Below are 111,959 nucleotides of genomic sequence, written 5' to 3'. Positions count from 1 at the left end.
GCATGGCCTGCGCATGAACATCAACGTCGGCATCCACTACCTGGGCGCCTGGCTGGCTGGTAACGGCTGCGTGCCGATCCACAACCTGATGGAAGATGCTGCTACTGCCGAGATCTCGCGCTCGCAGGTGTGGCAGTGGATCCGCTCGCCGAAGGGCAAGCTGGAAGACGGCACCAAGGTGACGGCCGAGCTGGTGCGCAAGCTGATTCCGGAAGAGCTGGCGAAGGTGAAGGCACTGGTGGGTGGCGATACCAAGACCTATGACCGGGCTGCTGAGATTTTTGAGCAGATGTCTACGTCGGAGGATTTTGCTGAGTTTCTGACGCTGCCGCTGTATGAGGAAGTTTAAGCGGGTAGGGTGCTAGCAGGATGAAAAAACCGCAGCTTTGGCTGCGGTTTTTTCTTTTAGGATGCCGATCGAGTGTCCACTCAACTGTTGGAGTCGTTCAGGAAGGCGGTCACTCACTGGCACAGCCTCCAAATGTGCGCAGAACGTAAGCCTTCTGCGTGGAAGCCGCCAACTTACGGGCGCTGGATGACGGGGGCCACACGCATCGCTTGCGCACTACAATGCTCCTGTACAGGCGGCGTCCTGAGGGAGTCTCCAGATGACCGACAGCAGCGTGAAATCCAATCTTCGCAATACGTGGGAGTCGGCAGCACCCGGCTGGGCGAAGTGGGAGCATGTGTTTGCCACCAATCTTTCGGGCGCCACGGACACGCTCATCGATATGGCCGGTATCCGGCCGGGCATGCGCGTTCTCGATCTGGCCTGCGGTGCCGGCAGCCAGAGCATCCAGGCAGCGATGCGTGTGGGTGCCGGCGGCGAAGTGGTCGCCAGTGATATATCGGGCACCATGCTGGAGCATGTCCGCCGAAATGCCGCTCGTGCCGGTCTTCAGAATATCGAAACGCTGGAATGCGCAGTAGACGAATTGGACGAGACACTGGCGCCGTTCGACGCGGCAATGTGTCGATTGGGATTGATGCTTTTCCCGTCACCTGGTGAGGCATTGGAATCTGTCCGACGCGTACTCAAGCCTGGTGCGCGTTTCGCGGCGCTGGTCTTCACGACGCCGGCCAACAATCCCTTTATGGCCCAGCCGATGGCGATCCTTCTACGCCACGCGGGCAAGTCTCCGCCCGCCCCCGGACAACCTGGAATCTTCGCACTGGGAGGCGATGGCGTGATGGAACGCCTGATGAACGACAGCGGTCTTGGCGATGTGAAAACACAGCATGTTCGAGCGCAGCTCGTCTTGCCGAGCGCGTCCGATGCTCTGCAACTGATGCAGGAAGCCGCCGGGGCATACCGGGCTGTGGTAGCGGACCTCGACGTCGCGGCGAGATTGAGGGCCTGGAACGAGGTTTATGAATGCCTTAAGCAGTTCGACGTCGGTGAAGGCTTCAAGACCGAGCTTGAACTCATCATCGGGTCAGGCGCCAAGCCAGGATAGTTTTCGCCCGTTGGAGACTGAGGGTCGCCTGCGGGCTTAATCGCGTCGCCTCATGCGCGACACGGTACGACCGGAACGGGACCGCAACGGCGCCGTTCCCGGTCCCGCCGGACGGAGCGTGGTTGCGGCGCAGGCTATGGCATAGCCTGGAAGAATGAAAGCGTCCGGGCATTGGCCCGTTCGGCGGCGTCGGCGACATAGTGGACGCCCTGGTTTCGCGCGAAGGCGTGCATGCAGCCGGGATACGTGTGTATCTCGACATTGGGCTTGTCCGACAGCGCCGCGACGATCCGCGCCCGCGCTTCCGGCGGCACGAATTCATCTTCCTCGGCGATATGCATCAGCAGCGGCGTGGTGAACGTCGCGGCCTCGCCGAGATGCTTGTCGATGCCGACGCCGTAGTAGGAGACAGCCGCTTCGGCATTGGTGCGGACTGCGGTCAGGAATGCCAGCAGTCCGCCAAGGCAGTAGCCGACCGTGCCCACGCCGCTGGTAATGCCGTCCAGCCGCCGCGTGAACTGGATGGTCGCATCCAGGTCGCCCACGCCCGCATCGACATCGAAGGCCTGGTAGAGCGCCAGGGCCTTCTGCCATTCCGCATCGCTCTTGTCGGTGAGTTCGACGTTCGGCTGCTGGCGCCAGTAGAGATCCGGGCAGATGGCGGTGAAACCGTGTTGCGCGAAATGATCGCAGGTGGCACGCATGTCGTCGTTGATGCCGAAGATCTCCTGGATCACCACAATGGCCTTGCCGTTGGCCGCTGATGTCGGCCTGGCAAGGTAGGCCCGGAAGTTGCCGTCCGCTACGTCGATCGATGTGTACTCGCCCATGATGCCTCCTGTTATGCGGGGGTATTGCCCATGCGGGCAGCCGTCAATGTAGCGCAATTCCCCGTCAGCGCGCGCCCAGCGCGGAGAGCAATGCGGCGGTGGTCAGGATGGCATGCGCGAACGTGGGCCCGTTGATCTCATGCGCGGCATGCAAGGCTTCCGGCGAGAATGCCGCGGTCGCGTCCCGCACCAGGGTCACATGGTAGCCAAGTTCCGCCGCGAACCGCCCCGTGGCTTCGATGCAGGTGTTCGCCAGCAAGCCCACCAGGACGACCTGCCGGATGCCGTGCTGCTTGAGCTGGAAATCCAGGTCCGTGTTGGCGAAGCCGCTGCCGCCCCAGTGCTCATGGACAATCACGTCGCCGGCCATGGGGCGGAAATCAGGATGCCAGTCTCCGCCCCAGGTGCCTTCGGCAAAGACCTGCGCGCGGCTGGCACCGAGCTGGTAGGGGCTGGCGTGCTGCCAGCCGAGATGCTCGTCCGGGCGGGCGCGATGGTGCGGCACGTAGAACACCTGTATGCCGCGCGAACGCGCCGCGCTGGTCACCGCACGCAGATTTGCCAGCGTCCCGAGTTTGTCCGCCACCGGCTTGGCCAGGCCGTTCAGCTTGCCGCCTTCGCTCAGGAAATCGTTGTACGGATCCACCAGCAGAAGCCCGGTGGACTCGCTGGTGTAGGCGGGGCCTGTCATGATCGTCCTCCCTGGCACTGGCAATCGTGCCTCTGCGACACTGGTCAGCGTTGCACGAACGCCAGCAGATCGTTGTTGATGAGATCCGGATGGGTCGTGCACATGCCATGCGCCAGGCCCTTGTAGACCTTCAGGGTGCCGTTGCGCAGCAGCTCCGCGCTCAACGGGGCCGAGGCCCCGATGGGCACGATCTGGTCGTCGTCGCCGTGCATGACCAGCACCGGCACGTCGATCGCCTTCAGGTCTTCGGTGAAGTCGGTTTCCGAGAATGCCTTGATGCAATCGTATTGGGCCTTGACCCCGCCCATCATGCCCTGTCGCCACCAGTTGTCCTTCACGCCTTCCGAGACCTTGGCGCCATCGCGGTTGTAGCCATAGAAGGGCACCGGCACTTCCTTGTAGAACTGGGCGCGGTCGGTGGCTACCCGCTCGCGAAAGCCGTCAAACACCTCCACCGGCAAGCCCCCCGGATTGGCGTCCGTCTTGACCATGATCGGCGGTACGGCACCGATCAGGACCGCCTTGGCCACGCGCCCGGCGCCATGCTTCGCGACATAGCGTGCCACTTCACCGCCGCCAGTCGAGTGGCCGACATGGACAGCGTCCTTCAGGTCGAGGTGCGCAACGAGCGCGGCCACGTCGGCGGCGTAGGTGTCCATCTCATTGCCGATGGCGGTCTGGGTGGAGCGGCCGTGGCCGCGGCGATCGTGCGCAATGACCCGGAACCCCCTGGCCAGGAAGAAATGAAGCTGGGCATCCCAGTCGTCGGCGGTCAGGGGCCAGCCGTGATGAAAGACGATTGGTTGCCCCGCGCCCCAGTCCTTGAAGTAGATCTCGGTCCCGTCCCTGGTTGTAATCGTTCCCATGGCTTGCTCCGTCTGAAGGGGATTGGAAAGCCCGCGGCGGCTCGAGGACCCGATGTGTGCGATCGTCGCCAGCCTGTGCGCTGGCGGCATGGCAGCCTGCTTCACGGTCGGCAACCATCGCGGTGACGGCCATTATTCTCCTGGACTCTGGCCAGACGCTACGTAAAATCGGCAAATCGGATGGTGCCTGCCGAGCCTGCGCCAGGTGTCAGCCATCCCGCCGCAGGGCACTCCAATTCACTTGAGCGCAAGAGGGTGACGATGACCAACGCCAGCTATGCGGAGTTTGATGAATTCGAAGCGTCACTGTATGGCGTAAACGGCCGGTACATGCTGCGCTCGGCGCAGCGACGGGACTGGCGCCTGCGTGTGCTCGAGCTGAATGGCGTTGCCTTGATGGCCGGACAGGAAGGCGCCGCGACGATCTACAGTGGCGCAGGCATGCCGGGATGCTTCAACCTGTTCCTGCCGCTGAGCGGACATGAATGCACGGTGGTCGACGGGCGCCGGTTCGACCGCCATGCAATCGGCTGGATGGCGCCGGACCGCATGTTCCATATCGACGCCAGCCGCCCGGCAAGCTGGATGACAATCTCCATGCCATGCGAGCTCGTCTGCCGGTGGATGGCGACATACGCAGACAATGCCGACTTGTCATTGCTCGCCCGCAATCTTGTCCTGACCGGCGGTCCAAGCTTGGGCGCCCTGCTTGCGCTGACCCAGCGCCTGCTCTTCATCGATGATCGCCAGCCTGCCCAACTGCATCACCCGGCTGGCGAGCAGACCGCACGCAGCGAACTCCTCCGGCTCGCGTTCAACACCCTGCTGCCGCTAGCCGCGCGTAGCACCGACACTGCCAGGCACCAGAATCACCGGCGCATCCTGAGCCAGGCCATGGACTTGCTGGCAGCGGCGCGGCACACGCCCATCCTGCTTGAAGATCTGTGCGCAGCTACCAGTGCCTCGGAACGTACCATTCGCAACGTGTTCAACCGGTACGTCGGCATCAGCCCCCACCGGTACCTGGTGCTCCACCGCTTGCACCACGCGCGCCAGGCGCTGAAGCATGCCAAGGCAGGCGAGACGGTCACGAGCATCTGTATGCGCTTCGGGGTCTGGGACATCGGCCGGTTCGCCATGCAGTACCGCCGGCTGTTCGGCGTGCTGCCCAGCCAGACGCTGCGCGCGTCGCATCTCCGCATGCAGGCGCCACACTAGGCCGATGCCCGGCCTGGGTGCCTACTCGAAGAACATCTCGAAGACCTGCGTGCGCAAAACCACTGGATGGCCGCATCGCGGTGGTAGCCCGATCCCATTTTTATTGACCGACTCTGGCCGGTTTCTGACGACCATCCCATCCGTGCCCGGCCTGCCTCCGGCAACTGAAAGAGCGTTTCACATTGTGGAATTTGCTCCGGGTTTCCCCCGGCGCTATCTTTCGTTCCTTGAAAATGCTTTCCACATTGCGGAATTTAGTGTTTATCTCATTGAAAAATAAGGAAAAATCAACTCTTATGTCTTATATAAGACTTTGCCGCGACGCATCAAGAACGCCCTACAATGAACCCACGCTGCTCGCCTCGACATCCGCCAGCACACTCAACTATTTTTTCAAACGCGCTTTCTTCTTAGGAAATTCCCATGGCCCAGTATCAAGACGACATCAAGGCAGTTGCCGGTTTGAAAGAGAACCACGGCAGCGCGTGGAATGCCATCAATCCCGAGTATGCCGCCCGCATGCGTGCCCAGAACAAGTTCAAGACTGGCCTGGACATCGCCAAGTACACTGCCAAGATCATGCGCGCCGACATGGCCGCCTACGATGCCGACTCGTCGAAGTACACCCAGTCGCTGGGCTGCTGGCACGGCTTCATCGGCCAGCAGAAGATGATCTCCATCAAGAAGCACTTCAACAGCACCGAGCGTCGCTACCTTTACCTGTCCGGCTGGATGGTGGCCGCGCTGCGCTCTGAGTTCGGCCCGCTGCCGGACCAGTCGATGCACGAAAAAACCTCCGTCAGCGCGCTGATCCGCGAGCTGTACACCTTCCTGCGCCAGGCCGACGCCCGTGAGCTGGGCGGCCTGTTCCGCGAGCTGGACGCTGCCCAGGGCCCTGCCAAGGCCGCCATCCAGGCAAAAATCGACAACCACGTCACCCACGTCGTGCCCATCATCGCGGACATCGACGCGGGTTTCGGCAACGCCGAAGCAACGTACCTGCTGGCCAAGCAGTTCATCGAAGCGGGCGCATGCTGCATTCAGATCGAAAACCAGGTGTCCGACGAGAAGCAGTGCGGCCACCAGGATGGCAAGGTCACCGTGCCGCATGAGGACTTCCTGGCCAAGATCCGCGCCATCCGCTACGCCTTCCTGGAACTGGGCGTGGACGACGGCATCATCGTGGCCCGTACCGATTCGCTGGGTGCCGGCCTGACCAAGCAGATCGCCGTGACCAACACGCCGGGCGACCTGGGCGACCAGTACAATTCCTTCCTCGATTGCGAGGAGTTGTCGGCCGACCAACTGGGCAATGGTGACGTCATCATCAAGCGCGACGGCAAGCTGCTGCGTCCCAAGCGCCTGCCCAGCAACCTGTTCCAGTTCCGCGCCGGCACGGGCGAAGCGCGTTGCGTACTGGATTGCGTCACCGCACTGCAAAACGGCGCTGACCTGCTGTGGATCGAAACCGAAAAGCCGCATATCGCCCAGATCGGCGGCATGGTCAGCGAGATTCGCAAGGTCATCCCGAACGCCAAGCTGGTGTACAACAACAGCCCGTCGTTCAACTGGACCCTGAACTTCCGCCAGCAGGCGTATGACGCGATGAAGGCCGCGGGCAAGGATGTGTCGGCATATGACCGCGCCCAGCTGATGAGCGTGGAATACGATCAGACCGAACTGGCGAAGCTCGCCGACGAAAAGATCCGGACCTTCCAGGCCGACGCGTCGCGCGAAGCAGGTATCTTCCACCACCTGATTACGCTGCCGACCTACCACACCGCCGCGCTGTCGACCGACAACCTGGCCAAGGAATACTTCGGCGACCAGGGCATGCTGGGTTATGTGGCTGGCGTGCAGCGTAAGGAAATCCGTCAGGGCATCGCCTGCGTCAAGCACCAGAACATGTCCGGCTCGGACATCGGCGACGACCACAAGGAGTATTTCAGCGGCGAAGCGGCCCTGAAAGCGGCGGGTAAAGACAACACCATGAACCAGTTCTGATACCAGTAATACCCCAAGCAAAACGCCAACCGATACGGGTTGGCGTTTTTTTGTCCGGCGAGATCGCTCGCGGGGTTCTCATCAAACATATTCTTGTGCGCTTCCATGCAGAAGCTGTACGTGTGGCTTGAAATCAGCGTGCTGGGTTGAGACGCGGATGCGTCTCCTCTCCCCAGTGATACAGTACAAGGCCAGACAGTCCCATCGCGATGGCGACGAACCAGAATGCACTCTCGACGCGGCCACCGAGCGCTGCAGCTGCGCCCAGGCAGAGCGCGCCGATGCCATACCCGAGGTCGCGCCAGAAGCGGTAGATGCCAATGGCAGACGCCCGCCAACTGGGGTGTGCGATGTCGGCTACCGCAGCGCTCAGATTGGGGTACAACATCGCCATGCCCAGCCCGGTCACGGCGGCCGAGGTGCTCCACCAAACCGAGCCGCTGCCTAGCGGCAGCAGGGCCACGCCAGCGCCACACACCCACATACCCCCGACATTGAGGCGCTGACGGCCGACCTTGTCCGAGAATCTACCGGTGAATAGCTGGGCACCGCCCCAGGTAAAGCCGTAGACACCCACTATCCAGCCAATGCCGGGCAGGCTCACTCCCTGCTGGTGCAGGTAGATGGGAAACAAGGCCCAAACCAGCGCGTCAACGAACTTCTCCACTAGCCCGGCCTGGCAGAGCGCGGCCATTCGACGGTCGCGCCAACTCATCAGGACGAACATCTCGCTGCTCGATGGTTGCTCGCTTACGCCCGGCGGGTAGCGTGGGTGAAGCACTGTCGCGGATGTGCCGGCGGTGTGGCGTTTGACCTCAGCCCGGGCCCAGGGCAGCGTCTCCATCACCACCAGCCAGGCGAGCAATGTCGCCAGCCCAATGACGACAGCGCCGAACCACAGCAATCCTTCGCGCGGACCCGAGATGGAAGCCGCATAGCCCGTGACCACTCCTGCCACGGCGACACCCACGTAGCCAGAGAATTCGTTCAGCCCGATAACCAGGCCGCGCTGGTCGGCTCGCGTAATGTCGAGCTTGGCCGTCTGGGTCATTGACCAGGTCAGGCCCTGATTCACACCGAGCAAGGTAGTTGCCAGGACAATCCAGTTCCACGATGGCGCGAAATAGATAAGCAGCGGAATCGGTAGCGCTACAAGCCATCCGATGAGCAGCACTCGTTTGCGGCCGATGTGCTCCGCCAGGCGACCCGCAACGAAGTTCATAGCACCCTTGACGAAGCCGAATGCCACGACGAAGGCCACCAGTAGCATGAACGACCCACGTGGCACGCCGAACTCGGTCTCGGCGAGCGCCGGTACAACGTTGCGCATCATGCCAATGGTCATGCCTACGAACAGCACCTGCAGCAGTTGCTGCAGAATCTGGCCAAGATTGGCACGTATGCCGAAGTCAATCGAGAGCGGCTTCAATCGCGCGCACCTTCGGGCTTAATGCCACGCAGATTGACCTCTATGATGCGAGCCATGTTCTCCGGTTGCTGCGGGATGTCGGCAACCACCGCATCGACAAAGGCATCGCGCGACATTGCGAGCATCGGGTTGAAGCGTTTCTCGAACCCGATGGTCGATGCAGGCTTGCCAGAAAGGCCTGCGCCGCAGGCGCTGCCGGCTTGATGTCCAGGATAAATCTCAAGCTCGGCAGGGAGATTCAACAGCTTGCGATGCAAGCTATCGTGCAGTCGGGCGGCCATTTCGCGTTCTCTCCCGGCCAGGTCCGGCCGGCCGGCACATCCAAAGAAATAGGAAAAGGTGGCGTTTTCAGTGGGACGTTGGCGGAAGAACATGACGGTTTCCTGTGTCTGGACACTGGCGCCTAGTCGGCCCGCGCTTTCCGTGCCATGACATCCGTCTCCTTGCCCTATGCCTCGATGGGCAGCCCGTGAGCGCGCCACTCGGCCACGCCATCAGTCAGGTGGAAGGCGCGATAGCCCTTCTTGCGCAGGAACTCGACAGCGTCCTTGGCCATCAGGCAGAAGGGGCCGCGGCAGTACGCGACAACGGGCATGTCTTTGGGCAGCTCGGCAAGCCGCTTCCTGAGTTCGTCGAGTGGCAGGGAGCGAGCATGCGGCAAGTGGGCCGTGGCGAACTCCTCTGCTGGGCGCACATCGAGAACCAGCACTTCTCCGGCCCTGGCCTTCTTCAAGATGGCAGCACGGTCGAATCCTTCGAGGTCGTCGCCATGCCCGATGATTGACGCCAGGGCCACCTGCAATTCCACTAGCCGCTCCTCGGCCGCTGAACGAAGCGTTACCCAGAGGTCGGCCACGCTGGTGCTGGCCAGACGGTACTGGACGTACTTCCCATCCTTGCGGGTCTCGACGAGACGAGCCTGGCGCAGCTCCTTGAGATGAGCGCTGGCGAGCTTCACGCTGATTTCTGCCTGGGCGGCCAGAACCTCGACGGTTTTCTCACCCTGGCACATAAGCTCGATAAGCTCCAGACGTTTCGGGCTGGCTACGGCTTTCCCGATGCGCGCGACCTGCTCGTACAGGTGGTTCTTTAACGTTCTCATTTTTTCATTCTATGGAACGTTAGAATGAATGGCAAGCTCTGTGTGGAAGGAGCCTCTCTCTGGGAGGCTGTTTGACAGCGGCTGCCAGCGGTAGCTTCATGCCTCAGTCAGACCAGCACGTGACGTGTCTCTAGAAAGAAGCGCTGAATCTCTTGTTCAATCTCCGGATCGATCATTCTGACCGGCCGGTTTCCGTTCGGGCAGGCAAGCCTTGGGGTCGTTCCAAACAAGCGACAAATCAACGGGCGCTCCGAATACACGCTGCATCCCTTGGTATCAAGGTGAGGGCAACTCAGGTTTGCCAGCGCCGTTTCGTGCTCGGCATCGCTTTTGACGGGAAGCCTCGACATTTCCTCCGTTGAGGTTGTCACAGGACCACAACAGTCATGACATCCAGGGGTGCACTCAAATGTGGGAATTCGTGAGCGAAGAAATCTGATCTTTTGACTATTCATTGGTGCGGTTATCAGAAAGTCGGTCAGGAGCTGGCCGAGGTAGGATGCGCGCTACATTCAACCCAACTGTGCGCCGCGATCTAGTTCAACTAACGTGCCCCCGGCGGTAGTCTGAGGAATTCCGACGCCTCTTGCATAGCGCTCTCGGCCAGCTCACGGGCATCCTCGCCGCCGCCGGGCGTCATCAGGCCGGCCAGTGCTGCATAGAGCAAGTGGATCAGGTCCACGGCACGGTGATACTGTTCGTCGCTCATCTCTTTCCCTCTGCGAGGCCATCGAGCCGTGTCGTCAGCTCAGGCCGGGACCTTGCTGTGGGACTGGCCGATGGCCGCGCCTGATCGGGCCGCCGTTTCATGTGCCTCCGCGCCCAGACAGATGCTGCACAAGCCAGATCATTGCCGACACCGCTGCACCGGCCCAGAGCGTCACGATCACCAGCGCCGCAACGTGGCTGACGGGGCGGTGGGCGGATGCCGCGGCCGCCGCGCGATGCTGGCGCATTACCGCGACCGGAATCCACCGTATTGCCAGCAACAAGCCCAGCGGCACCACCACCACGTCATCCAGATAGCCGAGCACCGGAATGAAATCGGGAAACAGGTCAATGGGCGACAAGGCATAGGCGGCGACCGGCAAGGCCAGTGCTTTCGCATACCATGGCGTGCGGGGATCTTGCGCGGCCAGCCACACGGCGTGCACATCTTCCTTGACTGCGCGAGCCCAACGCCGGGAACGTGCGATCAAATGAGCCAGAAGATCCCGGCGCCACAAATGCAGACGCACATCGTCCAGCACCGGAACCGCAGCGAGGGCAAGCAACAGGGTTGCCAGCGCAAGTGTGGCGCTGAACCCGACGTGCTTGAACCCCAGGGCGCCAATGACGCCGCCGGCAAAGAACAATACGACGAGTGTGATGAGTACCTGCAGCTTATGCCGATTGGCGAGCACCGGCGGCTTGCTCGAATCGGCCCTGGACAGGTTCCAATAGAACAGCTTGCCCAGTTCGATACCGATGTCGGTGACCATGCCGGTCACGTGCGTGGTGCGGATCTCGGCATTCGACAGCTTGGTGACCATGGCATTTTGCAAGCCCATGATGAAACAGAGCACCATGACTGTTGCCGGCACGAACAACCATTCGTGGTGTTCGAGATTGCTGCCTAGCAGGCCAAAACACACCAACAACAAGGCTTCCAGCATGAGCGGCAATGCGTATTCGCTATGCAGTCGCTCGCGCCGGGCCCAGTTGATCAGTACCGCTGAGCAGGCGGCGCCCGCCAGGAACGACAGCAAGGCCCCAAGGCCGTCCAACATCAGCCAGAAACTGCCAAGCGCCAGGTTGTCGGCCATGGCGGACACAACGCCCGACATGTGCGAGGTGTACTGCTGCACGGCCAGGAAGCCGCCTGCGTTGGTTGCTCCGGCCACAAACGCCAGGTAGCAGGCCAGTTGCCGATTGCTGCCGGGACTGCGCTCCTTCCCAGTCAGCTTGCGCAAGTACAGGATAGGCATGGTTGCGTTGGTAAGGAGGCTTGCGCGGGGGAGGGCGGTGTCAATACCGGAGCTGCGGTCTTGCCAGCTTCGGCCAGGCCGCACGATCCGACGCAAGGCGCTCGCCGCGTTTCAGGCGGCGAGCGGCCGCGGTCAGGCTTAGCGAATGCGCGGTTTCCAGGATGCGCGCTCGTGCAATCAGCGCGTCCAGGGAGGGCAGCTTGTGCGCCCCCTTCCAGGCAAACAGCGTGTAGTTGGAACTGTCTTCGGAAAGAGAAATCGACATCGACTGGCCGAACGCGGTGCTGACTTCCTCCAGGTAAAGCGGGATATCGGGATCGCTTTCGAGAAAATTCGCGACCAGCACGCCGGTATCGGCCAGGCGGGCATGACAGGCGGCATAGAAGTCTGCCGTCCCCAGCTGCACCGGCATGCCATCGGCCAGAAACCCGTCCACCAGGATCACGTCCGGTCGCGCATCCTGGTTCGCAACATAGTCGGCGCCATCTGCGCAAACCACCTCAAGTCGTTCGTCGTCCGGCGGGATCTGGAATTGCTCGCGCAGGGCGATGACCGCCGGATTAATTTCAATTGCCACGATCTTGGTGTTGGGCAGATGCCGGTAGCAGTACTTGGCAAGCGAACCGCCACCCAGGCCGATCATTGAGATCCTGGCCGGGACTGGGTGCAACAACAGGAATCCCATCATCGTCCGGGTATAGCCCAGCACGAGCTTGTCGGGATCCTTGCGCGACATGAAGCTCTGGGTGGCGAGCGCGTCGAAATGCAGGGACAGGGCGTGCTGGGTTTCCAACACCTTGGGCGTACCGTCGTGGCTCGCCTCGGCAAGGAACTTCAGGTAGGCGTCGAACGAGGTGCGGTCGGCATGCATAGCTCAGGATTCCATCAAAGCGCCTTGGGAAGCGCCTCTCCCCGCAACAATGCCGCGATGGTGACGACAGCGGCGGCTTCGTCCGCTCCGTCCGCCTGGATGCGGATGTGCGTTCCCACCCGGGCGGACAGGCGCATGACCTCCATCACGCGCTTGGCGTTTGCAACCCAGGGGCCACTGGTAAGCAGGATCTCGCACTCAAATTGATTGGCCGTGAAAGCCAGCCGTGCGGAATTCCGCCCTTGAAATGCATTCCCGGCAGTTACCGCTATCGTCACTTCTACCACTGCGCCCCTCATCAAAAAGTTGTGCCCCCTGAAGACTCGTTTGCGCGGGACCGCGCGCCCTGCCAGCATCTACTAAGGCATGCCGGCGCATCTTGGAGATGTATACTATTATAATTCCATTATTATATGATGACATTGTTAGACGCATGGAATCCAAGACTGCCCGCCTGACCGTATTGATCGATCCGGAGAAGAAAAAGGCCTTTGAGGCGCTCTGCGCCGCCCAGGACCAGACGCCATCCCAAGTCGTTCGCCAGATGATTCGCGACTATTTGCAGCAGTACGAGGTGGACTACGCCACCCGGCCGACGCTTGGAGCGCCAAGGTCAGTGGCGAAGGAACGCGGGTGATGCAGGAAGGGGCCAGCCGGTGCCCACGCTCAGGTGCACACCTCAGGTGCACACCGCTGTTGCCAGGGCCGGATCACTAGCGTCTTGTGGCACCGGTCTGCCGGACGGCGCTTAGTATTGCGCGCAGGATCTCTATCGGCGGTGGTGGACAGCCCGGCACCGTTATGTCTACCGGGATGACATTGGCGACGCGGCCGCAGCTCGCATAGCTCTCCCCGAAGATCCCGCCAGTACAGCCACAGTCGCCTATCGCCACCACCAGTTTCGGCTCCGGGGTTGCCGCATAGGTGCGCAGCAGGGCCTCTTCCATATGACGCGAAACGGGTCCCGTCACCAGGAGCATGTCGGCATGGCGCGGGCTTGCGACGAACTTGATGCCCAGGCCTTCGATGTTGTAGTAAGGATTGCCGAGTGCGTGGATTTCCAGTTCGCAGCCATTGCAGGAGCCTGCGTCGACCTGCCGGATCGTCAGCGCCTGCCCGAGAATGTCGAGCAGCTCCCGGTGGATGCGCTGGATGGAGGCGGCCTCGTCCGCCGCGCCGCGCGGAGCAGGCTCAGTAACGATGCCGGTATGTGCGATCTGCCTGAGGATTTTCCACATCAGAGATCGTGCCCCGAATAGCTGAGGTTGAAGGATTTGTTGATCAGCGGAAAGTCCGGCACGATGTTCCCGATGATGGCATGCTCCAGCACCGGCCAGTTCTGCCACGACGGGTCGTGGCAATGGCAGCGCAGAATGCGGCTGTCATCGGCAAGGTCGAGCGCGACCAGGACTTCGCCACGCCAGCCCTCCACCCATCCGACCCCGATGGCGGCGCCGGCGGGCGCTTGCGGAACGATTCGCGTGGCACCCTCCGGCAGGCCTGCACAGATGGCACGGATCAGTCGCAGCGACTCCAGCACCTCATCGAAGCGCACCGCCACCCGGGCGGCGACATCGCCGCCGCGGTGCGTGGCCATCTTCACGGCGACGCTATCGTAGGGCCGCCAGGCATGGTCGCAGCGCAGGTCCGCGGCGCAACCGCTGGCACGTCCGGCCAGGCCGGTAAGCCCAAGCCGGGCGGCAAGCTGCGGCGTGACGCAGCCTGCTCCAAGAAATCGGTCCTGCAGGCCCGCATGTTCGTCGTACACCGCACGCAGCACGCGTACTTCCCGCTCGATGTGACCGCACTGCTGTTCCAGGCGCTCAGCCATGGCTGGTGCCAGGTCTTGCGCAACGCCGCCCGGTACCACGGCGTCCATCATCAGCCGGTGACCGAAAGCCTCTGCGGACAACCGCTGCCAGTCTTCGCGCAGGCGCGAGAATTGCGCCAGGCCGAAGGCCAGCCCCGCGTCATTGCCCAGCGCCCCCAGGTCACCCAGGTGATTGGCCACCCGCTCACGCTCGAGCATCAGGGCGCGCAGCCAGTCCGCCCGCGGTGGAGGCGCGCAGCGCCAGGCGGACTCCAGCGCCATGCAATAGGCCCAGGCATAGGCCACGGTGGAATCGCCCGAGACCCGGCCGGCCAACCGGTAGCCCTCGGGCGGCGCCAGTTCGGTGAAACGCCGCTCGATGCCCTTGTGGGTGTAGCCCAGGTGTTCCTCCAGCCGCAGCACCTTCTCGCCGACCACCGAAAAGCGGAAGTGGCCGGGTTCGATGATGCCGGCATGCACCGGCCCGACCGCGATCTCGTGCACGCCGTCGCCCTCCACGCGCACGAAAGGATAGTTGGCAGGCAATATGCCGCCGGTGGCCGCACCCGCCGGCGCGCCGCCTTGCAGCGGCCGCGCCCCTGCCGGCCACAGGCCGTGGTCCAGCCAGGGCCGGCCATCGCGGCTGTCCTGCACGGGGATACCCACCAGGTCGGTCATGGCACGTTGCATCCGGCCCGCGCATGGGAATACGCCGGCCAGGTCCGGCACGGCGGGCGCGACGCCATCCAGTCGCAGTTCGAGCCACATCAGCCCCCGCGCCGCGGCGTATGTGACGCATGCCGTCAACGTGCCGCCGATGGCACTCCGATCAACGCCCCACAGCGCAACGAGGCGCCCGCCAGCGTCCGCCACCGCGCGGGCCGTGACCGACCAGCCGTCTGGATCGACCCGGCCATGCCAGACTGGCAGCGGCGCGGGCAACCGCTCCAGGTTGAGGCCGGGATCGGACAGAGTCATCGGTTCAGCTCCCAAGCATTGCGGCTGCCTGCCGGTACCAGGTGTCGAGATAGGGCGGAACATAGAGGCCCAGCATCAGCCCCAGGGCGAGGTGCGTGAACACCGGGACCAGCGCTGGCGGATGCGCCAGCGGCATGAGCGTGGTGTCGCCGAAGACCATCGGCTGCACCCGGCTGAACACCGCGGCGAACGCCAGCCCAAGTGCCAACAGCAGGAAGGGCGTGGCCCACGGCTGTTCGCGCATGGCGGTGGTGACGATCAGGAACTCGCTGGCAAAGACCCCGAACGGGGGCATGCCCAGGATGGCGAGCACTCCTACCATCAGGCCCCAGCCGACCGTGGGACTGACACGGATCAACCCGCGAATATCGTCCATGACTTGCGTGCCCGCCTTCTGCGCGGCGTGGCCGACGGCGAAGAAGATCGCTGACTTGACCAGCGAATGCACCGTCATGTGCAGCAGGCCGGCATAGCTGGCGATCGGCCCGCCCATGCCGAAGGCGAAGGTCATCATGCCCATGTGCTCGATGGACGAATACGCGAACATGCGCTTGATGTCGCGTTGCCGGATCAGGAAGAAGACAGCCGCGACCACCGATAGCAGGCCGAACCCCATCATCAGGCGGCCGGTCAGATGGTTGCCAAGCGCCGCATCGGTCAGCACCTTGCAGCGCAGCACGGCATAGAGCGCCACATTGAGCAGCAGGCCGGAGAGCACGGCGGATACCGGGGTTGGCCCCTCGGCGTGGGCATCGGGCAGCCAGTTGTGCAGTGGGACCAGGCCGACCTTGGTGCCATAGCCGATAAACAGGAAGGCAAACGCCAGCGTGATGATGTTGGGATCGAGCTGGCGCTTGACCGCGTCCAGGTTGGTCCACAGCAGGGCCCCGCCCTCCGGGCCGATGACCTGCTCGGCGGCCATGTACAGCAGCACCGTACCGAACAGCGCCTGGGCAATCCCCACCCCGCACAGGATGAAGTACTTCCAGGCGGCCTCGAGGCTCGCGGCGGTGCGGTAGACGCTGACCAGCAGCACCGTGGTCAGCGTGGCGGCCTCCATCGCAACCCACACGATACCCATATTGTTGGTCGTCAGCGCCAGCAGCATGGTGAAGGTGAAGAGCTGGTACATGCTGTGGTACAGACGCAGCCGCGGCGGCGTCATCTTGCCGTGGTCGTGCTCCACCCGCATGTACGGCCGCGAAAAAATCGAGGTGGTCAGCCCCACGAACGCGGTCAGCGCAACCAGGAAGACGTTCAGGGCATCGATGTAGAACTCCCGGTCCCATGCCAGCATGGGACCATCGGCGACGATTTGCGCCGTCAGCACGCAGGCGGCGAGGAATGTGCCCAGGCTGAAGGCGACATTGATGTCGCGGGCGCGCTCGCGATGTCCCGTCAGCGCCAGCACCAGCCCGCCGGCAAGCGGAAATCCAAGCAGAAAGGCCAGCGCGGTCAACTCAATCCTCCTTCAGCTTCTCAAGGTGACGGATGTCCAGGCTGTCGAACTGCTCGCGGATCTGGAACATGAACACGCCCAGGATCAGCACGCCGATCAGCACATCCAGCGCGATGCCCAGCTCGACCACCATCGGCATGCCATAGGTCGCGGCGGTGGCCGCAAAGAAGAGGCCGTTCTCCATCGCCAGGAAGCCGATGACCTGCGGCACCGCCTTGGAGCGCGTGATCATCATCAGGAAGGACAGCAGCACGCAGGCCAGCGCAATGCCCAGCGTGCCGCTGGCGAGCTTCAGCGACAGCCGCGAGATCGGCATGGTGAGGTTGAAGGCGAAGATCACGACCAGGATGCCGATCAGCATCGTGGTGGGAATGTTGATCAGCGTCTCGACGTCCCTGCGGATCCGGAGACGATCGATCACGCGGTGCAGCAGATAAGGGATGAGCAACGCCTTGAGGATCGCGGTCAGGCCGGCCGACAGGTAGAGGTGCGGCTGGCCCGTCACGTAGCCGACGATAGCCGTGGCCAAGGCCAGGGTCGCACCCTGCAGCGTGAACAAGTTGATCAGCGACAGGATCCGTCGTTGCGAGATCATGGCGAAGGCGAGGATCAACAGCACCGCGCCGAGCAGGTTGACAAACTGGGTGAGGAGTACGGTCACTGGACTGGCCTCCGGGGGTTCAGCGTGCCAGCAGCAAGTGGACCAGCATGCCGATCACCGCCAGCAGAAAGGCGGTGGCCAGGAACTCCGGCACGCGGAAGATGCGCATCTTGGCGCTCGCCGTCTCCAGCGCCGCCAGCAGGATCCCGCCCACCATGAGCTTGAACAGCAGCGCGGGCAGCGCCAGCAGCATGGCCAGGGGAGCTTGCGCTTCTGCAACGCCCCATGGGAAAAACAGCGCCAGGCCGATGCAGGAATAGGCGAACAGCTTCAGGCTTGCCGCCCACTCAAGGAGGGCCAGATGCCGCCCCGAATATTCCAGGATCAGCGCCTCGTGGATCATCGTCAGCTCGAGGTGGGTGGCGGGATTGTCGACCGGTATGCGGGCGTTCTCGGCCAGGGATACCATGGTGAACGCCACGCCGGCAAACGCCAGGCCGGGATAGATGGCCAGGTCCCGGTGAGCAATCGTCTCGACGATGGTGGTGAGCGAGGTCGACTTGGAGACCAGCGAGGCGGAGAACAGCACCATCAGCAGCGCCGGTTCCGCCAGGAAGCCGATCAGCATCTCGCGCCGCGCTCCCAGGGTCCCGAAAGCGGTGCCGACGTCCATCGCCGCCAGCGAGATGAAAACCCGCGCCAGCGCGAACAGGCCGACCAGGGCAATCGCGTCGGCGGCCGGTGCCAGTGGCAGATCGGTGGACACGGTCGGGACGATCGAGCAAGCCAGCGCCATGCAGCCGAACACCACGTAAGGCGTGGCGCGGAACAGCGGCGAGGCATTGTCCGCGACCACCGAGTCCTTGTTGAACAGCTTGTGCAGCATGCGATAGGGCTGCCAGAGGCTGGGTGCCGACTTGTTCTGCAGCCAGGCCCGCCACTGATTGACCCAGCCGGTCAGCAGCGGCGCCAGCGCGATCGAAATCACGATCTCAAGCAGCTGTGACAGGATCCCGGTCAGGTTCATGCGGCCCTCTTCACATCACGGCCAGCAGCGTGGCGGCCAGGGTCAGGAAGCTGTACAGCAGGTAAACCGAGATGCGTCCCTGTTGCATCAGGCCGATCAGCCGGGCCAGGTACGACGCCAGATCGATCACGGGGACATACATCCAGCGCCAAAAATGATCCGCCACTGTGACCCGGTAGTGCGGCTGCTCATCGAATGGCGTCGGCAGGTCGCGGCGCATCAGGAAAAACGGCTCAAAGATCTGGCGGATCGGCTGCCCGAACCCCTCGGCAGTGTCCTGCATGCGCGCGGTGCCCCAGGGAAAGCCGCAAGCCCAGGGCGGGCTGCGGCGAAGCCGACCGTGGTACAAGCGGCGCACCAGCAGGTAGGCGAGCGCAACGCTGGCCAGGATGCCTGACAGGAAAATAACCGGCCCGTAGCTGGCCTGGGCCAGGCCATTCGGCGCCAGCAGCCAGCTGCTGGCCGCGGTCCGGGCGCCGAGTCCGCTCGCCACCAGTTGCTGCGTCACCGGATCGATCAACTGGACGAATTGCGTCGGCAGCAGGCCAAGCGCGATGCAGCCCAGCGCCAGCCACAGCATGCCCGCGCGCTCCCAACGGCCGGCGTCGTGCGCGTTGACCAGTCTGGGCTCACGGGGCTGGCCGAGGAAGATCACGCCGAAGAACTTGACCATGGTGTAACCGGCCAGTGCCGCCACCAGCGCAATCAGCGCGGCGACCACCGGGATCAGCATGGTCAGTATCGGTTCCGGCAGACCAGGCGTGAACAGGAAGCTCTGCAGCAGCAGCCACTCCGAGACGAAACCGCCAAGCGGCGGCAGCCCGGCGCTGGCCAGCACGCCCAGCAGTGTCAGCCAGCCCACCCATGGCATGTAGCGAATCAGTCCGCCTAGCTTGCCCAGGCTTCTCTCGGTGGTGGCATGCAGCACGCTACCGGTTCCCAGAAAAAGCAGGCTTTTGAAGAATGCATGGCTGGCGACATGGTAGAGCGCGGCCGTCAGGGCGAGGGCGGCCATCGGCTTCATGCCGTAGGCCGAGAACAGCAGTGTCAGCCCCATGGCAACGAAGAGCAGGCCCATGTTCTCGATCGACGAATAAGCCAGCAGCCGCTTCATGTCGGTCTGAACAGCTGCGAAGACCACGCCGAACAGCGCGGTGGCCAATCCAATCGCCAGCAGCAATCCGCCCCACCACCACAGGCGCATCGGCAGCAGGTCGAAAGATACGCGCAACAGGCCGTAGATGGCAGTGTTGAGCATGACGCCGCTCATCATTGCCGATACCGGTGACGGCGCGGCCGGATGCGCCTCCGGCAGCCAGATGTGCAGAGGCAGGATGCCGGCCTTGGCGCCGAATCCGAACAACGCGAGCAGGAAACCGGCGGAGGCCCAGAACGGCGTCAGCGCCTGGGCGCGCATGTTGGCAAACGTATAGTCGCCGGTATTGGCCTGCAGCACGCCAAAGCACAGCAGAATCGCAATCGCCCCGATGCGCGCCATCGTGATGTAGAGATAGCCGGCGGCGCGCACTTCGGCGATGCGGTGGTTGGCGGTCACCAGGAAGAATGAAGCCAGCGCCATGGTTTCCCACATCACCATGAACGAGTAGGCGTCGTCGGCCAGGATCACCCCGGCCATGCTGGCAAGAAACAGGTGGTATTCAAGACAAAGCAGGCCTGGCGGCGTACCTTCGCCCGTGCGGAAGTAGCCAGCCGCAAACGTGGAGATGCCAGCCGCCGCTCCCCCCATTACCATCAGGAAGTAGGCGGACAGGCTGTCGAGCCGGACGTGGAACGGCAGCGATGGCAGGCCAATGGGCAGCACGGCTGCCTCGGGCGTGCCGGACACAGCGTGCAGCGCCAGGCTGAACAGCGCAAGCCCTAGCAGTCCCCCGATGGGGAACAGCACGTGGGATACCAGGGCAAACCGATGCAGCGCCAGGACCCCTGCCACGCCGATAAGCAGCCAGGCCCCAACCACAACAAGCATCCAGTCGAGATGGAGCCATTGCGTGAGAGGGGGCACGGTGCTCATGGATCAGGCTCCACGACGGGTCGTACGGCGCTTGGCAGGAGGTGCCGCGTCGCGCCGCGACGACGCGCCGACCGGTGGCCTCTCTTTGCCCTTGGCTTCCGCCTTGTCCGTGCCTACGCCGCTGGGCACGTACTGGACGCCATGCTGGGCCAGGTAGTCGCGGATAAGCCGCCGTATCACCTGCGAGGCAGTCAGATCCTGTTGTGCGCAGAGGCGCTCGAAGGCGGCCTTCTTGTTGGGATCGATGAGCAACGTAAGCCGAGCGGTCTTTTGCTCCATGGGATCCTCAAGATGGCAATACGATGATTACATGAATCACATCATAGATGATGGCCATGCGAATCAAAAGGCCTGGACGCTGCCATTCCTTTACTCGCTGCAACCAGGGCAAATACACTGGACGGCGTCGCACATTCGTCGCTGGCGTTTCCTGCTGTCAGCCTAGTGCATGCGGCGCTGCAGCATCCCGCTGTCGCCGGTGCGCAATTCTCCCAATGCGGTCAGCGCCATCGAGTTTCTCGTTCCGCGTGTGCTAGGCTGAAGGCGAAATCCTGCCGCCCACGCGGAGACACCAATGGTCGAAGCTTCCGAACTGAAGTCGGGCATGGTCATCATGCTTGAAGGTGAACTTCATAGCGTTACCAGCGCCGGGTACCACGCCGGCGGCGGCCAACAGGGGAGCGCAGTTTTCGCCAAGTTCAAGAGCCTTAAGACTGGCCACATCAAGGAGTTGCGGTTACACCCGGGCAACAAGCTCGAAGAGGTCGCGCTTGATCACCAGGAGATGGAATATCTGTACACCGATGGTGACGCCTTTTTCTTCATGAATCCCGACACCTTCGAGCAGATCAGTTTTCCTGCGGAAACCATGGGCGCATACCAGAAGTTTCTTCGTCCCAATATGCGAATCCCGGTGCAGCTTTATGAGGGCGAGCCAGTCACCATCGCATTCCCCCCTGCGGTCGAGGTAACCATCATGTCCACGCCGCCGGGCCTGCACGAGCATGAATCCTCTACCTTCAAGGCTGCCACGCTGGAGAACGGCATGGAAGTTCTCGTTCCTCAGTTCGTCAAGGAAGGGGACACGGTGCGAATCGAGGTCGCTTCAGGAAAATATTTGGAGCGGATAAGGCGAGGGACGCGAAAGGCGTGACTCCGGTGCCGCGCGACTCCCTGCATGCGCAGCGCCGCGTACAGTTCCGGCGGGACGGGGGCGGCAGCGTCGGCAGTACCGCATTCGGCACCTGATAGCCATCAGCGACAAAAGGCTTGGCGCGTAAGCGCGGCGATGCTTCCGTCGCCTTGGTTCTACGGTCCTCTTGCCTCCTTCCGGACGGCTTCGTCGTAGCGTGTTCTTTGTCATGCCGGGCTGTCAGCCCAGTCCTATATTTGACACAGTGCCAATCGTGCTGCGCGACGCACCGCGATGATTTCGCTAACAGGAGGGCAAGATGAACGACATCCAATCTGATTTCTCTATGCGCAAGGACGCATTGGCCCGCGACGTCGATACGCTGATGGCCGACGTTCAGGCACTTCTTCATGATGTCAAAGCCGAAACCGGCGTAGGGACCAGCCTTGAGCGCCATGCACTCAAGGCCCGGCAGCGCGCGCTGCAGGAGCGCATCGTTACGCTGCGCGAAGAAAGCCGCGCCAAAGTCTCCGAGTGGGCGACAACGACCGATCGCTACGTTCATGAGCATCCGTGGCAAAGCATGGGTACTGTGGCCGCCATCGCGGCTACCACAGGCGCTATCGTCGCGCTGGCTGCCAGCCACCGTTAGGTATTCGTGACTGAGGGACCTGCACGGCAGTGACCCGTGCTGGTCCCGCAAGGGGCACGTGTTTTTTGCCATGCCGGCAAATGGCTACAGCCCCTTGCGGGAGCCTCGATCTAAGTGGCGACACATCTGAGCGGCAATACAACAACTGTGCCCGCCAGGTGCGATTGCCCAGACGCGCCACGCTGGACGGTCTGCTTACGTGCGACCCGCAGGATGTTTACCCAGGAGGCCAGTCATGGACGGGCTGACAAAGGAAGAGTTGGCGAAGTTGGTGGCCCAAATGGACGCTGAGGAGTTGCGCATTCGTGCCGTCGCCGGAACCGCGGATTCGCCTGTTGTGGCGCCAACACAACGTGAACACCTTGATGATGGTGAAGTGGCGGACGAAAAGACTGTGCAGCGCCAGGGCGACGCGATGCTGAAACACTATCGCATGCAACTGGCTGACATTGAAGCAGCCCGGTCACGGATGAGGAGCGGCCAGTATGGCGTCTGTATTGACTGCCAGCAGGCGATCCGTTTCGCCCGCCTGCAAGCGTACCCGACCGCCACGCGCTGCACGGCATGCCAGAATCTCCACGAACACCGCCATCCCCGCCAGGCGCAGGAGACGCGCCGACCGGCTTCCACAGATCTTTCGTCGCCGGACTGACTTACTCGTTCCTGAGATCAATGCCGAAGCCGCCCGCCAGTTCACAATCGATGATCCCGGCGGCGTAGGCGAAAAGCCATTCCTCTGCCTCCTCCAGCGTTGCGGGCGGGTGGGGCCAGTCCGGCGTAAAGCGGATGCCCATGTCCTCATTGCGCGTGGAGATCTGGACTCGCCCGCCTGGCTTGCCTGGCTCAATCACCTCCGGCACGAAGAGCGCAACGTGGAATCCCTTGTAAGACCGCTTTTTTTCCAGCATTTCAGCCTCCGGCAATTTACGATGTCCGTAGCTCAGCCCGAGCGCCGGACTGTCTTGAATTCAAGATATAGCGAGGCGCGGCTAATGCCTAGTAATGCCGCGGAACCCCGGCGATCACATCGGAGCGTGCGGTTGAATTTGACCTAGACTGAAAAAGTGCCTTCGCGCGCTTCGAGGCTGGGCAATGGAGCTTCATTGGCAGCCAACTGATGCGGGCGAATGACAATGGCACAGGCAACACACAATCATCTGCTGCCTGAACTCATGTGAATTGGTGTTCACGAAGGGGGCATCATGTTGCAAGCCAGTGAAATGCAGCAACGTTTTAGTCATCTGCAGCAAACCATCAGCGAGACATCCCGGACTTGTCATGCCGATACGGGGATTCCACAAGACTTGATGAACTGGGTGGATGAGCTCGACAAGGAGTGCAAATCGGCATCGAAGGTCGTGTCTTCCAAGGATGAGGATCGGATCCGGCAGTGGGTCGATGATCTCGAACGGATCGGTGATCGTGCAGACCGCGCTTGCCAGCAGGCCGGCAGTCTCGATGCAAAGGTCAAGGATGCAGTCAGTTCGATGCATTCGGAACTTGCTGACCTGAAGCGCCAACTGCACTAACTTATCTGACAGCCCCGGTCCAACCAGCCGGGGCTGATTGCATGCGCCGCGGTCAAGGCGCGCACGATCTCAGGCCGCAGGCAAGGCCAGGTTGCACCTGCACCCAGCCTGCATAGGCGGCCTCCCTCAGCCCTGCAGGGCACCCAAAATCACCTCCTGCACACGCGCTTTCCAGGCGGATCAGCGCGCTGGAGAAGGCCATTGGCCTGCGGCTGCTGCATCGCACGATGCGCAAGGTCGAGCTGACCGAGGCCGGGCAGCTCTACTACGAGCGCTGCAAGCGCATCTGGACGAAGCACGGATCGCCCACGAGCAACCGGGGGAGATGCTGCCGCCTGGCAATGCTGGGCCTGGGCGTGGTCTTGCTGGCCGAGGAGGTGGCGGCAGAGGACGTGGCGGCCGGCCGCCTGCGCCGGATATTGCCTGGCAGGCAGACCAGGCCGACGCCGGTCTATGCGCTGACCGAAACACGCTTGCTGCCGGCAAAGACACAGCGCTTTATCGAGTTCCTGAAGGAGCGTCTGGGCACCAAAGCGTGAGCACACAGTGATTGCGCGCCGAACGCGCAATCACCTCCAGCGACGGTAGCCCTCACTTGCGCCGCATTTGCATGACCGTAGGCTTGCCATCAACGTTGTCGAACGTCACGGATACCGCCTCGCCCTCCTTGAAATCCTTCAGCGATGCGCGATCCTTGACGGGGAACGCCATGGTCATCGGTCCCATGCCGAGGTTGGCGATCGGTCCGTGCCTGAGCGTGACCTTGCCGGCCTGCGCATCGATCTTCTTGATCTCGGCTGCCACGGGTTGCGGCGCCTGCTGCGCGGGTGCGGACGGCTTCATGTCCATGCCGTCCATCGATCCCGCTGCGAATGCGGCCGGCGTGGTGGCGAAAGCCAGCGCGAGGGCGAGCGTCTTGATGGAATTCATAGTGGTTCCTTCTGAAGTGAGGGGTGTACGGAAACTGGTTGAGGTCTGGTCTGGCGCCGGCGCATCAGCAAATACACCGCCGGCACCACGAAGAGCGAAAGCAATGGCGCGGTGAGCATGCCGCCCACCATCGGCGCGGCAATGCGCTGCATGACCTCGGAGCCGGTGCCATGCGACCACATGATCGGCACCAGGCCGGCAAGGATGACGGCGACGGTCATTGCCTTGGGGCGCACGCGCAGCACCGCGCCTTCCTGGATGGCCTCAAGCAGCGCGGACAGGCTGGCATCGCCCTGGTTCGCGCGCGCGGTCCATGCCTGCTTCAGGTAGAGCAGCATGATCACGCCGAATTCCGCCGCCACGCCCGCCAGCGCGATGAAGCCGACCACGCCGGCAACCGACAGGTTGTAGCCCAGCAGGTAGAGCAGCCAGAAGCCGCCGATCAGCGCCAGCGGCAGTGTGCCCATGATGAGCAGGGCTTCATCGAGACGGCCGAACACCAGGTACAGCAGCACGAAGATGATCAGCAGCGTGAACGGCACTACCACCTTCAGCTTTGCGGCGGCCCGCTCCAGGTATTCGAACTGCCCCGACCAGCTCAGCGAATAGCCAGCCGGCATCGGCACCGCTTTCGCAACGGCGGCCTGCATATCCCGGACGGCCGAGCGCAGGTCACGCCCGCGGATGTCGACATACACCCAGCCCGACAGTCGCGCGTTTTCGCTGCGCAGCATCGGCGCTCCCTGCACCACCTGGATGCGCGCCAGGTCGGACAGCACGATCTGCTGGCCCTTGTCCGTGACGATGGGCAGGCTGCGCAGTTGCTCCACCGAGTCGCGGTAGTCGCGCGGGTAGCGTACGTTGATAGGGAAGCGCGCCAGCCCGTCGACGACCTCGCCCACATTGTCGCCGCCGATGGCCGACGATACCACGCTCTGCACATCCGCGATGTTCAGCCCGTAGCGGCCCGCCGCCACGCGATTGATGTCGATATCGACATAGCGCCCGCCGCTCAGCCGCTCGGCCAGTGCCGACGTCACCCCCGGCACTGTCCTGACGGCTTCCTCGATGCGCGTTGCCAGGCGATCGATCTCCTTCAGGTCCGCGCCCGCCACCTTGATGCCGACCGGGCTCTTGATGCCGGTGGCAAGCATGTCGATGCGGTTGCGGATCGGCGGCACCCAGATGTTGGACAGGCCCGGCACCTTGACCACGCGATCGAGCTCTTCCACCAGCTTGTCGGTGGTCATGCCGGCACGCCACTGGTCGCGCGGCTTGAACTGGATGGTGGTCTCGAACATCTCGAGGGGAGCCGGATCGGTCGCGGTATCGGCGCGGCCGGCCTTGCCGAACACGGTCGCCACCTCGGGCACGGTCCTGATCAGGCGGTCGGTCTGTTGCAGCAGCTGCGCCGCCTTGCCGGCGGAAAGGCCTGGCAATGCCGACGGCATATAGAGCAGGTCGCCCTCGTCGAGCGGCGGCATGAATTCGGCGCCGGTACGCAGCATCGGCCACGCCGTCGCGGCCAGCAGCACCGCGGCGACCGCAAGGGTGGTCTTCGGGTAGGCCAGCACCCGTGCCAGCACCGGCCGATAGGCGCGGATCAGCCATCGGTTCAAGGGGTTGGACTGCTCCGAAGGAATCCTGCCGCGGATCATGTAGCCCATCAGCACCGGCACCAGCGTCACCGACAGGCCCGCCGCCGCGGCCATGGAATAGGTCTTGGTAAAGGCCAGCGGCGAGAACAGCCGGCCCTCCTGCGCCTCCAGCGTAAAGACCGGGATAAACGACAGCGTGATGATCAGCAGCGAGAAGAACAGCGCGGGCCCGACCTCGGTGGCGGCCCGGCCGATCACGCCCCAGCGCTCGTTCCCTGCCAGCGCCCGGCCGGGGTTCTCGGCATGCCAGTGTTCCAGCTGCTTGTGCGCGTTCTCGATCATCACGACCGCGGCATCGACCATGGCGCCAATGGCAATGGCAATGCCGCCCAGCGACATGATGTTGGCATTGATGCCCTGGTAGCGCATCACCAAAAAGGCGGCCAGCACGCCCAGCGGCAGCGACACGATCGCCACCAGCGCGGAACGCAGGTGGAACAGGAACAGCAGGCACACCAGCGCGACCACGGCGAACTCTTCGGCCAGCTTGTGTGTCAGGTTTTCCACCGCGCGCTTGATCAGCGCGGAGCGGTCATAGGTGGTGACGATCTGCACACCGGCAGGCAGGCTCTTCTGCAGCGTGGCTAGCTTCGCCTTGACCGCCTCGATGGTTTCCAGCGCGTTCTTGCCTGAGCGCATCACGATCACGCCGCCGGCAACCTCGCCCTGGCCGTCAAGTTCGGCGATGCCGCGCCGCATCTCCGGGCCGAGCTGGACGATGGCGACATCGCCCAGCCGCACCGGAATGCCGGCATCGCTGGTCACCAGCGGAATCTGCCGGAAATCGTCGAGCGTCTTCAGGTAGCCGCTGGCGCGCACCATATACTCTGCCTCGCCCATTTCCAGCACCGACCCGCCGGCCTCCTGGTTGGCGCCCCTGAGCGCCGCCAGCACCTTGCCCTGCGACAGGTTGTAGGCGCGCATCCGGTCCGGCAGCAGCACCACCTGGTACTGCTTCACCATGCCGCCCAGCGAAGCGACTTCGGCCACATTGGGCAGCGATTTCAGTTCGAAGCGCAGGAACCAGTCCTGCAGTGCGCGCAACTGGCCGAGGTCATGCTGGCCGGTCTTGTCCACCAGCGCGTACTCGTAGATCCAGCCGACGCCGGTGGCATCCGGCCCCAGCGCCGGCCTGGCCGCGGCGGGCAGGCGGGACTGCACCTGGTTCAGGTATTCCAGCACGCGCGAGCGCGCCCAGTACAGGTCGGTGCCATCCTCGAACAGCACATAGACGAACGAATCGCCAAAGAAAGAGTAACCCCGGACCGTCCTGGCGCCGGGCACCGACAGCATGGTGGTGGTCAGCGGATACGTAACCTGGTTCTCGACGATCTGCGGCGCCTGGCCCGGGAAGGGCGTGCGGATGATCACTTGCACATCGGACAGGTCGGGGAGGGCGTCGAGCGGCGTGCTTCGCACCGCCCACAGGCCCCATGCGGTCAGCATCACCGTGGCCAGCAGGACCAGGATGCGGTGGCGGATCGAGGCCAGGATCAGGCGCGCGATCATGGCCGGGCTCCCTGGGCGGTGCCGGCGGGCTCGACCGACGACAGCATGGCCGCGCCGTCGCGGTCCAGGTGGAAGCGGAAGCGGATGCGGTCGCCAGGCTTCAGTCCCTTGGGCAGGCCTGTCGGCGGCGCGGCGAAATCCATGGTCATCGCACCCCACTGTGCCGACGGGATGGGGCCATGCGAGATGGTCAGGCTCTCGCTGCCGTTCACGGCTTCGATGCGGCCTGTGCCTTCATGCTCGGCCGATGGTGCGGCAGGTGCGGAGGCCGCAGGCGGGGCGGACATGCGTTGCGCGCTGCCGCGCAGGCTGGCTTCCGAGTCGATCAGGAACTGGCCGGACGTGACCACTTTCTGTCCCGGCGCCAGTCCGTCCAGCACCTCGACCATGCCATCGGCCTCGCGGCCGGTCTTGATCTCGGTGGCAACGAACCCTGCCTGGCCGGCATCGACCATGACGATACTGCGCTGGCCGGTGCGGATGACCGACTCCGACGGGATCAGCAACGCTTCCTTCTGCGCGCCACTGTCGAAGCCGACCGTGACAAACATGCCCGGCAGCAGGCGCCTGCCGGGGTTGGGCAGGATGATGCGGGCCTTGACGGTGCGGGTCGCCGGGTTGACGTCGGGAAGGATGGCGTCGACCTTGCCGGCAAGGGGGCTGGCCGTGCCGCCCTGCAGTACCGTGGCCGCCGCGCCGGGCCGGATGGTGCCGGCCTGGCCCTCTGGTACCTCGGCAATCACCCACACCTGGCTCAGGTCAGCCAGGCGGAACAGCGTCATGCCCGGCGACACGGTCATGCCCTCGCGCACCGCCACCTCGGTCACGAGGCCATCGACCGGGCTGGCGATGGCAACACCGGGCTGCGGCTTGCCGGATCTTTCGACCGCACTGACCTGGCCCGGCGTCATGCCTGCCTGCAGCATGCGATTCCTGGCAGCACTGCGCAGGTCGTCCAGATGCTCGCTCGCTGCCATGCGTGACACGGCCAGGTATTCCTCTTGCGCCGCGACCCAGTCGGGCGAGTACAGGGTGACCAGCGCCTGTCCGCGCCGGACCGGGTCAAGGGTGGCCCGGACCGCGACGTGCTGCACAAAGGCGTTGGTGCGCGCCTGGATGACCTGCACGCTGCGTTCGTCGATGGCGACATTGCCGGGCACCTGTAGCATCGCGGCCAGCCGTCCAGGCTTTGCCTCGGTGGTGCGAATGCCGAGGTTTTGCGCGACATGGCTGTCGACGGTGACACCGCTGCCGCTGCCATCGCCGTCCGCGTAGACCGGCACCAGTTGCATCTCCATGAAGGGAGATTTGCCCGGCTTGTCGAAGCGCTGGCCCGGCACCATGGGATCGTGCCAGTACAGGATCTTCCTGCCGGTCTTCGGGTCGATGTCGCCGGCCTTGAGCACGGTGGATTGCGCGCCAGCCGTGCTCGACGGTTGCGCAGTCTGTGTGCCGCGCGTGAACCCGAAGTGGTAAGCGCCGTAGAGGGCGATGCCGGCGACGACCAGCCCGGCTGCTGCTGCAATGATGTGCTTCTTCATTTTGCCTCCCTCACTGCGGCTTCGGCCTGGGCGGTAGGCAATGGCACCAGGTAGTTCAGGTCCGCCCACAGCTTCGCGGTCTTTGCCTCAAGCAGCAGGCGATCCATGGCGGTGTCGATGGCGCGATGGTTGGCTTCGGCGACCGCCGCCAAGGTGCCCGTGCTGGCGCGGTAGGCCGTCAGTGCCGCATCCGCCTGTGCCCGCGCGAGCGGCAAGGTCTTGTCGTCGTAGCGCCGCAGCCGGTCAAGGTTGCGCTGCAGCTCGGCCAGCCTGGCGCCGACCATGGCCTGGGTATTGCGCCGGACCATTTCCAGCCTGGCCCGCGCGTCATTGGCCTGCGCCAGCCGCGCACTGATTTCGCGGTCCTGGCGGTTGCCCCGGTCCCACGGCAATGGGAAGCTGACATTGAGCGAGCCCATGTTCGAGTAGGCCGAGCCGCGCTGGCTGTACATCAGCTCGACCGTCACGTCCGGCTTGCGGGCTTCCGTTGCCACCTGGATTTCCGATTCGGCCAGCGCCACGTCGCGCTGCGCAGCCGACAGTTCGGGCACGGCCTCGAACTCGCCCCTGGCGAGTTGCCGGGCGCCCGGCGGCACTTCAAGCGGTGGCCGCGCCGACAGCGGGCGCCGCGCAGCGGCGCCGACCCAGCGCTCCAGGTTCAGCGTGGCCGTTGCCAGCGCGGCGCGGTTCTCGTCCTCGCGGTCGTGCAGCTTCTGGATTTCCAGCTCCATCGCCAGTACCTCCGCACGCGAGCCGCGCCCGCCGCGGTAGGCCGCGGTGGCGGCCTGCAGCGCCAGTTCAAGCGGATGGCCGTGATGGCCGAGCAGCACGCCGGCCTGCTCCGCATACCACCGGTCGAGCCAGGCATTGACCGCATTGCGCTGCACGCCTGCCAGCCCCACTGTGCGCTGCGCGTCGGCAGCGGCGGCTTCGGCTTCAAAGCGCGCGGCCCTGGCGCGGCGCTTGTCCGCGCGCGTGAATTCCTGCATCACCGAGATCGAGCGCATGGTCATGGAATCCCGGCTCAGCGAGAACGCGTCCGAGCCGTTGACCGGCACGTTGTTGACGCCGAGCTTGAGCACGGGATCCGGCAGGCGGCCGGCGGCGACGGCCATTTGCCCGGCGGCCTCCACGGCGCCGCGCGACGATTCGGCGTCGCCGGCATGGGCGCTCGCGATCGCGACGGCTTCCTCAAGGGAGAGGGAAGGGGCGGATTGCCCGGGCGCGCCTTGCGGCGCAGCCAGGCCGATTGCGGGCGCGCTGAGCAGCGCCACGGTCAGGTGACGTAGAAAAAGCATAAAGCCTCCAGGGACGACGACTGCTGCCCGCATGGAAGCAGGCAGCACCAGGTGACGTCGAGCCGGAGGCTAAGTCTGGAAACTGCAGTGAAGGACGGTGAGGGGAGGCGGTGCGCGCGCCTCTGCCTCGGCGCGCAGCCCAACGCGAACCTCCGCCAGGACCACGCGCGTTGGCTCAAGCACGCGCATCAGCACCGGCATGAAGGCCGGAAGCTGCGGCGAAGCATGGTCGGCGTTCCTGGAATCGGCCTGGCAATGCGCCAGGCAAAGCCCGCTCTGGTCGATGTCCTGCTGGGTGTCACTGGCGGCCATATCGGCGCAGGATTCGGTCATCGCCGCCATCGTGCCGCTGTGTTCCGCCTGGTAGCGGCTGCCGGTACAGGCGTACGCCGCCACTGCCAGCTGGGCTGCCAGGAAGACAACGAGGAGGAAGCCGGCGAACCATGGCCGGCGATGCGATTTGCTCACGAGAGCGGTGCCTGTTTTGGCGACAATATATCAGTGTTCGGCGCCACCAGGCAGCATCGCTACTGCGGCAGCTTGCCGCACAGGTGGGCCGTTCGCGAACATAGCGAACGGCCTGATGCTGCACTTTCGCATGTTTTCCTGCAGCGGCAACGATGCCGTCCTGTGACACGTCACGGTGCCGAAATATTCGTCGTGCATCCTCCCGCCAAAACCAACGGGGAGGAAATATGAGGCGTCTTTCAATACTGGCAGCCCCGCTGCTGGCGCTGGCCGTGGCGTCGTGCGGCAGCGATGATGACAACAATGCGCCGGTCACGCAGCCGCCGGCTGCCGGCAGCACCGCGCCGGCGAAGAACGTCGTGTTCTTCCTTGGCGACGGCATGGGCATGACGACCATGACCGCGGCGCGGATCTACAAGGTCGGCGAGGATGGGGACCTGACCATGGATACGCTCCCCGAGAGCGGGTTTATCCGGACCTATTCGAACAACGCGCAGGTGACCGACAGCGCGCCGTCGATGGCGGCCTACATGACCGGTGTCAAGATGAACAACGAAGTCATCTCGATGACGCCGGAGACCAATGCCTTCGACGCCAGCGGCAAGGACTACCTGTCCGGCGCGGACAGCACCTGCCCGGCTTCCGGCAACGGCCAGAGCGTGCCGACGCTGCTAGAGCAGATGAAGGCGGCAGGCTACGGCACCGGCGTGGTCACCACCACCCGCATCACGCACGCAACCCCCGCCACGACCTACGCGCACGTGTGCCACCGCGACGCCGAGAACACCATCGCCGCGCAACTGGTGCCGCACGGCGCCGGCTACAACGGCGCGCTTGGCGATGGCGTCGATGTGATCTTCGGCGGCGGCCGCAAGCACTTCCAGAACAAGGCCGCGGGCGGCGCCCGCACCGACGGCCGCGACCTGGTCGGCGAGCTGACCAAGGCCGGCTATGCCTACGTTTCCAGCAAGGCCGAGTTCGACAAGATCGACGCCGCCAGCGCGAAGAAGGTGGCAGGGTTGTTCACGTCCAGCCATATGGCCTACGACCTGGACCGCGTGCCCGGCGATGAACCGAGCCTGGCGGAGATGACCGGCAAGGCCATCGACGTGCTTGCCGCGAAGAAGAAGGGCTTCTTCCTGATGGTGGAAGGCGGCCGCATCGACCACGCATTGCATGAAACCACCGCGCGCAAGGCGCTGCAGGACACCGTGGCTTTCGACACCGCGATCAAGACCGCGATCGACAAGCTCAACGTGATCGACCCGGGCCTGAAGAACACGCTGATCGTCGTCACCGCCGACCATGACCACACGCTGGTGCTGAACGGCTACGCCAAGCGCACCGGCCCCACCAGCGACAGCAACCCCGGCGTGCTGGGCCTGCTGAAGAACTACGTGACCGGCGCACTGTCCACGGACTCCGGCGGCAATCCTTTCACCATTATCGGCTTCGGCACCGGCGAGAACCGCCCGGCCACGCGCACCGCGCTGACCGATGCACAGGTCTACGACAAGAGCTATCACCAGGAAGCCGCGATCCCGACGGCGGCGGGTGGCGAGACCCATGGCGGCACCGATGTCTTTATCGGCGCACTGGGCAACGGTGCCGAATCCTTCACCGGTGTGATGGACAACACCGACGTGTTCGGCCTGATCAAGACGGCCATCGGCCTCTAAGCCACTATCGCTGACGGAATAACGCCATGAAACTCATCATTCGTACCGGCCTGTCCGCACTTGCGGCTGCCTGCGCCTGCATTGCTCTCCCTGCGCAAGCCGCGGGCGAGGCCAAGAATGTCATCTTCTTCCTGGGCGACGGCATGGGCCCGACCACCGTCACCGCTTCGCGCATCTACAAGTATGGCGAGACCGGCAAGCTCAACATGGAGTCGCTCAAGCGCACCGCGCGCGTGAAGACGTATTCGAACGACGCGCAGACCACCGACAGCGCACCGTCGATGGCGGCCTACATGACCGGCGTGAAGATGAACAACGAGGTCATCTCGATGTCGGCCGATACCAAGGCCAGCGACGGCTCCGGCAAGGCCTATGTGACCAGCGCCGGCGACAGCACCTGTCCCAGTGGCAACGGCGCGCCGGTCGTGACCGTGCTGGAACTGGCCAAGGCCGCCGGCAAGTCGGTCGGCGCGGTGACCACCACGCGCGTGACCCACGCAACGCCGGCGGCCACTTTCTCGCACGTCTGCCACCGCGACGGCGAGAACAATATCGCCGCGCAGGCAACGCCCGGCAACGCCGGCTACAACACCGCGCTCAAGGACGGCCTGGACGTGCTGCTTGGCGGCGGCCGCCGCCAGTTCCTGCCCAGCGCCGCGGGTGGCAAGCGCACCGATGGCGTGGACCTGACCACGCAGTTCCCGGGCTACACCTACGTGACCACCGGCACCGCGTTCAAGGCCGTTGACCCGGCATCCACCAGCAAGCTGCTCGGCCTGTTCAACATGGACCACCTCAACTACGACCTGGACCGCGTCAAGAACAATGTCGACGAGCCCAGCCTGGCCGACATGACCGAGAAGGCCATCCGCATCCTGCAGAAGAACGGCAACGGCTATTTCCTGATGGTGGAGGGCGGCCGGATCGACCATGCGCTGCATGGCACCAACGCCAAGCGCGCGCTGGAAGACACGATCGCGTTTGACGATGCCATCAAGCGTGCGCTGTCGATGGTGGACCTGTCGAACACGATGATCGTGGTCACTGCCGACCACGACCATACGATGACGATCAACGGCTACTCGCATCGCGGCAACCCGATCCTGGGCACGTCGACGGACATCAAGACCAGGCAGCCGGCCACGGCGGCCGACGGCCTGCCTTACACCACGCTGGTGTTCGGCAACGGCGGCGGTCCGCGCAAGACCCCGCGCGACAACCCCGCGCTGGTGGACACCACGGCCGACGGCTACCTGCAGGAAGTTGGCGTCAACCTTGGCTCGCCGGGCTCGGAAACACACGGCGGCGGCGATGTGATGCTGTTCTCGACGGGGCCGGGCAACGCCGCGCTCAAGGGCACCATCGACAACACCAAGGTGTTCAGCGTCGTAAAGTCCGCGCTGGGCCTCTGATGCCGGCCGCGGCCTTGCTGCACGACTGAGTACAGGGTCTTTTGATGCCATGCGCGCGCCGGTTTGCCGGCGTGCGCATTTTCGCTTTCTGAACGGATTTCATGAAAACCAAGCAAGCCACTCCCGTCCTCGCACTGCTGCTGGTCTCGGCAGCCTTCACCGCCGTGGCGGCAGAACCGTCCAAGGCCTCCGGCCCGCTGGCGCTGCGCGTGCAGCATGAGTTGTCGGCGCTCGGGGCCGACGGCGTGCGCCGCGACATCTACTTCACCGAACGTGTCTACCGCGAGGGCGGCACGGTCTGGATCGAGCGCGAGATCCCGCACGGGGCGCACGACGAAGCCGAGCACGCCAAGGCAGACAAGGGCCACAAGCACATGGACATGTCGGCCGCCGCGCGCTGGATCGAGCGGCAGCCGTCCGGCAAGCTGTCGGTGCGGCTGGTCAGCGACGCCATGCGCAAGACCTTCGAAGTCAGCCCGGCCGAATACGGCAACATCGGCTTCGACGGCTCATGGGCGACCGCCTACCACCTGCTGGATCCGGCAGCGCTCAAGACCATGAGCGCGAGCGGTCCTGCGCGCGGCGGTGTGCAGGAGTACCGCGCAAAGCGCGGCGATGAACAGGTGACGGTCCAGTGGGACGTGGCCGGCCAGTATCCGCGCCTGGTCCAGTCGCGCAATGCCAGCGGCACGCAGAAGAAGATCACGCGGGTGACCGCCGCTGCCTTGCCGCAACCCGCTCCGTGGAACCGCACCCGGCCCTATGCGAAAGGTGAGTACACGGATCTGATGGACTAGTCCGCGGCTATCGCAGGCGCGGTTGTCCTCTGGACAACTCGGACGTCGGGCAGGGTGCCAGCGGCGCTTCGCCGGATCAGGCATTGCATCAATCCCATATTTCTAGTATTGTAGAAATATGGAAGAATATGATGTTGTCCGCTCCCTTGCAGCCTTGGCCCACGGGCTGCGCCTCCAGGTCTTCCGGATGCTGGTCGTCGCCGGCCCGGGTGGCATGACGCCCGGCGCGATGGCCGAGCGGCTGGACGTGCCTGCGGCCACCCTGTCGTTCCACCTGAAGGAACTGGCACACGCCGGCCTGGTGACGCAGGAGCGGGACGGACGCAACCTGATCTACCGCGCCGCTTTCGCGCATATGAGTGCGTTGCTCGGCTACCTGACCGCCAATTGCTGCGAAGGTGTCGAGGACAAAGCGGCGGTTCCCTGCCACTGCTGATGGAGATGTTCCGATGAAGCGCTTTCACGTTCACGTCCATGTCGACGACGTTGGCAAGAGCATTGCCTTCTATTCGAAGCTCTTTGCCGCTGAACCGACGCGAGTCGAGAGCGACTACGCCAAATGGATGCTCGAGGATCCGCGCATCAACTTCGCGATCTCCACGCGCGGCCAGGGGACGGGCGTCGACCATCTCGGTTTCCAGACCGATGACGCCGCCGAGCTTGCTGAACTGAAAGCGCGCGCCGAGGCGGCCGACATGGCGCTGCTGGACCAGGGTGAAACCACCTGCTGCTATGCCCGCAGTGAGAAGCACTGGGTCACCGATCCGCAGGGCATTGCATGGGAGCACTTCCATACGCTGGGCAACGTCCCGGTATTTGGTGAAGGCAAGGCCGAAGCGGCGTCCGCCGAAGGCTCCGCCTGCTGTGCACCGCGTGCCCCGCGCGGCAAGCCGATCGGAATTGCAGTGAACTCCAACTCGTCGTGCTGCTAAGGACTCGCCATGAGCGCCAGCGTCTACAACGTTCTCTTCGTCTGCAACGGCAATTCGGCCCGTTCGATCCTGGCCGAGGGACTGATGAACCATCTTGGCCAAGGCCGCTTCCGCGGCTATTCGGCAGGCAGCCACCCGACTGGCGTGGTGAACCCGTTCGCGCTGGAAGCGCTGGAAAAGCTGGGTCTTCCGACCGGCGGGTTCCGCAGCAAGAGCTGGGACGAATTCGCGCGAGATGGCGCCCCGGCGCTCCACTTCGTGTTCACGGTGTGCGACAAGGCCGCCGGTGAACTCTGCCCGGTCTGGCCGGGCCAGCCGATGACCGCGCATTGGGGCGTGGCGGATCCTGCAGCCGGTGAAGTATCGGACGAGCGCAGGCAAAAGCTGGTCCGCGAAGCGGCGGTAATCCTCACGCGACGCATCGAGTACCTGCTCGCACTCCCCATCGATAAACTGGATGCCGTAGGCCTGCAACAGGCCGTACGGGACATCGGCCAAAGCTGACTCTTTACTGTCCATGACTACAAACGTTCTGATCCTGTGCACCCACAACTCTGCCCGCAGCGTGCTGAGCGAAGGGATGCTCAACCATTGGGCCAGCAAGCTCGGCAAGGATGTGCGCGCCTTCAGCGCCGGCAGCGCACCGAGCGGGCGCCTGAACCCGTTCGCACTGGAAGCGCTGACCAGTGCCGGCGTCGACGTGAGCGGCTACCGCAGCAAGAGCTGGGACGAATTCGTCGGCGACAACGCGCCGGAAATGCGGATCGTGATCACGGTCTGCGACAGCGCCGCGGCGGAACAGTGCCCATATTGGCCGGGCAGCCCGGTCAAGGTGCACTGGGGCTATGCCGATCCGTCCAACGCCCTGGGCGGCGACGAGGGCAAGCGCCTGGTATTCGAGCTGACGCGCGAGGCCATTGGCTACCGCATGCTGCAACTGCTGGCGTTGCCGCTGGAAGGCATGAGCAATGCGCAGCTGCAGGACGCGCTCAACGCGATCGCGAAGAACTGAAGGCGCCGGAACTCCAATGAATCAGAACGCAACCACCCACGCCCCCATTTCGACCAAGCCCGCCATCGGCTTCTTTGAACGCTACCTGACCATCTGGGTGGCCCTGTGCATCGTCGTCGGGATTGCGCTGGGGCAGGCGATGCCGGGCGCGTTCCAGGCGATCGGCAGCATGGAGTACGCCCAGGTGAACCTGCCGGTCGGCATCCTCATCTGGATCATGATTATCCCGATGCTGCTGAAGATCGACTTCGGCGCACTGGGCCAGGTGAAATCCCACTGGCGCGGCATCGGTGTGACGCTGTTCATCAACTGGGCGGTCAAGCCGTTCTCGATGGCGCTGCTGGGCTGGCTGTTCGTGCGGCACCTGTTTGCGCCCATGCTGCCCGCCGAGCAGCTCGACAGCTATATCGCCGGGCTGATCCTGCTGGCCGCGGCGCCGTGCACGGCGATGGTGTTCGTGTGGAGCCAGCTGTGCAAGGGCGACCCGTATTTCACGCTGTCGCAGGTGGCGCTGAACGATGCCATCATGGTGGTGGCGTTCGCGCCGGTGGTGGCGCTGCTGCTTGGCCTGTCGTCGATCACGGTGCCGTGGGATACGCTGCTGACGTCGGTGGCGCTGTATATCGTGGTGCCGGTGGCGATTTCGCAGGTGTTGCGCAAGCTGCTGCTGAGCAAGGGCGTGGCGCATTTCCAGCGGGTCGTGGGCAAGCTCGGTCCTTATTCCATCGCCGCGCTGCTGCTGACGCTGGTGCTGCTGTTCGCGTTCCAGGGCCAGGCCATCATCGAGCAACCGCTGGTGATCGCGCTGCTGGCCGTGCCCATCCTGATCCAGGTGTTCCTGAACTCCGGCCTGGCGTATCTGCTGAACCGGAAACTGGGTGTGGCGCATTGCGTGGCGGGCCCGTCCTCGCTGATCGGCGCCAGCAATTTCTTCGAGCTGGCCGTGGCGACGGCCATCAGCCTGTTCGGCTTCAAGTCCGGGGCGGCGCTGGCAACGGTGGTCGGCGTGCTGATTGAAGTGCCGGTCATGCTGCTGGTGGTCAGCATCGTCAATCGGACCCAAGGCTGGTATGAAGCGGGGCGCAAGGCCTGACGCCCGCCCCAAGGCACTCCGATCCCGGCGGCCGTGATGCTCAGGCTGCCATGGCTCAGGCCGCTTCGGTCGAGACGCCGCGGCGTTTGGTGGCCGCCGGCTTGCATGCCACTTCCGGCACGCCGCAGCCCTGCGGATTGCCTTGGCAGCAATGTTCCGTCAGGAAGGCAATGAGCGCGTTCATCGTCTCGAATTGCGCCCGGTAGATCACGAACTTGCCTTCCTGCGTATTCTTGATGAGACCCGCGTGGACCAGTTCTTTCAGATGGAAGGACAGCGTCGCGGGTGCGACACCCAGCGCTTCGCGGATCCGGCCCGCGCTGACGCCGTCCGGGCCGGCCTGGACCAGCAAGCGGAAGATCGCCAATCGGGAATCCTGGGCAAGTGCAGCGAGCGCTGCTACGGCGGTTTCATTCTTCATTGGTCGAACTGTAGAGGTACTGGCGCGGTCCGCGCAAGTCAGGTGCCGTCGAATTCAACTATTCTGATTGGATCCTGCTTCCGGCGCCCGCCGCCGCGGCGGTTCCCGCTTCGGGGTCTTGTGGCGCCAACGATTCCTTCAAGGAGAACCACAATGCGTGTCATGGTGATGGTGAAGGCCACGAGCGAATCAGAAAGCGGCAAGATGCCAAGCACGGAGTTGCTTGCGGCAATGGGCAAGTTCAATGAAGAGCTCGTCAAGGCGGGCGTCATGCTTGCGGGCGAGGGCTTGCACCCTAGCGCAAGGGGAAAGCGGGTGCGCTTTTCGGGCGATCAGCGGACTGTGACGGACGGGCCGTTCCCGCAGACCAGCGAAATCGTTGCCGGGTTCTGGTTGTGGCAAGTCGAGTCAATGGATGAGGCTGTCGAATGGGTCAGGCGCTGCCCCAATCCCATGGAAAGCGAGTCCGAAATCGAAATTCGCCCGCTGTTCGAGGTCGAGGACTTCGGTGCTGAATTCACGCCAGAACTGCGGGAGCAGGAAGAGCGGCTGCGCGCTGAAGTTGAAGGGCTTGCGAACAAGGCGCGCTGACGGGAGCCCAAACGCACAGGGCGAGGCGGTTGCCTCGCCGCCCAACGCTGGTTCTTTCGGCGTTGTCCATCTCCACGGCATGGAGCACCGTAGACCTGGGTGTCCTCTTGCGGGGCGCGCCGAGTGCAAAAGGTGTGCGCGTCCAGCGACCGTAGTCATCTCTTCGGCGGCTGACCTCGCCCCTGAAGGCGACGTCTCATTGGCGGCCAACTGATCCTGGACCGAGGCGCGTTGGCCTTTGAGCACAGTCCCGTGCTTCCTTGGCCTTGACCTTCCAACGATGGGAACCTCTAAGCTGGGGTCATCAGGCGCGACATGGACGTCCCACCGCGAATGGCCGTCGTCTTCGCATCATGAGCGTGTCATGAAGGTAAAAGGCACGCCGGATGACGCAGTGGATGCCCGGCCCGACAACTGAAGGAAGCAGCCAGGATGAACAGGACAAGCAACGAACGCGATGCAACCGAGCCTGGCCGCCACAGCGCCGGTGCACATGGCTCGACTCAGGACCAGTCCGGTCCTGTTCATCACGAGCATGCGCATCACCATGTTCATGAACCGGCTGGCACTGGAGCCGGGGCGGCGCAGCCCGCTGCCGAGGGAACGATTTATACCTGTCCCATGCACCCGGAGATCCGCCAGGATCATCCCGGCAACTGCCCCAAGTGCGGCATGGCGTTGGAACCGTTGTTGCCGGAACTGGATGAAGGCGAGAACCCCGAGCTGGTGGATTTCCGTCACCGCTTCTGGTGGACGCTACCGCTCACCGGTGTGGTGTTCGTCATGGCCATGTTCGGGCATCGCCTTGGCTGGATGGAGGTGTCGACCCAGAGCTGGGTCGAGCTTGCGCTGGCGACGCCTGTGGTGCTGTGGGCAGGCTGGCCGTTCTTTGTGCGGTGTTTCCACTCGATCGTCAACCGTAGTCCGAACATGTGGACGCTGATCGGAATCGGCACCGGTGCGGCCTATGTCTACAGCGTCATTGCGACCGTCATACCTGGCGCATTTCCGCAGGTGTTCGCCGAGCATGGCCGTATCGGTGCCTACTTCGAGGCAGCGGCGGTGATCATTTCCCTCACGCTGCTGGGTCAGTTGCTTGAACTCAAGGCCCGCTCCCAGACTTCCGCCGCCATCAAGTCGCTGCTGGGACTGGCGCCCAAGACGGCGCGGCGTATCGGTCCCGACGGCGCCGAAGAGGACGTGCCGCTCGCCCATGTCCACGTGGGCGACCTGCTGCGCGTGCGGCCCGGCGAGAAGGTGCCGGTCGATGGCGTGGTAACGGAAGGCACCAGCGCGGTCGACGAATCGATGATCACTGGCGAGCCCATTCCGACCACCAAGCGCGTCGGCGACCGCGTCATCGGCGCCACGATGAACACTTCGGGCAGCCTTATCATCCAATCCGAAAAGGTCGGCTCCCAGACCGTGCTGTCCCAGATTGTCCAGATGGTGGCGCAAGCGCAGCGATCGAAGGCACCGATGCAGCGGATGGCCGACCAGGTTGCCGGCGTCTTCGTCGTCGGTGTCATCGGCATTGCGGTGCTGACCTTTGTCGCGTGGGGACTCTTCGGCCCCGAGCCGAGCTGGGTGTTCGGGCTGATCAATGCCGTCGCGGTGCTGATCATCGCATGTCCGTGCGCGCTGGGGCTCGCCACGCCGATGTCCATCATGGTTGCAAGCGGGAAGGGCGCTTCCAGCGGCGTGCTGTTCCGCGACGCCGCTGCAATCGAGAACCTGCGCAAGATCGATACCCTGATTGTCGACAAGACCGGGACGCTTACCGAGGGTCGGCCGGCTTTTGAGCGCGCGATCGGCACCAATGGCTATGCCGAGGAGGACATGCTGCGGTTAGCTGCCAGCCTGGATCAGGGCAGCGAGCATCCCCTGGCTGCCGCGATTGTTGCAGCAGCCCGTGAGCGCGGCCTGCAGTTGGAAAAGCCGGAGGGCTTCGAGTCGAGCTCCGGGATTGGGGTAAGAGGCAAGTTGGGAGGCAGCAAGGTCGCGATCGGGAATACTGCGCTCATGGAAGCCGAAGGCGTTCCCATCGATCCGCTCGTGGCGCAGGCCGATGAGCTGCGGGCGCAAGGCGCCAGCGTGATGTATCTTGCCGTCGATGGCAAGCTTGCTGGCCTGCTCGCCGTTTCGGATCCGGTCAAGGCCACCACGCCGGAGGCGCTGGCGCATCTCAGGGGAGAAGGTATCCGTGTCGTGATGGCGACCGGCGACGGGATTGCGACGGCGAAGGCGGTGGCCGGGAAACTTGGCGTTGACGAGTTCCACGGCGAGGTGAAGCCGGCGGACAAGCTTGAACTTGTCAGTTCGCTGCAACAGGCAGGCGCGGTGGTGGCGATGGCGGGCGACGGCATTAACGATGCGCCGGCGCTGGCGAAGGCCGACGTCGGTATTGCCATGGGCACGGGCACTGATGTCGCGATGAACAGCGCTCAGGTCACGCTGGTCAAGGGGGATTTGCGCGGGATTGCCCGTGCCCGGAAACTCTCGCAAGCGACCATTCGAAACATGAAGCAGAACCTCGGTTTTGCGTTCGTTTATAACGCATTGGGCGTTCCGCTGGCGGCGGGCGTTCTGTATCCAATGACAGGCCTGTTGTTGTCGCCCATGATTGCGGCGCTGGCGATGAGCCTGAGTTCTGCCTCGGTCATTACCAATGCGTTGCGGCTCAGGAAGGCTGCGACGTGAGGCGTACCGGCAGCTCGGGCTGCCCTGTGTGGCCGCTCAGGGCTCATTTCCATTTTCCCCTTGGTGTATTCAGAGATCCGTTCCAAGCGTCTGGGGTGAAGTGCGCCCTACACATGTCATGCACTGCAACATTTCTGCGTAAGCACATGTAAATTTAGAGACGTACGATGCACTTTTATTGTCCTGTTTTAAAGACTTTTTGGGTATATACCTAGGGATCAAATTAGAGGAAACCCTCTAGGATTCGCACTCGGATGCTGCGCTGCAGGATTGGTGGCGCTGTCAATCCGGAAGCCAAACCGAAGCGGATTCACGTTGCAATCTGTTGCGCGAATCCGTTCGATCAATCCACAGGAGATTTTGCATGTCCCCTTTTATGCCCGAGCAATTTGCTGCAGCGCAAAAGTCCAGTCTGAACCAACTGTTCGCGCTGACGAACATGGCTTTTGACGGCTTCCAGAAGTTGACCGAGTTGAACCTGCAGGCAGTCAGGACGACGCTTGCCGAAGGCCAGGGCAATATCGAAGCGGTGCTGGCCGGAAAGGACCTGCGTGAAGTGTTCGCCGTGCAGGGCAATCTGGCACAGCCTGCCGCGGAGAAGGCGGTTGCATATGCACGCCATGTGTACGAAATCGCATCGAACACGCAGGTGGAGCTGACCAAGGCAGTCGAGGGCCAGTACGAACAGCACAACCGCAATGTGCAAGCCTTCGTTGACAACTTCGTGAAGAACGCGCCAGCCGGGTCTGAAGCGATCACCGCGCTGCTGCAATCGAGCGTTGCAGCCGCCAGCAGCACCTTTCAATCCTTCCAGGACGCCGCGAAGCAGACGGCTGAAGTCGCCAAGGCCAACTTTGCCAAGACCGCCGCAGCGGCCTCCGGCGCGGCCCAGCAGGCGGCGCCCCGCGCTTCCAAGCAATAACGGCGTGCGGCTGGCCAAGCAGGCCAGGCCAGCGCGCTGAACATAGATCGCAGGCTTGCAGGCCACAGCACTGCGACGCCAATCTTCCCGCATCGGTATACAAGCTGGGCCCGGAGTCATCCGGCCCGGCTCGCCCTCGCTTTGTCCGCGCCAGGGCAGCGGGAATGTGCTCGGGACAATCAGGCAAGAGCCCGTCCCGGCAAGGCAGGGGTCTTTCAACTTTACGAGAATGAAGCAGGCAGGATGATGAAGAAAATTGCACTGGTAACAGGTGGTATGGGTGGGCTGGGAGAAGCCATCAGCATCAAGCTGCACGACGCAGGCTATGCGGTGGTGGTGACGCACTCGCCGGGCAATGCGGCCGCCCAGGACTGGCTTGCCGCGATGGCCGCCGGCGGCCGCGAGATGCGTGCCTACGAGGTGGATGTATCCGACTACGATGCCTGCCAGGCTTGCGCGGCGCAGATCCTGGCTGACGTAGGCCGCGTGGATATCCTGGTGAACAACGCCGGCATTACCCGCGACATGGCCTTCAAGAAGATGGACAAGCCGAACTGGGACGCCGTGATGCGGACCAATCTCGACTCGGTGTTCAATCTCACCAAGCCGCTTTGCGAAGGCATGGTCGAACGCGGCTGGGGACGCATCATCAACATCTCATCGGTCAACGCATCCAAGGGCGCCTTCGGCCAGACCAACTATGCCGCCGCCAAGGCCGGGATGCACGGCTTCACCAAGTCGCTGGCGCTGGAAGTGGCAAGGAAGGGCGTGACCGTCAACACCGTCTCTCCGGGCTACCTTGCCACCAAGATGGTCAACGCCGTGCCCAAGGAAATCATGGAGACCAAGATCCTGCCGCAGATTCCGGTCGGCCGCGTCGGCAAGCCGGAAGAAGTCGCAGCGCTGATTGCCTACCTGTGCTCGGAGGAAGCGGCCTACGTGACCGGGTCCAATATCGCCATCAATGGCGGGCAGCACATGCAGTAAGGGTGCTGGGCCAGGCGCCGCCAGGCGAATGCGCGGCGCGGGCCCGTTGCAGCCGCACCGGCCCGCGCCGCATCGAACCCAGGTCGGCGCGGTTGCCTTGCAGGCGCTGCGACAGCAACTGGTTCTCGATTTGGGCGACGTTCGACGTTAGCACTGCACGATGATGGTTGGGGGCGGGCCGGATGCCTACCAGCCAAAGCGATAGTCCCTGGTCGGATGCAGCCACCACTTTCCGTTCCCGGGCAGTTCCAGCACCTGGTGGTGGAACTTCAGCAGCGTGGGCCGGTGGCTGACGCTGACAAGCGTCGACTGCATGTCGGCCAGCAACTGGTACATGGCTTCCTCATTGCTGATATCCAGGGCACTGGTCGCTTCGTCCAGCATGACATAGCGCGGCTTTGACAGCAGTACGCGGGCGATGGTCAGCCGCTGCTGCTCGCCAAGGGACAGGACTTTGCCCCAGTCCACTTCCGTGTCCAGGCCGCCAAAGCGGCCGGCGATGTCCTTCAGGTTGACCGCTTCCAGCAGCTTCAGAAGCTCCTCGTCAGGGATCCGCTGGCCGATGTGGTTCGGGTATAGCAACTGGCTGCGCAGGCTGCCGACCACCATGTAAGGATGCTGCGGCAGGAACAGCATTTCCTGCGGCACTGGCCGCACGATGCATCCCGTGCCGTTGTTCCACAATCCGGCGATCGCGCGCATCAGCGAACTTTTGCCGCCGCCGCTGGCGCCGACGATAAGAAGGCCCTCTCCCGGGTTGACCGACAGCGTCAGGTCGGTGACCAGCGTTCGCTCCTGATTCGGCGTGCGCAAGGTCACATGTTCCAGCGCCAGGCGGGAGTCATGGATGGACTCGATCGTGGTGGCCGGCTTCACGGAGGCTGCTGCCGTCCCAGTCAGCGAGATGGAGAATGTGTCCAGTCGATCCAGCCCCGCCACGAAGCGGCTCAGGTCTTCAAAGTTGTCGACGATCACGGTCAGCGCGTTCAGGATGGCGGCGAACGCGCCGGCCGCCTGGATGGCGCTGCCGACTTCAAGCTCGCCGGAAAGCACGCGTGAAGCGACGATGGCGCTGGGCAGCAGGATGGTCAGGAAGCCATAGGCATACTGGAACATGTTCAGGCTCAGCTGCCACTTGATGAGCCGGTCGAAATTCTGGAAGGCCTTGCCAAAACGGCCTCTTACATGGGATGACTCCAGCGCCTCGCCGCGATAGAAAGCGATGGACTCGGCGTTCTCACGCACCCGGATCAGGCTGAAGCGGAAATCCGCCTCCCGCCTTAGCTGGAAGAAGTTCAGGCCGATCAGGACGCGGCCGAAGAAGAAGATGGAGACAAATGTACCGGCGATGGCATAAATGACAAGAAAGTAGACCAGCTCCCTTGAGATCGACCACAGGACGGCGCTGAAGGCGATGAGCTGCAGCAGCGCGCCGATACCGATTGAAAGGAAGAACAGGGATTGCCGCGTGAAGGTATTGATGTCCTCGGCGATGCGCTGGTCCGGATTGTCGATCGCGGCATCTGAATTGAGCTTGTAGTAGACCCGGCCCTTGAAATACCCGTCCAGATAGTGATGCGTCAGCCAGCGTCTCCAGAGCAGGCTCAGCTTGTTCCTCAGGTAGTAATAGACCGCGTAGATGGGGACTGCAACCATCAGGATATAGAGACACTTCCTGATCGAGGCCCAGAAACGATCCGCGTCTTGCGCTGCCAGGGCCGAGGTGAATTCACCGGTTTGCTGGACGATCAGTACCTCGGTCTGGGTCTGGCCCAACAGCAGCAGGATCAGCAGGACCAGCAAGCCGGAGGCTTTCCATTTTTCCCGCGAGAACCAGTAAAGTTTTGCAATGGCCCAGTATCGGGTCCACACATGCCGGGTGGAAGTGACGGGACGTTTCCCTGGGGCCGAAGTGGTGCCGGTGACCCGCGACTCAGGAACGGCGCTCATATCCCATCTCCCAGCACTAACCGGATTGCATACTCGCCACATGGCCCGGCACGGGACACGTGGGAGAACGGCAGAAGACTATTAATGAAATATAGGCTAGCAGCATCGATGCCTGGCTGATTCGTGGTCCCTGCCCGCAGTCAAGGACCCGACCCCGGACAGGCGAGCGGAGATCTGGCTTGACGCGCGCCCGGAACCTGATTCCAATCCGGAAGTGACCTTTCCGCTATGACAGCCCCTCCGCATGGACCGCTTCGACGCGCTGCAACTCTTTACCCGGATCGTGGAACTGGGCTCCTTCACCGGCGCCGCCAGCGCGCTGGACATGCCACGCGCCACCGCCACGCACGCCATCAAGGAACTTGAGGCCCGCGTCGGCGCGCGCCTGCTGGAGCGCACCACGCGCCAGGTGCGCCCCACGCTGGACGGGCAGGCGTTCTATGAGCGCAGCAAGCGCGTGCTGCAGGACCTGGAAGACGCCGAGACCTCGCTCAGCACGCAGGTGGCCAACCCGCGCGGCACGCTGCGGCTCGACCTGCATGGCACCCACGCCACCATGATCATCCTGCCGCGCATCGGCGAGTTCCGGGAGCGCTATCTGCATATCGACCTGATCGTCAGCAGCGGCGACCGGCTGGTCGACCTGGTCGGGGAGGGCATCGATTGCGTGGTGCGTGCCGGCCAGCCGCGCGATTCCTCGCTGGTGGCCCGGCGGCTGGCGGAAATGCCGGAGGTGCTGTGCGCCAGCCCCGCATACCTGGCCGCGCATGGCAAACCGGAACACCCGTCGGAGCTGGCACAGCACATCGGCGTGGGATTCTTCTCGCGCAACCATGACCGCCGTTATCCCTTCACGCTGACCGTCGATGGCGAGGTGCAGGAGTTCAAGGCGCGCGGCTGGATCTCGGTAAGCGATGCCGAGTGCTATACCAGCGCGGCGCTGGCCGGCTGCGGCCTGATCCAGGTGCCGCGCTTCCGCGTGGAAGAGCACCTGCGCGCGGGACGGCTGGTGCCGGTGCTTGAGGCCTGGCCCTGCCCGGACTTGCCGGTGTCGGCGCTGTATCCGTTCCACCGGCAGCTGGCACCGCGGGTGCGGGTGTTTGTCGATTGGGTGGCGGGGTTGTACGTGGAGCGGTTCGGGCCGCTCCGGGGCGCGGCCTGAGGCATCAACAAGGCGCAATCAGGCCGCCGCGGGGCGCGGCAGCGGCCGTGCCGGCGCGGGTGCGGCTTGCGCCGGCTCGCTGACCGGCAGTGTCATGCCGATCCGGATCGCGTCCGCCTGCACCTGCGCGAACACGCTGCCGCCGTGCATGGTGGCGATTGCCTTGACGATGGCCAGCCCCAGTCCGTGGTTCTGCCGGCTGTCGCTGCGCGCGGCGTCGGCGCGGTAGAAGCGATCGAACAGCCGCTCGGGCCGGATCGTGTGCAGGCGATCGGATTCATTGCGCACGGCGATGGTCAGCGTGTCCGCCGATTGCGCGATCGTGACCGTCACCGGCCGCCCGGGCCGGCCGTGCTGCAGGGCGTTGCTCATCAGGTTGGTCAGCGCGCGCTGCAGCAGCGAGACGTTGACGCGCACGCGTGCATCGCCGGTCACGTGCAGCGTGGCGCCGGCTTCCTCGAACAGCATGTCGAGGAAGTCCGCGCTGCGCCGGACTTCCTGGGCGACCGAGACCTCGACCAGGTCGCGCGCCAGCGCCCCGCGGTCGGACTGCGCCACGAACAGCATGTCGATCACGATGCGGCTCAGGCGCTCCAGGTCTTCCAGGTTGGACTGCAGGATCTCTTCAAGCTGTTCGGTGCTGCGCGGGCGCGACAGCGCCACCTGGGTCTGGCCGATGACATTGCCCAGCGGCGTGCGCAGTTCGTGCGCGACGTCGGCATTGAAGGCGGATAGCTGCTGGTAGGCGTGCTCGAGCTTGTCGAGCGCGCCGTTGAAGGCATGCACCAGGCCGCCCAGCTCGGCGGGCAGGTCGGCGTCGGGCAGGTGCTCCAGCTGCTTGGGGTCGAGCGCGCCGGCATGTTGCGACAGGCGCTCGATCGGCGCCAGGCCGGACTTGGCAATGCGCCAGCCAAGCAGGCTCACCGCGATCACGCCGAGCACCGACGACACCACCAGGGCGATGCCAAGCGTGCGGCTGGTCTCGAAGAATGCCGCCTGGTCCACCGCGACCGCGAGCGCCACCTCGGGGCGATCATTCAGCGCCGGGATGCGGCGCTTCAGCATCAGGAAGCGGTGGTCGCCGAACTCCACCGCCCACACGTCGGGTGCGCGCGGGCTGGTGTCGGCCTCGCGCGGGAAGGGCTCGCCGTAGTCGAAGCGGGGGTCGGTACTTTCGACAAAGTAGCGCACGCTGTGATCGGCCGGCGTCAGGGTGCGCAGCATGGCGGCAAAGTGCTCCCATTGCTTTTCGGTGCCCAGGCCCGCGGCCTTGGTGCCGGCCAGGTCGAAGCGGGCGCGGATCTCTCCGAGCTGGCGCTTTTCCAGTTCCACGCACTGCACGCGGTACAGCACCATGCCGGTGACGGTGAAGACCAGGGCTGCCGCCAGCCCGAACATGGCGGCCAGCCGCGCCGCGATCGAGCGTTGCCGGTTCATGCGCTCAATCCGTCGCGGTGCTCCAGCACGTAACCCATGCCGCGGATGGTATGCAGCAGCTTGGCTTCGCCGGGCCAGTCCAGCTTGGCGCGCAAACGCTTGACCGCAACTTCGACCACGTTGGTGTTGCAGTCGAACGAGATGTCCCAGACCAGTTCCGTGATCGCGGTCTTGGACACGATCTGCGCCTGCCGCCTGGCCAGCACCGACAACAGCGTGAATTCGCGTGCGCTCAGTTCCAGGCGCCGCGTGCCGCGCGTGGCGCGCCGCGACAGCAGGTCGATGCGCAGGTCGCCCACGGTCAGCTGCGACGGCTCAGTCTGCCGGCCGCGCCGCGTCAGCACGTTGAGCCGCGCCAGTAGTTCCAGGAAAGAGAAGGGCTTGGACAGGTAGTCGTCGGCGCCGGCATCGAAGGCATTGAGGCGGTCATCCAGGTCGTCGCGCGCGGTCAGCATCAGCACCGGGGTCTGCTGCTCGCGGCGCAGGGACTTCAGCACCGAGACGCCATCCAGCGCGGGCAGCATCACGTCGAGCACGATCGCGTCGTAGGGCTCGGTACAGGCCAGGTGCAGGCCGTCCACGCCGTTGTGCGCGGTATCGACTACGTAGCCGTTCTCGGACAGGCCGCGGCGCAGGTAATCGACCGTCTTGATCTCATCTTCGACCAGCAAGAGTTTCATTGGTCCAATCCTCGGAATCTAAGCAATATAGAAGATGTGTGCGGCTCCAACCTGTCAATCCTGTCAGTTTCCCGGTGCCGCACCGAAGCTGTGCAGCCAGGCCTTGCGGCGCGCGCTCCGCAAGCATGACAGGAGCACGTGCCGCTTTTGTTCACACTGGTGGAAAAGACTGTTTGAAGACGCGCCGCCGCTCCAGCCTGACGCAATTGTCAGCGTTGCGTCAGGGTGGCGTCGGCTGCGCTCCCTAGACTCCATGCATGCCCGGCCGGGCCGGTTTTCCCACTTGCACAGGAGTCCTTCCATGACCTCACCCAAGCGATCCCACCACCACGACAGCACAGGCCACCGTTCCGCGCTGCTGCGCGCCCTGATCCCGACCTTGCTGATGATGGTCGGCGCAAGCATTTCGTTGTCGGCCAAGGCTGCACCGCGGGCCATTGACCCGTATACCGATGGAGCGGCCAGCGCGGCGACAGCCAAGGGCCGCTTCGATGTGTACAGCGACGGCGCCCGGGTGCGTGAACCGCGCGACACGTACACGGACGGCGCGCGCAGCGAGCCACGGCCCGCTGACGCGAACGGCTGAGCCCCGCAGCCCACCAACACCCATGCAGCCATCACGGCCTGCCATTAGGCGTGGCAGCGCCCGGCACCGCCGCCAGGGGCCGGCGATAGCGGGACAGCCGGTCCAGCGCGAGGTAGACCACTGGCGTGGTGAAGAGCGTCAGCGCCTGGCTGAGCAGCAGGCCGCCTACCACGGCCACGCCCAGCGGCTGGCGCAGTTCCGTGCCGGTGCCGAAGCCCAGCATCAGCGGCACCGCGCCCAGCAATGCGGCCAGCGTGGTCATCATGATCGGGCGCAAGCGTGTGAGCGCCGCCTCGTAGATCGCCTGGCCGGCGCTGATGCCGCGGGTGCGCTGCGCCGCCAGCGCAAAATCGATCAGCAGGATGCCGTTCTTCTTGACGATGCCGATCAGCAGGATCACGCCGATCAGCGCCATGATGGAAAAGTCGAACCCGCCCAGCCACAGCAGCGCGAGCGCGCCAATGGCCGCCGACGGCAGCGTGGACAGGATCGTCAGCGGATGCGCCAGGCTTTCGTAGAGCACGCCAAGGATGATGTAGACCGCCAGCAGCGCCGCCAGGATCAGCCAGGGCTGCCCGGCCAGGGCCTCCTGGAACGCCTGGGCCGAACCCAGGAACGTGCCCTGGATGGCGGCCGGCATGCCGATGCGCTGCCGTACCTGCTCCAGCCGTGCCACCGCATCGCCCAGCGGTGCGCCCGGCGCGAGGTTGAAAGACAGGTTGACCGCAGGGAGCATGCCGTGGTGCAGGATCGAGACCGGCCCGGCGCCCGGCGGCGCGATGCTCGCCACCGCGGCGAGCGGCACCATCTCGCCCGACAGCGGGGATCGCAGGCGGAACGACTGCAGCGTCTCGATATGCCCGCGCCCGTCGTCGTCGACTTCAAGCACCACCTGATACTGGTTGGTGTCGGTCTGGAACTCGTTGATCTGGCGCTGCCCGAAGGCGTTGTAGAGGGCCTCGTCGATATCGGCTGAGGTGAGACCCAGCCGCGCTGCCGCCGCGCGGTCGATGCGCATGCGGATGACATTGGCGCCGAGCTGCAGGTCGCTGGACAGGTCGCGGTAGAGCGGCTCGCCTTGCAGCGCGCTGGTGAGCCGCTGCGACCACGCATAGAGCTCGGCGGTTTCGTTGCCCTTGAGAACGTACTGGTACTGGGCCCGCGGCTGCCCGGCGCCGATGTTGATGTCCTGTGCTGCGCGCAGGTAGAGCTGGATGCCCGGCACCGCGGCCAGCCTGGGCCGCAGGCGGTCGATCAGGCCGCTGGCCGAGACGTCGCGGTCGGAACGGTCGTTGAGCACGATCCAGAAGCGGCCGTTGGCCAGGGTCTGGCTGCCGCCGGTCATGCCGACCGAATGGGTGACCGTCAGCACGGCCGGGTCGGCAGCGATGATGTCGGCGAGGGCGCGATGCTTGGCGACCATGTCCGCATGGGGGATATCCGCCGCCGCCTGCGAGGTGCCCAGCACGAATGCGGTGTCCTGCAGCGGGAAGAAGCCCTTGGGGATCAGCACGAAGCCTGCCACGCTGGCGCATACCGTCAGGCCGAACACCGCCAGCACGCGCGCCTGGCGCCGCAGGCACCAGCGCAGCCCGGCTGCATAGCGCTGCCCCAGCCACGTGGACAGGTCCGCCTGGCGCGCGCCCGTATCGTGATGCGCCTTGCGCATGGCGATGCCCGCCAGCGCGGGCGCCAGCGTCAGCGACACCACCACCGAGATCAGTATCGCCATCGCCGAGGTCAGCGCGAATTCGCGGAAGAGGCGGCCCACGACCCCGGACATGAACAGCAACGGGATAAACACCGCCACCAGCGACAGGCCGATCGACACTACCGTGGGCCAGACCTCGGCCACGCCGCGGCGCGCGGCCTCGCGCAGGCCGAGTCCGGATTCGCGGTAGCGGTGGATGTTCTCCACCACCACGATGGCGTCGTCGACGATAAAGCCGACCGCCACCACCACCGCCACCAGCGTGAGATTGTTCAGGCTGAACCCCATCAGGTACATCGCCGCGCAGGTGGCCGCCAGCGACACGCCCAGCACCGCCGTCACGATCAGCGTGGCCGACCACTCGCGCAGGAACAGCGCCATCACGCCGATCACCAGCATCACAGCGATCAGCAGGGTCAGCTCGACCTCGTGCAGCGAGGCGCGGATGGTGCGGGTACGGTCGTTCAGGATCTCCACGCGGACATCGGCGGGCAAGGCGCGCCGCAGGGACGGCAGCGCTTCGTTGATGCGATCGAAGGTCTGCACGATGTTGGCGCCGGGCTGGCGCATGACGGCGAGCGCCACGCCCGGCCGGCCATTCGGAAAGCCATTGACGTAGGCGTCTTCAGGCCCGACCGCAACCCGCGCGACGTCTTTCAGGAATACCGGGCCGCCGTTGCGCCAGGCCACGACAAGCTCGCGATAGTCGTCCGGTTCCAGCAACTGCCCATTGGTCTCCAGCGTGCTGACGCGCGCCTCGCCGTACAGCGCGCCCTTGGGCGCGTTGCGGCTGGCCGCGCGGATTGCGCCGCGGACGTCGGCCAGCGTCAGGCCCACGCCGGCCAGCGCCGCCGGCGAGGCCTGCACACGGATCGCGGGGCGGCGCAGGCCGGTGGCGTTGACCAGCCCCACGCCCGGCAGCTGCCCGAGCTGGCGCACCAGCACGCGCTCGGCGTAGTCGCTGACTTCGGTCAGCGGCAGCGTGTCAGAGGTGATGCCAAGGATCGCCACCGGACTGTCCGCGGGATTGACCTTGCGCCAGGTCGGCATTGCCGGCATGTCCGGCGGCAGCCGGCTGGTGGCGCGGTTGATGGCCGCCTGTACCTCTTGCACGGCGCTGTCGAGCCGGGTCTCCAGCGTGAACTGCAGCACGATGGTGACCGAGCCCAGCGCACTGGTCGAAGTCATCTCGGCAATGCCGGGGATGGCGCTGAACTGCACTTCGAGCGGTGTGGCGACCGACGAGGCAATGGTGTCCGGGCTGGCGCCGGGCAGCAGGGCGTTGACCTGGATGGTTGGCACTTCGGCTTCGGGCAGCGGTGCCACCGGCAGCTGGAAATATGCGGCCGCACCCAGCAGCACCAGGGCGGCAGCCAGCAAGGCGGTGCCGATCGGGTGATCGATGCACCAGCCATATAGCGAAGAGGATGATTTCACTTCAGGCTCTCGGGGCCGGGGTTGCGATCGGCACGGAGACGCGGCTGCCGGCGCGCAGCCGGGACTGGCCGTCCGACACCAGCTGGTCACCGGCGGCGACGCCCTCCAGCACGACCTGCTGGCGGTCCTGGTAGCGCACGCTGACGGGCACGATCTCCACGGTGTTGTCCGGCCTGACGCGGAACACATAAGGCTGGTCCTGTTCGCCGTAGCGCAGCACCGCGGGCCGGGCCACCAGCGCATCGCGCAGCAGCCCGGTGTGCAGCCGCACCGCGACAAACTGGCCCGGCCACAGCTCGCCGGCGCGGTTGTCGAACTCGGCCTTGACCCGGACCGCGCCATTGCCGGTGCCCACGCGGCTGTCGATCACCAGCAGGCGCCCCTGCGCCAGCGGCGCGCCGCCGTCGCGTGCATGCGCGTGCACGGCCGCGTTCGGGCCGCCGGCGCTCAGGTGTTGCAGCACCGGCAGCGCCGACTGCGGCATGGTGAATTCCACGGTGATGGGCGACAGCTGCGTGACGGTGAAGATCCCGTCGGCGTCGCCGACCCGCACCAGGTTGCCTTCATCGACGTTGCGCAAGCCGATGCGCCCGGCGATGGGCGAGCGGATGCGGGTGTATGACAGGCGCACTTCCTCGGCGACGATAGCGGCGCGGTTGCCCTGCACGGTGGCGCGCAGCTGCTCGACGGTGGCGAGCTGCTGGTCCAGCGTCTGGCGCGGGATGGCATCGGCGGCGATCAGCGTGCGGTAGCGCCCAAGGTCGAGCTCGGCCGCGCGCAGCTGCGCCAGGTTCATCGCCAGCGTGGCGCGGGCCTGACCCAGTGCGGCCTGGATCGGCCGGTCATCGAGCGAGGCGAGCAGCTCGCCGCGGGCCACCTGCTGGCCTTCGCGCACATGCAGGCGCATCAGCTGGCCGTCGATCTGCGTGCGCACCACCACGTCGCGCAAGGGCCGGACGGTGCCGACGCTTTCCGCCTGGCGGGCGACGTCGCGTGCCTCCACGCGCGCCACGCGCACAGGAACAGGCGGTGGCGGCGGTGGGGGCGCATCGGACTGGCTGCGCCGGACCAGGCCGAGCGTGCCGAGCGCGAGCACGCAGAGCGCCGCGGCTGCAAACCACAACCGTCGCGCATAAGGCCCGAGCGCCGCGAGCAGATAGGAGGTGAGGGAGAACGCAGGCATGGCAGTCGGACCCGCCGGATCCACAAGTCATTGGCATGCTGGTTTATAGCCAACGGAGGCGGTTGGAACGGTGACGCCGGCCTGTCAGGGCTGTCAGGAAGGCCGCGGCGCGCGCGCATGCGGTAGTCGCGGCGTGCTTGCTGACAGCTTTGCCAGTTGCCTGTCAGCACGCCGTTGGCTGCGGGCAGCTAAGCTACGCGGTTTATCGATTGGCAGGGCCGGGCCATCATGCCCGGAATCCGGCGCACGGCAGCGACGCTGCCAGTGAGGGCAGACGATGTGGAGGACAGGTTGAGATCCAACCGCAACAAGCTGAACGCAGCCAGGGCCGGGCTGGGTGCCATGGCACTGACCGTGGCAGCGTGCGCCGGCATCGGCAGCGGCGGCCCGCTGCCCGCGCGCGCGAGCTTCAGCGATTACCGTAGCGAAACCCTCAGCCAGCTGCAGGCGCGGCGCCACTTCCAGCTTGCCGACAAGGCAGCCGAACTCGCGTGGAACGGCCCCGGCGAATGGCTGCCGGCGCTGTCCCGTGCCGGAACGAAGCCGGAGAAGGGCATCCTGCTGATCCACGGCCTTGGCGATTCGCCGTGGTCGTTCCATGACCTCGCCCGGCAGCTCGCCGCGCAGGGCTTCCTGGTCAGGACCGTGCTGCTGCCCGGTCATGGCACCCGGCCGGAGGACCTGCTGGACGTGACGCTGGAAGACTGGCAGCGCGTGGTGCGGGAGCAGGCCGAGGTGCTGCGCCGCGATGTCGGGCAGGTCTACCTGGGAGGCTTCTCCACTGGCGCCAACCTGGCACTTGAATACGCCTACGCTCACCCGGACATGGCGGGGCTGGTGCTGTTTTCACCGGCATTCCAGTCCAACAGCCGCTACGACTGGCTGACCCCGCTGATTGGCTGGATCCGCCCATGGCTGCTGGAGCCGGACGGGCGCCGGCCGATGCAGAACGCCGTGCGCTACATGACGGTGCCAACCAACGGCTTCGCCCAGTTCTACCGCAGCAGTCGCGCGGCGCGCCTGCGGCTGGAGCAGGGGGCCTACGACAAGCCGGTCTTCATGGCGGTGGCGCAGCACGATTCGGTGCTCGATACCCGCTATTTGCTGACCGTGTTCCAGGACAGGTTTACGCATCCCGCAAGCCGCCTGATCTGGTATGGCCAGAGGCCGGAAACCACGGCGGACAGCGGCCGCGTGCTGGTGCGTGGCGATACGCTGCCGCAATTGCGGATCAGCCAGTTCTCCCATATGGGTTTGCTGTTCTCGCCGGCGAATCCGCTGTACGGGGAACAGGGCCGCCTGCGCATCTGCTGGAACGGGCAGGATGAGTTGGCGACGCGGGCTTGCGAGCGTGGCGAGACCGTGTGGTATTCGGACTGGGGCTATCGCGAAGCCGGCAAGGTGCATGCGCGGCTGACGTTCAATCCCTATTTCTCCTGGCAAGGCGAGGTGATCGCGGGGGTTTTCGCCGGCGCGGACTTGCGTGCCGGCGGCCGTGCGCCAGAAACGCAGCGCATGACGCGGGACGACAACGGCAGCAGCCCGCAGGCGATGTAGGCGAATGCAAGGCAGGCAAGCCACCGGCAGTCCGCGCCCGGCTCCGCCGCATGGAGGAAAACCCGGGCCTGTCCCACGGCGCATCAGCCTCTAACATGAAGTACCTGCCGCCATCGCGGCAAACAACGATAACGCGGAGACTTCATACATGGATCGTCGAAAGTTCCTGAGCGCCGCGGCCATCGCGGCGACCGCCGGCGTCGCGCCGCACGCCATCGCGCAGCAGTGGCCGGCGCGCGCCATCCGGCTGGTCGTGGCCTATCCGCCTGGTGGCGGCACCGACGTGGTGGCACGCTTGTTTGCCGACTACCTGACGCGCGTGACCGGGCAGTCGGTGGTGGTGGAGAACAAGCCCGGCGGGGCCACCATTCCCGCCACGCAGGACGTGATCCGCGCCAGGAATGACGGGCAGACGCTGCTGGTGACGCTGGGTTCCTCGGCCACCTCGGGCGCGCATATCAACCGCGTTCCTTACGACCCGTTGACCGACCTCACCGCGCTGGCGGAACTTGGCCGCGCCCCGGTGCTGCTGGCGGCCAACAAGGATGCGCCGTACTCCACGCTGAAGGAACTGATCGCCTATTCCAAGGCGAATCCGACCAAGCCGATCCACTCGGCCTCGTACGGTCCGGGCACCTCGTCGCACTTCGGTCCGCTGCTGTTCAACCGGCTGGCAGGCACCAACCTTGAACCGGTGCTGTACAAGGGCTCGGCGCCGGCCACGCAGGACCTCGTGGGCGGCGTGGTGCCGCTGATGATCGACGGCCTGACCACCGGCGTGCCGCTATACCAGGCCGGCAAGACCAAGGCGCTGGCCACCACCATCCCGGAACGCTCTGATCTGGCGCCCGGGGCGCCTACCTTCCGTGAGCAGGGCTTTCCTGAGATGGAGCAGCTCAGCGGCTATTTCGCGCTGTTCGGCCCCAAGGCCATGCCCAAGGCCACGGTCGATGCGGTCTCTGCTGCGGTGCGCAAGGTGCTGGCCGACCCGGCCTACCAGAAGCGGCTGGCAGGCGTTGGCGTGCTGCCGCCGCAGGCGGTCACGCCTGAGGCCTTCGCCGCGCAGATCCGGACCGATCATGCGCGCTGGGGGCAGTTCATCAAGGATATCGGCTTCAAGATCGATGGGTGAGGGCGCCGCGGCAGCGTCGGCGTGTGCGCGGGTGCATCGGCGTGGGTGGCGAGAGGCGGATTCTTGTCCATACTGAACTTGACTGGCGGGCTGTCGCTGCCCGCCGGGATCAATCGCCCAAGGAGAAGAATCGTGTTCAAGCACATCTTGCTGGCCACCGATGGCTCGGAACTGTCAAAAATGGCAATGGATGCGGCCATTGGTTTTGTCAAAGCCGGCGGCGCCAGGCTGACGGCCTATACGTGCATGGAAGAGTATCCCTACGTGGCGTCAGGCGATGCCGGCCATCCCAGGCGCAAGGCCTTCGAAGAGCAAGAGGCCGCACATGCAAGCGCCAGGCTGGAAGCGGTTGTTGCTGCGGCCAGGGCCGCGGGAGTCACATGCGAAACGGATATGACGACTTCGGTACCCTACAAGGGCATCATCGATGCGGCCGCGAGGCACGGGTGTGACGTGATCTTCATGGCGTCGCACGGCCGCAGGGGCCTGGAGGGGCTGCTGGTCGGCAGTGAAACCCAGAAGGTTCTTACCCACTGCCGGGTTCCTGTCCTCGTCTACCGCTAGACACTGCGCGGCGTGCCGCCGCGGGTGCTGGCGTACTGTCGAATCCACCTCACGGGGGGAACCTGCCATGACGGAAATGGAACAGGAGAAAGTCGTCGGTGTGCTGGATCGAATACTCGAAGCCGAGCTCGCCGGGGTTGTGCGCTACACGCACTATTCGTTCCTGATATTTGGCTTCGGCCGCATTCCCATCGTGTCGTGGCTGCGTGAGCAGGCGAATGAGTCGCTGCTGCACGCGCACCAGGCCGGCGAATGGATCACGACCCTCGGCGCCTATCCCTCGCTTGGCATCGGCGAGCTGCTGGACACCCACACGACCGATATCGGCGCGATCCTGCGTGAATCGCTCGCGACCGAGATGGAGGCCCTGGACCTGTACCGTGAGCTGCTAAGCCTGGTCGAGGGGCGCTCAGTCGCGCTGGAGGAGTATGCGCGGCAGTTGATCCAGCTGGAGGAACTGCATGCGGGAGAGGTCGAGAAAATGCTGCGCAAGCCCGGCCTTGCGGCGACGGTGCAGCCGCGACAGGGCTGATCTGGGCCGGCCCGCTGCCTTCTCGTGCGTGCAAAAGCGCGCGTGCCACAAGGTTTCGCCCCCATTGCTTTCGTCCCCGACGCCGGGAGCAGGGCACAGGCCGCGTCACCGCACCGGCCATCCACCCCCATCGCGCGCCGCGCCAACCGAGCTGGTTGCCAGCGCCAATGTCGCCGCGGCGGCGAGCGCTCCGTGATAGGCGTCAGCTGACGCGTTCCGTGCCGGCAGCAACTGGTTCTGTGCCAGGTTGGCTTCGGTGAGGTTCGCATGTGCGCGGCTATGGCAAATGCTTGCCGGGAAGCGTGGGTGCAGGTCCGCGCGTGCTGACCGGACGTGCGCTACGCGGATCGGCGGCTTGCCGGCCTGGCTTTGCCGTATTGTCCCTGCGCCCAGTGGGCGTGCCGCGACTGCTGTCGGTGCGGTGCGTCGGACCGGAGAACGCGCCGATCCTGACTTCCTCGCCCATCCCCCCGACGACATGCTGCGCAAAGGCGGCCCCCGAGGCGGTCAGCATGGCGATTGCCATCAGCGGGTACGCGTGGATCTTCTTCATTTTTGCCTGTTTTTCGTGTGGTGGGCCCGGGCGGGCAAGGTTCAAGCAGCGGAGGGTAAATCAAGCGGATGTCCGTGTATGTAAGCTATTGTTAGCGCGATTTGCTCCGCCAACCAAAGAATATGAAAAGTGCTTGTTAGCGCATGCGCGATCAAAGCGCCGCGGTGAAAGGCGGGATACCGGCCGCGACCATCAGCGCCATGGATAGCGGGAAGAGGGCGCTGATGTGTGCCGTGGCGCTGGCGAAGGAGTAGTGAGCGTAGCAATAGATCGCCGCCACCAGCATATAGACGGCCAGCCGGTGGAAGCCCTCGAGGTGTGCCCCGAACTCCTTGCCGAACCAGGCAACCATGCCGTACTCATTGAGTTTGGAGGCCAGCATGATCAGCAGGCCGATCCAGATCATGGTGTCCCAGGCGGATTTCTCGTTCAGGGCATCCTCCCAGGTCAGCACGCCGGTGATGAACAGCAGCGAGACGCCGAGAGCCGCCGCCAGCGTTGCGCCGATGGCCAGGTCCTCACCGAAAATCCAGAGCACCAGCAAGCCAAGGAAAATTGCCGCCATGATGATTTCCTTGGCGCCGATGATGGCGACGGCCGCCATGGGCAGGGGCGGTCATGATGCCGGCGATGGTGGTGACAAATACCGCGAACATGTGCCACGCCTTCACCGCGAGGCCGGCCGGCGCCGGCAGGAACCAGAGCACGATGCCGATTCCCACCGGGACTAGAAATCTCCAGAGATCTTTGAGATGCCCTGCGGGGGCCGCTGGCTTCGCGGCGGGGGAGCTTCCAGCGCCTGGCCTTCGGCCCGGATTCGCGCAACATCGATGATGACCACCTCCGCGCTCAGGGGCCAGTCCGTGAACGCCGACGTCAAATGTGGCGTGAGGGACGCGGGGCAGGCGAATAACCGTTCGTATGCTATGGTTTATAGACCTTTCCGGTAGAAGCGCCGGCGTCGTGCCGGCGCCGCCGAACGACGGCATGCCAGCAGACGGGGCTCGAGGAGTAAGTCATGCATCCCAGCAAGCTAATCGTGGCGGCGATACTTGCCGCGGCAACTCTTCCGGTGCTGGCACAGCCCGAGACGCGCGTGGACACGGTGTCGGGCGTGGGGGCTACCAGGACCACCGGCACGGTCAAGGCCACTGCCACGGTGGTGGCCATCGATGCCGCCACGCGCACCATTTCGCTCAAGAACAAGCAGGGCAAGGTCACGGACGTACAGGTCGGCGAGGACGTGCGCAACTTCGAGCAGCTCCGCGTGGGCGACATGGTCACCGTCGAGTACACGCAGGCCTTGTCAGTGGCTCTCGCCAAGCAGAGCGGCATGCGCTCCAGCACCGAACGCGAGATCGCCGAGCGGGCCGCTCCTGGCGCCAAGCCCGGCGGCATGGTCGGGCGCGAGGTGACGGTCACTGCCGATGTGGTGGCCGTCAACGCCAAGACCGGCATGGTGACGCTCAAGGGGCCAAAGGGCAAGACGGTGGACGTGCATGTCGAGGATCCGGAGCAACTGAAGGCGGTTAGACGCGGTGACCAGGTGCAGGCCGTCTACACCGAAGCCCTTGCCATTTCTGTCACGCCCAGGCGTGCCCGCTGAGTAAGGCGGCGCCGGGTGGGAGCATGCCAATGGGTTTTCTGCGGTGGTTGCGCTGGCGCAATGCGCAAGTCCATGCGCACGGCAAGCAGGAGATTGCCGAGCTGACCGAGCGCGTGACCCGGATCTATCCGCGCTTGCGGCTGGTGTCACGCTACCAGCAGCGGCTTCGGCCTGCGCTCGAGCAAGCGCAGGACTACGTGCGCGAACTCGTCCAGGGTCTTCCCGCGCCGCGGGAAGCCAGCATGCAGGCATGGGGTGACGATCCCTATGTTCACGCCTTCTTCGGCGCGCCGCGTGACGTGCCGCTGGCCTTCAGCCGCTCTCCTGAACTGCGCGCGTTCTTCGAACAGTCGCCCGATGCGCCGCAGGCGTTTGCGGTGCTGGGGATGGCGATGACCGAGCGGCGCACGCTCGGGGTTGCGCTGGAAGGGGATGTCATGCGCACGGAAGTGCCGCAAACCACCGTCAGTTTCGGCGATCACAAGGTCAGGATCATCGCTCGCAGCGAGGCCGCGCTGCGCGAGGAAATTGTCCGGCGCATGTTCGATCAGTTCAGCATGGAGGGTCTCGCCCGTTTCGCTGCCGGCAAGTCACGCCGCGACGTGCTCGCGCGCGAGCAGGCGCTGCTGGTGGCGCGCCTGCGCCTGCTCCAGCAGCAAGGCACCGGCATGCGTTCGGTGCTCGGCGGCGATGCCGACGCAAGTCCCGGCGAGCAGGCCGCCCTGGGCGGGCAGATTGCCGCGAACGAGCAGGAACTTGCGCAGCTCGGCCCCGAAACCGGGGCGCTTGACCGTCAACTGGAATGCCTGGCCGAGGTCCTGGCGGACGCACGCTCCTGCTTTTCCATCGAGCAAAGACACTTGCGGCTTAGTGCCATGAACGTGCTGCTCGCGGCGGACAGCGCGGGGCCGGCATACGACATCGACCTGCTCACTGCCCACGTCCCGGGCGATCCTCCACTGGTGCGATCCATCGCACTGGTGCGGTTCGCGCGTGGCGACATGCTGTCGCCGACCGCCCTGATCGAGGAGGCGGAGCGGCTGCTGTGACAGCGGGGATGGTGGCGCGCCAGGCAGTGGAGAGCGGCGCGGTGGAATGCGCGCTGGCGCTGGGCTTCGAGTTCATGCAGCCGGGCCCGCTGAAGAGCGCGTGGACTGACCGCGAGGCGGCCATGGTCGAGTTCACCAACATCGCCGCCCCGATGGTGCAGGATGCGGTCGAGGCCGGCGTGCCCGCGCGCGCTGACGCTGTTCGGCGGCGCCGGCCGCGAGCACATGCAGCGCTACGGCACCAGGCTGGAGACCTTCGCCAGGATCCGCGCCAAGGCCAGCCGCCACGCTGCCAACAACCCGCTGGCCGTGTTCCGCACCGTCGTCACGGAAGCAGACGTGATGGCCGAGAAGGTGATGTGGCCCGGCGTGATGACCCGCTCGATGGCCTGCCCGCCGACCTGCGGCGCCGCCGCTGCCATTGTCTGCACCGAAGCCTTCGCGAACAAGCACAACCTGCGCACCGACGTGCGCATCCTGGCCCAGTCGCTGACCACCGACGTGGCCCCGAGCTTCGAGCCGCCTTCGATGATCGGCCTGGTGGGCTTCCATATGGCCGAGGCGGGCGCGCAGGCCGTGTACGAGCAGGCCGGCGTCGGCCCGTCGGATATCCAGGTCTGCGAACTGCACGATTGCTTCGCGCAGAACGAGCTGCTGAGCTATGAGTCGCTGGGCTTCGCCAGGGCCGGCGAGGCCGAGATGATGGTGCGGGACGGTGACAACACCTACGGCGGCAAGGTCGTGGTCAACCCGTCGGGTGGGCTTCTTCATGTGCCTGAACAGCGATGTGTCGGCCGCATCGGGCATCGACCGCATGAAGGTGCTGCAAGTGGACCTGGGCCGCATCCTGCACGCTGAACAGGCCTTCGACTATCACCGCATGGCCTACGCCGGCGACACGCTGCACTTCGACACGACGGTCAGCGACGTCTACGACAAGAAGGGGGGCGCGCTGCATCTTGTCGTCAACACCACCCGCGTGACCAACCAGGACGGCGAACATGTCGCCGACATGCGCAGCACCCTGGTGGAACGCCGCGGCTGATCGCGCACAAGGAGAACAGAACCATGCAAGCCCCCCGTTTCGCCGACGTGAAGGTTGGCGACAAGCTGCCGAGAACGCATTGCCGGCTACAAGGTCCCCCGCAGCGTTGAATTCGTGGAGGCGTTGCCTTTGTCGAGCGTCGGCAAGGTACTCAAGCACGAACTTCGCAAGCAGCACTGGAAGTAGGCGTTTGCTGGCATGCAGCCTGCTCAAGCTTGCATGCTGACCGCTGCTTCACGCTGCGTGGGCACCACGACCGGGTTCAGGAATGCCGGCGCCAGGCCAGTCAACTGTTCCGCGGCCGCTCGCAAGGGCGGCAGGAAGCGCTTCACCGCTTCCTCCCTCGTGACTTCGCCCGAGGGCAGGTTGACGCTGATCGATGCCACCACGTTGTGGTGTTCGTCGCGTACCGGTACGGCGAGGCCTGCGATGTGCTGGTCGAATTCTCCATCCACCCACGCATAGCCATCTCGGCGCACGGCAGCGAACGCTTCAAGCAATGCTGCCTTGTCGTGCACGGTGCGGTCCGTGTAGGCGCGCAGGGAGGCCTCGTCGAGAAACTGCGAGAGAAATTCCGTGGTCTGGAAGCCCAGCACCGCCCGGCCTGGTGCTGTGGCGAAGGCCGGCACATGGCTGCCCACGCCAAGCCCCAGTGAGCGGATCTTCAGCGACGGAATGCGCAGGACATATACCGCATCGTGCCCGTCGAACACACACATGCCGCACGACTCGGTGACCTGCGTCCACAGGGTTTCCAGCGCGCGTTGCGCGTGCCCCCAGAAGGGCAGCGAGGTCAGGTAGGTCATGCCGAGGGTAAGGATCTTCGGGGTCAGGCGAAAACCCCGCGTTTCGGATTCCGCCGCATAGCCCAGCTCGCACAGCGTGAGCAGGATCCGCCGCACCACGGTCCGCGGCAGGCCAGTGGATGCCGTGATGCTGGCAACGGTGTGCGTGCCGCTGCGCCCGAGCGCGTGGATAACGGCCAGTCCGCGGGCAAAAGAGCGTACGAAGCCATCGTTGTCGGTAGTAGTCATGTCTGTACGAGGTCTGATTTCAGGTTGACATTGTAGCAAGGCCGGACGTAAAGTTCGAAAAAACGGGCGGTAATGACCGCTAGGCGGACATAAGTGTCCGAAAAAAATTAAACAGGAGACAACCATGAAGCGGCGTTTTCTTTGCCAGGCGCTAGCCTGCCTCGCTGTCGTGTCCACCTCGGGCCTTGCATTCGCCAACCCGTCCCCCGAGACCTTCCAGGCCAAGCGTCCTTTGCGCCTGATCGCGCCAAGTTCGCCCGGCGGCATCCTTGACCTGACCAGCCGCCTGCTCGGCAAGACGCTGTCTGAGCAGCTGGGGCAGCCCGTCGTCGTGGAGAACCTGCCTGGCGCGGGCGGCGTGATCGGGATGCAGGCCATGCTGCGCGCGGAACCGGACGGCCACACGCTGGTGATGGGCAGCCTTGGCCCCAATGCGGCCAACTACGCATTGCACGACAAGCTGCCTTACAAGTTCGAGGACTTTGCACCGGTGGCGCATGTGCTGACGATGCCGGACGTCGTGGTGGTCAACCCGAAACTGCCGGTCAAGACCATTGCCGAGCTGGCGGCCTATGCCAGGACGCGCCCCAACGGCTTGTCCATGGCGGTGTCGACGAGCGGTTCTTCCGGCCATCTCGCCGGGGACCTGCTGAAGCAGCGCGCCGGCATTACCGCCGTCGACGTGATCTATCGGGGCGCATCGCCGGCGCTGACCGACCTGGTGGCGGGGCAAGTCGATTTCATGGTGGACAACCTCATCACCGCATTGCCGCTGGTGCGAGCCGGCAAGCTGCGCGCGCTTGCGGTCACGACAAGGCAGCGTGCCCCGGAACTCCCGGATACGCCGACCATGGCCGAATCCGGTTACCGCGACTTCGACGTTTCGGTCTGGCTCGGCCTCTTTGTCTCGTCCAGAACGCCGCCCGCGGTGGTGCAGGCGTTGAATGTTGCCGTCAACAAGGCGCTGGCCGATCCTGCTCTGCGCGAGAAGCTGGCGCAGCAGGGCGGTACGGCCGCGGGCGGGTCGACGCGGCAGTTCGACAGCTTCGTGCGCGCCGAAAAAGCCCGCTGGGAGCAGGTCATCAAGGACGGCAACATCAAGCCCGAGTAAGCGCGAACAAATTCATCACTCTCTTCTTGCAGACAACGCCATGCAAAACAATTTCAAGGACAAGGTCATCCTCGTCACCGGAGCCGGCAATGGCATCGGCCGTGCCATTGCCATGCTGCTCGGCGCGCAGGGCGCCAGGGTGGTCGTCAACGACCTGGGCTCCAGCGGCAGCGGCGAGGGCAGTGATGCCGGACCAGCCCAGAAGGTGGTTGACGAGATCCGCGCAGCCGGCGGGAAGGCTGTGGCGAACACCGATTCGGTCGCGACTGCGGAGAGCGCGCAGGCCATTGTCGATACCGCCATCCGCGAGTTCGGCCGCATCGATGGCGTGATCAACAACGCCGGCATCCTGCGCGACCGCATCTTCCACAAGATGAGCACCGCTGAATGGCAGGCGGTACTGGATGTGCACCTGAACGGCGCTTACTTTGTCAGCCGTGCCGCGGCGCCTTATTTCAAGGAACAGCAAGGCGGCACCTACGTCCACATGACCTCCACCACCGGCCTGGTCGGCAATTTCGGGCAGGCCAATTACGCCGCCGCCAAGCTTGGCATCGTGGCGCTGTCGAAATCCATCGCGCTGGACATGGCCCGCTTCAATGTCCGTTCCAACTGTATTGCCCCGTTCGCATGGAGCCGCCTGATCGGCACGCTGCCCAGCGAAACCGAGGCCGAGAAGAAGCGCCTTGAGCGGATGCAGGCGATGAAGCCGGAGCAGGTTGCCCCGGTTGCCGCGTTCCTGTCTGGCGATGCTTCGGCGGACGTCAATGGCCAGGTGCTGGCCGTGCGCGGCAATGAGCTGATCGTCATGAGCCAGCCGCGCCCGGTGGCGTCGGTGCATCGCGCCGAAGGCTGGACGCTGGAGACGCTGGCGGAGCATGCCGTGCCGGCGGTGAAGCGCGCTTTCACGCCGCTGGAGCGCTCGCCCGAGGTGTTTTCCTGGGACCCGATCTGAGAACGGAGGTACGCAGCGATGGCCATCGACTATCACCGCCTGCGCTCGTGGGCGTTCTTTGACCAGGTTTCCAGCTATGCGGCGAATGACAACATTCGCTATGCGCTGAGCCTCGGCTTTGGCACCGATCCGATGGACGAGGCGGACTTGCCCTTTGTCTTTGAGGAAGGACTGAGCGTGGTGCCCACCTTCCTCGCCACCGTCGGCGCGCCAGGTGCATGGGCAAGCGACCCGGGTACGGGCATCGACTGGATGCAGATCCTGCACGGCGAGCACCGGATGCGCTTTTTTTCAGTGCCCGCGGCGTCTGGCGCGGTACGCAGCCAGACGCGCGTCAGCCGCGTGGTGGACAAGGGCGCCGGCAAGGGCGCGCTGGTGGTCACTGAGCGGCGCATCGAGGACCAGGCCAGCGGCGAGTTGCTGGCGACCGTCGAGCATGTGTCGTTCTGCCGGGCTGATGGTGGCTTTGCCTGCGCCGCCACGCCCGGCGATGCACCGCTCGAGCCATTGCCGGCGGTGCCGGAGCGCGCGCCTGACATGATCATGTCGATGCCGACCCAGCCTTCCGCGGCCTTGCTGTACCGCCTCAATGGCGATCGCAATCCCATCCACGCACTGCCCGCCGCCGCCCGGCAGGCCGGCTTCGAGCGGCCGATCCTGCATGGCCTTTGCACTTACGGCATGGCATGCCGGGCGCTGCTGAAGCAGGCTTGCGGTGGCGATCCGTCGCGCCTGGCCAGCCTTTCGGTGCGCTTTTCATCGCCATTCGTGCCTGGTGAAACGCTGCGCGTGGAGATGTGGCGCGGCGAAGGGCAGGTCCGGTTCCGTGCGCTCGCAGACGAGCGCAATGTGGTCGTGCTGAGCCACGGCGTCGCCGACCTGCATCCGTAATCAAGGAGTCAAGATGTCCGTGATCGAGCAATTCGCCCGTGCCACGCCCGACCGGGTTGCCTACCGCGTGGTGCCGTCCGGCCAGGCGGTGACGTGGGCCGAACTGGAGCAGCGTTCGCGACAGTGCGCTGCCGCACTGCTGGCTGCCGGTCTGCGCGAGGGCGACGGCATTGCCGTGCTGCTGGAGAACCATGTCCGCTATTTCGAGATCCTTTGGGCCGCGCACCGGATCGGCTTGTACTACACCACGATCAGCCGTCACCTGAAAGCCGACGAGGTGGAGTACATCGTGCAGGACTGTGGCGCCCGGGTACTGTTCTGCTCGGCGCAGACCCTTGGCGACCTTGCGCCCGGCGCCCTGGCATCGCTTCGGGTCACGCGGGTGCTTCTGGATGGGAGCGAGCCGGGCTACAGCAACTATGAAGCGTGGCTGGAGCAGATGCCGGCCGAGGTCACGTTGCCGCGCACGGTGGAGGGAACTGACTTCTCATATTCTTCCGGCACCACGGGCAGGCCCAAGGGCATCAAGCGTCCACTGCAAGGCGCCAACGCTTTTTTCCGCACCGGTGATGACGCTCGCCTGGGCTGGAAGTCGCTGGACCGCGATACGGTCTACCTGTCGACCGCGCCGTTCTATCACACTGCCCCGGTGCGCTGGAACATGGCCACGATGCGCGCCGGAGGCACCTCGGTCATGATGGAAAAGTTCGAGCCGCTGGCGGCGCTGGATGCGATCGCGCGCTACGGCGTGACCCATAGCCAGTGGGTGCCGACCATGTTCGTGCGCTTGCTGCGGCTGACTGCGGCGGAGCGCGAGCGCTTCGACCTGTCCACCATGCGCTATGCGATCCACGCCGCCGCGCCGTGTCCGATCTCAGTCAAGCAGCAGATGATCGACTGGTGGGGGCCGATCCTCTATGAGTTCTACAGCGGCACCGAACTGGTCGGGCGCACCTCGCTGGACTCCGTGGAATGGCTCGCGCACAAGGGGTCGGTCGGACGGCCCGAGTTCGGGCAGGTACACATCGTCGGCGACGATGGCAATGAAGTGCCGCAGGGCCAGACCGGCGTGGTCTACTTCTCCGGCGGCGGGACCTTTGCTTACCACAATGATCCGGAGAAAACCCGGCAGGTCTATAACGACCGTGGGTGGGCCACCTATGGGGACGTCGGCTACGTCGATGCCGACGGCTTCCTTTACCTCACGGACCGCCTTGCCAACACCATTGTCTCTGGCGGCGTCAATATCTATCCGCAGGAATCCGAGAACGTGCTGATGAGCCATCCGGCGGTCTTCGACGTGGCGGTGGTCGGCGTGCCGAATACCGAGTTCGGCGAGGAAGTGAAGGCGGTGGTCCAGTTGCACGAGCCTGAGCGGGCGTCGCCGGTCCTGGCCGAAGAACTGATCGCGCTTTGCCGCAGCAGGATCTCCCCGATCAAATGCCCGCGCTCGGTCGACTTCGTCGCGGCGCTGCCGCGCACCGAAACCGGCAAGCTGCTCAAGCGCGCCGTCAAGGCCAGCTACTGGCCAACCGAAAACCGAATCGCGCATTGAGCGCAACTGATGCCATGTCCCGACAAGAAGCCAGCTACCACGCGCCGCGCAAGATGTTCGCGCCGGAGCACGAGATGTACCGCGACAGCGTCGCCCGTTTCCTGGCTGACAAGGTCATGCCCGGACACGCCGAATGGGAAGCCGCCGGCCTGGTTCCGCGCGATCTCTGGCGCGATGCCGGCGCCCACGGCCTGCTGTGCCCCGGCTTGCCCGAAGCCTACGGCGGTGCCGGCGGCGACTTCCTGCACAGCGCCATCGTGGTGGAAGAGATCGCCCGGGCCCTGGCCAGCGGCGTGACGGGGTTCACCACGCACTCGGAGAACGTCGCGCCGTACCTGCTGGAGTTCGGCACCGAGCCGCAGAAGCGTGAGTTCCTGCCGCGCATGGCCAGCGGCGATGTGGTTGGATCGATCGCGATGACCGAGCCGGGGGCGGGTAGCGACCTGAAGGCCATCCGCACCAGCGCTGTCAAGGTGGATGGTGGTTACCGGCTCAACGGCCAGAAGACCTTTATCACCAATGGCTACCACGCTGACCGCGTGCTGGTGTTCGCCAAGACAGAGCCGGCCGCCGGTGCGCGCGGCATCAGCCTGTTCTGGGTCGACACCACCAGCCCCGGGTTCAGCCGCGGCCGCCTGCTGGACAAGATCGGCCAGAAGGCCCAGGACACCGCTGAACTCTTCTTCGAGGACGTCCTCGTGCCGGACGACATGCTGGTCGGCGAGCGCAATGCCGGCTTCGGCTACGCCATGAGCGGGCTGGTGCGTGAGCGCCTGCTGATCGCCTTGCGTTGCGCCGTGGCGCTGGAGGTGGCGCTTGACTGGACCATCGCGCATGTCAAGGAACGCCGTGCCTTCGACAAGGCGCTGATCGACAACCAGTTCATCCGCTTCCGCCTGGCCGAAATCAAGACGCATGCGTGTGCCACGCGTGCCTTCGTCGACAGCTGCCTTGAACAATACCTGGCCGGCACGCTGACGCCCGATGGTGCCGCCATGGCCAAGTACTGGGCCGGCGAGGCCACGCGGGCCATCGATGACCTGATGCAGTTCTTTGGCGGCTACGGCTATATGCGCGAATACCCCATCGCCCGTGCCTACACCGACGTGCGTCCGAACCGGATCTACGGCGGTTCGGCCGAAATCATGCGCGAAGTCATCGCGCGCGCACTCTGAATTCACCATGACCAAGAACCTCTCTCGCTCGGTCGCCATCGTGGGTGCCGCGGAATCCGACCTGGGCAAGGTGCCCGGCAAGACGGCACTGGAGTTGCAGGCGCAGGCCGCGCGGCTGGCGCTGCAGGACGCGGGGCTGTCGCTGCGCGATGTGGATGCCGTCTTTGCGCATACCGATGACCGCTTTGCCACCGTGCAGCTGGCCGAATACCTCGGTATCCAGCCAAGGTACGTCGACTCCAGCAACGTCGGCGGCATGTCCAACCTGATGCACATCCGCCATGCGATGGCGGCCATTGCCGCCGGCATGTGTTCGGTGGCGCTGGTGACCTATGGCAGTACGCAACTGTCCGACGGCTCGCGCAAGAGTGGCGCCGTCGCCGCGGATACGCCGGACTCGCCGCGTGGCCAGTTCATCGCGCCTTATGGCCAGCTCAGCCCGATCGGCTACTACGCAATGGTTGCCCAGTTGCACATGCATCGCTACGGCACCACGTCCAGGGATCTCGCCGAGGTGGCAGTGGCGGCGCGGCGCTGGGCGCAGCTGAACCCGAAGGCATACCGGCGCGAGCAAACCAGCATCGAGGAGGTCATGGCGTCGCCCGTGATCGCGTCGCCGCTGCGTACGCGTGACTGCTGCCTCGTCACGGATGGCGGTGGCGCACTGATCATCACCTCCGCCGATCGTGCCCGAGACCTGAAGTCGAAGCCGGTCTATGTGATGGGCGCAGCCGAGACCTTCTCGCACCACTACACCCCGTTCAGCACGGCGGACTGGCTGGATACGCGCGTCGCCGAGACGGCGGACGAAGCGTTCGGCATGGCTGGCGTCACCCGCGAAGACATCGACGTGGTGCAGATCTATGACCACTTCACCATCGGCGTCATCCAGTCGCTGGAAGAACTGGGCTTTTGCAAGCGAGGCGAGGGCGGTGCCTTCGTCGCCGATGGCGCCCTGGGCCCGGGTGGCCGCTTCCCCATCAATACCTCCGGCGGCGGCCTTTCCTACGGCCACCCTGGCATGTTCGGCATGTTCGTGCTGATCGAGGCCGTGCGCCAGTTGCGCGGGGAGTGCGGCGAGCGGCAATTGCCCGATGCCGAACTGGCGCTGTGCCATGCGCCCGGACTGGTCTTCTCCTGCAACACCACCATGATCCTCGGAGTCTGAAGCATGAGCGAAGCACAACGTCCCCTGCCGCGTCCCACCGAGATCACCGAAGGCTACTGGCATGCGGCGGCGCAGGGCCGGCTGGTGGTGCAAGGCTGCAGCGCCTGTGGCCACCGCCAGTTCTATCCGCGCACGCTGTGCCTTGCGTGCGAATCGGACCAGGTCGACTGGACGGAGGTCTGCGGCTTTGGCTCGATCTATACCTTCACCATCAACCATCGCGCACCCAATGCCTTCATGAAGGCGCGGCTGCCGTACGCCGTTGCCATCGTCGAACTTGACGAAGGTGTGCGCATGATGGCGAACATCCTCAACGCATCGCCCGAGGCCATTGCTATCGGCAAGCGCGTGCGAGTGGTGTTCGAGAAGGCGAGTGACGACGTGAGCCTGCCGCAGTTCGAATTGATCGACTGACCCAATCCTGCCCCAAGGAGGGCCCATGCCCATCATCACTGTGCCGCGGCGGCGTGCTGCCCTGGCCGCGCTGGCGTGCATCGCCGCACTGCCGGCCTGGTCGCACGCCGCTGACGATTCTGCCTATCCGCAAAAGCCCATCCGGCTGGTCGTGCCATTCCCGGCCGGAGGCGGATCCGACACCGTGGCCCGCTTGCTCGGCCGCGAGCTGACGGCGATGTGGGGCCAGACGGTGGTGGTCGAGAACAGGCCCGGTGCCAGCGGCGCGATTGGCACAGGCGCGGTCGCGAAGGCTGCACCGGACGGCTATACGCTGCTGTTGGGCGCAACGCCGCTGGTGCAGTTGCAGGGCGTCTACAAGTCACTGCCCTATGACACCTTCCGCGACTTCGCGCCGCTGGCGCGCCTGGCGCTCTCGTCGGACGTATTTGCCGCTCCGGTATCCACCCGCGTTGCCAGCGTGAGCGAGCTGCTGTCCGCGGCCCGGGCCACGCCTGGCAAGATCAGCTACGGCTCCTACGGCAACGGCACCTCCTCCCACATGCACGGGGAATTGCTGCGGATGCAGGGGGACGTCGACCTGACCCACGTGGCCTACAAGGGCGGCTCGCCACTGATCCAGGACTTGCTGGGTGGGCAGGTGAGTTCCGGGTTTGTGGATGTGGCCAGCGGCAAGGCCGCGCTCAACTCCCCGAAGATCAAGGTACTGGCCGTCACGGGCGAGCGCCGGCTGGCGCTGCTGCCGGAGGTGCCGACCTTTACCGAACTGGGCTACCGCGATTTCGAGCCAAACGGCTGGTATGGCCTGTTCGTGCCGGCGGCGACGCCGAAGGCGGTGAAGGACAAGCTATCCGCGGCGGTGCTGGCAATCCTGGCCAAGCCGGCCATGCAAACGGCGATTCGGGAGCAAGGCCTGGAGCCGGGAACGCTGGAGCCCGAGGCATTCCTGAAGCTGATGCGGCGCGACGCCGAGATCTGGGGACGGATCGCGGCCAACGCGCGCATCACGCTTGACTGAGCGGTGTCGCAGGCCGGGCCGCCCTCCCTGTTCCGGGGAGGCCGCGCCTGGCCGGACGGCTGATAGCCTCCAAGACTCCAACGTACTGTACGGAAGACCTTCACTTTCATGCTGAATCAGGGGGATCGTTCATGCTTTCCGGTGTAAAAGTTGTCGAGATTTGCGGGATCGGTCCAGGCCCGTTCTGCGCGATGCATCTCGCCGATCTCGGCGCCGATGTGATTGCCGTGGAACGCGCGGCACCGGCCAACGATGCGGCGCTATCCACCGAAGGCTACGTGCTGAACCGGGGCAAGCGCTCGGTGGTTGCCGACCTGAAAACGGCCGAAGGGCGTGAGCTGGTGCTGGCACTGATCCAGGATGCCGACGCGCTGATCGAAGGCATGCGCCCCGGCGTCATGGAGCGCCTGGGGCTGGGCCCGGATGTCTGCCTGCAACGCAATCCCCGCCTGGTCTACGGGCGCATGACAGGATGGGGGCAGAGCGGCCCGATGGCGCAGGCCGCGGGGCATGACAACAACTACATCTCGCTTTCCGGCGCGCTGTACTACCACGGCACGCCTGCAGAGCCGCCATCGTCGGCCATTACCGTGGTGGGCGACGTCGGCGGTGGCGCGCTTTACCTGGCGGTGGGCCTGCTGTCAGGCATCCTCAACGCCCGCGCCACCGGAAAGGGAACCGTGGTGGATGCATCCATCGTGGACGGCTCGGCCCATATGCTGCAGCTGTTGCTGTCCACGCGCCGCAAGGGCTTCATCACCGGCGAGCGCGGCAACAATATCCACGATGCCTCTCATTTCTATTCGACCTACCGCTGCGCGGACGGGAAGTTCGTCACGCTCGGCTCGATCGAGCCGCAGTTCTACGCGCTGCTGCTGGAAAAGCTGGGCCTGACCGAGGATCCGCGCTTCGCCCGGCAATGGGACCGCGAGCGTTGGCCGGAGCTGCATCGGCACTTCGAAGAACTCTTTGCCACCAGGACTCGCGCGCAATGGTGCGCTCTGCTGGAAAACACCGACGTCTGTTTCGGCCCGGTGCTGAGCCCGGAAGAGGCCGCCGGGCATCCGCACCTTGCCGCGCGGGGCGTCTACTTCGAAGCGGAGGGCCATCTGCAGGCTGCCCCCGCGCCGCGCTTCGATGGCAAGGCCATGGCGGCGGGCGCGATTCCACGGCGCGGCCAGCACACTGGCGAGATTATGGCCGCAACAAACGCCAGCCACCCCAGCGGCATCTGGAAGACCGGCTGATTGTTGATGCGCTGGCCAGGCCAAGAGCCGGCCGGCGCGGTTGCGCGCTGGACGATGGCCATGACGTCTCGGCTTCCACCGCGGCATGACCGCGGGCTGCTGCTTCCCGAAATTTCCCACTCGATCCTGAACGGTGCCTTGACGGCTCCGCGCTATGCCGCGTCTGCTGCTGTCGACGCGATGCCATGGCATGGCAGGCGGCGAGTGCGGCTGCACGTTCCCGCGTGAGGCACTTTCGCGAGAAAACATAAGGTTTTCTTATCAAATCGGGATGAATTTCTAACTGGAAGCTCTCGTGCCAGGAGGCCATCATGCAGCAGTCAGACACGCTTCGAATCCACGTACGAGCCAGCATGCGATGGCCACAAGGGCAGAAGATGGCAGAGAACAATATCACTCAGGACGCAACGATTTCAGGCGCACGTCCTTTGACGTCAGGCGCCGAACGCAACCGTGAGCACATGCTGGCGATGCTGGGCCAGGTGCGGGAACTGGAGCAACGGACGGTCAGAAAATCTGCAAGGGCGGCAGATTCATTTCATGCCCGAGGCAAGCTGTTGCCACGGGAGCGGCTGGCGCACCTGCTGGACGCCGACCGCCCGTTCTTTGAACTCATGACCCTGGCCGGGTATTGCGGCCTCGAAGATCCGGACCCGGCCACCAGCGTACCCGGTGCGGCACTCATAGTCGGCATCGGCTATATCGAGGGGGTGCGCTGCATGATCGCGGTAAACGACTCGGGCATCAGCGCCGGTGCGATGCAGGCGCTGACCGGCCAGAAGCTGATTCGGGCGCAGGAGATTGCGCTTGCCCAGAAGCTGCCATTTGTCCAGTTGGTCGAAAGCGCGGGGGGGAACCTGCGCAAATACCGGGTCGAACGCTTCGTCGTGGGTGGCGGCATGTTCTACAACCTGGCGCGGCTGTCCGCGGCCGGCGTGCCGGTGGTGTCTCTCATCCATGGATCTTCAGCCGCTGGTGGTGCCTATCTGCCGGGACTTTCCGACCACGTCATCATGGTGCGGCGCCAGGCCCATGCGTACCTGGCCGGGCCCTCGTTGCTGCGTGCCGCGACAGGCGAGGAGGCGAGCGATGAGGAGCTCGGTGGGGCCGACATGCACGCCAGCGTCTCCGGCCTCGCCGACCACGTCGCCGACAACGATCTTGATGGCATTGCCTGCCTGCGAGAGGTGATGGATACGATCGGTTGGCGCGATGTGCCGGGCGGCGAGAGCTGGGACGAGCCCCTTGAGCCTGCCGGGGACCTGCTGGGGCTGATGCCGGTCGACACCCGCACGCCCGTCGACATGCGCGAAGTGATTGCGCGCATTGTCGATGGGTCCCGCTTCAGGGAATTCAAGGCGATGTACGGGGCTCACACCGTCTGCGGTCATGCCCGTATCCAGGGGCACCACGTGGGGATCCTGACGAACAATGGGCCGCTCGACTGCGATGGCTCCACCAAGGCGGCGCAGTTCATCCAGTCGTGCGTGCAGTTGGGCCGGCCGCTTGTCTTCCTGCAGAACATCACCGGCTTCATGGTCGGGCGCGAGCATGAGCAGGCGGGGATGATCAAGCACGGCGCCAAGCTGATCCAGGCGCTGTCCAATGCGCCGGTGCCGCGCCTGACCATATTGTGCGGTTCGTCCTTTGGCGCCGGCAACTATGGCATGTGCGGCCGCGCCTTTCGCCCCGACTTCCTTTTCTCCTGGCCGAATGCGCGCACGGCGGTCATGGGCGGCGAGCAGGCCGCCATGACCATGCGGCTGGTCGCCGAGAACGCCGCCCGCCGCAGCGGAAACTCCGCCGACGAACGGGCGATCGAGGCCGAGAGCCGCGACATCGTCGCTACCTTCGATCGTCAATCCAGCGCGATCCACACCAGCAGCCTGCTGCTCGATGACGGGATCATCGACCCGAGAGACACGCGGTCCTGGCTGGGCATGGCCCTGGCCACGGTGGAACAGGCGAAGCACCGCACCGTGCAACCGATGCAGTTCGGCGTCGCCCGCCTCTAGCCACAAGGCGGCGCTGCGCGCCGGCACCTTCGCGTGCCGGGCGGCTTGCCGCGCCCCATCCCTTCGAACCACAAGGAGACACGAAAGATGATGACCCCCGACCACATCGCGCTGCAGGATAGCGTACGCAAGCTGATCGACCGGGAGATCGAACCCCATGTCGAAAAATGGGAGGCTGACGAAATCTTTCCCGCGCACGAAGTGTTCAAGAAGCTCGGCTCGGCGGGTTATCTCGGCGTGAACAAGCCCGTGGAATTCGGCGGCATGGGGCTGGATTACTCATATGAGATTGCCTTTTGCGAGGCCATCGGCGGCATCAGCGCAGGCGGCGTCGGCATGGCCATCGCGGTGCAGACTGACATGGCAACTCCGGCGCTGGCGCGATTTGGCTCCGACGAATTGCGGGAGACCTTTCTCAAGCCGACCGTCGCGGGCGACTTCGTGGTGTGCCTGGGCGTGTCGGAAGCGGGTGCCGGTTCGGACGTGGCATCGCTGAAGACCACGGCGCGCAAGGATGGCTCCGACTATGTGATCAACGGCTCCAAGATGTGGATCACGAACGGGCTGCAAGCCGACTGGATGTGCCTGTTGGCGAACACCAGCGATGGAGATATCCACCGCAACAAGTCGCTCATCTGCCTGCCGCTGAGGGAAGGCGGGAAGCTGCGTCCCGGCATCACGATGAACAAGATCAAGAAGGTCGGCATGTGGTCCTCCGACACCGCCCAGGTATTTTTCGACGACGTTCGCGTGCCCCAGCGCTACCGCATCGGAGATGAGGGCATGGGCTTCACCTACCAGATGCGTCAGTTCCAGGAGGAGCGCCTCAGTGGCGCTACCCGCCGGGTCACCGCGCTCACCAATGCGATCAACGAAACCATTGAATACACCCGTCAGCGCAAGGCATTCGGGCGCTCGATCCTGGACAACCAGGCGGTCCATTTCCGGCTGGCTGAGCTGAAGACGGAAGTCGAGCTGCTGCGATCCGTTATCTACCGCGCGGCACAGGTGCACATGTCGGGCGGCGACATGACCGAGCTGGCATCCATGGCCAAGCTCAAGGCCGGCCGCTTGTGCCGTGAGGTGACCGATTCCTGCCTGCAGTACTGGGGCGGCATGGGCTTCACCTGGGACAACCGTGTATCGCGCGCCTGGCGGGACCTGCGGCTGATCTCCATTGGCGGGGGAGCCGACGAGATCATGCTGACGATCATCTGCAAGCACATGGGGATCCTGCCGAAACGGGCGGCCTGATCAACGGAGAGTCACATGCGCTTTGACACACTGCTTGTCGCCAACCGCGGAGAAATCGCACTGCGGGTCCTGCGCAGCGCGCGCAAGCTCGGCTTGCGCACGGTCGCCGTCTATTCGGACGCCGATGCCCGCAGCCTCCACGTGCGCGAGGCCGATCTGGCCGTGCGCATTGGACCGGCCGAGGCTGCCCGCAGCTATCGGCATGCCCATGCGCTGATCGAGGCATGCCGGCGCACCGGAGCCCAGGCGATACATCCGGGCTATGGATTCCTGTCTGAGAACGCGGAGTTCGCGCAGGCGGTCGCCGATGCGGAAATTACCTTCGTAGGGCCCTCTGCAGACGTCATTGCGTTGATGGGAAACAAGGCCCAGGCAAAGCTCGCCATGCAGAAAGCCGGCGTGCCGACTGTGCCAGGAGAACAGGGCTGCGCGACCGACGAGGAGGCAATCGCTGCGGTCGAGCGCATCGGCTTCCCGGTCATCCTGAAGGCGGCGGCAGGCGGGGGCGGCCGCGGCATGCGGGTCGTGCGCGATGCCTCGACCTTGCTGGCGGCGCTGCGACAGGCGCGCTCCGAGGCGGCAGGCGCATTCGGCTCTGACGAGATCATCATCGAGCGCGCCATCGAACGGGGACGACACATCGAGATCCAGGTGCTGTGCGATGAACATGGTCGCTGCTTGCACCTCGGTGAGCGCGACTGTTCGACACAGCGGCGCTTCCAGAAGCTCATCGAGGAAGCCCCTTCGCCCGCGGTGAACGCCGAGCTGCGCCGCGCGATGGGAGAGGTCGCTGTGCGCGCCTGCGAGGCCATCGGGTACACGGGCGCCGGCACGCTCGAATTCCTGCTTGACGGAAAAGGACGCTTCTATTTCATGGAGATGAACACGCGGCTCCAGGTTGAGCACGGCGTGACAGAACTGGTCACGGGGCTGGACCTGGTGGAGCAGCAACTGCGCATTGCCCAGGGCGAGCGGCTCGCGTTCGGGCAGGAGGATGTACGCATGCGCGGCCATGCCATCGAGGTGCGGCTGTGTGCGGAGGACCCTGCGGCGGGCTTTCTGCCTCAGGTGGGCCGCGTCGACGTCTGGCGGCCGTCGCCCGACATCCGCGTTGATAGCGCGCTGCAGGACGGCATGGAGATCGGTTCCGACTACGACTCCATGGTCGGGAAGATCATGTCCTGGGGCGAGACGCGCGAGGAAAGCATCAACCGCCTGGTCCGGGCCTGCGAGCGCACGGCGCTGCTGGGCGTCCGAACGAACCTTGGCCTGCTCGCCCGCTGTCTGCGTCATTCACGCTTCGTGACCGGTGAAGTCACTACCGACTTCCTGGCGGGCGAAGACATGGGCGGCCCGGCCTGGCGAGCACAGCCGTCGGTGCATGCACGCGCCGCGGCGGCCTTGCTGCTGTCAGGCGCAGTCGGCCGCGAGTCATCTGGCATTCGCCGGCTGCCGGCTGGCCCGGCGCAGACGCGGGCGTTGTGGCTCGTGGACGCGACCCATGCGCTCAACGCGGGCGCCGCCGCGCAAGGGACGGCCAGCGCAGTCGAACTGCGGCCGTCCGATGACGGGGGCGAAGTTCTCATCAGCTTCCGGGCTGGCGCAGCGGTGCCCGCGCGCGACGGGAAGCGTTCCGAAGCGTGTGACGACGAGCCTGTCTGCAGCGTCGGCAATGTGCACTGGGCGCCGATCGCCGGCTCAGCCCGGGGACATGGCGGCACGCTCGGGTTGGCCGTCGATGGCGTGTACCGCCAGCTGCTGTGCGACTCGCCTCGGCGCGACGAATGGTGGCTGCAGGATGGCGCGGATACCTTCGTGTTCAGGCGGCTGGCGCGCTTCGAGGCCAGCGACGGCGAGGCGCGGGGAGGCAGCGTGCGGGCGCCGATGAGCGGGCGCGTGATCGCCGTCATGGTGGGTGAGGGCGACGCCGTCGAGCGAGGCCAGACCCTGGCCGTCATGGAGTCCATGAAGATGGAAATGCCCCTGGCCGCGCCAAGCACGGGACGCATTGCGCGCCTGCTTGTCCAGGAGGGCATGCAGCTCAATGCCGGCCAGGTGCTGATCGAAGTCGGCGCGGGCGCCGAGGAGGGTGCCGTCCAAGCCCAGGAGGCGACCTGACTGCACGGAAGCCGAAACGCAGATCGGACCCGCGGGGCACGACCACAAGCACGTCCGCACACACTACAGGAGAGCATGAATGGGCCAAAACGCAAAGTCCGGCCGCGCGGTTGTCATTGGCGGCGCATCGGGATTCTGGGGCGACTCGCAGATTGCCGTCCCGCAATTGCTGCAGGAGCCGGAACTGGGCTACCTCGTCTTCGACTACCTGGCCGAGACCACCATGGCGATCCTTCAGCGAGCGCGCCTTCGGGCGCCGGAGCTGGGTTATGCAACGGATTTTGTCAGCGCGGCGCTGAGGCCCAACCTGCGGGCTCTGAAGCAGCATGGGGTGCGCCTGGTGTCCAACGCAGGCGGCCTTAACCCGGCAGGCTGCCGCGATGCCATCCTTGCCTTGGCGCGAGAGCAAGGGCTGGAGCTGAAGGTGGCGATCGTATCCGGCGACGACGTGCTGGCACTTCAGGGGAGATTCCTGCCTTGGCCCGGTGACGAGGCCGATGCCAGCCTCCCGCGGTTGATGTCGGCCAATGCCTACCTCGGTGCCCTGCCCATTGCCGAGGCACTGGACGGCGGCGCGGACATTGTCGTCACCGGCCGTTGCGTGGATAGCGCCGCGCTGCTTGGCATTGCCATCCACGAGTTCGGATGGTCGATGCAGGACTACGACCGGCTGGCGCAGGGCAGCCTTGCAGGCCACCTGGTGGAGTGCGGGGCGCAGGCCACGGGCGGGCTGTTCACGGACTGGGAGCGCGTACCGGACTGGACCAACATTGGCTACCCGCTGGTGCGCATGACAGCCGACGGCGTATTCGAGCTCTACCAGCCGTGTGACGCGGGCGGACTGGTGACGCGCCAGACCGTGGGCGAGCAGCTGCTCTACGAGATCGGTGATCCGCAGGCCTATGCGCTGCCTGATGTGGTCTGCGATTTCTCCGAGGTCCGCATCGAGGACCTGCCGGGCTTCGAAGCCAGTGGCGGCCGCGTGCGCGTCAGTGGGGCGCGGGGAAGGGCGCCCGGCGATTGCTACAAGGTGACAGCGACCTACCAGCAGGGCTACCAGATTGCACTGATGATGGCCATTCGCGGACAGCGGGCGTTGGAGAAGGCCGAGCGTACGGCGCAAGCGCTGCTGGCGCGTAGCCGCGGCCTGATGGCCAAGGCCGGCCATGCCGACTACAGCGACACCCTGGTGGAGTTGCTAGGCGCCGAATCCATGTACGGGCCGCATCGTCGCGTACGAGACAGCCGGGAGGTGGTGCTGCGCATTGCTGCCCAGCACGATGACAAGCAAGCGTTGACGTTCTTGCAGAAGGAGGCGGCGTCAGCCGGCACCTCCATGGGGCCGGGAACGCGCAGCCACTTTGGCGGGCGTTCGGATATCCAGAGTGTGATCCGCACGGCCTCGTTCCTGCTCCCCAAGCAGGAGGTGACGGTGCAATGGAGGCTGGCTGACGAGCCGGCGACAACGGTGGCGGTGCCGGCGTGTGGTGTGCCCTCGGAGCGGCCGGCAATGACTTCGCACACGCCCCGGAGACCGCCTGGGGACGAGCCGCGGCAGGACGCGCGCGGCCTCGTGCGTATTCCGCTCGGCACACTGGCGGTCGGGCGCAGCGGCGACAAAGGCAACGATGCCAACATCGGATTGATGGTGCGCGATCCTGCGTGGCTGCCTGTGGTCAGCGCGCAGGCGACGGCGCAGAGGGTACGCGACTACTTTGCGCATCTGATTGAAGGTCCGGTGAAACGCTACGAACTGCCGGAAATCGGCGCCTTCAACTTTGTACTGGAAAAGGCACTGGGTGGCGGTGGTTCCTGCAGCCTGCGTTCCGATCCGCTGGGCAAGTGCTATGCACAGATGCTGCTGGACATGGAAATCGAATGTCCCGCGGACCTTCTGCCAGAAACGGCGGCGGGGACAGCGGGGACAGCGCCCACACCTTGACCGGGCGGCAGGGCACTTTGCGACCGACAACGAACCAGGAGACATGAGCCATGCAAGCGACACAGCAACCAGACTACCAAGCTCAGAGCACCACGCGGCGGCTCGCCAAGCGACGATGCCGCGTCGCCGTGAGCGCGCTGGGTGCCATCCTGTGGGGCGCTGCGGCCAGCGCCCAGCCAACGTCCACTCCCGGCACTGATCGCATCGACAAGCCGGTGCGCATCATCGTTGCTTACGGCGCCGGCGGGGCTTCGGACAGCATCGCGCGTTTCGTGGGCGACGGACTCTCCAGGCGTGCCGGCAAGCCCGTGATCGTAGAAAACAAGTCCGGTGCTGACGGCAACATTGCAGCCGACGCTGCAGTCCGCGCGTCGACCGATGCTTACACGCTGCTGGTGTCCGGCTCATCGACGCACGCGGCAAACGCCACCATCTACCGCAAACTTCCCTATGACCCGGAAGCGGACTTCACGCCGCTGGCCACAATGGCCAGCACACCCTTCGTGTTGCTCGTGAATCCAAAGCGTGTTCACGCAGCAACGTTCAAGGAGTTCCTGGCATGGGCCAGGAAGGAGAGCAATCCGCTTTCCTTTGCGAGCGCCAACGTGGGAGGCCGTATCAGCGGGGAGTTGTTCAAGCAACGAGCAGGCGTCAAGGCAGTCAGCGTTCCGTACAAGAACAGCAGCCAGGCCATGACGGACCTGCTTGGCGGCCAGTTCGACTACTACCTGTGCGACATGGTCACCGCGCTGCCGCAGATCCAGGCCGGAACCGTGCGCGCCCTGGCAATCTCCAGCTCCGAACGAGTGCAGTCATTACCTGATGTGCCGACACTGGCGGAAAGCGGATTCCCGGACTTTGACGTCAGTTCGTGGATCGGCATCTGGAGCGCTAACGCGTCGACGCCCCAGCCTGTGGCCAGGCTGTTGTCGCGCTGGATCGCCGATACGCTGGACTCGCCCGATGGTCGTCATTTCCTCATCGGCAAGGGCCTGATTCCGGCCAAGGTTGCCCCGATGCATCTGCAGGAGTTGCAGCGGCGCGACACCAGGCTCTGGGGAAAAATCATCATTGACGCGGGAATGCAGCAGCCATGAAGGCCATAGCACGTTCAGCGCGGCGAGATCAGGCGGCTGATGCCCAGTGCGCTCTCGCTAAGCTTGTCGGTGCGCGCATAGAGCCGGTAGCTGATGGTCGGCAGCGCTGGCATGCCGGCGTGAGGGTCCAGGACCTTCAGGTCAGGGGCCAGCATCTCCACGGTGCGAGGCGTGACCCCCATGCCCGCTCGCAATGCCGCCCGGATACCCGCCAGCGTCGAGGTTTGGAAAGCGACACGCCAGGGGATGTTCGCGTCCGACAGGGACTTGATTGCCATGCTATGAAACGGACAGGCCCCCTCGATGAGCACGAGCGGTACCGGCGCGCCGGGCTGATGGTGGTATCGCGCGCCTGCGATCCAGGTTACGGGAGAGGTGCGCAGCACGACCTGATCGAACTCCGGGTTGGGCACAGGGTCAAGCATGACGACCAGGTCAATCTCGCCGCGGCGCAGGGACGAGGTCAGCCAACGGCGGCGGCCAACCTGGATGTCCACGCGCAGGCCGGGAAAAACCTCTGCACACATCTTCAGGTATTCGGGAATGAGCGAGTCGACGGCATCCGCGCAAGCTCCGACTTTCACCGGTTCGTCGAAGGCTCTCTGGGTCATGGCGCGATAAGCCTCATCGTTCAGGCCGACGATGCGACGCGCGTAGTCCAGGAGCCTGGTGCCCGCCGTGGTCAGGCGTTTGCTGCGTCCAACGCGCTCGAACAACACGCAGTCGAGCGCGGTCTCCAGCTTTTGCATCTGCTGCGACACGGCCGCCTGGGTGCGGAAGACCTGCTCTGCCGCCACAGCGAAGTTTTCTTTCTCTGCCACGGCAACGAACGTGCGAAGCAGGCCGATGTCAAGGTTGCGAAAGCTCATGTCGAATAGCGTTGCGGCTGCCGCTTGCAAGTTGTCGTGATTCCCAACATTAACATTCAGGATTGAACAGCGTGACTTCCAGCGTATCCTCCACACCCATCGAAGCTACAGGGCCGTCTGTCATCACGGACGCACCGTTCGTTCGCACCGTCGTTCACGGAGCCGTTTTTCGCATCGAGCTTAACCGATCCGATGCGAGGAATCCACTGGGCGCCGACATGGTTGCGGCCTTGTCAAAGGCGGTTGATCAGGCCGAGCAAATGGATGACGTGCGGATCATCCTCTTCACCGCAGCGGGAAAGGCCTTCAGTGCTGGTGGGGATCTCGGCAATATCTCGGACCGCCTGGCGGTCAAGCCCGGCGCGGATGGCCAGGATCCCATCGCGGTGGGTAACCGGCGCTATGGCGAGTTCCTTGCCCGGCTCATCCGGTCGTCGAAGGTCACGGTGGCCTGTGTGCACGGCGCAGCCATGGGCGGAGGTGCGGGCCTTGTATGCGCGGTGGATATCGCCATCGGTTCACCCGCGGCCCGGTTCGGCTTTCCAGAGGCCGGTATTGGCCTGGTGCCCGGGCAAATCCTGCCTTTCGTCAGCGCACGCATTGGCGTTCAAGTAGCGCGCCGCCTCATGCTCACCGGTGAACGGATCGATGGCGCGGAGGCCCACCGTCTCGGGTTGCTGGATTACCTTGCCGAATCCGAGGAGGCGTTGCCTGCGCGCGTGCGGGAAATTCTGGGATCCGTCGTTGCCACGGCACCCGCAGCCAGCGCTGCAACCAAGTGCCTTCTGACGCAGATGCGCCCACTTTCGGCACAGTCGCACGAGGCATTGACGCACTACCTGGACACTGCCTCCGTCAAGTTTGCGCAGCAGATGCGCTCCGAAGCGGTGGAAGGCGTGACAGCCGCCCGGGAGCGCAGGCCGGCGCTCTGGAACGTGGGGGCCGAACTGCCGCCGCTTGCGGCGAACTGAACCACACGCGTCGAACGTCAACTTTTCGGAGGTTGGAAATCATGGCATCGCTGGAAGGCTTGAAGGTCGTGGATCTGTCCCGCGTACTTGGTGGTCCCCTGTGTGCGCAGATCCTCGGGGATCACGGTGCCAACGTGATCAAGGTGGAAGGTCCGATGGGCGATGAGACGCGCACCTGGGGGCCGCCCTTTAATGAGGCTGGCATGGCTTCGTACTTCGCGGGCATCAATCGCAACAAGCGCACTGTGTGCCTCGACCTCGCGTTGCCGCAAGGACGCGAAGTACTGATGCAGCTGCTCACCGAAGCGGACGTGCTTATCGAGAACTTCAAGGTCGGCACCCTGGAGCGTTGGGGGATGGGGTACGACGACGTGCTCTCCTTGCGCTTTCCAAGGCTGATCCATTGTCGTGTCACGGGCTTCGGTGCGACGGGGCCGCTCGGTGGGCTGCCCGGCTACGACGCCGCGGTACAGGCGCTCGGTGGCATCATGAGCATCAACGGTGACCCGGATGGAACGGCCACGCGCGTTGGGGTGCCGATCGTCGATGTGACGACTGGTCTGAGCGCCGTGATCGGGGTGTTGTTGGCCTTGCATGAGCGTGAGCGCAGCGGTAAAGGACAGTCCATTGAGTCGGCACTGTATGACAACGCTCTGTTCTCCCTATACCCACACTCCATCAACACGCTCTTCACCGCCAAGGCTCCGATGCGGTCTGGCAATGGCCATCCGAACATCGCGCCCTACGACACCTATGCCACTGCCACCGAGCCCATCTATCTCGCGGTCGGCAACAATGGCCAGTTTCAGCGGCTGTGCGAAGCGGTGGACCGAACGGAACTGGCGGTCGATGCGCGCTACGCAACCAATGCTCAGCGAGCCGTGCATCGTTTCGAGCTCAAGCGCGATCTTGAGGCCGCCTTCAGCCGCTTCGAAGCGCAGTCGCTGTTCGAACGCCTGGTGGCAGTTGGCGTGCCGTGCGGTGTCATCCACAACGTGGTCGAGGCGCTGAACCACCCGCACACGGCACACCGGGGCATGGTGGCTGAAATTGGAAAATTCAAGTCGGTCGCTTCGCCGGTCAAGCTTAGCCGCACGCCGGCAACGTACCGTGAAGCTCCGCAAGAGATCGGCGCGAACACGGTGGAGGTGCTGCGCGAGGCGGGCCTTACGGAATCACAGATCGAAAAGCTGCTCGAGCAGGGGGTGGCGCTTCAGCGCAAGCGCACTCCGTAAGGTGCAACCCCGACAGCGGAGCCGCACACTGGCGACATCATGGCCGCACTGAAATCCGGCCATCGGCCGGAGCGATTTTTTTGCTGTTGACTGCTGCAGCGGCCTCGGCAATACCGCTCCGCTCACGGCAAAAAAATCCCCCGAGGCTGTTACTTGGGGGAGGTGCTGGTCTGTGGCCGGAGACGCTGAGTCCCGGCCACGAATTTTTTGAGGGGACACTCTTTTCTGTAGTTCCTTACATGCTGTGGTCAACGAGTCCATCGCGGTTGGTGATTCTCGCGCCATCGGTGTACACGTCGCGCCTATCCGAGACTTTCGCCCCGTCTGAATAGACGTCAAACTTTGTGGTCTTGCCCCCATCGGAATATGGGTCTCGCGGCCCCATCACGCTGGCGCCGTCAGTGTAGACATCCCGTGTCCCGATGCCGGCATAGGCGATTCCGGCACTAAGCGCCGCACCCGCCGCAGCGAGCAGTATGACTGTCTTTACCATTTTTCTTACCTCCATTTCAGGTCGTTGCAAAAACACCGAAACGATTCTTCTTTCGCTTCAGTTTGAGGGTCGCAACTTCGCACAAGTGCAATGAAATGTAGGCCTTGGCGACAAGCATATGAATCGGGCTTTTTTCCGAAAAGAGGCTAGGGGATTGCCCTAGCCGGTGGGCAGGCAGATTCAGTCCTGCATTACTGCACGGTGGCGATCGAATCCATCCGGCAACTCTTACCGCGCAAGGGAGTTCTGGCGTAGATTCATAGTAGTGTTGTGGCACCATGGTTTTGCAGCGCTTCGCCTTGCATCGATTCGGTGCAGGCTCGTGATTTGCCGCAGGTGCATGGAACATTCACTTTCGCAAGAGTGTCGTCATTCCGTTTAACCACAGAAATGACTGGATGTGACAGTGTCGGTTCCCGGGGGTTTGAAGCGAACCATGTTTATTGTCCCGCGCAACTTAAGGCTCAGACTTTTCGTCCATACCGGACTTGTCGCTTTGGCGTATTTCGCAAGTGCAAAGCTGGGACTGGCTTATGCAGTAGTGGGCGGTGCGGTGTCTCTGGTGTGGCCTGCCAGCGGCGTGGCCCTGGTTGCGCTCCTTGTCATGGGTTTCGCAGCTGCCCCGGGAATTGCCATTGGCTCCTTTTTTGCCAATATGTCGGTCGGCGTGCCACTGCCAATGGCCGCGCTGATTGGCTTCGGCGCGACGGCTGCAGCCTTGACGGCCACGTTGCTGTTGACGCGCGTGGCCCGGTTCCGGATCACCCTCGACCGCGTCAGGGACGTATTGGCCTTCATCATCCTGGCCGCGACAGTCAGCACAGCAGTGAGTGCCCTGATTGGTGCGACTGCTCTCCTTGGCGGGGGCCGGGTGTCGGCTTCCGAGTACGGCAAAGCAGTCCTGGAATGGTGGCTCGGTGACATGATGGGGGTGCTGGTAGTGGCTCCGCCCCTGCTCAGCCTGCTTGCGAGTCCTGGCCCTGTGCACTCCACAAAGCAGGCCGTGGAAGCGTGCGGACTGACCGTTGCCATGCTCTGGGCAAGTTACCTCATCTTCGGCGCTCCCGAGCTTGCCGGGCACGGCTACTACCCTTCAGCCCTGGCGATTCTTCCGTTCATCATCTGGGCGGCTCTGCGTTTCGATCACCTTGGCACCACCTTCGCAACCTTGCTGGTCTCGATCGTTGCCATCTGGGGCACCACCAACGGCACCGGTCCCTTTGCCGCAGTGTCTCCAGTGGATAGCCTTGTGAGATGGTGCGCCTTCGCGAACGTCGTGGCAGTCACCGGGCTGCTGCTGGTGGCGGCACATGCCCAGGAGAAGCGCGTCCATAGCCTGCTGCAGGCATCCCACATCGAACTGGAGGGGCGCGTGCGGGAGCGAACCCGGGACCTGCAGCGGGCAAACCATGAACTGAAGCAGGAGATGGCGCGGCGTCGCCTGCTGGAAGCGGAGCTGATCCGGATCGGCGACCAGCAGCAGAGACTCATCGGCCGGGAGCTGCATGACGGCCTCGGGCAGCACCTCACCAGCCTGGGCTTCTACTGCACGAGCCTGAATCAAACGCTGCAGAAGCATGGCCACCCGGCTGCGGCGGACGCGGCTACCATCGTCGGACTGGTGAAGCAGGCGTCCTTGATGACTCGCAAGATTGCCCACGGCCTGGACCCGGTCGCCATGGAATCCGGTGGCCTTGCGCTCGCCCTGCAGAGGCTGGCGCAGACGACCTGCGCGCTGGATGGCATTGACTGCACGCTGCGCATCGGGTCGGACGTGGACTTGCTCGATCCGCCGATGCAGATCAACCTTTATCGTGCGGCGCAGGAAGCCGTGAACAACGCGCTGAAATACAGCCAGGGACACCACATCGGGATCGACCTTGAGCGCGAAGGCGGGATGCAGCGGCTTTCCATCAGTGACGACGGGGTGGGGGTGGACCCGGAGCAAATGGAGCGTGCCTCGGGACTGGGACTTCACAACCTGCGTCACCGGGCGAGCCTCCTGGGCGGCTCCTGCACGATCACCCGCAATGCTCTGGGCGGCACCACGGTTGCCATCAGCTATCCGATACCAGAGAGTCCGGGCCATGCCACAGAAGCCATCTAGCCCGGGCCGCGCAACCCAGATCCTGATCGTGGATGACCACCCCATCATCCGCGAGGGGTTAAGCCAAATGCTGAATCTGCATGAGGATCTGCACGTCTGCTGTGCGGCCGGCAGTGCCGAAGAGGCTCTGGCGTTGATGGCCTGCCAGCCTGACGTGGCCGTTGTCGACCTCAGCCTGCACTCGAACTCCGGCCTGGATCTTGTCAGGATGCTGCGGCAACACTATCCAAGGCTGGCAATCCTTGTCCTCAGCATGCATGACGAAACGCTGTTTGCCGAACGCGCACTGCGCGCAGGCGCCAACGGGTATCTGATGAAACTCGAGGCCACGGAGCATATTGTGAATGCCATCCGCGAGGTGCTGGCAGGCAATGTCTACCTGAGCGCCGCCATGCATGACAAGCTGGCGCGGGCCCTGAAGGCTCCTCAAAGAAGCCGCGCGGGCTCGATCGCAAGCTTGTCGGAACGGGAGTTCGAAGTCCTGCACCTGATCGGGCTTGGCTTCAGCACCCGCCAGATCGCCGGGAAACTGAATCGCAGCGTCAAGACCATCGAGGCGCATCAGGCCAACATCAAGGAAAAGCTGGACATCCCCAACGGCAAGGAGTTGATGCGCTTCGCGATTCAGTGGATCGAGAGCCAATAGGGGTTGAGTTGCTTTCGCCTGCTTGAACGCTCGACTGCTCGCGGCCCTGGGCCGGACGGAAGCCTGGTAGCGCGTGTCAAGGGCGGGGAACGTCCCACATAAGCTGCGTTCAGATCTGAAGTGAAGATCGATTTAGCTGGCCCGGGCCCGCACCGCAGTCCGCTTCTGGTGCCGCAGCGAATCTCGTTAGTCTCTTTTTTCCCCCGAACGGGGCGTTCCGCCCATGGCGGAATTTGCATACACTCGCCCACTCCGTGGACCAACGGCCAGCACAGGCGGTCCATCGTGATCTGTGGGCCGTCGGTGGGGATTCCACAGGGGGCGGCGCGGGCCCGGGGTTTGGGCGCTTCTGTCCCTTTCCGGTCGTTCAACCGGTAGATTCGAATACACGCCTGGCGGCCCGGACGCCGAAAAACAACCTGCTGCGTTTACTTCCCAAACTCACTGAACCTGGCCGCCAGGAATTCCACGAACAGCCGGATCCGGGACGACAGCTGGTGCCGCTGCTGGTAGACGGCATAGATGTCCGCCTCGGGCGTCGCGTATTGCGGCAGTACCTGCACCAGGCGGCCACTGCGCAGGAACCGCTCGATGTCCCACTCGGCGCGCATCAGGATGCCGTGGCCTTGCAGCGCCCAGTTGACCGCGATCTCGCCGTCATTGGTGGTGAGGTTGCCGCGCACATGGACCGATTCGGTCCGCGCCTTGGTCCCTTTGCCCGAGGTCAGGCGCCACACGCCATAGGCGTCGCTGCCCTGGCGGATGCCGATGCAGTTGTGCTGGCGCAGGTCGGCGGGCGTGTGCGGGGTGCCGTGGCTGCGCAGGTACTTGGGCGAGGCGCACAGCAGGCGCCGGTTCGGCGCCAGCTTCCGGGCCACGATGCGGGCGTCGGGCGGCTGGCCGAAGCGGACGCAGACGTCGAAGGCATCTTCGGTCAGCGGCGGCGGGTCGGCGGACAGCTGGAGCTGGACATCGACCTCGGGGTAGGTGGCGACATACTCGGAAATCACCGGCGCCACATGCATGCGCCCGAACCCCAGCGTGGCATTGACCCGCAGCAGGCCGCTCGGCCGGCCCTTTGAGCGGGTCAGGATCTGGTCCAGGTCGTCGATCTCGCTGAGGATGCGCCGCGCGTGCTCCAGGTAGACCTCGCCCTCCGGCGTCAGGCTCATGCGCCGCGTGGTGCGCGTCACCAGCGGCATGCCGATGCGCGCTTCCATCTGCGCCAGCCGCTTGCTGACCGCGGCGGTAGTGATCCCAAGGTCGCGCGCGGCCGCGCTCAGGCTGCCTGCCGTGGCCACCGACGTGAAGAATCCCAGTTCTGACGGTTGGATGCCGGACGATAGCGCCATTCCATCTTTAATTTCAGGTTAACAATGGTTTAACTCTACAAGCGATCCAAAACCTTGTCCACGGCCCAGAATCCGCCCCATGCACTCAACTCGTACTTGAATCGATCTGGACCAGGAGACACGGATGAAGACGTACCGCATTGCAACGATCCCCGGCGATGGCATTGGCAAGGAGGTGGTGCCGGCCGGCCGTGAAGTGATGGAGGCGCTGGCGGCTGCCGGTGCTGACTTCCGCTTTGAGTTCGAAGACTTCGACTGGGGTGGCGACTACTATCGCCAGCACGGCGTGATGATGCCCGCCGACGGCCTGGATGCGCTGCGCGACAAGGATGCCATCCTGTTCGGCTCCGCCGGCGACCCGCATATTCCCGATCACATCACGCTCTGGGGCCTGCGCCTGAAGATCTGCCAGGGCTTCGACCAGTACGCCAACGTGCGCCCGACGCGCATCCTGCCCGGCATCGATGCGCCGCTCAAGCGCTGCGCCGCGGAAGACCTGAACTGGGTGATCGTGCGCGAGAACTCGGAAGGCGAGTATTCGGGCGTGGGCGGCCGCGTGCACCAGGGCCACCCGATCGAGGCGGCCACCGACGTCAGCATGATGACCCGCGTAGGGGTGGAGCGCATCCTGCGCTTTGCCTTCAAGCTGGCCCAGTCGCGTCCGCGCAAGCTGCTGACGGTGATCACCAAATCCAACGCGCAGCGTCACGCCATGGTGATGTGGGATGAGGTGGCCGTGCAGGTAGCCAGGGACTTCCCGGACGTTACCTGGGACAAGGAACTCGTCGATGCGGCCACGGCGCGCATGGTGAACCGTCCGGCCTCGCTGGACACCATCGTCGCCACCAACCTGCATGCCGACATCCTGAGCGACCTGGCGGCGGCGCTGGCTGGCAGCCTGGGCATCGCCCCGACCGGCAATATCGATCCGGAGCGCCGCTACCCGTCGATGTTCGAGCCCATCCACGGCTCGGCCTTCGACATCATGGGCAAGGGCCTGGCCAACCCGGTAGGCACCTTCTGGTCGGTGGTCATGCTGCTGGAACACCTGGGCGAAAACGAGGCGGCGCAGCGCGTGATGCAGGCCGTCGAAGCCGTCACCGCCAACCCCGCGCTGCACACCGGCGACCTGGGCGGCAAGGCGACTACCGCTGAAGTGACCAGGGCGGTGTGCGACCTGCTTGCCGCTGGCCAGCAAGCGAAGGCCGCCTGAGCGCAAGGGCCGTTTCGTGAGCCTGCAATTTTCCGAGCCCAACGTGTTGCTGCGGCGCATGTTCGATGCGGCGGTCGCAGCCGCCCAGCCGGCCAGGACCCTGGCGCGGCACCTGCCGCCGCCGCCGCGCGGACGCACCGTCGTCATTGGCGCGGGCAAGGCCTCGGCGGCGATGGCGAGCGCGCTGGAAGCGGCATGGCCCGGGCCGCTTGAAGGCCTGGTGGTTACCCGCTACGGCTATGCGGTGCCGTGCTCGCGCATCGAGATCGTGGAGGCCGCTCACCCCGTGCCGGACGATGCCGGGCTGGCCGCTTCGCAGCGCATGCTGGCGATGGTGGGGGCCTGGCCGAGGACGACCTGGTGATCTGCCTGGTCTCCGGCGGCGGATCGTCGCTGCTGCCGCTGCCGCTTGCCGGCATCACGCTCGACGACAAGCAGCGCGTCAATCGCGCGCTGCTGAAGTCCGGCGCCACGATTTCGGAGATGAATTGCGTGCGCCGGCACCTGTCCGCCATCAAGGGCGGCCGGCTGGCAGCCGCGTGCTATCCGGCGCGCGTGCTGAACCTGCTGGTTTCCGATGTGCCGGGCGATGACCCCATCGATATCGCCTCTGGCCCGACCGTGCCTGACCCGACCACGCGCGCCGATGCGCTGGCCATCGTCAAGCAGTATGCGATCGACCTTCCGCCCAATGTGATGGCAGTGCTGGCGTCCGACGCGGCCGAGACGCTCAAGTCCGGCGACCCGCGCCTGCCGCGCATCCGCACCGAGTTCATCGCCACGCCCCGGCTGGCGCTGGAAGCGGCGGCGCAGGTGGGCCGCGACGCAGGCTTCGCCGTGCACGTGCTGGGCGACGCCATCGAAGGTGAGGCCCGCGATGTCGGCAAGGTCATGGGCGGTATCGCGCTGGCAGCCGCCAGGCATGGCCAGCTGTTTGCGGCACCGTGCGTGCTGCTGTCCGGCGGCGAGACCACGGTCACAGTGCGGGGCGCGGGCAGGGGCGGCAGGAACGTGGAGTTACTGCTGTCGCTGTCGCTGACGCTGCGCGGCGAACCCGGCATTCATGCGATTGCGGGCGACACCGACGGCGTCGACGGCCAGGAAGAGATCGCGGGTGCCGTGATCGGCCCCGACACGCTGGAACGTGCCTGGCGCGCCGGACTGCGTCCGCAGGATGCGCTGGCCGCCAACGACGGCCATGGATTTTTCGAGGCGCTGGGGGATGCCGTCATCACCGGCCCCACGCTGACCAACGTCAACGATTTTCGCGCGATCTTGCTGACGCGCGCCTCTGGAGCCTGCGGTGCTCTGCCGTGAAGTGGTGGATGTGCTGGAGATGACCAACCTGGCCAGCCACACCGTGCTGAAGGAGCAGTTCGGCGTGGCCGGCAGCAGATCGTCATCTCGGCCGGCCTGCCGTTCACCGTGGCCGGCACCGCCAACCTGCTGCGCATCGCGCAGGTCCAGCAGGCAGACATCAGACAGGGGGGGCAAGGCGCTATCAAGCACTAATCAGCCGAAAACCGGCTGCAAACATAGAATATTCAGGAGACAAAGCATGCGTGGTACTGAACTCGTGCGTCGTATTTCCGGCGTGGCCGTGCTGGCAGCCGGCTTTATCCTCAGCGGCACTTGCCTGGCACAGGAATGGCCGGCCAAGCCGATCACCGTGGTGGTGCCGTTCCCGTCGGGCGGGACTACCGACGTGCTGGCCCGCGCGCTGGGCGACCAGTTGTCGAAGAGCCTGGGCCAGCCCGTGATCGTCGAGAACCGGCCCGGCGCCGGCGCCACGGTGGGCGCGGACTACGTCGCCAAGGGCAAGCCGGACGGCTACACCCTGCTGATGGGCGCGGTCCACCATACGATTGCCAGCAGCGTCTACAAGAAGCTGCCCTACAGCTTCCAGAAGGACCTGGCACCCATCGCCACGGTCGCCATGGTGCCCAACGTGCTGGTCATCAATGCCGCCAAGACGCCGGCGAAGGACGTCAGCGAACTGGTGGCCCTGGCGAAGAAGGCAGCGCCGGAGTTTGCCTATGGCTCCAATGGCAACGGCACCGCGCAGCACCTGATCGGCACCCAGTTCCAGGCCGCCACGGGTGCGCCGCTGCTGCACGTGCCCTACAAGGGCAGTGGCCCGCTGACCACCGATCTGCTCGGCGGACAGGTGACGATGTCGTTCGATACCCTGACGCCGGTGCTGCAGCACATCAAGTCGGGCAAGCTGCGCGCCCTGGCCGTGACCACCGCGCAGCGCTCCAGCGTCCTGCCTGATGTGCCGACGCTGGAAGAGGCGGGGCTGAAGGGCTTCGATATCGGCACCTGGTTTGGCGTGCTGGCGCCGGCCGCCACGCCAGCGCCCATCGTCACCCGGCTGAACGCCGAGATCGTCAAGATCGTGAAATCGCCGGACTTCCAGCAGCGCATGGTGGCGGTCGGGGCCGAGCCGATGGCGAGCACGCCGCAGGAGTTTGCCAAGCGGATCCAGGACGAGACGGTCAAGTTCGCCAGGCTGGTGAAGGACGGGAAGGTGACGATCGAGTAGGCGACCCGCCGTCATTCGGTTGCTTGCCTTCTCGCCTATATTGAACTCTGCCCGGCATCGCCTTATGCGTTGCACGGGCGGACTGCGGGTAACGGAGGGAGGGCGCCATGAAGATCGCGAGCATCGAAGCCATCGTCCTGCGCATTCCGTTCACGGTGGGCGGCGTTTCCGCCGCGGGCGTCTGGGGCGGCGCCGGGATGCAGGCCGCCGACTCGCTGCTGCTCAAGGTGACGACCGACGATGGGCTGGTCGGCTGGGGCGAGACCTTCGGCTTCGTGGGGATTCCGGCGGTCAAGGCGGCCATCGAACAGATGCTGGCGCCTGCCTGCCTCGGCCGGGACGCAACCCGGATCGATGCCATCGGCCTGGACCTGCAACGCAGGTTCCATGTCTTCGGGCGCAGCGGGGCCATCTTCTACGGGCTGTCCGCGCTCGATATCGCCCTGTGGGACCTTTGCGGCAAAGCGGCCGGGCTGCCTGTTCACCAACTGCTCGGCGGCGCGCGCCGGGACCGCCTGCCTGCCTATGCCAGCCTGATCCGGTATGCCGATCCCGAAACGATGGCGGTCAATGTCAGCCGCGCCATCGCCGATGGCTACCGGAGCCTGAAGCTGCACGAGGTCGACCTCGCGGTCATTCGCGCCGCCCGCGAAGCAGCGGGCCCGGACATCGAGATCACGCTGGATACGAACTGCCCGTGGCCGCTCCATGAGGCCATCGACATGGCGCGCGCGCTGGAACCCTTGTCGCTACGGTGGCTGGAAGAGCCCCTGTGGCCGCCGGAGAACTATGCCGGACTGGCCGCCCTGCGCCAGCAGTGCGCCATCCCGGTCGCCGCCGGCGAGAATGCCACCACGCTGATGGAGTTCCAGCACCTGCTCAGCGTGGGCGCCGTCGATGTGGTGCAACCCAGCCCGGCCAAGATGGGTGGCATCAGCGCCTTGCGCAACGTCTTTGCGCTGGCCGAGGCGCACAACACGCAAGTGATGGTCCATACCTTCTATGACGGCCCGGGGCTGCTGGCCAGCATGCATGCCACGGCAGCGCTGGGGGATGCTGCGGCCATGATCGAATGGCGCTACTTCGACATGGAGGCGCAGGTGCTTGGCGATGCCGTGGTGCCGCGCGATGGCATGATCGCGGTACCCGCTGGCCCGGGCCTGGGCATCGACCCGGATCCGGAGGTCATTCGGCGATATCGCGTTGCGTGAGCATCATCCCGGCATCAGAAATCCACCTTCTCCCCCGGCTGCGGCACGATCACGCCTGCCGCGGCGCCAGCGCCCAGCGCCGCCTTGAACGCTTCCGGTGTCCCGCTCAACTGCGGCGAGGTCTGATAGTGGATCGGGATCGCAAAGCGCGGCCGGATCAGGTCGCGCACCGCGATGGCGGCTTCCTGCGGTCCCATGGTGAAATGGCCGCCAATGGGGATCAGCACGAGATCGGGTTTGTAGACCTCCCCGATCAGCCGCATGTCACCGAACAGTCCCGTATCGCCCATGTGCCAGATCTTGAAGCCGTTCTCCAGCTCGATGATGTAGCCGACGGGCTCACCGCCGTAGTGGGTTTCGTCCTTGCCGGTGGCGGGGTTCTTCAGCGCCAGTTCCGACGAGTGTTCGGCATGCACTGCGGTGATTCTGGGGCCGGTCGGGCCAAAGGGCATGACCGTGCCGCTCTTGCCGAAGCGCTGCGCCTGCGCGGCCGGGACCATGCCCAGGCTGACCAGGGCCTGGCCCAGGCCGCCGCCGTTGTAGATCGGCGCGTTGGTCAGCCTGGCCAGGGCGGGGGCATCGCCCAGGTGGTCGCTGTGGGCGTGCGTGACCAGAATCAGGTCGACCTTGCCCAGCGCCGAGAGCTGCTTGAAGCCTGGCGGCGTCTTGGGATTGGTGGTGAGCCATGGGTCGACCACGATGACCTTGCCGCCGGGCGTGGTGATGCGCGTGGCGGCCTGGCCCAGCCACAGCACTTCGGCCTTGCCGGCGGTGGGCTGGCCGGCCGGCATCGGGCGCCGGGCCTCCGCTGGCGGCGTGGGCGCCGCGCAGGCGCCGAGCAGGGCGATGACGGTGGCGAGGAGAACGGCGCGCAGTCTGGTCATGGTCTTTCTTCCCTGGATGAATTGGCCTGGCAACTTGCAGTACTAGCGGACAAACATGCCCAATCCTTCGTGGTCGTAATACTCCAGCCACACGCGGTCGCTGGAGAACGCCGCTTGCGAGATCGTGCCCGGCGTCGCGTTCTCGTTATTGAGCGTGAAGGTAAAGACGTCGCCGTCCCAGTGGCTCAGCGGCAAGGTGAGAGGGGTGGCGCCCAGCGTCATCACCAGCGTGCCGCCCTGGTCGGCCACCTGCAGCGGACCGTAGTAGTCGTTCTGGTAGATGCCGGTGTAAGCCGAGAGTGCGCGCGCCGGCAACGGGTTGGCCGGGGGTGCCTGGCCGACCAGCCGGCCTTCCGGTGCCAGCAGCGGCGCAAGCGCATCGCCGTAGATCTTGCCCCAGTCGCGCCGGATGGCGCCGTACTGCACGAGATCGAAGAATTGTGCGTTCAGGGTTTCCGGGACGCCAATGGGATAGCCGTTGGTCAACGTGACGATGGCCAGGTTCAGCGACGGCACCGCGGTAAAGTTGGTGGCCGCGCCCACCGCGAACGCGCCGGAGTGGTTATAGGAGGCCAGCCCGAGTTCGGTCGTGCCGACATTGAAGCCATAGCCGTAGTAGCTGGCCGGCCGTCCGCTGACGGGCGGGCTGCTTTGCATCTGCTGGCTCAGCGCGGGTGCCAGCGCGGCGGCGTCGACGATGCGCTGGCCTGCGAACTCGCCTTTGGCGAGCAGCATCGCCAGCCATTTCGCGATGTCGTTGACGGATGAGCTGACGCCCCCGGCGGGCGACTGCGCATCCGGCATCGTGCCCATGCCTTGCACCCAGGCGCCGTTGATCCTGACATGGCCGAGGGCGCGGTTGTCGCGCGCGGCAAAGTCGGCGTAGCGCGAACTGGTGCGCGCCATGCCCAGCGGTTGGTAGATGGCCTGCTCGGACAGCGTGGCCCAGTCGATGCCGGCCGCGGTGGCCACGGCCTCGGCGGCGGCGGTCATGCCAAAGTTGGTGTACGCATAGACCGCCCGGAACGGATGCAGCGGCAGGTAGCGCAGGCGCGTCAGCACCTGCTGGCGGTCGAAGCCCATGTCTTCAAGCCGGTCGCCGGCGTGGTCGGGCAGGCCGGAGCGATGGGCGTAGAGATCGCCAATGGTGACGGCTTCCGTGACTTCCGCTTCCGCGAGCGCGAACCACGGCAGGTGCGCGCGCACCGGCGTATCCCAACTGATGCCGCCGCGGCCGACCTGCCGGGCCACCACGGTTGCCCCGATGGGCTTTGACACCGACGCAAGCTGGAACACAGTGTCGGCATCGACCGGCGCGGGGTCGGTTACCAGCCTGCGGCCAAAGCCTTTGGCGTAAACGGTTTGATTGCCGCGCACCACGGCGGCGGCCATGCCCGGCACGCCGGAACTGGCCATCAGGTCAGCGGCCAGCTTGTCGACCTGGGCGATGGCCTGGGTGATCTGGGATTCGGGAACCGGACCGGGCGGCCTGGGCGGATCGTCGTCATCCCCACCGCAGGCGGGCAGGGCAGGGACCAGCAGGCCGCCCAGCGCGGCTCCCAGGAAACGGCGACGCTCTTGCAGTTTGCCCACGGTGGTTCTCCGCAGTTCTTAGGTCAGGCGGGTCGGCCGCGCCCTTGGATAGGAATACTGTAGGCGATGGGGGCGGGGAGTGGCGAATGCGAAACGTCTTATCGCCGCACGATGGCGGGGGCGAGAAACTGCAGGCCTCACCGAAGGGTTCGGTGGGCGGGGGTGACAACCCGAAAGAACCTCGGCAGATTCGATCTCATTCAATCAAGAGTCGCGCGGGCAACCATGTTTCCATGGCGGGCCGGGCGGGGCAGCTGCAAGGCTGGCCGGGTCTTCTTCTGCTGAGGTTCCCCGGTATGTCACCCCCGTTGTCAGGCCCGCCACCTTCTTCTCGTCTGGGCAGGCGGGCTCTCTCTGGCTAGTAGGAGATAAGCGCGATGCAAATGTCTACCCATCACCCTTCAGGACCCCGGCATATCGTGCCGGCCGGCACGATCGAGTCCTTTGAGCAAATCAGCGCCGGGCTGAGTGCCATCCTGTTGCTGGTTGAAATCGAGAGCGAGCGTTCGGAGGGTTGCCACAACGTGTATTCGCTGCTGGCAATGGTGAAGGCGCAGCTGGACCAGACGGCGGCAAAGCTGTGCGCGGATGAATGACGAGTCCGTCGCGGCAAAACAAAAAGCCCGCACGTTCGTGCGGGCTTTTCGCTTTGAAACCTTGGTGCCCAGGAGAGGACTCGAACCTCCACAGTGTTGCCACCGCTAGGACCTGAACCTAGTGCGTCTACCAATTCCGCCACCTGGGCAAGGTGAGCGCCGGATTTTACAGCGCGCTGCGGATTTTGCAAGTCCCTCGGCCGGCTTTGGCGCAAGAAATCCGGTTGAGCTGCGGTGGGCCGCTGTTGCTGGTCAATCGGTGGACACGTCAGCGTCGGAAGTGAGGATGTCAAACAGCGCCTTGGCCGCAGGCTGCAACGCCCGGTCGCGACGGCGTATCAGCGCCAGGACACGGTCCACGGCAGGCTCGGTCAGCGCGATGGCGCACAGGCGGGGATGATCGCGTGGCAGTGCCAGGCCCGGCAGCACGGCCATGCAGAGGCGGGCTTCCACCAGCGCCAGCACGCCAACCACGTGGTTGGCTTCCCCAGCCGGCTGGCACGCGGCGAGACCTTCGATGTGGTGATCCTGGCGGACTCGGGTCTCGACAAGCTGATATCGGAGGGCAAGGTGGCAGCGGGCAGCCGGGTACCAGCCGAACTGCAGCAGCGCGTCTTCTTCTCCGCCGGGATGGTGGCGGGCCACCAGAGCGCGGCGGCTTCGCGGTTTGTTCGGTTCCTGGCGTCCCCGGCGGCAGCCACGATCGTGCGAACGACCGGACCGGAGCCGGTTGCCACGCCGCTGCCGCCGCCGGCTCCGCCGGTTCTGGGGCAGCCGGAACAACGCTGAACCGCTTCAATATCCGTTGGCGGCCGCAAAAAACAAAAAGCCCGCACTTTTGTGCGGGCTTTCTGCTTGAATCTCTGGTGCCCAGGAGAGGACTCGAACCTCCACAGTGTTGCCACCGCTAGGACCTGAACCTAGTGCGTCTACCAATTCCGCCACCTGGGCAAGGTGAGCGGCGCATTTTACCGAAGGTTCACAAATTTGCAAGCACCTCCGGCGGGCACACGCAGCATCGCTGGCCGGACTGCGTTACGGCGATCCGGATGTGCCACGGGCAATCAGAACGACGGCACCATCGCGCCCTTGTACTGGGCCTTCATGAACTGGCGCACGTCTTCAGACTGGTACGCTGCCACCAGCTTCTTGACCCACGGCTTGTCCTTGTCCTGCGTGCGCACGACGATGATGTTGGCGTACGGGCTGTGGATGTCTTCCAGTGCGATCGCGTCCTTGGTCGGCTGCAGGCCGGCCGCGAGCGCGTAGTTGGTGTTGATCACGGCGGCGCTGACATCGGGCAGGGCGCGGGCCAGCTGCGCTGCATCCAGTTCCACGAGCTTCAGCTTCTTCGGGTTCTCGGCCACGTCCAGCGGCGTGGCGTTGACACCGTTGGTGCCGGCGCCTGCCTTCAGCTTGATCACGCCTTGCGACTGGAGCAGCAGCAGGGCGCGGTTTTCATTGGACGGGTCGTTGGGCACGGCCACCTTGGCGCCTTGCGGCAGGTCCTTCGGCGACTTCAGGCTCTTCGCGTAGATGCCGAGCGGCGAGATATAGGTGTAGCCCACGCTCTGCATCTTGTAGCCGCGCTGCTTCACCTGGCTGTCCAGGTAGGGCTGGTGCTGGAAGCTGTTGGCGTCCAGGTCACCGGCATCCAGTGCGGCGTTGGGCTGCACGTAGTCGTTGAACTCGACGACCTTGACGTTCAGGCCATTGCGCTTGGCCACTTTCTGGACGACTTGCCAGACTTCGGCATCCGGGCCGCTGACCGTGCCGACGCGGATGGTCTGTTCCTGGGCCGACGCGCTGCCGGCGGCGAAAAAACCAAGAGCGGACACTGCGACCGCCAGGCGCTTGATGAGAGACGTGCTGCGCATAGGAGTTCTGGAGATATTCTGGTTATGTGGCGAGTGAGACAGTCGCCTGGGCAGGGATCGCCTGACCGGGGCGAGGGCCACAGATTAACGCAATTGCGTCAAGATGGCGCGGCGGGAATGAATCTGGCGTCTATTTCTTTTTCATAAGCTTATGAATCCAAACAACGCCAGATGACCGGCATTAAATGCTTCTGTGCCAAGGCTCAGTCTGCAAAGACTTCGCGCAATGTCCGCAAGGTGTCTTCCACGATCCTGTCACTCAGGCCGCCGGCCCGCCTGACCAGCCGGGACTTGTCCACGATCCGGAGCTGGTCCAGCAGGATCAGGCCAGTCTTGCGCTGAAAAGTCACCGGGACGCGAAACGGTGCCGGCCTGCTGCCGGTAGTCATTGGCGCCACGGTGACGGTGCGCCACTGGCTCAGCCAGCCACCGCCCCATATCCCTGGCCCTTCCACTCGATAAAGCACAAGCCATGGCCGAACGGGTCCGACAGCCTTGCCTGCCGTCCCCAGTCAAAGTCCTGCGGCCAGTCCTCGATCTCGGCGCCGGCTTCCAGCGCGCGTTCGATGGCCTGTTCCAGGTTGGCCACGACGAAGTCGAGGTGGACCGGCGTCCAGTGGCGGCGGTAGTCGCGCCGGGTATCGGCGCGGGTGGTGGGGCGGGTGCCGGCGGGCTTGGCGAGCAGGTAGATGGGGGTGTTGCCGCCCAGCATTTCGGCAACGGTGCCGTCGAACAGCTTGCGGTTCAGCCTCAGGCCAAGCCCCTGCGCGTAGAAGTCGATGCCACGCGGCAAATCGTCGACATCGATATTGATCAGCAACTCCATGACAGCCTCCTGGCGGCGTTCCGTGTGAAAGCGGCCGCATTGTGCGCCGGGTCTCCTGACAACTGCTGTCAGGAGTGATGTTTCAGCCGGCCAGCCAGGTGCCAGGAACGGCGCGCTAGCCGCGCAACAGCTCCCGCACCACCGGGCGCAGCGCGTCGCCGAGTGCCAGGTGCGCGTCGGCATCCAGGTGCACGCCGTCGACCTCGCTGCTCTGGATCACGGTGCCGGCGTCGAACAGCGGACAGCCCAGTTGCGTGCAGACCTCGGCCACGGCTTGCGGCAGGCCCGTCCACTTATGTTCGCCGCCAGCAAACTTGGGCGCCAGCGGCCCGCGCGGAGTGCGGATCGGGGGTGGGGTGACGACCAGCACCGGAGGCACCGGCATGCCCGGCTCGATCGGCGCGCTGCGGATCGCCTGCACCAGCGTGGCGATGCCCTGGGCGGCGTGCCAGGCGTTGTGCGGGTGCATCGACTGGAAATCGTTGTTGCCCAGCATCAGGACCACCAGCGCCAGCGGCGAGTGGATTTCAACGCGCTGCGCCAGCCCGTGCAGGCCGTTGCGGCCGGGTTTGAATGGGTCGTCCCAGACCGTGCGGCGGCCGTTCAGGCAGTCTTCGATGACGCGCACCGGGGCGCCGCCGCCGGCGTTCAGGCCCAGTTCCAGCCGGCCGGGCCAGCGCACCGGGAAGGGCAGGCGCCGGCGCGTGCCGGGCACGATGCCCCATGACAGCGAGTCGGCGTAGACAAGGATCTGCAGAGGATCGGTTTCGGCCAGCGGCGCGGCAGTCATGCGGGACTCCAGTTGGCGTGGATATTGGTCGATAAAGGGCAATGGTCCGTGTCAAGCCATGTTGCACCGCGCAGACAAAAAGGTCTCCCGAATACGCGGAGACTTCATAATATCGACTTACTGACGATCGGGAGAATGAAGTTGCGTTTCGAGCACTTGGTTGAGATCAACGATCCAGGCAATCCTCAACTGGATCCGCTGACGCCTGACCAGCTGTGGCAAGGGCTGGTGCTGCGCGCCGAGTCGCCCGAACTCTTCGTGCTGGGGCTGGACCGCGCCGAAGTAGTCGGCCGCGGCGACAACTGGATCGATCGCGTGCTGCATTTTGGCGAGGCGTCGATTCATGACCATGTGGTGTTCGAGCCGCGCCGGCAGGTGCGCTATGAAACCGCGGCCACGGCCGAGCATGCCGGCGGCACGCTGACCATGGCGATCGAGACCCCGGGCCCGGGCGCGCTGCTGCTGCGCTTTGTCTACAACACCACCATGCCGGCGGTCGACGCCAGCGGCGATGACCGCTATGCCGAGATCGTCAAGTCCGCCTACCACGAGGCCGATATCGACACCGTGCGCAAGATCCGCGAGATCGCTGACACCGGACGGCTGGGGTGAGCGAGGGTCCCGCCACGCCGGAGGGTTCCGGCCAGCGGCCGGGTCTGCCGACCCGGCTGGCGCTGCGTGTGCGCTACGGCGAGCGGCTGCGCTGGCTGGTGCTGGTGACGCTGATGCTGGGCACGATCTCGTCGATCGTCTCGTCCACCATCATCAACGTAGCGATTCCGGACCTGAGCCGGCATTTCGTGCTGGGGCAGGAGCGGGCGCAATGGGTGGCGGCCAGCTTCATGATTGCGATGACGCTGTCGATGCTGCTGACGCCCTGGCTGCTGAACCGCTACGGGCTGCGCCGCACCTTCCTGGGGGCCTCGCTGCTGCTGGGCGCGGGCGGGCTCTTTGGCGGCTTTTCACCGACCTACGGCGTGATGATCGCGATGCGCGTGGCCGAAGGCGTCGCCGCAGGCATTATGCAGCCGCTGCCCAATATCCTGATCCTGCGCGTGTTCGAAGAGCGCGAGCAGGGCAAGGCGATCAGCATGTTCGGCTTTGGCGTGGTACTGGCGCCGGCGCTGGGGCCCAGCCTGGGTGGCTTCCTGGTCGAGGCCTTCGGCTGGCGCTCGATCTTCTTCGTGGTGGTGCCGCTGACGCTGATCGGCGTGCTGATGGCGCGGCGCTTCATGGCGGTGGACTCGATCATGATGGGCGAGCGCCAGCCGCTGGACTGGCGCGGGCTGGGCCTGGCCGGTATTGCCACGGTAAGCCTGCTCAACGGCGTGGTCGAGATGCGCGACAGCGTGCCCGCGGGCCTGGCGCTGTCGGGCTTCGGCGTGCTGATGCTGGCGGCGTTCGTGCTGTGGCAGCTGCGCGCGGCGCATCCGCTGATGAACCTGCGGCTCTACAGCTACCGGCAGTTCGCGGCCGGGGCGGTGGTGGCCTTTATCTACGGCGCGGGGCTGTTCGGCTCGACCTACCTGCTGCCGGTCTATATGCAGATGGCGCTGGAATACACGCCGTCGCGCGCGGGCCTGGTGCTGTTCCCGGCGGGCGTGATGCTGGCGCTGACGATCGCCATATCGGGGCGCTTCACCCACAAGATCGCGCCGCATATCCAGGTGTCGTTCGGGCTGGCGCTGCTGTCGCTGTCGTTCCTGCTGATGGCGCTGGGCTCGCGCTCCACGCCATATCTGGTGCTGGTGGCGCTGGCGGTGCTGGGGCGGATCGGGCTGGGCTGCATCCTGCCGTCGCTGACGCTGGGGGCAATGCGGGGGGTGGACTTCACGCTGATCGCGCAGGGCTCGAGCTGCATCAACTTCCTGCGCCAGCTGGGCGGCGCCATCGGCGTGAGCCTGGCGGGCGTGGGCCTGCAATGGCGGCTGGCGGAGCACGGCGCGGTGCTGGGCCAGGCCGGCGACGCCGCCGTGCAGGCGGCGCGCATCCGTGCCTTCGATGAAACCTTCCTGGCCGTGGGCGTGGTGATTGCCAGTGCGATGATCGCGGCGTGGCGGATCCGGCCGCGGCCGGTGCCGGCGGCCTGAGGCCGCCGGGCCTGGCTGCGCCGGCTTAGCTGGCTGCGCCGCTGCGCAGTTCTTCCACCAGCGCGATGTACTGCTCCATCGCCTGTTCGCGTGCGGTGCCGCGCAGGGCTTCCCAGGCTTCAAACTTGTAGCGGCCGACAAAGTCGGTCATGCCGGGCTTGTCGCCGTGGGCATCGCCTTCGCTGCCTTGCTTGAACAGGGCGTACAGGCGCAGCAGGGACATGTTGCTGGGGCGCTCGCTCAGTTGCTTGACGTCGATCCGGGCCTGGTCGAAGCGTGCCTGCAGGTCGCTCATGGGGGTTCCTCCGTGTGTGCTGTCTGGATTGCGAAAGTGCAGGCCGATGATAGCCGCCCGGCGACGCCGCGCCGTCCGTATAAAACCGAAGAAGCCCTCGATTCCGGGCGTCACCGGATACAATCGCGCCATGTCCTGGATTCTTGCTGTTGAAACTTCTACAGAGTGGTGCTCGGTCGCGCTCGGACGTGCGATGCCGGGTGCCGGAGTCGAGTGCCTGGTGCGCCATGAGCACACTGGTGCACGCTCGTCGGCACGCGTGCTGCCGGCTGCCGGCGAGCTGCTGGCCGAAGCCGGCATTGCGCTGGCGGACTGCGCTGCGATTGCCTTTGGCGCCGGCCCGGGCTCGTTCACGGGCCTGCGCACCGCTTGCGGCGTGGCGCAGGGGCTGGCCTTCGGCGCCGGGCTGCCGGTGGTTCCGGTCAATACCCTGATGACGTGCGCCGAGCGCGCGCGCGCCGCTACTCCGGCGCTGCCGGACGACACCGCGGTGCTGGTGGCGCTGGACGCGCGCATGGATGAAGCCTATTCCGCTGCTTTCCGCTGGCATGCCAGCGCGCGGGAATGGGCGGAAGTCACGCCGATGCAGGTCAGCGCGCCGGAAACCGTACCGCTGCCCGACGGCGATTTCTGGCTGGCCGGCAATGCCTCGACGGTTTTCGGCGAGCGGCTGGCGGGCCTGGCGCGTGCCGCGCGCGTGCTGCCGGAGGCGATGCCCCATGCGCAGCCGATGATCGCGATTGCACTGCGCGCACTGGCGCGCGGCGAGGCCATCGACGCCGACCAGGCCATGCCGATCTACCTGCGCGACAAGGTCGCGCAGACCATCGCCGAACGCGAAGCCGCCGCTGCCGCCCGTGCCGCGGCCCAGGCCGGGAGCGCATCGTGAGTGCAGCCTATCCGCTCGATCCCCGCAACCACTGGCCGGCCGTGCCCGCCATGCCGGTGCTGCCGGACGGCTGGGCGCTGGGCCGCATGAGCGCGCTCGACCTGGCGGCCGTGGCGGGCATCGAGGCGCGTGCCTACAGCCATCCGTGGACCCGCGGCAATTTCGAGAACTCGGTCAAGTCCGGGCATCTCGGCCTGACGCTGCGCGACCCGGCTGGCACGCTGGTGGCCTACGCCGTGCTGATGCCGGTGGTCGATGAAATGCACCTGCTCAATATCACCGTCGAGCCGCGGCGCCAGCGCCAGGGGCTGGGGCGGCTGATGCTGGCGGTGGTGCTGGCCACCTCGCACGCGCACCGCATCCATACCATGCTGCTGGAAGTGCGGCCGTCCAATACCGGGGCGATCGCGCTGTACCAGGCGGCGGGGTTTGCCGAGATCGGGCGCCGCAAGGGCTATTACCCGGCCCTGGGCAGCAAGCGCGAGGATGCGCTGGTGCTGCGCCGCAGCTGGCCGGCCGAGTCCGCCGCCAATGAAGGCACGGAGGGCAGGGCATGAGCCGCCGCGCACAGTTCCTGGAAGTCCTGGGCATCCCGACCGAATGGGTGCCGCGCGAGCGCGCGGATGCGCAGGCAGAGGCTGCGCCGGAGGTGGCCGTGGCGCAGGCAGCGATGCCTGTTGCCGAGGCGCCTGTGGCCGAGGTTGCCGCAGTGGTTGCCGCTCCGGCTGCGGAACCCGCCATGCCGGTGCCGGCGCCAGTGGCGCCGCCGGTCTCCCGGGCACCGGCGGCGCCTGCTCTGGTTCCGGCCGGCCCGGAACCCGGCTCGGCGCAAGCAGATCGCGAAGCCGCCATTGCCAGCATGGAATGGCCGGCGCTGGACGCCGCCGTGGCCGGCTGCACCGCGTGCGGCCTGTGCCAGCACCGCACCAATACCGTATTCGGCGTGGGCGACCGCCAGGCCGAATGGATGCTGGTGGGCGAAGCCCCCGGCGAGAACGAAGACCTGCAGGGCGAGCCCTTCGTGGGCCAGGCCGGCAAGCTGCTCGACAATATGCTCGGCGCGCTCGGGCTGGCGCGCGGGCGCAATGTGTTTATCGCCAACGTGCTCAAGTGCCGTCCGCCCGGTAACCGCAACCCGGAGCCCGAGGAGGTGGCGCAGTGCGAGCCGTTCCTGCGCCGCCAGATCGCGCTGGTGAAGCCCAGGGTGATCGTGGTGCTGGGCCGCTTTGCGGCGCAGTCGCTGCTGCGCAGCACCACGCCCATCGGCAAGCTGCGCGGCACCGTACATAGCTATGAAGGTATCCCCGTGGTGGTGACCTACCATCCGGCTTACCTGCTGCGCACCCTGACCGACAAGGCGCGCGCGTGGGAAGACCTGTGCCTGGCCAGGGAGGTCCATGACCGTGCGGGAGCTGGGGCCTGACCTCTCCTTGACCCGCGGCGGCGACGGCAACAGGCCGTCGGGCCCGCCGCTGTGGCGCCGCGCCGCGTCGGCGCGCACGCGCGACCTGGCCTGGACCACGCTCTCGCCGCCGCTGCTGGCGGCGGTGCCGGGCGCGGCCCCGGCGCGCTGGCCCGCCGGCACGCTGGCCGCCTGGCAACACTGGCTGGAAGCCGCTGACCCCGCCACGCTGCCCGCCACCATCGACGAACTGGCCGACGGCCACGTCGCCCCTTCCGCCGACGATCCCGACCAGGATCCCGCCAGCCGCAGCCTGCGCCTGGGCCGCCATGCCGAGCGGCTGCTGCATTTTGCGCTGCGCCATATGCAGGGGCTGTCGTTGCTGGCCGCCAACGTGCCGGTGCGGTGCGCAGGACGGCAGGGTATCCGCACGCTGGGTGAGCTGGACTTTATCTGGCGCGAGCAGGCGTCGGGCGCGGTGGTCCACTGGGAGATGGCGGCCAAGTTCTACCTGATGGCGCCTGGCGACAGCCAGGTAGCGCGGGCGCAGGATTTCATCGGCCCGAACCTGGTCGACCGCCTTGGCGACAAGCTGGGCCACATCGTGCACCGCCAGCTGCCGCTGGGCTGCACCGCGGAGGCACAGGCCCTGCTGGGACATACGGTGGACCGCAGCGAGGTCTACCTGCTGGGCTGGCTGTTCTATCACGATGGCCGGGTGCCGCCGGGGCTGGATGCGCTGGGCATCGCGCCAGACCATTTGCACGGCTGGTGGTCAACGCTCGATGACTGGGCCGCCCGCGCAGCCGCTCGGCCCGGCTTGCGCTGGTGCCGCCTGCCACGTACCGGCTGGCTGTCGGGCGCGCTGGTGCCCGAATCCGGCACGGAAGAAGCCGGCGCGCTGCGCGCGATGCTGGCGCAGCGCTTTGCCGACCCGCGCCATGACCACGGCTGGCGGCGCGAATCTCCGGTGATGCTGTGCGAACTGGAGCCGGCCGGGCCAGAGGCGCCAGGCTGGTGGCGCGAATGCTCGCGCGGGTTCGTGGTGCCGCCGGGGTGGGAAGAGCGGGCGCTGGCGCGGGCGGCGGAGCCGCCAAGACCGGGGCCGCAGGCCGCGCAGGACGCGGCCTGACCCTCGCTGCGCCGGCTAGTGGTGCTTGTCCTCGCCGATCATCGCCAGCGAGTTGAAGGTGCGCGCGTTGTACTTGTGCAGCTTGAGCACCAGCGCCATGGTCACGCAGATAAACAGGCCCAGTGCGACGATGACCACGCCGATCGGCACGTTCAGCTTGATCAGCAGCGCATACAGGCACAGCATCAGCAGCACCGAGACGTTCTCATTGAAGTTCTGCACCGCGATGGAGTGGCCGGCCGACAGCAGCACGTGCCCGCGGTGCTGCAGCAGCGCGTTCATCGGCACCACGAAGTAGCCAGACATGGCGCCCACCACCATCAGGAATACATAGGCAATGGCCATGTACAGCGGCATCTGCAGGCCCATCACGTCCAGCGTGACATTGGGCATTGCATCCTTGGTGTAGAACGCCATGATCATCACGGTGGCGCCCATGGCCACGCCAAAGGGCAGCACCGACAGTGACTTGCGCAGCGGGATGCGCGCCGCGGCCAGGATCGCGCCCACGGCCACGCCCACGGCCACCACGGCCTGCAGCAGCGCGCCCTGGGACAGGTTCAGGCCCAGCGATTTCTCGGCCCACTTCAGCACGATGAACTGCAGCGTGGCGCCCACGCCCCAGAACAGCGTGGTCACCGCCAGCGAGATCTGGCCCAGCTTGTCGCGCCACAGCGCCACGAAGCAGTCGCCGAACTCGGCGATCAGCCTGATCGGGTTCTTTTCCTGCGCCGGATAGCGGGCGCCGGTATCGGGGATGAACAGGTTGAAGATCGAGGCGACCACGTAGAACAGCATGATCACCACCATCGCGGCCTCGGCCGGGGTGTCGATGCCGGTGTTCAGGAACGGGACATCCAGCTGCAGCAGCATGCCTGACACGTGCACGGAAATCAGCGCGCCGCCGACCACGGTGCCCAGGATGATCGAGCCCACCGTCAGGCCTTCGATCCAGCCATTGGCCAGCACCAGTTTCTCCGGCGGCAGCAGCTCGGTCAGGATGCCGTACTTGGCCGGCGAGTACGCCGCCGCGCCGAATCCCACCACGCCATACGCCAGCAGCGGGTGCAGCCCGAACATCATGATGGCGCAGCCGACCACCTTGATGGCGTTGGTGATGAGCATCACCCGCCCCTTGGGCATGGAGTCGGCAAAGGCGCCGACGAAGGCGGCGAGAACGACGTAGGAAAGAACGAAGAACAGCTTGAGCAGCGGGGTCATCCACTGCGGGGAATGCAATTCGGTGAGAAGGGCGATGGCGGCGATCAGTAAGGCATTGTCGGCCAGCGAAGAAAAAAACTGCGCGGCCATGATGGTGTAAAAACCCTTCTTCATGCTGTCGACTTTTTCTCCATCGCGAGCTCCGCTCAGGTTGGCCAGGCTGGCGCCCACCGGGGAGGCCATGGTTTGCAGGGAACCTTGTGCCGCGGCCGTGTCGAATTGTGTCTGTGGTGCTGCGCTGCGGCGCCTTGAGGCTTGCCTGACAGTCATTGACATAATGCTTCGCTTTTAGAACATGGCCGGAGCGTCCGGCTTTATATCACGAAAACATGACATTCCCGAACCCCGGCAAGGGCTCTTTTTGACAGCGGATTGCCGTGCCGATTCCCCAATGACCCCCGGCAACGGCATCTGAATGTGTTCAAATAACGACTGCGACCGCGACCAGCCGACCGGGTCTTCCCCGATCTGGTGCGTGGTCGAACCGATATGGTGACTGGGATACAAGGGCGTGCCAATTCCGCACATTCCCGCATGCCAGTCGCCGCAACATGCTGCTGCACACCGACAGGTGACGTTTGCGCCATCGATACTGAGACAGAGCCGTACTTCCAGCGCCCGCGCCGGCCGCCCACGCCGCCAGCGGCGCCGCCGGCTTGCTCGTCCGCTTCCTGAGATGTGACTTCCATGCCAAGACCCATCCACGCTGTCATCCACCAACCCGCCCTGGCCAACAATCTCGACATCATCCGCGGCAAGGCGCCGGAGTCGCGCATCTGGGCGGTGGTCAAGGCCAATGCCTACGGCCATGGCATCCGCCGCGTCTTTGCCGCCCTGCGGGGCGCCGACGGCTTCGGCCTGCTGGACCTGAACGAGGCCGTGCTGCTGCGCGACCTTGGCTGGCAGGGCCCGATCCTGCTGCTGGAGGGCTTCTTCCAGCCGCAGGATGTTGCCGTCATCGAACAATACCGCCTGACCACCGCGATCCATTGCGACGAGCAACTGCGCATGCTGGAAAGCGCACGCGCCAAGGGACCGCTGGCGATCCAGCTCAAGCTCAATACCGGCATGAACCGGCTCGGCTTCCATCCGGCCGCTTACCGTACCGCCTGGGAGCGTGCACGCGCCATGCCCTGTGTGGGCAGTATCGTCCATATGACGCATTTTTCCGATGCGGATAGTGCCCGAGGCGTGGCCCACCAGATCGAGGCTTTCGACGCCGCTACGGCCAACCTGCCGGGGGAGGCCAGCCTGTCGAACTCGGCCGCGGTGCTGTGGCACCCGCAGGCGCACCGCGCCTGGGTGCGCCCCGGCATCATCCTGTATGGCGCCTCGCCGACCGGGCGCGATGCCGATATTGCCGGCACCGGCCTGCAGCCCGCCATGTCGCTGCACAGCGAACTGATCTCGGTGCAGGACCTGCAGCCGGGCGATACCGTCGGCTACGGCTCCTTGTTCACCGCCGAGCGGCCGATGCGCATCGGCGTGGTGGCGTGCGGCTATGCCGACGGCTACCCGCGCCATGCGTCGGGCTGGGGCGAGCAGCGCGCACCGGTGCTGGTCGATGGCGTGCGCACCGAACTGGTCGGGCGCGTGTCGATGGACATGCTGTGCGTGGACCTGACCCCGTGCCCGAAGGCCAGGGTCGGCAGCCCGGTCACGCTGTGGGGCCAGGGCCTGCCGATCGACGAGGTGGCGCAAGCCAGCGGCACGGTGGGCTATGAGCTGATGTGCGCACTGGCCCCGCGCGTGCCGACCTCGGTGGCGACGATCACGGCTTCGGACAGCGCCGCGCCTGCCGTGGCCTGATCAGGGCGTTGGTGCGGGCGCTGGCCCGCGCACTTGCCATCTGCCGGCCGGGCCACTTGTGGGCCCGGCTCGTTTTTTCCTGCAAGGACATCCGTTGGCCAAGACCAAGACTGTCTATACATGTACTGAATGCGGCGGCACCACGCCGCGCTGGGCCGGCCAGTGCCCGCATTGCCAGCAATGGAACACGCTGGTGGAGACGGTGGCCGAGTCCGCCGCGAACAAGCGCTTCCAGCCGCTGGCGGCCTCGGCCACGGTGCGCAAGCTGTCGGAGATCGATGCCGCCGACGTGCCGCGCTTTTCCAGCGGCATCGATGAATTCGACCGCGTGCTGGGCGGCGGCCTGGTGTCGGGCGGGGTGGTGCTGATCGGCGGCGATCCCGGCATCGGCAAGTCCACGCTGCTGCTGCAGGCACTGGCCAACCTTGCGGGCCAGCGCCGCGTGCTCTACGTCAGCGGCGAAGAATCCGGTGCGCAGATCGCGCTGCGCGCGCAGCGGCTGGGCGTGGAAAGCCCGTCACTGGGGCTGCTCGCCGAAATCCAGCTGGAGAAGATCCAGGCCACGCTGGAAGTGGAAAAGCCCGAAGTCGCGGTGATCGACTCGATCCAGACGCTGTACTCCGAGGCGTTGACCTCCGCGCCGGGCTCGGTCGCGCAGGTGCGCGAATGCGCGGCGCAGCTGACGCGCATTGCCAAGAGCAGCGGCATCACCATCATCCTGGTCGGCCACGTGACCAAGGAAGGCAGCCTGGCCGGTCCGCGCGTGCTGGAGCATATCGTCGATACGGTGCTGTATTTCGAGGGCGATACCCATTCCTCGCACCGGCTGATCCGCGCCTTCAAGAACCGCTTCGGCGCGGTCAATGAGCTGGGCGTGTTTGCCATGACCGAGCGCGGCCTGCGCGGCATCAGCAATCCGTCGGCGCTGTTCCTGTCGCAGCACGAAGAGACCGTGCCGGGCTCATGCGTGCTGGTGACGCAGGAGGGCACGCGTCCGCTGCTGGTGGAGATCCAGGCGCTGGTCGATACCGCCCATGTGCCCAACCCGCGCCGGCTGGCGGTGGGCCTTGAGCAGAACCGGCTGGCGCTGCTGCTGGCAGTGCTGCACCGGCACGCGGGCATAGCCTGCTTTGACCAGGACGTGTTCCTCAACGCTGTGGGCGGGGTCAAGATCACCGAACCCGCCGCCGATCTCGCGGTGCTGCTGTCGATCCACTCGTCGATGCGCAACAAGCCGCTGCCGCGCGGCCTGGTGGTGTTCGGCGAAGTCGGCCTGGCCGGCGAGATCCGGCCCAGCCCGCGCGGGCAGGAGCGTCTGAAGGAAGCCGCCAAGCTGGGCTTTACGATCGCCGTGATTCCCAAGGCGAACGCGCCCAAACAGAAGATCGACGGGCTCGAAGTGATCGCGGTGGAACGCATCGAGCAGGCCATCGACCGCGTGCGCCATCTGGACTGAGCCATGGACGACGGCATCGCCTTCGAGACCGAACGCCTGCGGCTGCGCCAGTGGCGCGAGGCGGACTATGCGCCGTTTGCCGCGCTCAATGCCGACGCGCAGGTGATGCGCTATTTCCCTGCGCCGCTGGCGCGTGTTGAAAGCGATGCGTTGGCCGACCACTGCCGCAGCCTGATCGCAGCGAAGGGATGGGGCGTCTGGGTGGCGCAGCGCAAGGCGGACGGTGTTTTCCTGGGGTTTGTCGGACTGCACGAGCCCACCGCGGCGCTGCCGTTCGCGCCCTGCGTGGAGATCGCCTGGCGCCTGGCGCGGCACGCCTGGGGCAGCGGCTACGCGACCGAGGCGGCACGCGGCGCGCTTGCCTGGGGCTTTGAGCGGCTGGGGCTGGATGAGATCGTGTCTTTCACGACACTCGCCAATGCCCGCTCGCGGGCGGTCATGGAAAGGCTCGGCATGCGTGAGGATGCCGTGGGTTTCGAGCATCCCGCGTTGCCGCCAGGGCACCCCTTGCGGCCCCATTGCCTGTACCGTTTGCCGCGTACGGCGTGGCAGGCAGCCGGCGCATAGCACCCCTGCGTCAATCCGCCACAGGGCAGGGGGCTTGCGCTGCATGTGACGCCAACTGCAGGCGCTGCAAAATAGGTAATAATGCGCAGCAATGCCGCGCCATCCACTGACGGCACCGCTTACCGGATTACCTGATCACCCACTATGCAAGCCAACTCACGCGCCTATTTCCTGCTGATCGCCCTCGTTTCCTTCGGCCTGGTCGGCGTTGCGCTCTACCTGCAGTTTGAAAAGGGCTACCAGCCTTGCCCGCTCTGCGTGATGCAGCGCTTTGCCTTTATCGGCATCGGCATCTTCTCGCTGCTGGCCGCCGTGGCGCAGAATACGCGCTCGCTGTGGCAGGGCCTGGGCATGCTGTCCGGCATTGCCGGGATTGCGGTGGCGGTCTACCACGTGTCGCTGCTGCTCAATCCCAAGGCCAGCTGCGGCATCGATCCGCTGGAGAACTGGGTCAACGCGCTGCCGACTGCCAAGGCGCTGCCGCAGGTGTTCTACGCGGATGGCCTGTGCACCGCGCCGCTGCCGCCGGTTCTGGGGCTGTCGGTGCCGGCATGGTCGCTGATCTGGCTGTTTATCCTGACGCTGACGCTGGCGGTGGGGTTGATCCGGCGCGAGAAGAATTTCCGCTGAGTGGTGAATTGATAAAGAAACCGGCGCACCAGGCGCCGGTGTTTGTTTGATGCAACGGATTTTCGAGCAGCGCTGGTTTGCTTTGACGTAGTCGGGTAGTACCGGGCCTGTCAGTTTTTTTGTGTGCAGGGCAGGTAAAGGCTCACCGTCAATTCGACCGGTGAGCCAGCATTATCTCAACGATGCGGATGGGTGAAGCGGTCCTCGTAGAGGATCGCAAACTGGTTCATGGCAGCCTTCCAGTCATGCGTTGAACTGCCCCACTTCCCGGTGATGTTGCGCAGGGCCAGCCACAGGAGCTTGGTCGCCGCCTCATCGCTGGGGAAGTGGCCCCGCGTCTTGATGATCTTGCGCAGTTGCGCATTGATGCTCTCGATCGCGTTGGTCGTGTAGATGATCTTGCGGATCGCCGGCGGGAACGTAAAGAACGGGATCACCTGATCCCAGGCGCGGCGCCAGGACGCGGCGATCGGGGGG

At 65.2% G+C, this 111,959-nt stretch carries 108 protein-coding genes, 2 tRNA genes and 7 pseudogenes (1 of these 117 running past the window's edge); 68 read left to right on the top strand and 49 right to left on the bottom strand.

Annotation, left to right across the window (positions count from 1 at the left end):
* Together aceB and C265_RS10520 are read left to right on the top strand one after the other, a co-directional pair.
* Positions 1-349, top strand: partial view of a malate synthase A gene (gene aceB / locus C265_RS10525; protein WP_010810525.1) — the final stretch only. The gene continues 1,238 nt to the left of window position 1, outside the view; the window shows 349 of its 1,587 coding nt (coding positions 1,239-1,587); its start codon lies off the left edge, out of view; its stop codon occupies positions 347-349.
* 259 nt (positions 350-608) lie between these two features.
* Positions 609-1,457, top strand: a complete 849-nt coding sequence (locus tag C265_RS10520) for a class I SAM-dependent methyltransferase (protein ID WP_010810526.1) — start codon at positions 609-611, stop codon at positions 1,455-1,457.
* A gap of 134 nt (positions 1,458-1,591) precedes the next feature.
* Here C265_RS10520 and C265_RS10515 read toward each other — a convergent pair whose 3' ends face one another.
* The 3 genes from C265_RS10515 to C265_RS10505 form a co-directional block, all read right to left on the bottom strand.
* Complete coding sequence (locus C265_RS10515) at positions 1,592-2,287, bottom strand: dienelactone hydrolase family protein (protein ID WP_010810527.1); 696 nt, start codon at positions 2,285-2,287, stop codon at positions 1,592-1,594.
* A gap of 64 nt (positions 2,288-2,351) precedes the next feature.
* Positions 2,352-2,978: a cysteine hydrolase family protein gene (locus C265_RS10510; RefSeq protein ID WP_010810528.1), complete on the bottom strand. Its 627-nt coding sequence runs from the start codon at positions 2,976-2,978 to the stop codon at positions 2,352-2,354.
* Between the two features lie 44 nt (positions 2,979-3,022).
* Positions 3,023-3,844: an alpha/beta fold hydrolase gene (locus C265_RS10505; protein ID WP_010810529.1), complete on the bottom strand. Its 822-nt coding sequence runs from the start codon at positions 3,842-3,844 to the stop codon at positions 3,023-3,025.
* Between the two features lie 261 nt (positions 3,845-4,105).
* Here C265_RS10505 and C265_RS10500 point away from each other — a divergent pair, with 261 nt between their 5' ends.
* From C265_RS10500 to C265_RS10495, 3 genes are all read left to right on the top strand, one after another.
* Positions 4,106-5,062 carry a helix-turn-helix domain-containing protein gene (locus C265_RS10500; protein ID WP_010810530.1) on the top strand — a complete coding sequence of 319 codons (957 nt, stop codon included), beginning with the start codon at positions 4,106-4,108 and terminating at the stop codon, positions 5,060-5,062.
* A gap of 49 nt (positions 5,063-5,111) precedes the next feature.
* Positions 5,112-5,342: a hypothetical protein gene (locus C265_RS32165; RefSeq protein WP_143010713.1), complete on the top strand. Its 231-nt coding sequence runs from the start codon at positions 5,112-5,114 to the stop codon at positions 5,340-5,342.
* Between the two features lie 143 nt (positions 5,343-5,485).
* Positions 5,486-7,066, top strand: coding sequence for an isocitrate lyase (locus tag C265_RS10495; RefSeq protein WP_010810531.1), 1,581 nt, complete (start codon positions 5,486-5,488; stop codon positions 7,064-7,066).
* 133 nt (positions 7,067-7,199) lie between these two features.
* Here C265_RS10495 and C265_RS10490 read toward each other — a convergent pair whose 3' ends face one another.
* The 8 genes from C265_RS10490 to C265_RS10465 all read right to left on the bottom strand — a co-directional run bounded on the left by C265_RS10490 (position 7,200) and on the right by C265_RS10465 (position 12,722).
* Positions 7,200-8,495 (bottom strand): MFS transporter, encoded by a 1,296-nt coding sequence (locus tag C265_RS10490; protein ID WP_010810532.1) that lies wholly within the window; start codon positions 8,493-8,495, stop codon positions 7,200-7,202.
* The gene (locus C265_RS10485; RefSeq protein WP_010810533.1) at positions 8,492-8,869 is read right to left on the bottom strand and encodes a hydroxyacylglutathione hydrolase; all 378 of its coding nucleotides are present in this window, start codon (positions 8,867-8,869) and stop codon (positions 8,492-8,494) included. Before C265_RS10485 ends, C265_RS10490 begins: the two co-directional genes overlap by 4 nt.
* A 74-nt stretch (positions 8,870-8,943) precedes the next feature.
* Positions 8,944-9,597: a metalloregulator ArsR/SmtB family transcription factor gene (locus C265_RS10480; protein WP_010810534.1), complete on the bottom strand. Its 654-nt coding sequence runs from the start codon at positions 9,595-9,597 to the stop codon at positions 8,944-8,946.
* Between the two features lie 107 nt (positions 9,598-9,704).
* Positions 9,705-10,052 carry a YkgJ family cysteine cluster protein gene (locus C265_RS31350; protein WP_010810535.1) on the bottom strand — a complete coding sequence of 116 codons (348 nt, stop codon included), beginning with the start codon at positions 10,050-10,052 and terminating at the stop codon, positions 9,705-9,707.
* Between the two features lie 89 nt (positions 10,053-10,141).
* The gene (locus tag C265_RS32495) at positions 10,142-10,306 is read right to left on the bottom strand and encodes a hypothetical protein (RefSeq protein WP_010810536.1); all 165 of its coding nucleotides are present in this window, start codon (positions 10,304-10,306) and stop codon (positions 10,142-10,144) included.
* A gap of 97 nt (positions 10,307-10,403) precedes the next feature.
* Positions 10,404-11,564 (bottom strand): DUF1275 domain-containing transporter, encoded by a 1,161-nt coding sequence (locus C265_RS10475; RefSeq protein WP_010810537.1) that lies wholly within the window; start codon positions 11,562-11,564, stop codon positions 10,404-10,406.
* A gap of 40 nt (positions 11,565-11,604) precedes the next feature.
* Positions 11,605-12,435, bottom strand: coding sequence for a fused MFS/spermidine synthase (locus C265_RS10470; protein WP_010810538.1), 831 nt, complete (start codon positions 12,433-12,435; stop codon positions 11,605-11,607).
* A gap of 14 nt (positions 12,436-12,449) precedes the next feature.
* Positions 12,450-12,722 (bottom strand): HPr family phosphocarrier protein, encoded by a 273-nt coding sequence (locus C265_RS10465; protein ID WP_136227778.1) that lies wholly within the window; start codon positions 12,720-12,722, stop codon positions 12,450-12,452.
* Positions 12,723-12,868: 146 nt separating this feature from the next.
* Here C265_RS10465 and C265_RS10460 point away from each other — a divergent pair, with 146 nt between their 5' ends.
* Positions 12,869-13,072 carry a ribbon-helix-helix protein, CopG family gene (locus tag C265_RS10460; protein WP_010810540.1) on the top strand — a complete coding sequence of 68 codons (204 nt, stop codon included), beginning with the start codon at positions 12,869-12,871 and terminating at the stop codon, positions 13,070-13,072.
* 76 nt (positions 13,073-13,148) lie between these two features.
* Here the strand turns inward: C265_RS10460 and C265_RS10455 are convergent, their stop codons facing one another.
* Genes C265_RS10455 through C265_RS33180 form a run of 7 tightly spaced genes read right to left on the bottom strand, consistent with a single transcriptional unit; the run spans position 13,149 to position 20,621 of the window.
* The gene (locus tag C265_RS10455; RefSeq protein ID WP_010810541.1) at positions 13,149-13,673 is read right to left on the bottom strand and encodes an NADH-quinone oxidoreductase subunit B family protein; all 525 of its coding nucleotides are present in this window, start codon (positions 13,671-13,673) and stop codon (positions 13,149-13,151) included.
* Positions 13,673-15,223, bottom strand: a complete 1,551-nt coding sequence (locus C265_RS10450) for an NADH-quinone oxidoreductase subunit C (protein WP_010810542.1) — start codon at positions 15,221-15,223, stop codon at positions 13,673-13,675. The genes C265_RS10455 and C265_RS10450 overlap by 1 nt, the downstream gene beginning before the upstream one ends.
* A gap of 4 nt (positions 15,224-15,227) precedes the next feature.
* Positions 15,228-16,682 carry a hydrogenase 4 subunit F gene (locus C265_RS10445; RefSeq protein ID WP_010810543.1) on the bottom strand — a complete coding sequence of 485 codons (1,455 nt, stop codon included), beginning with the start codon at positions 16,680-16,682 and terminating at the stop codon, positions 15,228-15,230.
* 1 nt (position 16,683) lies between these two features.
* Positions 16,684-17,343, bottom strand: a complete 660-nt coding sequence (locus C265_RS10440; protein WP_010810544.1) for a formate hydrogenlyase — start codon at positions 17,341-17,343, stop codon at positions 16,684-16,686.
* A 19-nt stretch (positions 17,344-17,362) separates the two neighbouring features.
* On the bottom strand, positions 17,363-18,310 hold the full coding sequence (locus C265_RS10435; RefSeq protein ID WP_010810545.1) for a respiratory chain complex I subunit 1 family protein: 948 nt from the start codon (positions 18,308-18,310) through the stop codon (positions 17,363-17,365).
* Between the two features lie 10 nt (positions 18,311-18,320).
* Entirely contained in the window at positions 18,321-20,342 is a 2,022-nt protein-coding gene (gene hyfB, locus C265_RS10430) for a hydrogenase 4 subunit B (protein WP_010810546.1), read from the bottom strand.
* Between the two features lie 3 nt (positions 20,343-20,345).
* Positions 20,346-20,621: a ribbon-helix-helix protein, CopG family gene (locus C265_RS33180; protein WP_010810547.1), complete on the bottom strand. Its 276-nt coding sequence runs from the start codon at positions 20,619-20,621 to the stop codon at positions 20,346-20,348.
* A 295-nt stretch (positions 20,622-20,916) separates the two neighbouring features.
* On the opposite strand from C265_RS33180, the gene C265_RS10420 reads away from it, so the two are divergent.
* From C265_RS10420 to C265_RS10410, 3 genes are all read left to right on the top strand, one after another.
* On the top strand, positions 20,917-21,495 hold the full coding sequence (locus tag C265_RS10420; protein ID WP_010810548.1) for an elongation factor P: 579 nt from the start codon (positions 20,917-20,919) through the stop codon (positions 21,493-21,495).
* Positions 21,496-21,793: 298 nt separating this feature from the next.
* On the top strand, positions 21,794-22,126 hold the full coding sequence (locus tag C265_RS10415; RefSeq protein ID WP_010810549.1) for a DUF883 family protein: 333 nt from the start codon (positions 21,794-21,796) through the stop codon (positions 22,124-22,126).
* A 235-nt stretch (positions 22,127-22,361) separates the two neighbouring features.
* Positions 22,362-22,778: a TraR/DksA C4-type zinc finger protein gene (locus tag C265_RS10410; protein ID WP_010810550.1), complete on the top strand. Its 417-nt coding sequence runs from the start codon at positions 22,362-22,364 to the stop codon at positions 22,776-22,778.
* A 1-nt stretch (position 22,779) separates the two neighbouring features.
* On the opposite strand, the gene C265_RS10405 is transcribed toward C265_RS10410, so the two are convergent.
* Entirely contained in the window at positions 22,780-23,034 is a 255-nt protein-coding gene (locus tag C265_RS10405; protein WP_010810551.1) for a hypothetical protein, read from the bottom strand.
* Between the two features lie 294 nt (positions 23,035-23,328).
* On the opposite strand from C265_RS10405, the gene C265_RS10400 reads away from it, so the two are divergent.
* Positions 23,329-23,655: a hypothetical protein gene (locus C265_RS10400; protein WP_010810552.1), complete on the top strand. Its 327-nt coding sequence runs from the start codon at positions 23,329-23,331 to the stop codon at positions 23,653-23,655.
* 155 nt (positions 23,656-23,810) lie between these two features.
* A pseudogene (locus tag C265_RS10395) lies at positions 23,811-24,194 on the top strand (LysR substrate-binding domain-containing protein); the annotation flags it as partial.
* 52 nt (positions 24,195-24,246) lie between these two features.
* Here C265_RS10395 and C265_RS10390 read toward each other — a convergent pair.
* From C265_RS10390 to C265_RS10370, 5 genes are all read right to left on the bottom strand, one after another.
* On the bottom strand, positions 24,247-24,585 hold the full coding sequence (locus C265_RS10390; protein ID WP_010810554.1) for a copper-binding protein: 339 nt from the start codon (positions 24,583-24,585) through the stop codon (positions 24,247-24,249).
* The gene (locus tag C265_RS10385) at positions 24,582-27,752 is read right to left on the bottom strand and encodes an efflux RND transporter permease subunit (RefSeq protein ID WP_010810555.1); all 3,171 of its coding nucleotides are present in this window, start codon (positions 27,750-27,752) and stop codon (positions 24,582-24,584) included. The genes C265_RS10390 and C265_RS10385 overlap by 4 nt, the downstream gene beginning before the upstream one ends.
* On the bottom strand, positions 27,749-29,293 hold the full coding sequence (locus tag C265_RS10380) for an efflux RND transporter periplasmic adaptor subunit (RefSeq protein ID WP_010810556.1): 1,545 nt from the start codon (positions 29,291-29,293) through the stop codon (positions 27,749-27,751). The genes C265_RS10385 and C265_RS10380 overlap by 4 nt, the downstream gene beginning before the upstream one ends.
* A complete protein-coding gene (locus tag C265_RS10375) occupies positions 29,290-30,591 on the bottom strand; it encodes a TolC family protein (RefSeq protein WP_010810557.1) in 1,302 nt (433 codons plus the stop codon). Before C265_RS10375 ends, C265_RS10380 begins: the two co-directional genes overlap by 4 nt.
* 69 nt (positions 30,592-30,660) lie before the next feature.
* Positions 30,661-31,059, bottom strand: a complete 399-nt coding sequence (locus C265_RS10370; protein WP_010810558.1) for a hypothetical protein — start codon at positions 31,057-31,059, stop codon at positions 30,661-30,663.
* A gap of 227 nt (positions 31,060-31,286) precedes the next feature.
* Here C265_RS10370 and C265_RS10365 point away from each other — a divergent pair, with 227 nt between their 5' ends.
* From C265_RS10365 to arsB, 8 genes are all read left to right on the top strand, one after another.
* Positions 31,287-32,738, top strand: a complete 1,452-nt coding sequence (locus tag C265_RS10365; RefSeq protein WP_010810559.1) for an alkaline phosphatase — start codon at positions 31,287-31,289, stop codon at positions 32,736-32,738.
* 26 nt (positions 32,739-32,764) lie between these two features.
* Positions 32,765-34,150 (top strand): alkaline phosphatase, encoded by a 1,386-nt coding sequence (locus C265_RS10360; RefSeq protein WP_010810560.1) that lies wholly within the window; start codon positions 32,765-32,767, stop codon positions 34,148-34,150.
* Positions 34,151-34,251: 101 nt separating this feature from the next.
* Complete coding sequence (locus tag C265_RS10355; RefSeq protein ID WP_010810561.1) at positions 34,252-34,947, top strand: hypothetical protein; 696 nt, start codon at positions 34,252-34,254, stop codon at positions 34,945-34,947.
* A gap of 118 nt (positions 34,948-35,065) precedes the next feature.
* Positions 35,066-35,383: a helix-turn-helix transcriptional regulator gene (locus tag C265_RS10350; protein WP_010810562.1), complete on the top strand. Its 318-nt coding sequence runs from the start codon at positions 35,066-35,068 to the stop codon at positions 35,381-35,383.
* A gap of 13 nt (positions 35,384-35,396) precedes the next feature.
* Positions 35,397-35,879, top strand: coding sequence for an ArsI/CadI family heavy metal resistance metalloenzyme (locus tag C265_RS10345; protein WP_010810563.1), 483 nt, complete (start codon positions 35,397-35,399; stop codon positions 35,877-35,879).
* A gap of 9 nt (positions 35,880-35,888) precedes the next feature.
* Positions 35,889-36,383 carry an arsenate reductase ArsC gene (locus C265_RS10340; protein ID WP_010810564.1) on the top strand — a complete coding sequence of 165 codons (495 nt, stop codon included), beginning with the start codon at positions 35,889-35,891 and terminating at the stop codon, positions 36,381-36,383.
* Positions 36,384-36,396: 13 nt separating this feature from the next.
* Positions 36,397-36,891, top strand: coding sequence for an arsenate reductase ArsC (locus C265_RS10335; RefSeq protein ID WP_010810565.1), 495 nt, complete (start codon positions 36,397-36,399; stop codon positions 36,889-36,891).
* Positions 36,892-36,907: 16 nt separating this feature from the next.
* Positions 36,908-37,984 carry an ACR3 family arsenite efflux transporter gene (arsB, locus tag C265_RS10330; RefSeq protein WP_010810566.1) on the top strand — a complete coding sequence of 359 codons (1,077 nt, stop codon included), beginning with the start codon at positions 36,908-36,910 and terminating at the stop codon, positions 37,982-37,984.
* A 55-nt stretch (positions 37,985-38,039) separates the two neighbouring features.
* On the opposite strand, the gene C265_RS10325 is transcribed toward arsB, so the two are convergent.
* Complete coding sequence (locus tag C265_RS10325; RefSeq protein ID WP_037024078.1) at positions 38,040-38,405, bottom strand: helix-turn-helix transcriptional regulator; 366 nt, start codon at positions 38,403-38,405, stop codon at positions 38,040-38,042.
* A gap of 153 nt (positions 38,406-38,558) precedes the next feature.
* On the opposite strand from C265_RS10325, the gene C265_RS10320 reads away from it, so the two are divergent.
* From C265_RS10320 to phbB, 4 genes are all read left to right on the top strand, one after another.
* Entirely contained in the window at positions 38,559-38,996 is a 438-nt protein-coding gene (locus C265_RS10320; protein ID WP_010810568.1) for a YciI family protein, read from the top strand.
* A gap of 432 nt (positions 38,997-39,428) precedes the next feature.
* Positions 39,429-41,696, top strand: a complete 2,268-nt coding sequence (locus tag C265_RS10315; RefSeq protein ID WP_081645117.1) for a copper-translocating P-type ATPase — start codon at positions 39,429-39,431, stop codon at positions 41,694-41,696.
* A 364-nt stretch (positions 41,697-42,060) separates the two neighbouring features.
* Positions 42,061-42,618 carry a TIGR01841 family phasin PhaP3 gene (phaP3, locus tag C265_RS10310; protein WP_037024076.1) on the top strand — a complete coding sequence of 186 codons (558 nt, stop codon included), beginning with the start codon at positions 42,061-42,063 and terminating at the stop codon, positions 42,616-42,618.
* 243 nt (positions 42,619-42,861) lie between these two features.
* Positions 42,862-43,605 carry an acetoacetyl-CoA reductase gene (phbB, locus tag C265_RS10305; protein WP_010810571.1) on the top strand — a complete coding sequence of 248 codons (744 nt, stop codon included), beginning with the start codon at positions 42,862-42,864 and terminating at the stop codon, positions 43,603-43,605.
* Positions 43,606-43,639: 34 nt separating this feature from the next.
* Here phbB and C265_RS33175 read toward each other — a convergent pair.
* Both C265_RS33175 and C265_RS10300 read right to left on the bottom strand, forming a co-directional pair.
* A pseudogene (locus C265_RS33175) lies at positions 43,640-43,747 on the bottom strand (magnesium transporter CorA); the annotation flags it as partial.
* Positions 43,748-43,791: 44 nt separating this feature from the next.
* The gene (locus C265_RS10300; RefSeq protein WP_011615533.1) at positions 43,792-45,555 is read right to left on the bottom strand and encodes an ABC transporter ATP-binding protein/permease; all 1,764 of its coding nucleotides are present in this window, start codon (positions 45,553-45,555) and stop codon (positions 43,792-43,794) included.
* Between the two features lie 244 nt (positions 45,556-45,799).
* On the opposite strand from C265_RS10300, the gene C265_RS10295 reads away from it, so the two are divergent.
* A complete protein-coding gene (locus C265_RS10295) occupies positions 45,800-46,717 on the top strand; it encodes a LysR family transcriptional regulator (protein WP_010810573.1) in 918 nt (305 codons plus the stop codon).
* Between the two features lie 18 nt (positions 46,718-46,735).
* Here the strand turns inward: C265_RS10295 and C265_RS10290 are convergent, their stop codons facing one another.
* Positions 46,736-48,154: a heavy metal sensor histidine kinase gene (locus C265_RS10290; RefSeq protein ID WP_010810574.1), complete on the bottom strand. Its 1,419-nt coding sequence runs from the start codon at positions 48,152-48,154 to the stop codon at positions 46,736-46,738.
* The gene (locus C265_RS10285; protein WP_010810575.1) at positions 48,151-48,834 is read right to left on the bottom strand and encodes a heavy metal response regulator transcription factor; all 684 of its coding nucleotides are present in this window, start codon (positions 48,832-48,834) and stop codon (positions 48,151-48,153) included. Before C265_RS10285 ends, C265_RS10290 begins: the two co-directional genes overlap by 4 nt.
* 301 nt (positions 48,835-49,135) lie before the next feature.
* On the opposite strand from C265_RS10285, the gene C265_RS10280 reads away from it, so the two are divergent.
* A complete protein-coding gene (locus C265_RS10280; protein ID WP_010810576.1) occupies positions 49,136-49,420 on the top strand; it encodes a hypothetical protein in 285 nt (94 codons plus the stop codon).
* Positions 49,421-49,451: 31 nt separating this feature from the next.
* Here the strand turns inward: C265_RS10280 and C265_RS10275 are convergent, their stop codons facing one another.
* Together C265_RS10275 and C265_RS10270 are read right to left on the bottom strand one after the other, a co-directional pair.
* On the bottom strand, positions 49,452-52,568 hold the full coding sequence (locus C265_RS10275) for an efflux RND transporter permease subunit (RefSeq protein ID WP_010810577.1): 3,117 nt from the start codon (positions 52,566-52,568) through the stop codon (positions 49,452-49,454).
* Between the two features lies 1 nt (position 52,569).
* Positions 52,570-53,751 (bottom strand): efflux RND transporter periplasmic adaptor subunit, encoded by a 1,182-nt coding sequence (locus tag C265_RS10270; protein WP_037024073.1) that lies wholly within the window; start codon positions 53,749-53,751, stop codon positions 52,570-52,572.
* 291 nt (positions 53,752-54,042) lie between these two features.
* Between C265_RS10270 and C265_RS10265 the strand changes: the two genes are divergently transcribed.
* The 4 genes from C265_RS10265 to C265_RS10250 all read left to right on the top strand — a co-directional run bounded on the left by C265_RS10265 (position 54,043) and on the right by C265_RS10250 (position 57,536).
* Positions 54,043-55,308 (top strand): carboxylesterase, encoded by a 1,266-nt coding sequence (locus C265_RS10265; RefSeq protein WP_010810579.1) that lies wholly within the window; start codon positions 54,043-54,045, stop codon positions 55,306-55,308.
* Positions 55,309-55,456: 148 nt separating this feature from the next.
* On the top strand, positions 55,457-56,440 hold the full coding sequence (locus tag C265_RS10260) for a tripartite tricarboxylate transporter substrate binding protein (protein WP_010810580.1): 984 nt from the start codon (positions 55,457-55,459) through the stop codon (positions 56,438-56,440).
* Between the two features lie 132 nt (positions 56,441-56,572).
* The gene (locus C265_RS10255; protein ID WP_010810581.1) at positions 56,573-57,004 is read left to right on the top strand and encodes a universal stress protein; all 432 of its coding nucleotides are present in this window, start codon (positions 56,573-56,575) and stop codon (positions 57,002-57,004) included.
* A 67-nt stretch (positions 57,005-57,071) separates the two neighbouring features.
* Positions 57,072-57,536, top strand: a complete 465-nt coding sequence (locus C265_RS10250; RefSeq protein ID WP_010810582.1) for a bacterioferritin — start codon at positions 57,072-57,074, stop codon at positions 57,534-57,536.
* A 277-nt stretch (positions 57,537-57,813) separates the two neighbouring features.
* Here C265_RS10250 and C265_RS10245 read toward each other — a convergent pair whose 3' ends face one another.
* From C265_RS10245 to C265_RS32830, 3 genes are all read right to left on the bottom strand, one after another.
* Complete coding sequence (locus C265_RS10245) at positions 57,814-58,089, bottom strand: hypothetical protein (RefSeq protein WP_010810583.1); 276 nt, start codon at positions 58,087-58,089, stop codon at positions 57,814-57,816.
* Positions 58,090-58,240: 151 nt separating this feature from the next.
* Positions 58,241-58,693, bottom strand: a complete 453-nt coding sequence (locus C265_RS31340) for an anion permease (RefSeq protein WP_010810584.1) — start codon at positions 58,691-58,693, stop codon at positions 58,241-58,243.
* Positions 58,608-59,078 carry an anion permease gene (locus C265_RS32830; protein WP_234788213.1) on the bottom strand — a complete coding sequence of 157 codons (471 nt, stop codon included), beginning with the start codon at positions 59,076-59,078 and terminating at the stop codon, positions 58,608-58,610. Before C265_RS32830 ends, C265_RS31340 begins: the two co-directional genes overlap by 86 nt.
* A gap of 29 nt (positions 59,079-59,107) precedes the next feature.
* On the opposite strand from C265_RS32830, the gene C265_RS10235 reads away from it, so the two are divergent.
* From C265_RS10235 to C265_RS10220, 4 genes and pseudogenes are all read left to right on the top strand, one after another.
* On the top strand, positions 59,108-59,695 hold the full coding sequence (locus C265_RS10235; protein ID WP_010810585.1) for a hypothetical protein: 588 nt from the start codon (positions 59,108-59,110) through the stop codon (positions 59,693-59,695).
* Positions 59,696-59,724: 29 nt separating this feature from the next.
* A complete protein-coding gene (locus tag C265_RS10230; RefSeq protein ID WP_010810586.1) occupies positions 59,725-60,744 on the top strand; it encodes a hypothetical protein in 1,020 nt (339 codons plus the stop codon).
* Positions 60,744-61,512: pseudogene (locus tag C265_RS10225) on the top strand (lipid-transfer protein); the annotation flags it as partial. The gene C265_RS10230 and the pseudogene C265_RS10225, both read left to right, overlap by 1 nt.
* A 55-nt stretch (positions 61,513-61,567) precedes the next feature.
* Positions 61,568-61,789, top strand: a pseudogene (locus C265_RS10220) (MaoC family dehydratase N-terminal domain-containing protein); the annotation flags it as partial.
* A gap of 209 nt (positions 61,790-61,998) precedes the next feature.
* Here the strand turns inward: C265_RS10220 and C265_RS10215 are convergent.
* On the bottom strand, positions 61,999-62,823 hold the full coding sequence (locus tag C265_RS10215; RefSeq protein ID WP_010810590.1) for an IclR family transcriptional regulator C-terminal domain-containing protein: 825 nt from the start codon (positions 62,821-62,823) through the stop codon (positions 61,999-62,001).
* A 124-nt stretch (positions 62,824-62,947) separates the two neighbouring features.
* Between C265_RS10215 and C265_RS10210 the strand changes: the two genes are divergently transcribed.
* The 14 genes from C265_RS10210 to C265_RS10145 all read left to right on the top strand — a co-directional run bounded on the left by C265_RS10210 (position 62,948) and on the right by C265_RS10145 (position 80,783).
* On the top strand, positions 62,948-63,934 hold the full coding sequence (locus tag C265_RS10210; RefSeq protein WP_010810591.1) for a tripartite tricarboxylate transporter substrate binding protein: 987 nt from the start codon (positions 62,948-62,950) through the stop codon (positions 63,932-63,934).
* A 40-nt stretch (positions 63,935-63,974) separates the two neighbouring features.
* Entirely contained in the window at positions 63,975-64,889 is a 915-nt protein-coding gene (locus C265_RS10205) for an SDR family NAD(P)-dependent oxidoreductase (protein ID WP_010810592.1), read from the top strand.
* A gap of 18 nt (positions 64,890-64,907) precedes the next feature.
* The gene (locus C265_RS10200) at positions 64,908-65,780 is read left to right on the top strand and encodes a MaoC/PaaZ C-terminal domain-containing protein (protein WP_010810593.1); all 873 of its coding nucleotides are present in this window, start codon (positions 64,908-64,910) and stop codon (positions 65,778-65,780) included.
* 13 nt (positions 65,781-65,793) lie between these two features.
* Positions 65,794-67,335, top strand: a complete 1,542-nt coding sequence (locus C265_RS10195; protein WP_010810594.1) for an acyl-CoA synthetase — start codon at positions 65,794-65,796, stop codon at positions 67,333-67,335.
* Positions 67,336-67,349: 14 nt separating this feature from the next.
* Entirely contained in the window at positions 67,350-68,510 is a 1,161-nt protein-coding gene (locus tag C265_RS10190; RefSeq protein WP_010810595.1) for an acyl-CoA dehydrogenase family protein, read from the top strand.
* A 7-nt stretch (positions 68,511-68,517) separates the two neighbouring features.
* Complete coding sequence (locus tag C265_RS10185) at positions 68,518-69,678, top strand: acetyl-CoA acetyltransferase (RefSeq protein ID WP_010810596.1); 1,161 nt, start codon at positions 68,518-68,520, stop codon at positions 69,676-69,678.
* A 3-nt stretch (positions 69,679-69,681) separates the two neighbouring features.
* The gene (locus C265_RS10180; RefSeq protein WP_010810597.1) at positions 69,682-70,092 is read left to right on the top strand and encodes a Zn-ribbon domain-containing OB-fold protein; all 411 of its coding nucleotides are present in this window, start codon (positions 69,682-69,684) and stop codon (positions 70,090-70,092) included.
* A gap of 25 nt (positions 70,093-70,117) precedes the next feature.
* Entirely contained in the window at positions 70,118-71,110 is a 993-nt protein-coding gene (locus tag C265_RS10175) for a tripartite tricarboxylate transporter substrate binding protein (RefSeq protein ID WP_010810598.1), read from the top strand.
* 131 nt (positions 71,111-71,241) lie between these two features.
* Positions 71,242-72,357 carry a CaiB/BaiF CoA-transferase family protein gene (locus C265_RS10170; RefSeq protein WP_037024070.1) on the top strand — a complete coding sequence of 372 codons (1,116 nt, stop codon included), beginning with the start codon at positions 71,242-71,244 and terminating at the stop codon, positions 72,355-72,357.
* Between the two features lie 461 nt (positions 72,358-72,818).
* Positions 72,819-74,372: an acyl-CoA carboxylase subunit beta gene (locus C265_RS10165; protein ID WP_234788214.1), complete on the top strand. Its 1,554-nt coding sequence runs from the start codon at positions 72,819-72,821 to the stop codon at positions 74,370-74,372.
* An 87-nt stretch (positions 74,373-74,459) separates the two neighbouring features.
* Positions 74,460-75,626, top strand: a complete 1,167-nt coding sequence (locus tag C265_RS10160; protein ID WP_010810601.1) for an acyl-CoA dehydrogenase family protein — start codon at positions 74,460-74,462, stop codon at positions 75,624-75,626.
* 15 nt (positions 75,627-75,641) lie between these two features.
* Positions 75,642-77,744: an acetyl-CoA carboxylase biotin carboxylase subunit gene (locus C265_RS10155; protein ID WP_010810602.1), complete on the top strand. Its 2,103-nt coding sequence runs from the start codon at positions 75,642-75,644 to the stop codon at positions 77,742-77,744.
* A 79-nt stretch (positions 77,745-77,823) separates the two neighbouring features.
* Positions 77,824-79,686, top strand: a complete 1,863-nt coding sequence (locus C265_RS10150; protein WP_010810603.1) for an acyclic terpene utilization AtuA family protein — start codon at positions 77,824-77,826, stop codon at positions 79,684-79,686.
* A gap of 50 nt (positions 79,687-79,736) precedes the next feature.
* Entirely contained in the window at positions 79,737-80,783 is a 1,047-nt protein-coding gene (locus C265_RS10145; protein ID WP_010810604.1) for a tripartite tricarboxylate transporter substrate binding protein, read from the top strand.
* 14 nt (positions 80,784-80,797) lie between these two features.
* On the opposite strand, the gene C265_RS10140 is transcribed toward C265_RS10145, so the two are convergent.
* Positions 80,798-81,652: a LysR substrate-binding domain-containing protein gene (locus C265_RS10140; protein WP_010810605.1), complete on the bottom strand. Its 855-nt coding sequence runs from the start codon at positions 81,650-81,652 to the stop codon at positions 80,798-80,800.
* A 71-nt stretch (positions 81,653-81,723) separates the two neighbouring features.
* On the opposite strand from C265_RS10140, the gene C265_RS10135 reads away from it, so the two are divergent.
* From C265_RS10135 to C265_RS10115, 4 genes are all read left to right on the top strand, one after another.
* A complete protein-coding gene (locus tag C265_RS10135; RefSeq protein ID WP_231881348.1) occupies positions 81,724-82,623 on the top strand; it encodes an enoyl-CoA hydratase/isomerase family protein in 900 nt (299 codons plus the stop codon).
* 41 nt (positions 82,624-82,664) lie between these two features.
* Positions 82,665-83,858 (top strand): CaiB/BaiF CoA-transferase family protein, encoded by a 1,194-nt coding sequence (locus C265_RS10130; RefSeq protein ID WP_010810607.1) that lies wholly within the window; start codon positions 82,665-82,667, stop codon positions 83,856-83,858.
* 929 nt (positions 83,859-84,787) lie between these two features.
* On the top strand, positions 84,788-86,458 hold the full coding sequence (locus C265_RS10120) for an MASE1 domain-containing protein (protein ID WP_010810609.1): 1,671 nt from the start codon (positions 84,788-84,790) through the stop codon (positions 86,456-86,458).
* Positions 86,439-87,104, top strand: coding sequence for a response regulator transcription factor (locus tag C265_RS10115; RefSeq protein ID WP_081645115.1), 666 nt, complete (start codon positions 86,439-86,441; stop codon positions 87,102-87,104). The genes C265_RS10120 and C265_RS10115 overlap by 20 nt, the downstream gene beginning before the upstream one ends.
* A 428-nt stretch (positions 87,105-87,532) precedes the next feature.
* Here the strand turns inward: C265_RS10115 and C265_RS10110 are convergent, their stop codons facing one another.
* Positions 87,533-88,456 carry a LysR family transcriptional regulator gene (locus tag C265_RS10110; RefSeq protein WP_010810611.1) on the bottom strand — a complete coding sequence of 308 codons (924 nt, stop codon included), beginning with the start codon at positions 88,454-88,456 and terminating at the stop codon, positions 87,533-87,535.
* Positions 88,457-88,580: 124 nt separating this feature from the next.
* Between C265_RS10110 and C265_RS10105 the strand changes: the two genes are divergently transcribed.
* The 5 genes and pseudogenes from C265_RS10105 to C265_RS10090 all read left to right on the top strand — a co-directional run bounded on the left by C265_RS10105 (position 88,581) and on the right by C265_RS10090 (position 93,425).
* Positions 88,581-89,669 (top strand): tartrate dehydrogenase, encoded by a 1,089-nt coding sequence (locus C265_RS10105; protein ID WP_010810612.1) that lies wholly within the window; start codon positions 88,581-88,583, stop codon positions 89,667-89,669.
* A gap of 58 nt (positions 89,670-89,727) precedes the next feature.
* Positions 89,728-90,986, top strand: a pseudogene (locus C265_RS10100) (glycerate kinase).
* Positions 90,970-91,181: pseudogene (locus C265_RS33170) on the top strand (hypothetical protein); the annotation flags it as partial. The pseudogenes C265_RS10100 and C265_RS33170, both read left to right, overlap by 17 nt.
* A 46-nt stretch (positions 91,182-91,227) precedes the next feature.
* Entirely contained in the window at positions 91,228-92,214 is a 987-nt protein-coding gene (locus C265_RS10095) for a tripartite tricarboxylate transporter substrate binding protein (RefSeq protein ID WP_010810613.1), read from the top strand.
* Positions 92,215-92,321: 107 nt separating this feature from the next.
* Positions 92,322-93,425 (top strand): mandelate racemase/muconate lactonizing enzyme family protein, encoded by a 1,104-nt coding sequence (locus C265_RS10090; protein WP_010810614.1) that lies wholly within the window; start codon positions 92,322-92,324, stop codon positions 93,423-93,425.
* 14 nt (positions 93,426-93,439) lie between these two features.
* On the opposite strand, the gene C265_RS10085 is transcribed toward C265_RS10090, so the two are convergent.
* On the bottom strand, positions 93,440-94,309 hold the full coding sequence (locus tag C265_RS10085) for a metal-dependent hydrolase (protein ID WP_010810615.1): 870 nt from the start codon (positions 94,307-94,309) through the stop codon (positions 93,440-93,442).
* Between the two features lie 42 nt (positions 94,310-94,351).
* Complete coding sequence (locus tag C265_RS10080; protein WP_010810616.1) at positions 94,352-95,902, bottom strand: serine hydrolase; 1,551 nt, start codon at positions 95,900-95,902, stop codon at positions 94,352-94,354.
* Positions 95,903-96,279: 377 nt separating this feature from the next.
* Between C265_RS10080 and C265_RS10075 the strand changes: the two genes are divergently transcribed.
* Positions 96,280-96,498, top strand: a complete 219-nt coding sequence (locus tag C265_RS10075; RefSeq protein WP_037024065.1) for a DUF1484 family protein — start codon at positions 96,280-96,282, stop codon at positions 96,496-96,498.
* Positions 96,499-96,560: 62 nt separating this feature from the next.
* Here C265_RS10075 and C265_RS10070 read toward each other — a convergent pair.
* Positions 96,561-96,647, bottom strand: a tRNA-Leu gene (locus tag C265_RS10070).
* A gap of 103 nt (positions 96,648-96,750) precedes the next feature.
* Positions 96,751-96,963 (bottom strand): LysR substrate-binding domain-containing protein, encoded by a 213-nt coding sequence (locus tag C265_RS10065; protein ID WP_246840197.1) that lies wholly within the window; start codon positions 96,961-96,963, stop codon positions 96,751-96,753.
* Between the two features lie 21 nt (positions 96,964-96,984).
* Here C265_RS10065 and C265_RS32820 point away from each other — a divergent pair.
* Positions 96,985-97,287: pseudogene (locus C265_RS32820) on the top strand (ABC transporter substrate-binding protein); the annotation flags it as partial.
* Positions 97,288-97,362: 75 nt separating this feature from the next.
* On the opposite strand, the gene C265_RS10055 reads toward C265_RS32820, so the two are convergent.
* The 5 genes from C265_RS10055 to C265_RS10035 form a co-directional block, all read right to left on the bottom strand.
* A tRNA-Leu gene (locus C265_RS10055) sits at positions 97,363-97,449 on the bottom strand.
* A 113-nt stretch (positions 97,450-97,562) separates the two neighbouring features.
* The gene (locus C265_RS10050; RefSeq protein WP_010810620.1) at positions 97,563-98,375 is read right to left on the bottom strand and encodes a MetQ/NlpA family ABC transporter substrate-binding protein; all 813 of its coding nucleotides are present in this window, start codon (positions 98,373-98,375) and stop codon (positions 97,563-97,565) included.
* Positions 98,376-98,578: 203 nt separating this feature from the next.
* Complete coding sequence (locus C265_RS32490; RefSeq protein ID WP_052181613.1) at positions 98,579-98,842, bottom strand: type II toxin-antitoxin system PemK/MazF family toxin; 264 nt, start codon at positions 98,840-98,842, stop codon at positions 98,579-98,581.
* Entirely contained in the window at positions 98,794-99,201 is a 408-nt protein-coding gene (locus C265_RS10040; protein WP_010810622.1) for a VOC family protein, read from the bottom strand. Before C265_RS10040 ends, C265_RS32490 begins: the two co-directional genes overlap by 49 nt.
* A 115-nt stretch (positions 99,202-99,316) precedes the next feature.
* On the bottom strand, positions 99,317-99,991 hold the full coding sequence (locus C265_RS10035) for an SGNH/GDSL hydrolase family protein (protein WP_010810623.1): 675 nt from the start codon (positions 99,989-99,991) through the stop codon (positions 99,317-99,319).
* A gap of 135 nt (positions 99,992-100,126) precedes the next feature.
* On the opposite strand from C265_RS10035, the gene C265_RS10030 reads away from it, so the two are divergent.
* Positions 100,127-100,603 carry an SRPBCC family protein gene (locus tag C265_RS10030; RefSeq protein WP_010810624.1) on the top strand — a complete coding sequence of 159 codons (477 nt, stop codon included), beginning with the start codon at positions 100,127-100,129 and terminating at the stop codon, positions 100,601-100,603.
* Complete coding sequence (locus tag C265_RS10025) at positions 100,600-102,081, top strand: DHA2 family efflux MFS transporter permease subunit (RefSeq protein WP_010810625.1); 1,482 nt, start codon at positions 100,600-100,602, stop codon at positions 102,079-102,081. Before C265_RS10030 ends, C265_RS10025 begins: the two co-directional genes overlap by 4 nt.
* A 25-nt stretch (positions 102,082-102,106) precedes the next feature.
* Here the strand turns inward: C265_RS10025 and C265_RS10020 are convergent, their stop codons facing one another.
* The gene (locus C265_RS10020; protein ID WP_010810626.1) at positions 102,107-102,376 is read right to left on the bottom strand and encodes an acyl-CoA-binding protein; all 270 of its coding nucleotides are present in this window, start codon (positions 102,374-102,376) and stop codon (positions 102,107-102,109) included.
* 130 nt (positions 102,377-102,506) lie between these two features.
* Here C265_RS10020 and tsaB point away from each other — a divergent pair, with 130 nt between their 5' ends.
* From tsaB to C265_RS10000, 4 genes are read left to right on the top strand one after another with little or no spacing between them, the layout of a single operon-like run.
* On the top strand, positions 102,507-103,265 hold the full coding sequence (gene tsaB / locus C265_RS10015) for a tRNA (adenosine(37)-N6)-threonylcarbamoyltransferase complex dimerization subunit type 1 TsaB (RefSeq protein WP_037024062.1): 759 nt from the start codon (positions 102,507-102,509) through the stop codon (positions 103,263-103,265).
* On the top strand, positions 103,262-103,822 hold the full coding sequence (gene rimI / locus C265_RS10010; protein ID WP_010810628.1) for a ribosomal protein S18-alanine N-acetyltransferase: 561 nt from the start codon (positions 103,262-103,264) through the stop codon (positions 103,820-103,822). Before tsaB ends, rimI begins: the two co-directional genes overlap by 4 nt.
* Positions 103,819-104,688, top strand: coding sequence for a uracil-DNA glycosylase family protein (locus C265_RS10005; protein WP_010810629.1), 870 nt, complete (start codon positions 103,819-103,821; stop codon positions 104,686-104,688). The genes rimI and C265_RS10005 overlap by 4 nt, the downstream gene beginning before the upstream one ends.
* Positions 104,663-105,799 (top strand): DUF1853 family protein, encoded by a 1,137-nt coding sequence (locus C265_RS10000; RefSeq protein ID WP_010810630.1) that lies wholly within the window; start codon positions 104,663-104,665, stop codon positions 105,797-105,799. Before C265_RS10005 ends, C265_RS10000 begins: the two co-directional genes overlap by 26 nt.
* Positions 105,800-105,814: 15 nt before the next feature.
* Here the strand turns inward: C265_RS10000 and lplT are convergent, their stop codons facing one another.
* Entirely contained in the window at positions 105,815-107,134 is a 1,320-nt protein-coding gene (lplT, locus tag C265_RS09995; RefSeq protein WP_010810631.1) for a lysophospholipid transporter LplT, read from the bottom strand.
* A gap of 573 nt (positions 107,135-107,707) precedes the next feature.
* Here lplT and alr point away from each other — a divergent pair.
* The 4 genes from alr (at position 107,708) to C265_RS09975 (ending at position 111,482) form a co-directional block, all read left to right on the top strand.
* Positions 107,708-108,829, top strand: a complete 1,122-nt coding sequence (alr, locus tag C265_RS09990; RefSeq protein ID WP_010810632.1) for an alanine racemase — start codon at positions 107,708-107,710, stop codon at positions 108,827-108,829.
* Positions 108,830-108,923: 94 nt separating this feature from the next.
* Complete coding sequence (radA, locus tag C265_RS09985; protein ID WP_010810633.1) at positions 108,924-110,285, top strand: DNA repair protein RadA; 1,362 nt, start codon at positions 108,924-108,926, stop codon at positions 110,283-110,285.
* Between the two features lie 3 nt (positions 110,286-110,288).
* Positions 110,289-110,852 carry a GNAT family N-acetyltransferase gene (locus C265_RS09980; protein WP_010810634.1) on the top strand — a complete coding sequence of 188 codons (564 nt, stop codon included), beginning with the start codon at positions 110,289-110,291 and terminating at the stop codon, positions 110,850-110,852.
* A 144-nt stretch (positions 110,853-110,996) separates the two neighbouring features.
* A complete protein-coding gene (locus tag C265_RS09975; RefSeq protein WP_010810635.1) occupies positions 110,997-111,482 on the top strand; it encodes a disulfide bond formation protein B in 486 nt (161 codons plus the stop codon).
* A gap of 176 nt (positions 111,483-111,658) precedes the next feature.
* On the opposite strand, the gene C265_RS09970 is transcribed toward C265_RS09975, so the two are convergent.
* Positions 111,659-111,959, bottom strand: a 301-nt coding sequence (locus C265_RS09970; RefSeq protein ID WP_010809865.1) for an IS256 family transposase, incomplete at its 5' end; no start/stop codon positions are given.

Origin of the sequence: Cupriavidus sp. GA3-3, from assembly GCF_000389805.1 — a bacterium.
GTDB classification, from domain to species: Bacteria; Pseudomonadota; Gammaproteobacteria; order Burkholderiales; family Burkholderiaceae; genus Cupriavidus; species Cupriavidus necator_D.
This window is presented reverse-complemented; position numbering and strand designations above follow the sequence as displayed.

Excerpts from the sequence above, each read along its gene's own strand:
- C265_RS10520 (WP_010810526.1), top strand. The coding sequence starts at position 609 with ATGACCGACAGCAGCGTGAAATCCAATCTTCGCAATACGTGGGAGTCG.
- C265_RS10515 (WP_010810527.1), bottom strand. The coding sequence starts at position 2,287 with ATGGGCGAGTACACATCGATCGACGTAGCGGACGGCAACTTCCGGGCC.
- C265_RS10510 (WP_010810528.1), bottom strand. The coding sequence starts at position 2,978 with ATGACAGGCCCCGCCTACACCAGCGAGTCCACCGGGCTTCTGCTGGTG.
- C265_RS10505 (WP_010810529.1), bottom strand. The coding sequence starts at position 3,844 with ATGGGAACGATTACAACCAGGGACGGGACCGAGATCTACTTCAAGGAC.
- C265_RS10500 (WP_010810530.1), top strand. The coding sequence starts at position 4,106 with ATGACCAACGCCAGCTATGCGGAGTTTGATGAATTCGAAGCGTCACTG.
- C265_RS10495 (WP_010810531.1), top strand. The coding sequence starts at position 5,486 with ATGGCCCAGTATCAAGACGACATCAAGGCAGTTGCCGGTTTGAAAGAG.
- C265_RS10485 (WP_010810533.1), bottom strand. The coding sequence starts at position 8,869 with ATGTTCTTCCGCCAACGTCCCACTGAAAACGCCACCTTTTCCTATTTC.
- C265_RS10480 (WP_010810534.1), bottom strand. The coding sequence starts at position 9,597 with ATGAGAACGTTAAAGAACCACCTGTACGAGCAGGTCGCGCGCATCGGG.
- C265_RS31350 (WP_010810535.1), bottom strand. The coding sequence starts at position 10,052 with ATGAATAGTCAAAAGATCAGATTTCTTCGCTCACGAATTCCCACATTT.
- C265_RS32495 (WP_010810536.1), bottom strand. The coding sequence starts at position 10,306 with ATGAGCGACGAACAGTATCACCGTGCCGTGGACCTGATCCACTTGCTC.
- C265_RS10475 (WP_010810537.1), bottom strand. The coding sequence starts at position 11,564 with ATGCCTATCCTGTACTTGCGCAAGCTGACTGGGAAGGAGCGCAGTCCC.
- C265_RS10470 (WP_010810538.1), bottom strand. The coding sequence starts at position 12,435 with ATGCATGCCGACCGCACCTCGTTCGACGCCTACCTGAAGTTCCTTGCC.
- C265_RS10460 (WP_010810540.1), top strand. The coding sequence starts at position 12,869 with ATGGAATCCAAGACTGCCCGCCTGACCGTATTGATCGATCCGGAGAAG.
- C265_RS10455 (WP_010810541.1), bottom strand. The coding sequence starts at position 13,673 with ATGTGGAAAATCCTCAGGCAGATCGCACATACCGGCATCGTTACTGAG.
- C265_RS10450 (WP_010810542.1), bottom strand. The coding sequence starts at position 15,223 with ATGACTCTGTCCGATCCCGGCCTCAACCTGGAGCGGTTGCCCGCGCCG.
- C265_RS10435 (WP_010810545.1), bottom strand. The coding sequence starts at position 18,310 with ATGAACCTGACCGGGATCCTGTCACAGCTGCTTGAGATCGTGATTTCG.
- hyfB (WP_010810546.1), bottom strand. The coding sequence starts at position 20,342 with ATGAGCACCGTGCCCCCTCTCACGCAATGGCTCCATCTCGACTGGATG.
- C265_RS33180 (WP_010810547.1), bottom strand. The coding sequence starts at position 20,621 with ATGGAGCAAAAGACCGCTCGGCTTACGTTGCTCATCGATCCCAACAAG.
- C265_RS10420 (WP_010810548.1), top strand. The coding sequence starts at position 20,917 with ATGGTCGAAGCTTCCGAACTGAAGTCGGGCATGGTCATCATGCTTGAA.
- C265_RS10415 (WP_010810549.1), top strand. The coding sequence starts at position 21,794 with ATGAACGACATCCAATCTGATTTCTCTATGCGCAAGGACGCATTGGCC.
- C265_RS10410 (WP_010810550.1), top strand. The coding sequence starts at position 22,362 with ATGGACGGGCTGACAAAGGAAGAGTTGGCGAAGTTGGTGGCCCAAATG.
- C265_RS10405 (WP_010810551.1), bottom strand. The coding sequence starts at position 23,034 with ATGCTGGAAAAAAAGCGGTCTTACAAGGGATTCCACGTTGCGCTCTTC.
- C265_RS10400 (WP_010810552.1), top strand. The coding sequence starts at position 23,329 with ATGTTGCAAGCCAGTGAAATGCAGCAACGTTTTAGTCATCTGCAGCAA.
- C265_RS10390 (WP_010810554.1), bottom strand. The coding sequence starts at position 24,585 with ATGAATTCCATCAAGACGCTCGCCCTCGCGCTGGCTTTCGCCACCACG.
- C265_RS10385 (WP_010810555.1), bottom strand. The coding sequence starts at position 27,752 with ATGATCGCGCGCCTGATCCTGGCCTCGATCCGCCACCGCATCCTGGTC.
- C265_RS10380 (WP_010810556.1), bottom strand. The coding sequence starts at position 29,293 with ATGAAGAAGCACATCATTGCAGCAGCAGCCGGGCTGGTCGTCGCCGGC.
- C265_RS10375 (WP_010810557.1), bottom strand. The coding sequence starts at position 30,591 with ATGCTTTTTCTACGTCACCTGACCGTGGCGCTGCTCAGCGCGCCCGCA.
- C265_RS10365 (WP_010810559.1), top strand. The coding sequence starts at position 31,287 with ATGAGGCGTCTTTCAATACTGGCAGCCCCGCTGCTGGCGCTGGCCGTG.
- C265_RS10360 (WP_010810560.1), top strand. The coding sequence starts at position 32,765 with ATGAAACTCATCATTCGTACCGGCCTGTCCGCACTTGCGGCTGCCTGC.
- C265_RS10355 (WP_010810561.1), top strand. The coding sequence starts at position 34,252 with ATGAAAACCAAGCAAGCCACTCCCGTCCTCGCACTGCTGCTGGTCTCG.
- C265_RS10350 (WP_010810562.1), top strand. The coding sequence starts at position 35,066 with ATGGAAGAATATGATGTTGTCCGCTCCCTTGCAGCCTTGGCCCACGGG.
- C265_RS10345 (WP_010810563.1), top strand. The coding sequence starts at position 35,397 with ATGAAGCGCTTTCACGTTCACGTCCATGTCGACGACGTTGGCAAGAGC.
- C265_RS10340 (WP_010810564.1), top strand. The coding sequence starts at position 35,889 with ATGAGCGCCAGCGTCTACAACGTTCTCTTCGTCTGCAACGGCAATTCG.
- C265_RS10335 (WP_010810565.1), top strand. The coding sequence starts at position 36,397 with ATGACTACAAACGTTCTGATCCTGTGCACCCACAACTCTGCCCGCAGC.
- arsB (WP_010810566.1), top strand. The coding sequence starts at position 36,908 with ATGAATCAGAACGCAACCACCCACGCCCCCATTTCGACCAAGCCCGCC.
- C265_RS10325 (WP_037024078.1), bottom strand. The coding sequence starts at position 38,405 with ATGAAGAATGAAACCGCCGTAGCAGCGCTCGCTGCACTTGCCCAGGAT.
- C265_RS10320 (WP_010810568.1), top strand. The coding sequence starts at position 38,559 with ATGCGTGTCATGGTGATGGTGAAGGCCACGAGCGAATCAGAAAGCGGC.
- C265_RS10315 (WP_081645117.1), top strand. The coding sequence starts at position 39,429 with ATGAACAGGACAAGCAACGAACGCGATGCAACCGAGCCTGGCCGCCAC.
- phaP3 (WP_037024076.1), top strand. The coding sequence starts at position 42,061 with ATGTCCCCTTTTATGCCCGAGCAATTTGCTGCAGCGCAAAAGTCCAGT.
- phbB (WP_010810571.1), top strand. The coding sequence starts at position 42,862 with ATGATGAAGAAAATTGCACTGGTAACAGGTGGTATGGGTGGGCTGGGA.
- C265_RS10300 (WP_011615533.1), bottom strand. The coding sequence starts at position 45,555 with ATGAGCGCCGTTCCTGAGTCGCGGGTCACCGGCACCACTTCGGCCCCA.
- C265_RS10295 (WP_010810573.1), top strand. The coding sequence starts at position 45,800 with ATGGACCGCTTCGACGCGCTGCAACTCTTTACCCGGATCGTGGAACTG.
- C265_RS10290 (WP_010810574.1), bottom strand. The coding sequence starts at position 48,154 with ATGAACCGGCAACGCTCGATCGCGGCGCGGCTGGCCGCCATGTTCGGG.
- C265_RS10285 (WP_010810575.1), bottom strand. The coding sequence starts at position 48,834 with ATGAAACTCTTGCTGGTCGAAGATGAGATCAAGACGGTCGATTACCTG.
- C265_RS10280 (WP_010810576.1), top strand. The coding sequence starts at position 49,136 with ATGACCTCACCCAAGCGATCCCACCACCACGACAGCACAGGCCACCGT.
- C265_RS10270 (WP_037024073.1), bottom strand. The coding sequence starts at position 53,751 with ATGCCTGCGTTCTCCCTCACCTCCTATCTGCTCGCGGCGCTCGGGCCT.
- C265_RS10260 (WP_010810580.1), top strand. The coding sequence starts at position 55,457 with ATGGATCGTCGAAAGTTCCTGAGCGCCGCGGCCATCGCGGCGACCGCC.
- C265_RS10250 (WP_010810582.1), top strand. The coding sequence starts at position 57,072 with ATGACGGAAATGGAACAGGAGAAAGTCGTCGGTGTGCTGGATCGAATA.
- C265_RS10245 (WP_010810583.1), bottom strand. The coding sequence starts at position 58,089 with ATGAAGAAGATCCACGCGTACCCGCTGATGGCAATCGCCATGCTGACC.
- C265_RS31340 (WP_010810584.1), bottom strand. The coding sequence starts at position 58,693 with ATGGCGGCCGTCGCCATCATCGGCGCCAAGGAAATCATCATGGCGGCA.
- C265_RS32830 (WP_234788213.1), bottom strand. The coding sequence starts at position 59,078 with ATGCCGTCGTTCGGCGGCGCCGGCACGACGCCGGCGCTTCTACCGGAA.
- C265_RS10235 (WP_010810585.1), top strand. The coding sequence starts at position 59,108 with ATGCATCCCAGCAAGCTAATCGTGGCGGCGATACTTGCCGCGGCAACT.
- C265_RS10230 (WP_010810586.1), top strand. The coding sequence starts at position 59,725 with ATGGGTTTTCTGCGGTGGTTGCGCTGGCGCAATGCGCAAGTCCATGCG.
- C265_RS10215 (WP_010810590.1), bottom strand. The coding sequence starts at position 62,823 with ATGACTACTACCGACAACGATGGCTTCGTACGCTCTTTTGCCCGCGGA.
- C265_RS10210 (WP_010810591.1), top strand. The coding sequence starts at position 62,948 with ATGAAGCGGCGTTTTCTTTGCCAGGCGCTAGCCTGCCTCGCTGTCGTG.
- C265_RS10205 (WP_010810592.1), top strand. The coding sequence starts at position 63,975 with ATGCAAAACAATTTCAAGGACAAGGTCATCCTCGTCACCGGAGCCGGC.
- C265_RS10200 (WP_010810593.1), top strand. The coding sequence starts at position 64,908 with ATGGCCATCGACTATCACCGCCTGCGCTCGTGGGCGTTCTTTGACCAG.
- C265_RS10195 (WP_010810594.1), top strand. The coding sequence starts at position 65,794 with ATGTCCGTGATCGAGCAATTCGCCCGTGCCACGCCCGACCGGGTTGCC.
- C265_RS10190 (WP_010810595.1), top strand. The coding sequence starts at position 67,350 with ATGTCCCGACAAGAAGCCAGCTACCACGCGCCGCGCAAGATGTTCGCG.
- C265_RS10185 (WP_010810596.1), top strand. The coding sequence starts at position 68,518 with ATGACCAAGAACCTCTCTCGCTCGGTCGCCATCGTGGGTGCCGCGGAA.
- C265_RS10180 (WP_010810597.1), top strand. The coding sequence starts at position 69,682 with ATGAGCGAAGCACAACGTCCCCTGCCGCGTCCCACCGAGATCACCGAA.
- C265_RS10175 (WP_010810598.1), top strand. The coding sequence starts at position 70,118 with ATGCCCATCATCACTGTGCCGCGGCGGCGTGCTGCCCTGGCCGCGCTG.
- C265_RS10170 (WP_037024070.1), top strand. The coding sequence starts at position 71,242 with ATGCTTTCCGGTGTAAAAGTTGTCGAGATTTGCGGGATCGGTCCAGGC.
- C265_RS10165 (WP_234788214.1), top strand. The coding sequence starts at position 72,819 with ATGCTGGCGATGCTGGGCCAGGTGCGGGAACTGGAGCAACGGACGGTC.
- C265_RS10160 (WP_010810601.1), top strand. The coding sequence starts at position 74,460 with ATGATGACCCCCGACCACATCGCGCTGCAGGATAGCGTACGCAAGCTG.
- C265_RS10155 (WP_010810602.1), top strand. The coding sequence starts at position 75,642 with ATGCGCTTTGACACACTGCTTGTCGCCAACCGCGGAGAAATCGCACTG.
- C265_RS10150 (WP_010810603.1), top strand. The coding sequence starts at position 77,824 with ATGGGCCAAAACGCAAAGTCCGGCCGCGCGGTTGTCATTGGCGGCGCA.
- C265_RS10145 (WP_010810604.1), top strand. The coding sequence starts at position 79,737 with ATGCAAGCGACACAGCAACCAGACTACCAAGCTCAGAGCACCACGCGG.
- C265_RS10140 (WP_010810605.1), bottom strand. The coding sequence starts at position 81,652 with ATGAGCTTTCGCAACCTTGACATCGGCCTGCTTCGCACGTTCGTTGCC.
- C265_RS10130 (WP_010810607.1), top strand. The coding sequence starts at position 82,665 with ATGGCATCGCTGGAAGGCTTGAAGGTCGTGGATCTGTCCCGCGTACTT.
- C265_RS10120 (WP_010810609.1), top strand. The coding sequence starts at position 84,788 with ATGTTTATTGTCCCGCGCAACTTAAGGCTCAGACTTTTCGTCCATACC.
- C265_RS10115 (WP_081645115.1), top strand. The coding sequence starts at position 86,439 with ATGCCACAGAAGCCATCTAGCCCGGGCCGCGCAACCCAGATCCTGATC.
- C265_RS10110 (WP_010810611.1), bottom strand. The coding sequence starts at position 88,456 with ATGGCGCTATCGTCCGGCATCCAACCGTCAGAACTGGGATTCTTCACG.
- C265_RS10105 (WP_010810612.1), top strand. The coding sequence starts at position 88,581 with ATGAAGACGTACCGCATTGCAACGATCCCCGGCGATGGCATTGGCAAG.
- C265_RS10095 (WP_010810613.1), top strand. The coding sequence starts at position 91,228 with ATGCGTGGTACTGAACTCGTGCGTCGTATTTCCGGCGTGGCCGTGCTG.
- C265_RS10090 (WP_010810614.1), top strand. The coding sequence starts at position 92,322 with ATGAAGATCGCGAGCATCGAAGCCATCGTCCTGCGCATTCCGTTCACG.
- C265_RS10085 (WP_010810615.1), bottom strand. The coding sequence starts at position 94,309 with ATGACCAGACTGCGCGCCGTTCTCCTCGCCACCGTCATCGCCCTGCTC.
- C265_RS10075 (WP_037024065.1), top strand. The coding sequence starts at position 96,280 with ATGCAAATGTCTACCCATCACCCTTCAGGACCCCGGCATATCGTGCCG.
- C265_RS10050 (WP_010810620.1), bottom strand. The coding sequence starts at position 98,375 with ATGCGCAGCACGTCTCTCATCAAGCGCCTGGCGGTCGCAGTGTCCGCT.
- C265_RS10040 (WP_010810622.1), bottom strand. The coding sequence starts at position 99,201 with ATGGAGTTGCTGATCAATATCGATGTCGACGATTTGCCGCGTGGCATC.
- C265_RS10035 (WP_010810623.1), bottom strand. The coding sequence starts at position 99,991 with ATGACTGCCGCGCCGCTGGCCGAAACCGATCCTCTGCAGATCCTTGTC.
- C265_RS10030 (WP_010810624.1), top strand. The coding sequence starts at position 100,127 with ATGAAGTTGCGTTTCGAGCACTTGGTTGAGATCAACGATCCAGGCAAT.
- C265_RS10020 (WP_010810626.1), bottom strand. The coding sequence starts at position 102,376 with ATGAGCGACCTGCAGGCACGCTTCGACCAGGCCCGGATCGACGTCAAG.
- tsaB (WP_037024062.1), top strand. The coding sequence starts at position 102,507 with ATGTCCTGGATTCTTGCTGTTGAAACTTCTACAGAGTGGTGCTCGGTC.
- C265_RS10005 (WP_010810629.1), top strand. The coding sequence starts at position 103,819 with ATGAGCCGCCGCGCACAGTTCCTGGAAGTCCTGGGCATCCCGACCGAA.
- C265_RS10000 (WP_010810630.1), top strand. The coding sequence starts at position 104,663 with ATGACCGTGCGGGAGCTGGGGCCTGACCTCTCCTTGACCCGCGGCGGC.
- lplT (WP_010810631.1), bottom strand. The coding sequence starts at position 107,134 with ATGAAGAAGGGTTTTTACACCATCATGGCCGCGCAGTTTTTTTCTTCG.
- alr (WP_010810632.1), top strand. The coding sequence starts at position 107,708 with ATGCCAAGACCCATCCACGCTGTCATCCACCAACCCGCCCTGGCCAAC.
- C265_RS09980 (WP_010810634.1), top strand. The coding sequence starts at position 110,289 with ATGGACGACGGCATCGCCTTCGAGACCGAACGCCTGCGGCTGCGCCAG.
- C265_RS09975 (WP_010810635.1), top strand. The coding sequence starts at position 110,997 with ATGCAAGCCAACTCACGCGCCTATTTCCTGCTGATCGCCCTCGTTTCC.